The 115,343-nt window shown below is 40.1% G+C and carries 83 protein-coding genes, 3 tRNA genes, 1 pseudogene and 1 riboswitch (2 of these 88 running past the window's edge); of the genes and pseudogenes, 31 read left to right on the plus strand and 56 right to left on the minus strand.

All coding sequences use genetic code 11. The annotated features are described in order from the left end of the window. From ACZ0NX_RS00955 to ACZ0NX_RS00975, 5 genes are all read right to left on the minus strand, one after another. Positions 1-2,765 carry the 5' portion of a tetratricopeptide repeat protein gene (locus ACZ0NX_RS00955; RefSeq protein WP_464405000.1) on the minus strand. Its footprint begins 499 nt before the window's first position, so only the first 2,765 of its 3,264 coding nucleotides appear in the window; the start codon lies at positions 2,763-2,765; its stop codon lies beyond the left edge, outside the window. A 235-nt stretch (positions 2,766-3,000) separates the two neighbouring features. Then, positions 3,001-3,903 carry a LysR substrate-binding domain-containing protein gene (locus tag ACZ0NX_RS00960; protein WP_464405002.1) on the minus strand — a complete coding sequence of 301 codons (903 nt, stop codon included), beginning with the start codon at positions 3,901-3,903 and terminating at the stop codon, positions 3,001-3,003. Positions 3,904-3,952: 49 nt separating this feature from the next. Continuing rightward, positions 3,953-5,572, minus strand: coding sequence for an alkyl hydroperoxide reductase subunit F (gene ahpF / locus ACZ0NX_RS00965; RefSeq protein WP_464405004.1), 1,620 nt, complete (start codon positions 5,570-5,572; stop codon positions 3,953-3,955). A 92-nt stretch (positions 5,573-5,664) separates the two neighbouring features. Next, positions 5,665-6,228, minus strand: a complete 564-nt coding sequence (ahpC, locus tag ACZ0NX_RS00970; protein ID WP_060786800.1) for an alkyl hydroperoxide reductase subunit C — start codon at positions 6,226-6,228, stop codon at positions 5,665-5,667. 268 nt (positions 6,229-6,496) lie between these two features. Next, positions 6,497-6,572, minus strand: a tRNA-Gly gene (locus ACZ0NX_RS00975). 161 nt (positions 6,573-6,733) lie between these two features. On the opposite strand from ACZ0NX_RS00975, the gene adhP reads away from it, so the two are divergent. After that, positions 6,734-7,744 carry an alcohol dehydrogenase AdhP gene (adhP, locus tag ACZ0NX_RS00980; protein WP_415695912.1) on the plus strand — a complete coding sequence of 337 codons (1,011 nt, stop codon included), beginning with the start codon at positions 6,734-6,736 and terminating at the stop codon, positions 7,742-7,744. Between the two features lie 125 nt (positions 7,745-7,869). Here the strand turns inward: adhP and ACZ0NX_RS00985 are convergent, their stop codons facing one another. Then, on the minus strand, positions 7,870-8,883 hold the full coding sequence (locus ACZ0NX_RS00985; RefSeq protein ID WP_415695911.1) for a glycosyltransferase: 1,014 nt from the start codon (positions 8,881-8,883) through the stop codon (positions 7,870-7,872). A gap of 98 nt (positions 8,884-8,981) precedes the next feature. Next, a riboswitch (FMN riboswitch) is annotated at positions 8,982-9,133 on the plus strand. A 5-nt stretch (positions 9,134-9,138) separates the two neighbouring features. On the opposite strand from ACZ0NX_RS00985, the gene ACZ0NX_RS00990 reads away from it, so the two are divergent. The 3 genes from ACZ0NX_RS00990 (at position 9,139) to ACZ0NX_RS01000 (ending at position 12,640) form a co-directional block, all read left to right on the plus strand. Then, positions 9,139-9,747, plus strand: a complete 609-nt coding sequence (locus ACZ0NX_RS00990; RefSeq protein WP_415688555.1) for an ECF transporter S component — start codon at positions 9,139-9,141, stop codon at positions 9,745-9,747. 35 nt (positions 9,748-9,782) lie between these two features. Continuing rightward, a complete protein-coding gene (locus tag ACZ0NX_RS00995) occupies positions 9,783-12,143 on the plus strand; it encodes an energy-coupling factor transporter ATPase (RefSeq protein ID WP_464405006.1) in 2,361 nt (786 codons plus the stop codon). Between the two features lie 191 nt (positions 12,144-12,334). After that, a complete protein-coding gene (locus ACZ0NX_RS01000) occupies positions 12,335-12,640 on the plus strand; it encodes a YhbY family RNA-binding protein (RefSeq protein WP_060786713.1) in 306 nt (101 codons plus the stop codon). A 49-nt stretch (positions 12,641-12,689) separates the two neighbouring features. Here ACZ0NX_RS01000 and ACZ0NX_RS01005 read toward each other — a convergent pair whose 3' ends face one another. From ACZ0NX_RS01005 to ACZ0NX_RS01020, 4 genes are all read right to left on the minus strand, one after another. Further along, a complete protein-coding gene (locus tag ACZ0NX_RS01005) occupies positions 12,690-14,069 on the minus strand; it encodes a replication-associated recombination protein A (protein ID WP_464405008.1) in 1,380 nt (459 codons plus the stop codon). A 78-nt stretch (positions 14,070-14,147) separates the two neighbouring features. Further along, complete coding sequence (locus ACZ0NX_RS01010; protein ID WP_464405010.1) at positions 14,148-16,676, minus strand: DEAD/DEAH box helicase; 2,529 nt, start codon at positions 16,674-16,676, stop codon at positions 14,148-14,150. Between the two features lie 31 nt (positions 16,677-16,707). Further along, positions 16,708-18,900: a bifunctional cytidylate kinase/GTPase Der gene (der, locus tag ACZ0NX_RS01015; protein WP_464405012.1), complete on the minus strand. Its 2,193-nt coding sequence runs from the start codon at positions 18,898-18,900 to the stop codon at positions 16,708-16,710. Next, entirely contained in the window at positions 18,897-19,670 is a 774-nt protein-coding gene (locus tag ACZ0NX_RS01020; protein WP_464405014.1) for a pseudouridine synthase, read from the minus strand. Before ACZ0NX_RS01020 ends, der begins: the two co-directional genes overlap by 4 nt. A 209-nt stretch (positions 19,671-19,879) precedes the next feature. On the opposite strand from ACZ0NX_RS01020, the gene ACZ0NX_RS01025 reads away from it, so the two are divergent. After that, positions 19,880-20,839 (plus strand): MIP/aquaporin family protein, encoded by a 960-nt coding sequence (locus ACZ0NX_RS01025; protein ID WP_060786720.1) that lies wholly within the window; start codon positions 19,880-19,882, stop codon positions 20,837-20,839. A gap of 31 nt (positions 20,840-20,870) precedes the next feature. Here the strand turns inward: ACZ0NX_RS01025 and ACZ0NX_RS01030 are convergent, their stop codons facing one another. The 15 genes from ACZ0NX_RS01030 to ACZ0NX_RS01100 all read right to left on the minus strand — a co-directional run bounded on the left by ACZ0NX_RS01030 (position 20,871) and on the right by ACZ0NX_RS01100 (position 33,685). Continuing rightward, positions 20,871-21,272, minus strand: coding sequence for a DUF3017 domain-containing protein (locus ACZ0NX_RS01030; protein WP_415688620.1), 402 nt, complete (start codon positions 21,270-21,272; stop codon positions 20,871-20,873). Positions 21,273-21,408: 136 nt separating this feature from the next. After that, entirely contained in the window at positions 21,409-23,088 is a 1,680-nt protein-coding gene (gene purH, locus ACZ0NX_RS01035) for a bifunctional phosphoribosylaminoimidazolecarboxamide formyltransferase/IMP cyclohydrolase (RefSeq protein ID WP_464405017.1), read from the minus strand. Between the two features lie 29 nt (positions 23,089-23,117). After that, a complete protein-coding gene (locus ACZ0NX_RS01040; RefSeq protein ID WP_464405019.1) occupies positions 23,118-24,437 on the minus strand; it encodes a cell division protein PerM in 1,320 nt (439 codons plus the stop codon). 87 nt (positions 24,438-24,524) lie between these two features. After that, the gene (locus ACZ0NX_RS01045; protein WP_060786723.1) at positions 24,525-25,106 is read right to left on the minus strand and encodes an adenine phosphoribosyltransferase; all 582 of its coding nucleotides are present in this window, start codon (positions 25,104-25,106) and stop codon (positions 24,525-24,527) included. 18 nt (positions 25,107-25,124) lie between these two features. Then, the gene (gene yajC, locus ACZ0NX_RS01050) at positions 25,125-25,550 is read right to left on the minus strand and encodes a preprotein translocase subunit YajC (RefSeq protein WP_060786724.1); all 426 of its coding nucleotides are present in this window, start codon (positions 25,548-25,550) and stop codon (positions 25,125-25,127) included. Between the two features lie 64 nt (positions 25,551-25,614). Further along, positions 25,615-26,664, minus strand: coding sequence for a Holliday junction branch migration DNA helicase RuvB (ruvB, locus tag ACZ0NX_RS01055; protein WP_415688622.1), 1,050 nt, complete (start codon positions 26,662-26,664; stop codon positions 25,615-25,617). Between the two features lie 65 nt (positions 26,665-26,729). Further along, positions 26,730-27,368, minus strand: a complete 639-nt coding sequence (gene ruvA / locus ACZ0NX_RS01060) for a Holliday junction branch migration protein RuvA (protein WP_464405021.1) — start codon at positions 27,366-27,368, stop codon at positions 26,730-26,732. A gap of 56 nt (positions 27,369-27,424) precedes the next feature. Beyond that, positions 27,425-28,006, minus strand: coding sequence for a crossover junction endodeoxyribonuclease RuvC (gene ruvC / locus ACZ0NX_RS01065; protein ID WP_060786726.1), 582 nt, complete (start codon positions 28,004-28,006; stop codon positions 27,425-27,427). 6 nt (positions 28,007-28,012) lie between these two features. Further along, positions 28,013-28,771, minus strand: coding sequence for a YebC/PmpR family DNA-binding transcriptional regulator (locus ACZ0NX_RS01070; protein WP_060786727.1), 759 nt, complete (start codon positions 28,769-28,771; stop codon positions 28,013-28,015). A 76-nt stretch (positions 28,772-28,847) separates the two neighbouring features. Beyond that, positions 28,848-29,498: a CDP-alcohol phosphatidyltransferase family protein gene (locus ACZ0NX_RS01075; RefSeq protein WP_464405023.1), complete on the minus strand. Its 651-nt coding sequence runs from the start codon at positions 29,496-29,498 to the stop codon at positions 28,848-28,850. Positions 29,499-29,632: 134 nt separating this feature from the next. Beyond that, a tRNA-Gln gene (locus tag ACZ0NX_RS01080) sits at positions 29,633-29,703 on the minus strand. A gap of 75 nt (positions 29,704-29,778) precedes the next feature. Continuing rightward, entirely contained in the window at positions 29,779-30,801 is a 1,023-nt protein-coding gene (locus ACZ0NX_RS01085; protein ID WP_060786729.1) for a ribose-phosphate diphosphokinase, read from the minus strand. 146 nt (positions 30,802-30,947) lie between these two features. Beyond that, entirely contained in the window at positions 30,948-31,730 is a 783-nt protein-coding gene (nadD, locus tag ACZ0NX_RS01090; protein WP_060786730.1) for a nicotinate-nucleotide adenylyltransferase, read from the minus strand. Then, positions 31,723-32,298, minus strand: a complete 576-nt coding sequence (locus tag ACZ0NX_RS01095) for a phosphoribosylglycinamide synthetase (protein ID WP_415695903.1) — start codon at positions 32,296-32,298, stop codon at positions 31,723-31,725. Before ACZ0NX_RS01095 ends, nadD begins: the two co-directional genes overlap by 8 nt. A gap of 16 nt (positions 32,299-32,314) precedes the next feature. Beyond that, positions 32,315-33,685, minus strand: coding sequence for a glutamate-5-semialdehyde dehydrogenase (locus ACZ0NX_RS01100; protein ID WP_464405025.1), 1,371 nt, complete (start codon positions 33,683-33,685; stop codon positions 32,315-32,317). Positions 33,686-33,757: 72 nt separating this feature from the next. Between ACZ0NX_RS01100 and thrC the strand changes: the two genes are divergently transcribed. Next, positions 33,758-35,275 carry a threonine synthase gene (gene thrC / locus ACZ0NX_RS01105; protein ID WP_060786733.1) on the plus strand — a complete coding sequence of 506 codons (1,518 nt, stop codon included), beginning with the start codon at positions 33,758-33,760 and terminating at the stop codon, positions 35,273-35,275. Positions 35,276-35,286: 11 nt separating this feature from the next. Here the strand turns inward: thrC and ACZ0NX_RS01110 are convergent, their stop codons facing one another. The 7 genes from ACZ0NX_RS01110 to ACZ0NX_RS01140 form a co-directional block, all read right to left on the minus strand. Then, positions 35,287-36,000, minus strand: a complete 714-nt coding sequence (locus ACZ0NX_RS01110; protein ID WP_415695900.1) for a regulatory protein RecX — start codon at positions 35,998-36,000, stop codon at positions 35,287-35,289. 18 nt (positions 36,001-36,018) lie between these two features. Next, the gene (gene recA / locus ACZ0NX_RS01115; RefSeq protein WP_060786735.1) at positions 36,019-37,179 is read right to left on the minus strand and encodes a recombinase RecA; all 1,161 of its coding nucleotides are present in this window, start codon (positions 37,177-37,179) and stop codon (positions 36,019-36,021) included. A 255-nt stretch (positions 37,180-37,434) separates the two neighbouring features. Further along, on the minus strand, positions 37,435-37,668 hold the full coding sequence (locus ACZ0NX_RS01120; protein ID WP_020973608.1) for a DUF3046 domain-containing protein: 234 nt from the start codon (positions 37,666-37,668) through the stop codon (positions 37,435-37,437). Then, positions 37,655-38,407, minus strand: a complete 753-nt coding sequence (locus ACZ0NX_RS01125) for a CinA family protein (RefSeq protein WP_464405027.1) — start codon at positions 38,405-38,407, stop codon at positions 37,655-37,657. Before ACZ0NX_RS01125 ends, ACZ0NX_RS01120 begins: the two co-directional genes overlap by 14 nt. Before the next feature lie 5 nt (positions 38,408-38,412). Further along, the gene (gene pgsA, locus ACZ0NX_RS01130) at positions 38,413-39,027 is read right to left on the minus strand and encodes a CDP-diacylglycerol--glycerol-3-phosphate 3-phosphatidyltransferase (RefSeq protein WP_415688623.1); all 615 of its coding nucleotides are present in this window, start codon (positions 39,025-39,027) and stop codon (positions 38,413-38,415) included. Between the two features lie 96 nt (positions 39,028-39,123). Continuing rightward, entirely contained in the window at positions 39,124-41,847 is a 2,724-nt protein-coding gene (locus ACZ0NX_RS01135) for an FtsK/SpoIIIE family DNA translocase (RefSeq protein ID WP_464405029.1), read from the minus strand. A gap of 265 nt (positions 41,848-42,112) precedes the next feature. Then, positions 42,113-42,188, minus strand: a tRNA-His gene (locus ACZ0NX_RS01140). A gap of 133 nt (positions 42,189-42,321) precedes the next feature. Between ACZ0NX_RS01140 and purT the strand changes: the two genes are divergently transcribed. The 6 genes from purT (at position 42,322) to purD (ending at position 52,570) form a co-directional block, all read left to right on the plus strand. Continuing rightward, positions 42,322-43,698 (plus strand): formate-dependent phosphoribosylglycinamide formyltransferase, encoded by a 1,377-nt coding sequence (gene purT / locus ACZ0NX_RS01145; RefSeq protein WP_464405031.1) that lies wholly within the window; start codon positions 42,322-42,324, stop codon positions 43,696-43,698. A gap of 168 nt (positions 43,699-43,866) precedes the next feature. Beyond that, entirely contained in the window at positions 43,867-44,649 is a 783-nt protein-coding gene (purC, locus tag ACZ0NX_RS01150; protein WP_060786739.1) for a phosphoribosylaminoimidazolesuccinocarboxamide synthase, read from the plus strand. 120 nt (positions 44,650-44,769) lie between these two features. Then, entirely contained in the window at positions 44,770-48,543 is a 3,774-nt protein-coding gene (locus tag ACZ0NX_RS01155; protein WP_464405033.1) for a phosphoribosylformylglycinamidine synthase, read from the plus strand. 69 nt (positions 48,544-48,612) lie between these two features. After that, the gene (gene purF, locus ACZ0NX_RS01160; protein WP_060786741.1) at positions 48,613-50,106 is read left to right on the plus strand and encodes an amidophosphoribosyltransferase; all 1,494 of its coding nucleotides are present in this window, start codon (positions 48,613-48,615) and stop codon (positions 50,104-50,106) included. A gap of 77 nt (positions 50,107-50,183) precedes the next feature. Beyond that, complete coding sequence (gene purM, locus ACZ0NX_RS01165) at positions 50,184-51,218, plus strand: phosphoribosylformylglycinamidine cyclo-ligase (protein ID WP_464405035.1); 1,035 nt, start codon at positions 50,184-50,186, stop codon at positions 51,216-51,218. A 74-nt stretch (positions 51,219-51,292) separates the two neighbouring features. After that, on the plus strand, positions 51,293-52,570 hold the full coding sequence (gene purD / locus ACZ0NX_RS01170; protein WP_464405037.1) for a phosphoribosylamine--glycine ligase: 1,278 nt from the start codon (positions 51,293-51,295) through the stop codon (positions 52,568-52,570). On the opposite strand, the gene ACZ0NX_RS01175 is transcribed toward purD, so the two are convergent. Next, positions 52,567-54,630 carry an LTA synthase family protein gene (locus ACZ0NX_RS01175; protein ID WP_464405039.1) on the minus strand — a complete coding sequence of 688 codons (2,064 nt, stop codon included), beginning with the start codon at positions 54,628-54,630 and terminating at the stop codon, positions 52,567-52,569. The two genes, purD and ACZ0NX_RS01175, sit on opposite strands and share 4 nt — an antisense overlap. 281 nt (positions 54,631-54,911) lie before the next feature. On the opposite strand from ACZ0NX_RS01175, the gene ACZ0NX_RS01180 reads away from it, so the two are divergent. Beyond that, a complete protein-coding gene (locus ACZ0NX_RS01180) occupies positions 54,912-56,291 on the plus strand; it encodes an alpha/beta hydrolase (protein ID WP_464405041.1) in 1,380 nt (459 codons plus the stop codon). Between the two features lie 2 nt (positions 56,292-56,293). Continuing rightward, complete coding sequence (locus ACZ0NX_RS01185; RefSeq protein WP_464405043.1) at positions 56,294-58,981, plus strand: bifunctional lysylphosphatidylglycerol flippase/synthetase MprF; 2,688 nt, start codon at positions 56,294-56,296, stop codon at positions 58,979-58,981. 77 nt (positions 58,982-59,058) lie between these two features. Here ACZ0NX_RS01185 and ACZ0NX_RS01190 read toward each other — a convergent pair whose 3' ends face one another. From ACZ0NX_RS01190 to ACZ0NX_RS01215, 6 genes and pseudogenes are all read right to left on the minus strand, one after another. Then, positions 59,059-61,650, minus strand: a complete 2,592-nt coding sequence (locus tag ACZ0NX_RS01190; protein ID WP_060786746.1) for an ATP-dependent Clp protease ATP-binding subunit — start codon at positions 61,648-61,650, stop codon at positions 59,059-59,061. A gap of 183 nt (positions 61,651-61,833) precedes the next feature. Then, positions 61,834-62,734 (minus strand): annotated as a pseudogene (locus ACZ0NX_RS01195) (DUF3027 domain-containing protein); the annotation flags it as partial. Between the two features lie 18 nt (positions 62,735-62,752). Continuing rightward, the gene (locus ACZ0NX_RS01200) at positions 62,753-63,142 is read right to left on the minus strand and encodes a cold-shock protein (RefSeq protein WP_060786747.1); all 390 of its coding nucleotides are present in this window, start codon (positions 63,140-63,142) and stop codon (positions 62,753-62,755) included. Positions 63,143-63,313: 171 nt separating this feature from the next. Beyond that, the gene (locus tag ACZ0NX_RS01205) at positions 63,314-65,284 is read right to left on the minus strand and encodes a sensor histidine kinase (RefSeq protein ID WP_415688588.1); all 1,971 of its coding nucleotides are present in this window, start codon (positions 65,282-65,284) and stop codon (positions 63,314-63,316) included. Between the two features lie 2 nt (positions 65,285-65,286). Next, complete coding sequence (locus ACZ0NX_RS01210; RefSeq protein WP_060786749.1) at positions 65,287-66,027, minus strand: response regulator transcription factor; 741 nt, start codon at positions 66,025-66,027, stop codon at positions 65,287-65,289. Positions 66,028-66,087: 60 nt separating this feature from the next. Next, positions 66,088-66,822, minus strand: a complete 735-nt coding sequence (locus ACZ0NX_RS01215; protein WP_415688589.1) for a TPM domain-containing protein — start codon at positions 66,820-66,822, stop codon at positions 66,088-66,090. A gap of 137 nt (positions 66,823-66,959) precedes the next feature. Between ACZ0NX_RS01215 and ACZ0NX_RS01220 the strand changes: the two genes are divergently transcribed. Beyond that, positions 66,960-67,253, plus strand: a complete 294-nt coding sequence (locus tag ACZ0NX_RS01220; RefSeq protein WP_415688590.1) for a WXG100 family type VII secretion target — start codon at positions 66,960-66,962, stop codon at positions 67,251-67,253. 112 nt (positions 67,254-67,365) lie between these two features. Here ACZ0NX_RS01220 and groL read toward each other — a convergent pair whose 3' ends face one another. Together groL and ACZ0NX_RS01230 are read right to left on the minus strand one after the other, a co-directional pair. After that, entirely contained in the window at positions 67,366-68,991 is a 1,626-nt protein-coding gene (gene groL, locus ACZ0NX_RS01225; protein WP_415688591.1) for a chaperonin GroEL, read from the minus strand. A gap of 277 nt (positions 68,992-69,268) precedes the next feature. Further along, the gene (locus ACZ0NX_RS01230; protein WP_464405048.1) at positions 69,269-69,952 is read right to left on the minus strand and encodes a LytR C-terminal domain-containing protein; all 684 of its coding nucleotides are present in this window, start codon (positions 69,950-69,952) and stop codon (positions 69,269-69,271) included. A 134-nt stretch (positions 69,953-70,086) separates the two neighbouring features. Here ACZ0NX_RS01230 and ACZ0NX_RS01235 point away from each other — a divergent pair, with 134 nt between their 5' ends. The 12 genes from ACZ0NX_RS01235 (at position 70,087) to ACZ0NX_RS01290 (ending at position 82,919) form a co-directional block, all read left to right on the plus strand. Beyond that, a complete protein-coding gene (locus ACZ0NX_RS01235; protein ID WP_060786754.1) occupies positions 70,087-70,788 on the plus strand; it encodes a uracil-DNA glycosylase in 702 nt (233 codons plus the stop codon). 43 nt (positions 70,789-70,831) lie between these two features. Beyond that, positions 70,832-71,968, plus strand: coding sequence for an AAA family ATPase (locus ACZ0NX_RS01240; protein ID WP_060786755.1), 1,137 nt, complete (start codon positions 70,832-70,834; stop codon positions 71,966-71,968). Continuing rightward, a complete protein-coding gene (locus tag ACZ0NX_RS01245) occupies positions 71,965-72,978 on the plus strand; it encodes a DUF58 domain-containing protein (protein ID WP_060786756.1) in 1,014 nt (337 codons plus the stop codon). Before ACZ0NX_RS01240 ends, ACZ0NX_RS01245 begins: the two co-directional genes overlap by 4 nt. Before the next feature lie 17 nt (positions 72,979-72,995). Continuing rightward, entirely contained in the window at positions 72,996-73,544 is a 549-nt protein-coding gene (locus tag ACZ0NX_RS01250; RefSeq protein ID WP_464405051.1) for a hypothetical protein, read from the plus strand. Beyond that, complete coding sequence (locus tag ACZ0NX_RS01255; protein WP_464405053.1) at positions 73,541-74,731, plus strand: vWA domain-containing protein; 1,191 nt, start codon at positions 73,541-73,543, stop codon at positions 74,729-74,731. The genes ACZ0NX_RS01250 and ACZ0NX_RS01255 overlap by 4 nt, the downstream gene beginning before the upstream one ends. Next, the gene (locus ACZ0NX_RS01260; protein ID WP_464405055.1) at positions 74,728-75,765 is read left to right on the plus strand and encodes a vWA domain-containing protein; all 1,038 of its coding nucleotides are present in this window, start codon (positions 74,728-74,730) and stop codon (positions 75,763-75,765) included. Before ACZ0NX_RS01255 ends, ACZ0NX_RS01260 begins: the two co-directional genes overlap by 4 nt. Next, positions 75,762-76,385 (plus strand): DUF6466 family protein, encoded by a 624-nt coding sequence (locus tag ACZ0NX_RS01265; protein WP_060786760.1) that lies wholly within the window; start codon positions 75,762-75,764, stop codon positions 76,383-76,385. The genes ACZ0NX_RS01260 and ACZ0NX_RS01265 overlap by 4 nt, the downstream gene beginning before the upstream one ends. Positions 76,386-76,514: 129 nt before the next feature. After that, the gene (locus ACZ0NX_RS01270; protein WP_464405057.1) at positions 76,515-76,766 is read left to right on the plus strand and encodes a hypothetical protein; all 252 of its coding nucleotides are present in this window, start codon (positions 76,515-76,517) and stop codon (positions 76,764-76,766) included. Next, complete coding sequence (locus tag ACZ0NX_RS01275; protein WP_464405059.1) at positions 76,766-78,385, plus strand: PGAP1-like alpha/beta domain-containing protein; 1,620 nt, start codon at positions 76,766-76,768, stop codon at positions 78,383-78,385. The genes ACZ0NX_RS01270 and ACZ0NX_RS01275 overlap by 1 nt, the downstream gene beginning before the upstream one ends. Positions 78,386-78,464: 79 nt before the next feature. Then, entirely contained in the window at positions 78,465-79,907 is a 1,443-nt protein-coding gene (gene purB, locus ACZ0NX_RS01280; protein ID WP_464405061.1) for an adenylosuccinate lyase, read from the plus strand. A 44-nt stretch (positions 79,908-79,951) separates the two neighbouring features. Next, on the plus strand, positions 79,952-82,393 hold the full coding sequence (locus tag ACZ0NX_RS01285; protein ID WP_464405063.1) for a lysylphosphatidylglycerol synthase transmembrane domain-containing protein: 2,442 nt from the start codon (positions 79,952-79,954) through the stop codon (positions 82,391-82,393). 244 nt (positions 82,394-82,637) lie between these two features. Then, the gene (locus ACZ0NX_RS01290) at positions 82,638-82,919 is read left to right on the plus strand and encodes an HU family DNA-binding protein (protein ID WP_060786765.1); all 282 of its coding nucleotides are present in this window, start codon (positions 82,638-82,640) and stop codon (positions 82,917-82,919) included. 98 nt (positions 82,920-83,017) lie between these two features. Here the strand turns inward: ACZ0NX_RS01290 and ACZ0NX_RS01295 are convergent, their stop codons facing one another. The 9 genes from ACZ0NX_RS01295 to ACZ0NX_RS01335 all read right to left on the minus strand — a co-directional run bounded on the left by ACZ0NX_RS01295 (position 83,018) and on the right by ACZ0NX_RS01335 (position 96,042). After that, on the minus strand, positions 83,018-83,434 hold the full coding sequence (locus ACZ0NX_RS01295; protein ID WP_464405065.1) for a Fur family transcriptional regulator: 417 nt from the start codon (positions 83,432-83,434) through the stop codon (positions 83,018-83,020). Positions 83,435-83,461: 27 nt separating this feature from the next. Continuing rightward, positions 83,462-84,634: a 5-(carboxyamino)imidazole ribonucleotide synthase gene (gene purK, locus ACZ0NX_RS01300; protein WP_464405067.1), complete on the minus strand. Its 1,173-nt coding sequence runs from the start codon at positions 84,632-84,634 to the stop codon at positions 83,462-83,464. Beyond that, the gene (gene purE, locus ACZ0NX_RS01305) at positions 84,618-85,082 is read right to left on the minus strand and encodes a 5-(carboxyamino)imidazole ribonucleotide mutase (protein WP_419471000.1); all 465 of its coding nucleotides are present in this window, start codon (positions 85,080-85,082) and stop codon (positions 84,618-84,620) included. Before purE ends, purK begins: the two co-directional genes overlap by 17 nt. A 155-nt stretch (positions 85,083-85,237) precedes the next feature. Then, on the minus strand, positions 85,238-85,879 hold the full coding sequence (locus tag ACZ0NX_RS01310; protein WP_464405069.1) for an ABC transporter ATP-binding protein: 642 nt from the start codon (positions 85,877-85,879) through the stop codon (positions 85,238-85,240). A gap of 70 nt (positions 85,880-85,949) precedes the next feature. Next, positions 85,950-87,290 (minus strand): ABC transporter permease, encoded by a 1,341-nt coding sequence (locus ACZ0NX_RS01315; protein WP_464405071.1) that lies wholly within the window; start codon positions 87,288-87,290, stop codon positions 85,950-85,952. A gap of 41 nt (positions 87,291-87,331) precedes the next feature. After that, the gene (locus tag ACZ0NX_RS01320; RefSeq protein WP_464405073.1) at positions 87,332-88,702 is read right to left on the minus strand and encodes an ABC transporter permease; all 1,371 of its coding nucleotides are present in this window, start codon (positions 88,700-88,702) and stop codon (positions 87,332-87,334) included. A 584-nt stretch (positions 88,703-89,286) separates the two neighbouring features. Beyond that, the gene (locus ACZ0NX_RS01325) at positions 89,287-92,070 is read right to left on the minus strand and encodes a BspA family leucine-rich repeat surface protein (RefSeq protein WP_464405075.1); all 2,784 of its coding nucleotides are present in this window, start codon (positions 92,068-92,070) and stop codon (positions 89,287-89,289) included. Positions 92,071-92,763: 693 nt separating this feature from the next. Then, complete coding sequence (locus tag ACZ0NX_RS01330; protein ID WP_464405149.1) at positions 92,764-93,105, minus strand: helix-turn-helix domain-containing protein; 342 nt, start codon at positions 93,103-93,105, stop codon at positions 92,764-92,766. A 240-nt stretch (positions 93,106-93,345) separates the two neighbouring features. Beyond that, positions 93,346-96,042 (minus strand): leucine-rich repeat domain-containing protein, encoded by a 2,697-nt coding sequence (locus ACZ0NX_RS01335; RefSeq protein WP_464405077.1) that lies wholly within the window; start codon positions 96,040-96,042, stop codon positions 93,346-93,348. Between the two features lie 224 nt (positions 96,043-96,266). Between ACZ0NX_RS01335 and ACZ0NX_RS01340 the strand changes: the two genes are divergently transcribed. Further along, positions 96,267-98,876 (plus strand): InlB B-repeat-containing protein, encoded by a 2,610-nt coding sequence (locus ACZ0NX_RS01340; protein WP_464405079.1) that lies wholly within the window; start codon positions 96,267-96,269, stop codon positions 98,874-98,876. 101 nt (positions 98,877-98,977) lie between these two features. On the opposite strand, the gene ACZ0NX_RS01345 is transcribed toward ACZ0NX_RS01340, so the two are convergent. After that, the gene (locus ACZ0NX_RS01345; protein ID WP_464405081.1) at positions 98,978-102,172 is read right to left on the minus strand and encodes an InlB B-repeat-containing protein; all 3,195 of its coding nucleotides are present in this window, start codon (positions 102,170-102,172) and stop codon (positions 98,978-98,980) included. Between the two features lie 355 nt (positions 102,173-102,527). Here ACZ0NX_RS01345 and ACZ0NX_RS01350 point away from each other — a divergent pair, with 355 nt between their 5' ends. From ACZ0NX_RS01350 to ACZ0NX_RS01360, 3 genes are all read left to right on the plus strand, one after another. Next, positions 102,528-103,841 carry an ATP-binding protein gene (locus tag ACZ0NX_RS01350; protein WP_464405083.1) on the plus strand — a complete coding sequence of 438 codons (1,314 nt, stop codon included), beginning with the start codon at positions 102,528-102,530 and terminating at the stop codon, positions 103,839-103,841. 221 nt (positions 103,842-104,062) lie between these two features. Next, on the plus strand, positions 104,063-104,377 hold the full coding sequence (locus ACZ0NX_RS01355; RefSeq protein WP_464405085.1) for a type II toxin-antitoxin system RelB/DinJ family antitoxin: 315 nt from the start codon (positions 104,063-104,065) through the stop codon (positions 104,375-104,377). Then, entirely contained in the window at positions 104,374-104,655 is a 282-nt protein-coding gene (locus tag ACZ0NX_RS01360; RefSeq protein ID WP_464405087.1) for a type II toxin-antitoxin system YafQ family toxin, read from the plus strand. The genes ACZ0NX_RS01355 and ACZ0NX_RS01360 overlap by 4 nt, the downstream gene beginning before the upstream one ends. 138 nt (positions 104,656-104,793) lie before the next feature. Here ACZ0NX_RS01360 and ACZ0NX_RS01365 read toward each other — a convergent pair whose 3' ends face one another. The 5 genes from ACZ0NX_RS01365 to lepA form a co-directional block, all read right to left on the minus strand. Further along, positions 104,794-108,417: a leucine-rich repeat domain-containing protein gene (locus ACZ0NX_RS01365; protein ID WP_464405089.1), complete on the minus strand. Its 3,624-nt coding sequence runs from the start codon at positions 108,415-108,417 to the stop codon at positions 104,794-104,796. Positions 108,418-108,966: 549 nt separating this feature from the next. Beyond that, positions 108,967-111,516, minus strand: coding sequence for a BspA family leucine-rich repeat surface protein (locus tag ACZ0NX_RS01370; RefSeq protein ID WP_464405091.1), 2,550 nt, complete (start codon positions 111,514-111,516; stop codon positions 108,967-108,969). A gap of 195 nt (positions 111,517-111,711) precedes the next feature. Further along, positions 111,712-112,167, minus strand: coding sequence for a tripartite tricarboxylate transporter TctB family protein (locus ACZ0NX_RS01375; RefSeq protein WP_060786776.1), 456 nt, complete (start codon positions 112,165-112,167; stop codon positions 111,712-111,714). Positions 112,168-112,227: 60 nt separating this feature from the next. Continuing rightward, positions 112,228-113,496: a radical SAM family heme chaperone HemW gene (hemW, locus tag ACZ0NX_RS01380; protein WP_464405151.1), complete on the minus strand. Its 1,269-nt coding sequence runs from the start codon at positions 113,494-113,496 to the stop codon at positions 112,228-112,230. Between the two features lie 53 nt (positions 113,497-113,549). Next, positions 113,550-115,343, minus strand: partial view of a translation elongation factor 4 gene (lepA, locus tag ACZ0NX_RS01385; protein ID WP_464405093.1) — the 3' portion only. Its footprint extends 87 nt past the window's final position; only the last 1,794 of its 1,881 coding nucleotides appear in the window; its start codon lies beyond the right edge, outside the window; it ends in the stop codon at positions 113,550-113,552.

The following is a 115,343-nucleotide window of genomic DNA, read 5'->3' on the forward strand; positions in this document are numbered from 1 at the left end:
GAGATAACATACGTAGGAGCATAAGAAACCATTGTGTTCAAATGCTTTAACGCTTCTTTATGTCTTCCTAGCTGTTCAAGCAAATCAGCTATTTCCATATGAGCATAAAAAAGTCCATCTGGTATAAGACGCATTTGCTCATTTTGCGTTGCAAATAAACGATTATAAACAACACGCTCCGCATAAGAGTTAAAGTATCTTGGAACAACATCTCCAGAAGCAAAAATCTCATCAAAATGCTTTATGTTGTTCTCGTATTCTTCGATTGCGCTATTTAAATCTTCGCTCACAAATTGTTCGTGTGCATGCATACGCATGTTGTAAATATCTTTTGACGCCTTAAACGATATTTCTGGTATTTCTTTTTCGTCTATTAAAGCGCTTATTACAAGGTTGGACTGATCGTTTAGCTCTGGATCATTAATGCTTTCAATAACATCCATTGCCATTCGAGCTTTTTCTGCATTCGTTAATATTTCTTTAGACGCTATGTGATTAAAATCTGCAACAGCTTGCTGTAGAACATCTTCACGCTGAATTGAAAGACCTTTTGCATCTTGAGTTGCCAATATTTCTTGCGATTTTGCGTCGAAAATTACATCGGAAAACTCTGGCTCCTCTTGAGCGCCATGCGGAGCAAAGCAGCTGTCTCGTAAATCAAAGTTTGGATTAATCTGATTTAACGCGCCATTTTCGTCAATTTTAAATGTTGCATTGAATTTTTTATATGCTTCAATAGGATTGTTTAAGCCGTTTGCACGTATGTGTTTTAAGAACGACTTTCTAGTAAAAGTAACAGTCAGCAAAGGTATAATCGAAGGGGATTTACTAAATGCTTCCAGCGGATCTTCGTTTTTATTGTCTGGAGTATTGTCGAAAGCATTGGCTGAAGTATTATCGGCATTATTATCCGCGCTATTAGCAGAATTATTATCCGCGCTAATATCTGCGTTAGATCCTAAATTAGAAAAATTACTATTAACGTCTCCATGAATATCCCCATCTTTTGGGTCACCTTTTGACCTTGCTGCATTCTTATTCATGTGATTTAAAGCGTTAATTGTTTGGCTTAACATACGGTTCATTGCAACATCTTGTGCTGCAATCATTTCTTCTAAGCCAATTGAATCTAAGCGTATAGAAACATTCTGCACTTCTTCGCTAGCGCCAAAAGCAAGAGTTGCCATTATTAATCCAAGACGAAGATTGTAGTTAGTTGTCATCTTAGATTTATTTTTTTCGCTTACTGAAACAAAGTCTTTTTTAATAGAATCATAGGCTCTAGAAGGCATCATTGAGCTACCAGTGGCCATAAATGCAAGCGCAACGTTTCCATCTTCTAGATTCGATCTAAAATCTGCGTCAAACCTAAAAGGCAAGTAAAGGCTTCGAATTAGTTCGGAAAGTCTTTGTCTGTAAGACCATTCGCAATCAGAAGATCCACTTGCCTTGTAAACAAATAAGTCATTAGATTTTCTAGCACGATTAAGCAAATGCATAAGTGGACGAACATTATCATCTTGCAAAGGATTGCCAAAAGAATTCATGTCGATTTCGCCACTTGCGCAAAATGCCGGATTGTTTATAAACGCAAAATCCATTGCGCAAACTTGATTGCACGTTACGCTATTTTCTATTAGATTACCGCCATTAGCGCAGTTTTCTTCTAAGCAGTTGCTAATGGACTGAAACCTGTTTATTGCTCCTTCTATGCGTAAAGCTCTTAAAGCAGACTTTGCTTCTAGAGAGTCTTCCCAAAGAAGAAAGTTTGAGTCTGAGCACTTAGATTTTTGCAAATGAAGCCGTTCGGCTCCGTGCACAGCTTCTAAAGCACCAGCGTTTTCTAATGCTCCAGCGTCTGCCATTAGATATTCAAAATATTCTTCCATTGCAGAAACTCGTAAGCCTGCGTTTTTGGCAGCCTTAGAATCACAAATACTTCGCCTAATGGCTCCAAGTGGCGCTTCTTTTGTAAGACGTCTAAAAATGTTTCCAGAACCAAATCCGCTAAAGGCTAGCAAAATATCTGGAACAAAGAATGATGCAAAGAAAGATATAGCAATTGCATCAAAATAAGTAAGATTGCAACGCAGATTATTTGGCAGTTCTACACGCGTTTCTTCTAGGGTATATGTTTCTTCTTTACTGTTTGCTTTACGAATCCAAGAAGATACCCATTGAATTCCGTCATCTTGAGAAAGCTGAACAACAACATCTCCCTTAATAACAACTAGATTGCCACTTGCTTTATTTTTTAAGCTATTTTTTGCAACATGGCTTGGACTGTGACTTGCGTGAATCGTTTTTTTATTGTTAAAACCGTAGAATCTATTAGAGTCAATAAGAGTCATTGAATTTTGCTCAATAAAAGACAATTCTGGTATGCTTTCTATTGCATCTTCAATAGTTATAGTGTTTCCCCCGTAAACTCTACCTTCTAAATCTGCAACAGCAAGTTGGCGAAAACGCTTGCAATCCCTGCTAAACATTCCAATAGCAATGCCTTGTTTTTTGCCAGAAATCTTAATCCAACCTAATTTTGTTGAACAAGGAATAAGAGGAAAATTGTTAAAAATATGCTTTTTTGAAAATGCTTTAACTTTGATTGACTTTCCTTCTTGCCACAAAGCATCAATAGTATGCAGCACAATCTGCACGCGAGTATTTGCACTATCTGCGTAATTTTCTGCGCTACTTTCTGCGCTATTATCTGTGTTATTATTCGCAGAATCTGCACTATCGCTAGATTGCACTTTGTCTTGCATATTCCTCATTCTTTCGTCTTTTAATGTTGATTTTTGCGCAAACCAACAGTTCAGTCACGTTTAAACGACTTTATACCTACAATGTTTATACACACATTGATTCTTACTCAAACATTTTAAGTATAGCGGATATTGAATCTAAAAACACAGCTTAAGCACGCGTGTTTTATTGTATAACAATCTAAGATACCCGTGTTTATTTGCTCTTAAAACCTACATTTAACGATTATTGTTTTTAATTTTTATGCAAGTTTGCACATGCTCCAGAAATAATCTTGCCTACTCCTTCCATAATCTGGTCTACTGGAGAAGCGGCACGCCAATTTAAGTACAATGAGCGATATGGTTTTGGAGAATTAAACTCGCGAATCGTTAAGCCAGTTGGCTGAACAATAGGCGGAAGGATTGCAAGACGCGGAAGCAGAGTTACATCTTTACTTCCAACAACCATGTATCTTAATGTTTCCAAAGATGTTGCGCAAAATTCCGACTGCTTTGCGCCAACTTTTTGACAAACATCAACCATGCTTCGTCTCATGCAATGGCCATCTTCCAAAAGCAACACTTTTTGACTAGACAATTGAGAAATATCTATTGGAGTACTCTGGTGGCCAAATTCAGAGTTTGTAGACGCCGCTAAAACAAAATCTTCATCAAAAATGTGCTTAACTCTTAGTGTTGACTCGGTTAATCTCTCGCTTAATATTGCAGCATCAATCTGACCACTATGCAGCATTTCTATAAGAGTTGCAGACTTTTCTTCAACAAAACGAACAGTAAAATTAGGCTTAAGTTTACGCAAAACTGGCATTATTCTTGGCATAAGATAAGGGCATAGTGTTGGGAAAACACCCAAAACTACAGTAGACGACCATGGATCTTCTAAGCGTCTTGCTGCTTGATAAATATTGGAAATATCTGCGTGAATGCGATTTGCGTAATACACTACTTCTCTTCCAGCTGGAGTTAAAATTTGTTTTCCAGGTGTACGCTCAATAAGACATACACCTAATAAATCTTCTAACTTTTTAATTTGCGTAGATAAAGTTGGTTGAGAAACATGCATACGTTCAGCAGCCTTTGTAAAACTTTCTTCTTTTGCAAAGGCTATTAAGTATTCAAGCGATTTAATATTCACGTATTCCCCTTATATGTTTCATACATTTTGTTTTATTCTTAAAGTCGTTTTAATTTTGTGGACTTCTAATCAAATAGTCAAAAGCGCTAAGTGCTGCGTTTGCTCCAGATCCATATGCTGTAACAATCTGCTTATAAGGCTCATCCGAGCAATCGCCAGCAGCAAAAATGCCAGGAATATTCGTGCATCCTCTTCTATCTGTTATTATTTCCGCTCGATTGTTAAGACTTAATTTATCTGCAACCCACTTTGTGTTTGGCATTAGTCCAATCTGAACAAACACTCCGTCTGTTTGCAAAACTTTTTCGTTGTTTTTGCTATTTTCTGCTATTTCTTTATTGCGCTCCTTATATTGCACGGCTGTAACCTTTTTGCCATCTCCATCTATTCTACTCATTGCAGCGCTAGTTAATACAGTAGTGTTGGAAAGAGAATTCAAAGTGTTTAGCAATACTTGATCTGCTTTAAGAAAATCCATAAATTCAATAACGGTAACGTGATTTGCAATACCTGCTAAATCAATTGCAGCTTCGACTCCAGAGTTTCCGCCGCCAACAACTACAACGTTTTTGTTTTTAAACAAAGGACCATCACAATGAGGGCAGAATGACACTCCCCTGTTTCGGTAATCATCTTCCCCAGGGATGCCAAGTGTTCTCCAAGTAGCGCCAGTTGCAATAATCACAGCTTTAGCTTTTAGGCTTCCACCAGATTTGGTGTGTATTGTGTGCAAACCATAAGCTTTTTTAGCAATATCTAAAGATGTAGCCCAGTCTGGTGTAAAAACATCAATATTGTACTGTGCAATATGATTTGTTAAATCATTAGCAAGTTGCGCTCCTGTTGTGCGCGCTTGAGAAATGTGGTTTTCTATGCTTTCTGTTTCAACAACTTGCCCGCCTCTATGATCCATAATCATTGCCGTTTTAAGGCCTTTTCTAGCGGTGTATATTGCAGCTGCGCTGGCAGCAGGGCCTCCACCTACAATAAGAACATCGTATGGATTTTTAGAGTTCATTTTCTGTGCCATTAAAGAATCCGCAGAATCCGCAGAATCGCCATTTTTTTCTTGACTGAAAAGAACAGAAACTAATTCGTCTATAGAAGATCTGCCAGAAGAAATCATTTTTCCATTTTCAAAAACAGCAGGAACGCTCATAACACCAAGACTGTCTACCTCATTTTTAAAAGCGCTTCCTTCTACCGAAATATGCTTTACTTTTGGATTAATAATGGAAATAGTGTTAAGAGATTGAACAACTTCTGGGCAGTTGATGCAAGTAACCGACATGTATGTAGTAACATTATGATTTCCAAGCTGCAGAATGGCTTTGCGCTGTTCGTTACTAATTTTTGGAGCATAACCACTTACTTGCAAAAGTGCAAGAACTAAAGAGCTAAATTCATGGCCTAGAGGCAATCCTGCAAAACTTACGGAAACATTATTTTGCGGATTTAAAACTTCAAAGCTTGGTCTTCGATTTGCACTACTTTTATCGCCTTCTATAACGGTGATTTTATTGCTTTGATTTGCTACTTCTTGTAAAAGCTCAATAACTTTTTTAGAATTTTCGTCATTTTCAACGTACGCAACAAGATTAATTGGATTAACCATTTTTTGCAGTAATCCAGCAAGTTGAGTAGTTAAGTTTGAATCCAATAAAGTCATTATTTCCACTTTCTATAGCAAATCAAAGCAACATTAAAATTAAATAGGGTTAGAAATTATGCGATTAAATCACACATAAATCACGCATAAAATCAGATTTTTCCAACCAAATCAATTGATGGAGCAAGTGTTTCTTCTCCCTGCTCCCATTTTGCTGGGCATACTTCGCCTGGGTGAGCTGCAATAAACTGAGCAGCCTTAACCTTGCGAAGCATCTCGTCTGCGTTTCTACCAATTCCGTCTGCAGTCATCTCGTAGAACTGAATGTTTCCCTGAGGGTCTACAAGGAATGTGGCACGGTGAGCTAAGCCAGATTCTTCATTTAAAGCATTAAAGTTTTTAGAAAGTGCGCCATTTGGGTCTCCAAGCATTGTGTACTTGACTTTTGCAATGGCTTTAGAATCGTCATGCCAGGCTTTGTGAACAAAGTGAGTGTCTGTAGAAACAGAGTAAACTTCTACACCTAGCTCTTTAAGCTCTTCGTAGTGATTTGCAAGATCTTCAAGTTCTGTAGGGCAAACAAACGAAAAATCTGCTGGGTAGAAGAAGAATATAGCCCACTTTCCAAGAACATCATTATCGCTTACTTCTACAAATTCACCATTCTTATATCCATTTACTTTAAACGGAAGAATATGTGTACCAATAAGGCTCATAATAACTCCAATCTTTAATCGCTTGTTAAAATCTTTTGATTGCGTTGTTTGCAATACTTTTAGTTAAACGTGTTAAATAGCTTGCTAAGAGTCTGGATTTAACTACATTCTTATAATAGATTATTTATATCAAAAATCATATATCTATAGACAATATCTATGGCTAAAAGGGTGTTGTATCAATATCATTTTTATATTTTATGCTTGATATTTCAACGAAAACAACGCATAAGCAACAAGTAATACAAGATTTACGATTAATGAATGATGGAGCGGACAGCGGGACTCGAACCCGCGGTCTCAACCTTGGCAAGGTTGCGCTTTACCAACTAAGCTATATCCGCAAACAGTTAACCAGTATAAGTCCACTTTTTTAAATATGCAAATTGTGGAATGTCGTAAAAAAAAATTACATATTTGTAACTAAAACCAAAAAAATTATGTAAAATAAGAATGGATTTATTCCAGGTTGTTGGAATAAAAGCAATAGAACAAGGAGGTATCTATGAAGGCTATTGTTGCAACAAAGGATAAGAGGGCTCAAGTCGTAGAAAAGGAACTTCGCCCATTGAAATTTGGTGAAGCCTTACTCGACATGGAATGCTGCGGCGTATGCCATACCGATCTTCACGTTAAGAACCAAGATTTTGGCGATAAAACAGGCGTTGTGCTTGGCCACGAAGGCATTGGTATTGTTAAGGAAGTTGGCCCTGGAGTAACAACGTTAAAGCCAGGCGACCGCGCATCTGTGGCATGGTTCTTTAAGGGCTGCGGACATTGCGAATATTGCACTACTGGTAGGGAAACATTGTGCCGTAGCGTTTTGAACGCAGGCTACACTGCCGATGGCGGCATGTCTCAGGAGTGCATTGTTGCAGCAGATTATGCTGTAAAGGTTCCAGAAGGCTTGGATCCAGCTCCTGCAAGCTCCATCACCTGCGCTGGCGTTACAACCTACAAGGCTATTAAGGAATCTGGTGTACACCCAGGCGAATGGCTTATTCTCTTTGGCCTTGGCGGCCTTGGAAATCTTGCGTTGCAATATGCAAAGAATGTATTTGGTGCGCACGTAATCGCAGTAGACATTAACGACGCTCAGCTTGAATTTGCTAAGGAATATGGCGCAGATTTGTGCGTAAACCCACTTAAGGAAAATGTTCCTGAATTCGCTATGAAGAAGGTGGGCGGCGCTCATGGCGCTGTTGTAACCGCTGTAAGCAAGGCTGCTTTTAACTGCGCAGTTGACTCTGTGCGAGCAGGCGGCACTGTAGCAGCTGTTGGTCTTCCACCAGAAGACATGGAACTTAGCATTCCTCGCCTTGTTCTCGACGGAATCCGCTTGGTTGGATCTCTTGTTGGAACTCGTAAAGATTTGGAAGAAGCATTCCAGTTTGGCGCTGAAGGCAAGGTTGTTCCAAAATGCCACATGCGCAAGATGGAAGACATTAACGACATCTTCGACGAAATGCTTAGCGGTAAGATTCGTGGTCGAATGGTAATTGACCTTTCTCACTGAGTTAAACTAAAAAGAGATAAGTTATAAAATCTAAAAGCCACTTAGCAAACGCTAGGTGGCTTTTGGTTTATGTTTTAAAACGTTTTAAGATGTTTAAGATGTTTTAAGACTTAATGTTTTACACACTATTTTAACGGCGGCATAGGCTTCCAGTTAGAATCGTGCAAAATTTTTCTGCTTGCAATCCAACCTGTAAAAAGCTTTTTAATGCCAGTTAGAATATGTTCACGATCTACAGCAACAAGCCTAATAAGCTCTTTTGCAGCCGTTAACGCGGTTCCAAGAGCAAACATAAATGGCCTATAATCGCCGTTAGTCATAAAGTATCGAGCCATAAATCCGCGATTTTTCATAATATAATAGCGGTTCATGTCGGAAGTGGAATTTAGCTGACGAACACCAGCAATATCCCAATTAGGAATATTACGAGTTCTGCGAAGAATAATGTCATTTACAACAATCGGATTTGTAACTTTGCTAGCAAGATAGCCATAAGTAGTGTCATCCCAATAAATAAAGTAGCGCGAATCTGGAAGTCCGATTTTCTCTACAATATTGCGCTTGAACAATCCGCCTTCAAAGCACATTGTGTTCATAACGCGGTAGCCGGATGGGCCAAATGCGGCTGGAGCTATTGGATTAGGGATTCCAAGCGAAACAATAAAGTTATACTGCCAGTAAAAATCGCCGCCGTCGTAATCTAAACGGCTTCCTTGAATTACATCGTGGCTTTTAGTCCACTTGTAAAGACGCTCAATGGATTCTGGAACTGTTTCAACATCGTCGTCCATAACCCAGAACCATTGCGCTCCAAGCTCGTAGGCTTTTTTAACTCCTGCGCTAAAACCGCCAGCTCCCCCAAGATTGCTGCTTTGAGGCGCATAAACAACGCGGTTTGAAGCGCCAGAATCGTCCACGCTAGAAGCACCCCATCTGCGGGAAAGAATATCACTTAAATCATCCACCATTTTGCGCGTTTTTTCGCTGCTTTCGTTGTCTACAACAACAATTCGCCATGGGCATTTATTTAAGCATTCAAAAGATTTAAATAGATTTGCAAGAAGCTCTTGACGCTTGTATGTAACAACAACAATCGCAAGCTTATCGATATTTTGGTTATTATTCGTAACTTCACTCATGATTTTAATTTTACACTTAGCATTGCCATCAAGCGAATTAGCAAGTTTAAATTTTACGCAATATTTCTTAAATGTTCTTAGCATAAGATAAAAATAAAGAGTAGTTTCAGGGAAGGTGAAAATCCTTACTGGCGGTAACGAGGCAATTCTTGTATTACTGAATTTTCTCGAAGCCCGCGAGCGGCATTGCGCTGCTGATTCGGTTAAAGTCCGAAGCCAACGGTTAAAGTCCGGATGAAAGAAACGGAGGCTCTAATGAGCATTTCACATAATAGTAATAATAAAACAAGCAATCGCACGAGTAGTTACGCAAACAATCACAAAACAAACTCTGGCACAAGCTATTGGTCAAGCGAAAAAATCGCTAAATACGCGCTGTTTGTTGCTCTCTCAATGGCTGTAAGCTTTATAGAATTTCCACTTATTCCAGACTTAAGTTACCTTAAATACGATCCTTCGGGAATTGTGTGTTTAATTGCAGGATTTGCCTACGGGCCTTATGCTGCCGCAATCGTAAGCGTGCTAGGATTTGCTCCACACTTCTTCACTAACCCGTTTGGAGCAATAATGGCAATATTAGTTTCACTGGGCGCTTCTGTTAGCGCTGCAATCGTCTACAAAAAAATTAGAACTAAAGAAGGCGCTATTATCTCTCTTGTAGTTGGCTCTATAGTTGCGATTGCTCTTGCAATAGTTGGAAACCTTATTATTACGCCGCTTTACGCTCATATGAGTGTTGAACAAGTTGCCGCTCTTATTGTTCCAGCTCTGCTACCATTTAACTTGATTAAGCTTGCTCTACACTGTGCAGTAACAATGCTTGTTTATAAGCCTGTTTCAAACCTGCTTAATTACAGCAAATAATTATTTGCATCTTTAATTAAAGAAACAAGCGAATTATGCAAAGCAATAAAGTTATTCAAGATAAAACAATTTGCAAAGACGAAAAAAGCAATACGGATTATTGTGTTAAAAAAGATAATGCTGTTTCTTTGCAAAAAGTTTGCTTTAGCTATGATGGCGGAAAAACTTGGATTCTAGATAAAATAGATCTTGAAATTGCATATGGTCAAAGAATTGCCATTATTGGCAAAAACGGGTGCGGAAAATCAACACTAGCTAAAATAATCGCTGGCCTTTCTTCCCCAGATTCTGGAACTGTTACGCTATGCGGAATAAAAGTTTTTGAAGCAAACAATGTTGATTCAAAAGCGTACCAAAAAGCACGAGAATCTATTGGAGTATTGTTTCAAAGCCCAGAAGACCAAATTGTTGCAACAGTTGTGGAAGACGATGTTGCTTTTGGACTGGAAAACTTAGGTGTTTTGCAAAAAACGATGATTCAGCGCATAGACAAGGCTCTACTCGCTGTAGGAATGGAAAATAGGCGTTTTAGCGACCCAAGCAATATGAGCGGAGGTCAGCAGCAACGCGTAGCTATTGCATCGTCGATTGCTACAAAATCAAAGCTTCTTGTACTAGACGAACCTACTAGCATGCTAGATTCTTATGCAAAAGCAGACGTTGACAATCTTTTTGACGATTTGCAAAAACGCGGAACAACAATCGTACAAGTAACGCATAAGATTAGCGAATGCAAAAACGCGGATCGAATACTTTTACTAGAAAACGGAAAATTGCGTGATGTAAATTTATTGGAATTAGAAGAGTTTTACGCGCAAAAATCGCAAGCTGCTATTGAATTAAAAAGCATGACGAAAAATGTAGAAAATTCAAATATAGCAGTTGAGGTATCGAATTTAAGACTTAGCTATAGCAAAAATCAAACTCCTGTATTCTACGATTATTCACTAACAGTAAAAACTGCAGAAACCGTTGCAATTATGGGCAAAAACGGGTGTGGAAAATCAACGCTAGCAAAAGCTATATGCGGTCTTATTAAATACGATTCTGGATCCGTTTGCGTAAATGGCGTAAAAATTTGCAAAAATACAAGCAAAAAACAAATGCGAGAAATTCGCAAAAACATTGGTTACGTTATGCAATTGCCAGAGCAGCAACTTTTTGAGCAAACTGTGTTTGAAGACGTAGCATATGGGCCAAAAAACTTTGGGCTAGATGGGCGCGAATTGCATTCCCGAGTATTAAGCACGTTAAAATCGTTGAATATTGAGCACTTAGCACAAAAATCACCGTTCGAACTTTCTGGCGGCCAGCAACGCTTAGTGGCAATTGCGGGAATTTTGGCATGCAATCCAAAAATTTTGGTTTTAGACGAGCCTACTGCAGGGTTAGATCTTGAATCCGCAAAAACCATACGAAAAATTTTAGGTGATTTACACAATAATGGCGTAACTATTATTGTTATTACACATGATTTAAACGAAGCAAAAACACTTGGAGCGCGCATAGTTACACTAAAGTCGAACGAAAATAAAGAACAAGCACAAAATAAAACGTGTAAAAAGATTAATCAAAATAATCAAAGCTCAAAAAATAATCAAAGCTCGCAAAGCAATCACAATAAACAAAACCAATCTTTACTTTCTAACTTAGACCCAAGGATCACACTGTTTTCTTGCTTAATACTTATGTTTAGTGCATTTAGTATTACAAACTTTATTCAGCTGGCAATGCTTGCGCTATCAACTCTTGCATTAGCGATTTGTTCAAAAATGAACATTATAAAACTCTTACAATCAATCCACATGTTTATTGCAATATTTGTATTTTCTGGATTGCTTAATATGCTGGTAGTTCGCTCTGGGACTGAAATTTTTAAAATTTTTACAATACCAATTACAAGCGATGGAATAAAGTTTGCAATATTATTCTCCGCAAGATTTTCACTAGTTATAATAATCGGATTAATAATCGTATTAGCAATAAGTCAAACGCGACTAACTGAAGCATGCGCATCTATTATTTCACCGCTTAAAATCGTAGGATTGCCAATCCAAGAAATTGCTCTTATTATGAGCCTTGCTCTGCGATTTTTGCCAACTCTTATAAAAGAGGCAAAGTCAATTGCGCTAGCACAAACTGCACGAGGCGGAAGCATAAAAGAAGGATCAATAAAAAAACGACTACACGCAATTACGTCTCTTATAGTTCCAGGATTTGCAAGCGTTATTCGCCACGCAGACATTCTTGGACTTGCGTTAGATTCCAGATGCTACGTACCTGGCGCAAAGCGAACGCACTTACATGCGCAAAAAATACAGCTAAAAGACATTATTTTTGTAATAATTACCCTGGCCATTGTGTGCGGAATAATTTTTGCTGGAATATTTATATAGACGGAATATTTATATTAAACGCGCCATATTAATCGCGATTCTTACGGTTACTGTATAATCCGATAAGCATTAAAATTTAAGCGTTACAAATAGATAGTCGCATTTGTGTAAGTGTTTTGTTTAGTATTTACTGTTTAAGTTTTAATACTTTGCACTCGGCAAATTTAAACTGCGATTTGGAAGGAATAATAATGGCATTAACTAAAAAGCAGATTAAGCAATTGCGTGCGCTCGCTAACACTTTAAGCCCATTGCTTTACGTTGGAAAGAACGACATTAGCGACGCTGCTGTTAAGCAGGCGGATGAAACAATGCAATCTCACGAGCTTATGAAGTGTGCTGTGCAAGACGGCTCTGGCTTAAGCGCAAAAGAAGCTGCGACTGAGCTTGCGGAGCATCTTGGTGCAGAAGTTGTGCAAGTAATTGGAAACCGCTTTGTGTTGTTCCGTGTTTCCAATCGCGAAGATATTGACCACATTATGCTTGTTCGTGAATAGAACTCTAGCAATTAAAACCCTAGTGAGTAAAACTCCTTATAAGCATAAGCTATTTAATTGTTTTATCTTGAGACTCGTTAAGAATATTGCGGATTTGAGATAAACGTTGCGAAATCTCGTGCTCGTAGCCGCGATTATTTGGGTGGTAATATTCTCTGCCAACTAACTCGTCTGGCATATATTGTTGAGGAGCAACCGCACCTGGATAATCGTGAGCATACTTATATCCATCATGATTACCCCAGCTTTTCATCAAAGCAGTTGGAGCATTGCGCAAATAAAGCGGCACTTGACCAATATTGCCAGAATCAACATCTTTAAGAGCCTGATTAATCGCATTATAGCTTGCGTTTGATTTAGGAGCAGTTGCTACAGCAATAACAGCTTCCGAAAGAATAATGCGTGCTTCTGGCATGCCAATTAGAGCAACTGCTTGAGCTGCAGCAACAGTTACTTGCAAAATTTGAGGAGCAGCCATTCCAACTTCTTCGGCAGCAGCAATCATAATGCGTCTTGCAATAAAACGCGGGTCTTCCCCAGCTCTAAGCATACGTGCTAAATAATGCAAAGAAGCATCAACATCACTTCCACGCATTGACTTAATAAAAGCAGAAATCACATCGTAATGATCGTCGCCATCTTTGTCGTAGCGAACTGTATTAGTATCCATTACGTTAGAAACAATATCGGCAGTAATTACAGGCTTTTTCTTGCCGTGCTGCAGCGCAATATCTCCAGTTACCGCTCCTGCTGCCGCTTCTAGAATCGTAAGAGTTTTGCGCGCGTCTCCCCCGCTTAAGCGAATAATAGAATCAATAGCTTCATCATCAATTTTAAGCTGATTATTAAGTCCATTTTTGCTTGCAACAGCTCGTTCTACAAGCGTGTGCAAGTCTTCTACACTAAGCGACTCAAGTTTAACAACTACTGATCTGCTAAGCAGCGGCTTGATAATTGAAAAACTTGGATTTTCGGTTGTAGCACCAATAAAAGTTATATCGCGATTTTCTACGCTTGGAAGCAAAGCATCTTGCTGCGATTTAGAAAAACGGTGAACTTCATCAATAAACAGTACTGTTTCTTGGCCTTTACTAACTAAACACTCATGCGCGCGATCTAGAACTGCGCGAATGTCTTTAACTCCAGAAGTTACAGCAGAAAGCTCTTCAAATACACGACCAGACTGATGAGCCACAATATACGCAAGAGTGGTTTTGCCAACACCTGGAGGGCCAAATAACACAACAGAGCTTGGAGATGTAAGAGAACCTTTAGATTGCGGATTTGCAAGCCTTCGCAAAGGCGAACCATCTTTTAGCGCATGAGTTTGACCCAGTACATCTTCAATTGCACTTGGACGCATGCGAACAGCCAGAGGACGAATTAAATCCCCTGGATTGCTACTTGCTGTAAATAAATCCTGAACCATAATCTAATTATACGCAATCTATAGAACAAACGTTCGACTATATTTTGTATCTTGCTCTAAATCTTAAGTAAAACAAGACTAAACGTGCGACACGCTGTAGTCAAAGAAAACAACTTCGCCCGTATCTTGTGTGGAGTCCAAATCAACAATTCCAGTAATAGCCCAATTATGGTCTCCGTCCGAATCGTCAATAATTTGCCGAACCTTCCACGAATGCTCACTCTTCTCTAGCGAATCGTCCAAAATAAACAAGTCGCCACCACGAGCTTTAGCATCAATACCAACATATTCATGCTCATCGTAATAGTCGTCGAGCACATCATTCCACTCGTGAACGCCGTAACCCCAAGCTTTATCAAGCTCTCCTAAAGTATCCGCATCTTCCAAATCCATAAGCTGCACTCGTCTAAACATTGCGTTTCGAATCAACACAATAAGTCCACGACGATCCTCAACTACAGACTCAGAAGTTCCAGGCGCAGCCATAGTTACAGCGCTAGCTTCAGCGTCCGACCCTCCAGCACTCTCCCACTCGTCAACAAGACTAGAATCAATAGAGCGCACAACAAGGCGAAGCCAAGAAATAATATCACGCAATTCTTCGTTAAGCATATCTTCTGGCACAGTGCGAGCAAGCGAACGGTAGGCATCCGAAAGGTAACGAAGAAGCGTTCCCTCACTTCTAGCAATGCCATAGCGCGAAATGTAGCCAGTAAAATCGGAAGCAGTTTCAACCATGTCTCGAAGCACAGATTTAGGCTTTAGCCAGTAGTCGTTTGCCCACGGAACATCTTTGCGATATTGCGCAAAAGCAGGAGTTAGCAAATCTTCCAAAGGCTTAGGATAGCTAACTTCCGCCAAGCGTTCCATGCGCTCTTCGTAATCAATACCATCATCCTTCATGCCAGCCATTGCAGCATCGCGAGCCTTGCGTTCTTGAGCGCGCAGAACAGGCTTAGGGTCATCCAAAGTTGCTTCAACCATAGAAATTACGTCAAGAGCGTAGCTTTCAGATTCTGGGTCTAGAAGTTCCAAAGCTGCGAGCAAGAATGGAGAAAGCGGCTGATCTAGCGCAAAACCTTCAGGCATAGCAACATCAAGATCATAATCACAAGAACCGTCTGAAAGCTCTCTGCATTCAATGACTTGAGTATCAAGCAAAGTTTGGAAAATATCGTCGCAACGCTCAAGCAATTTTTCTTTATCTTGCGGCTTTTGTGCGCTATCTTCAATAAGTTTTTCAACGCGTGCTCTAGCATCCCCACCTTGCGTAACTTCGTTCAAAATCATTGAGTGTGTTACAACCATGTGAGGATTCAAAGTTTCTGGAGCGCTTTCAATAAGCTTAGTAAACGTTGGCTCGCCCCAGACAACAAATCCTTCTGGAGCTTTCTTACGCTTAACTTTTTTAAGCTTTTTAGGGTCATTTCCAGCTTTTGCAACAGCGCGAGCATTCTCAATCTCAAACTCTGGAGCCTCTGCAACTACTAAGCCCTCAGTATCGAATCCCATTCTGCCTGCACGTCCTGCAATTTGATGAAACTCGCGAGCGCGAAGCTTTCTACTACGATTTCCGTCAAATTTTGTAAGAGCTGTAAGCACAACCGAGTGAATTGGCACGTTAATACCAACGCCGAGAGTGTCTGTTCCGCAAATAACTGGCAGCAATCCCTGCTGTGCGAGCTGTTCGACAAGCCTACGGTAGCGCGGAAGCATGCCAGCATGATGCACGCCAACTCCTGTGCGCAGTAGTCTTTGCAAAATTTTGCCGAAGCCTGTAGTAAATTTAGTACCTTTAATTGCTTGAGCAATTTTGTCTCGCTGCTCTTTGCTAGAAACTCCAGTACTTGCGAGCGCTTGAGCTGTTTCTAGAGCTGCATCTTGCGAAAAATGAACTACGTAAATCGGCGTTAAACCCTTGTTAAATAAGAGTTCTACGGTTGTAGCAAGTGGCTTATCTGTGTACTCGTATTCGAGTGGGATTGGCCTTGGCGCGTCTGCAATAATATCAACACTTCTTTTTGTTGATTTTTCTAAGCGTTCCGCAATATCCGTTACGTCTCCAAGAGTTGCGCTCATAAGCAAAAATTGCGTGTTTGCAAGAGTAAGTAGCGGAACTTGCCAAGCCCATCCTCGCTCTGGGTCTCCATAGTAGTGGAATTCGTCCATTGCAACGCAATCAACTTTTGCGTTTGCACCTTCGCGCAGAGCTTGATTTGCTAAGATTTCCGCCGTGCAGCAGATTATTGGAGCATCCGCGTTAATATGCGAGTCGCCAGTAATCATGCCTACGTTGTCTCGCCCAAAAATCGCAACTAAATCGAAGAATTTTTCGGATACAAGTGCTTTGATTGGCGCAGTGTAGTAGGAGCGTCTGCCTGTGGCGAGTGCCGCAAAATGCATGCCGAGCGCTACTAGTGATTTTCCAGAACCTGTTGGAGTGTTTAAGACTACGTGGTCTCCTGCAAGCAAATCCATAACGGATTCTTCTTGATGCGGCCACAAATCTACATGCTTATTAGTCTTAACCCAATCAACAAATGCTTGAAAAATCTCGTCTTCGCTAGCATGATGCAAATCAAGAGCTAACTCGCCTAATCCAGCCATACTACGCTCCTACTCAACTTTACTTGCGATTTTACTTGCGCTTCTTTTTATCTCGTACTTTTACGGAGATTTGAATAGGAGTTCCCTCAAATCCAAACTCTTCTCGAAGAGAACGCTCAATAAAGCGACGGTAACCGTGCTCTAAGAAGCCTGTTGTAAAGATTACAAAACGCGGAGGGCGCGTAGAAGCTTGCGTAGCAAACAAGATTCGCGCCTGCTTTCCACCTCGCAAAGGATGTGGATGAGCAGACTGAATACGGCCTAAGAAAGCATTGAGCTTGCCTGTAGGAATGCGCTTATCCCAGTTTTCTAAGGCTGTTCGCATAGCGCGCGCAAGACGGTTAGTATGCCATCCCGTTTTTGCAGAAAGGTTCACACGCTCAGCCCAAGTGACGCGCTCAAACTCCGTTTTCCACAAGCGTTCCATACGCTGCCTGGAGAACTCGTCCATCAAATCCCACTTGTTAAACACAAGTACGATTGCGCGACCTGCATCCACAGCCTGGCTCATAACTTTTAGATCCTGCTCTGCAATCGGCTGAGAAGAATCAAAAAGAATCAAAGCAAGTTCCGAGCGTTCAATCGCAGCTTGCGTACGAAGTGAAGAATAGTATTCAGCACCCGTAAGCTTATGCTGCCTGCGCTTAATACCAGCTGTGTCAATAAACAGCCAGTCTTCTCCGTCAACTCGCACAACTTCGTCAACAGGATCTCTAGTAGTTCCAGCTAAGTCGTTTACAACAGAGCGTTCTTCGTGAGCCAAATGGTTTAAAAGCGAAGACTTTCCAACATTTGGTCTGCCAACTAAAGCAACCCTACGAAGACCTTGCGGAGTTAAGAATCCAGAAGTCTTATTCGCTTTCTTTAAAGATGCAAGAGCCGCGTCAAGCAAATCTCCAACGCCTCTTCCGTGCATTGCAGAAATTCCGTAAGGCTCGCCCATTCCAAGCTTCCAAAACTCTGCCGTTAAATACTCGCTTCTAGCGTCATCAACCTTGTTAACAGCCAAAGTAATAGGCTTACCAGCAGCACGAAGCATGGAAACAATGCGCTCGTCGGTAGCTGTTAAGCCAACTTGACCGTCTACTAGGAAGATTACAGCGTCACTTAAACGCACTGCTACTTGCGCTTGCTGAGCAATCGAAGAATCAATGCCTTCAACATCTGCTTCCCAGCCGCCCGTATCTACCAGCTTGAAGTTGGTTCCGGCCCACTCAGCATCGTAGCTTACGCGATCCCTTGTAACACCTGGAGTATCTTCAACAACTGCAACTCTGTGCCCTAAAATACGGTTTACAAGCGTTGATTTTCCAACGTTTGGTCGGCCTATAACGGCAATTACACCAACCGCTTTTGTATCTTTCGATTCATCTTCGCCTGCTAGATCTCCGCTAAGAAGCGCACGGTCTTCATCATCGAGATCGTAGCCTTCAAGATTCGCTGCGTAACGGTCGTATTCGTCTTGCTCAATAGCAGCGTCAACCATCTCCACAAGCGCGTCGAGAGTCTGCTCAAAAGTCAAATCAGAATTATCGAGCGTCGTAACACCGTCTGCTGCTTGAAGAAAATGCGTTACTTTAGCATCTTTAGCATCGCGAGCGCGAATATTGTCTTCTTCAGACGATTGATTATTTTGCAAATTTTCTTGATTACTATCTTGCTTATTTCTACGCGCCTGACGCACATCTTCTCTTGCAGTAAGAAGCACGCGAACTTGCGCATTAGGGGCTACAACAGTAGTAATATCGCGGCCTTCTGCCACTATTCCTAAGCCAGCCGAGAATGATTCTTCACTAGATTCTGCCGATATATACGCGCGCTGAGCAGCAATTAGCATGCGGCGCACTGCAGGAATAGAAGATACGGTAGAAACGCACGAAGAAACATCGCTAGAACGTAATTCTTCGCTAACATCTTTTCCGTCGAATTTAACTACGGGATTTTTTGGATCCACACTAAATTCAGCATGATCTTCGGTAAATAATGCTCCAACGGCTTCAATAATTTGATCAAAACGCTTAGAATCCGCAGGATTCGCAGGCTGACCTTCTTCATTCAATTCAAGCTGTGTGCTTAAATCAATACCTTGCTTTAAGCAAAATAACGCCGCAGCTCTATACATTGCACCCGTATCTAAATACGCAAAGCCGTAGTATTGTGCTAACGCGCGAGAAGTAGAGGATTTTCCAACTCCTGCAGGACCATCAATTGCTACGCAAATCACAGACCAACCTCCTTAGAAAGCGAGCGCACTTCTACTTGCGAAAGAACGCGATATGACCCAGTTTTTAAGTCTCCTAATTTAATCGGGCCAATTTGCGTTCTAACAAGACGTTTTACTGGGAATCCAACGGCTCCAAAAATCCTACGCACAATGCGATTTTTGCCAGAGTGTAGAACAACTTTTACCATTGTTGTATCGTGATTTTGGTCGATTATTGCGCAGCGATCTAGCTTAATCCACCCGTCGTCTAAATTTACGCCTTGGGAAACTAGTCTGCGGCAAATCATGCCGTTAATCTTGCCTTCAACGGTTGCAATATATGTTTTTTCAACTTCATACTTTGGGTGCATTACGTGCTGGCTTAACTCACCATCGTTGGTCATTAAAATAAGACCTTCCGAATCGTAGTCCAAGCGACCCATGTGGAAGATTCGCTCGTACTTATCTCCAACAATATCTCTTAAAGTAAATCGACCTTTAGGATCATCCATTGCACTCAAAACTCGTTTTGGCTTGTTAAGAGCCAGCGTTACAAGCTTGTGATTGAACTTTACTCTAGAGCCGTCTACACGAATCTTTTGCTTGCTTGGATCTACTCGAGTTCCGAGTGTTGTTACAAGCTCATCATCTACTTCAACACGCCCATCAAGGATTATTTCTTCGCATTTGCGTCTCGAACCAAATCCAGCTTCTGCTAGTAACTTTTGCAGTCGAACGGCGTTTTTGTCATCTGAATGCGCCTGATTGGCGCGGGAATATGCGTTTGGCATCGTTCTCCCAACGTGACCTAATTAATGTTATTTACTAATTTTGTGGCTATTTTTGCATATTTTTTTAATATTTTTTAATAATCACAGCAAATTACCACGTTTTTCTATGTTAGCGTATGGCATAGCCGTGATACTATAGCAAACGTTTGGTTGTGTTGTAAATAACAAAAACAATACAACAATATACAAAATTAACGTAAGGAATTGTTATGACTAACACTTTGCAAGCGGAGTGCTCAGCTTCTAAACAAAAATCAGCTGCTAGTGCACCTCTTATTTTTAGAATTTTTGCAGAATTTGTTTCAAGCGTTTTTGCTTTGTTTACTGTTTACATGTTTTCGTCTGTTGTAACAGCAATGTATGGCGTAAACGTTCTTTTGATTGCTGCAGGAACTGGCTTAGCTTATGCTGCAGCAATTAGCATATCTGCTAAAGTTTCGGGCGGACACGTTAATCCTGCGGTAACTATTGCATCTATGCTCACTGGAAGAACGTCTTATATTTCGGGAATTTTGTACATTGTGGCTCAGGTTATAGGCGCTATTGTTGCTGCAGCTTTAACCGTTTTTATTCTTCCACAAACTAAGATGGTTCCAGCAAAAACATGGTTTGCTCCAGTTGTAAACGGTTTTGAAAGCGCTTCTATCTCCGCAAACCAGCTAAAGAGTGTTAATGCTTCTTTTGGCGTTATTGCAGCCCTGATTGTTGAAGTCATTGCCGTTCTTATTATTGTTGCAACCGCAATGACTTACACTCGCGAAGATGGTAGTGCAAAATGCACGTACGCAGCACACATGGGCATTGCCTATTCCGTTGGCACTTTTATTACCTACCAAATCACTGGAACAGGTCTTAATCCAGCCCGCTCCACTGGAATTGCTATTTTTGCTCAGTCAAAGAAGTTGGCTGTTGCTCCGTTAAGCCAGCTTTGGGTATTTTGGATTGCTCCTATTTTTGCGGCAGCTCTAGTTGGATTTGTAATGCTTATTTCTAAGCTTGTAAGCACTCCTTCTATACACGAAGCTAGCAGCATTAACAACTCCAACAATGCTGGCGATTCTTCCTTAAACGATTCTTTGCAAAACAATTCAGCACTTAACGCAGAATCGGAAAATAGCGAGAGCAAGGAAGACAAGGAAATTAACCCGTTCTATAACGAAGATAAATAGTTATAGATAAATAGTTATATAAACAAAAAGATTACATAAAAACAAAAATGGAAAAATACGTTACTAAGAGTCCAACTCCTAGTGCGATGCTTATAAAAGAGTCAAAACCAACTGATCTGACTTTCCAAGGGCTTCGTTGAGTAAAAATTAAACGTATTGCTCCAAGAATAATGGCTGTTGCAGAAATAATAACTGTTGCAGCCATTATTTTTCCAATAAAAGCTAATATTGCGCACACGCATACAATTGCTGCCACAAACCATTGAACATACGGCTTTCCCTCTTTTGCTTCCGAAACATAAATATGATTATTTGCCGGATTATTTGCCGGATTATTTGCTGGATTATTTTCCAGATTGTTGGCGCTATTGTTTGTGCTTTCTTTAAACGCGATTTTTGATTCTTGTTCGTTGCTCTGCTGGTTAATTGTCATACTTGTATAATACATAAAAAGCCTTGGAAAGTATATTAAACACAATCCAAGGCTTTACGTTAATCAATTAATCGAGTTAATCTAACTGACTAATCATCTATTTGCAAAAACACAATCTGCAAATAGCGATTGATTTTTAGTGGAAGAAGTGCCTCGTTCCAGTAGTGTACATTGTAACGCCAGCTTTACGCGCTGCTTCAAACACTTCCTCGTCTCTAATTGAACCTCCAGGCTGAACGATTGCGCGAACGCCTGCATTAATCAGAATTTGAGGACCATCTGCAAATGGGAAGAATGCGTCGGATGCTGCAACAGATCCTTTAGCACGTTCTAATCCATCTGCCAAAGTATTGGCTCTTTCAACTGCAAGATTGCATGAATCAACTCTATTAACTTGACCCATTCCAATTCCAACAGTTGCTAAATCATGCGCAAGCAAAATGGCATTTGACTTTACGCATCTAAGCGAACGCCACGCAAACTCTAAGTCTTTTAAGGTGGTTTCGTCTACTGGATCTCCAGAAACAAGAGTCCAATTTTTAGGATTATCCCCTAAATCATCAATCTTGTCTGCGCTCTGAACCAAAGCTCCGCCGTCAATAGGATGTACTTGCAAACCTAGAAGAGGAGGATTTGCAACCTTTAGGATTCGCAAATTCTTCTTTTTTGTGCGCAATAATTCTAATGCTTCTGGATCATAATCTGGAGCCACAATTACTTCTGTAAAGATTGGACGCACACTTTGCGCCATTTCTAGCGTAACTGTTGAATTACAGGCAATCACTCCGCCATATGCGCTTACAGGATCGCATGCATGAGCCTTTCTATGAGCCTCTGCAGCCGTTTTTCCAATCGCTAAGCCGCAAGGATTGTTATGCTTGCAAACTGCAACTGCAATTTGTGGAACAAAATCCCAAACAGCACGCCATGCCGCATCCGCATCAACATAATTGTTATAGCTCATTGGTTTTCCGCCAAGAAGTTCAGCTTGCGCTAAACCACCTTTATGCAACGGGTCAAGGTAAAGCTCCGCCTGCTGGTGCGGATTTTCGCCATATCGAAGATTATGCTCTAAATGCCAAGTGCGTGTGTAATCTGCAGGAAGCAACTCTTCGCTTGATTTATCAAGAGAATCCTCGCTGTTTTCTGTATTTTCTAGCATGCTTTGCGGCATTGGCCAAGCGTTATTTGTCCATTGGCATATTGCAGCATCGTAAGCTGCTGTATGAGCAAATGCTTTACCAGCCAAATATTCACGCTCTTGCAAGCTAAAGCCTTCTCCAGAAGCAATTCGATTAGCTAAAAGTTTATAATCTGCAGGATCTGTAATAACTGCCACAGATTTATGATTTTTAGCAGCTGCTCGAATCATTGATGGACCACCAATATCAATTTTTTCAATAATGGCGTCATTTTCCGCACCACTCATAACCGTGTTTACAAATGGATACAAATTCACAACAACAGCGTCAAATGGCTGGATTTCTAAGTCTTTAAGCTGCTTTACATGGTCTGGATTGCTCATATCTGCTAAAATGCCAGCGTGAATATGAGGGTCTAGAGTCTTAACTCTACCATCTAAGCTTTCTGGGAATCCTGTTACATCCGCAACCTGAGTAACGCTAACACCCAATTCTTGAAGCTTTAAAGCAGTTGAACCTGTTGAAACAACCTGAGTTCCACACTTTTTAAAAGCTTCTGCAAGCGTTTCTAACCCTTCTTTGCAAAATACCGAAACCAGTACTCGCTTTATAGACCTTTTACCTGTGGTTATCAGCACATCTGCACTTGATTCTTGCGCATGTATCTGTTGCACGGGGTTCCCTCCTTGTGTTGGATGAGGATTTATTTTTTATTAGCTTTTGAACTAACTATTCTAGAATTTCTAGTTTCAGTTTTGTTCTCAAGCAAAGGTTGATTTTTGGATAAAATTTTGCTTCTTAAAACTTGAATTCCAACTATTATTGCGCAAACTAAAAGAACAATAAGCCAAGCGCAGCCAAAACCGTATATTGTTAAATGACCCAAGGAACGAACACTTCTGCTTACATTAACTCCAACATTCGCTAATCTAAATCTACCTAAGCTTCCGTTTGCAAATATAAGCAATATGCTCATGGAAAGTATTACAACCATACAAGACGCAACCAATACTATTGCAGACTGCGCAAATGCGAAAGCCGTTTTTTTCCAATCAACTTTATTTTCATCAAAGCAAATTCTAAGATTGCACAACTTTGAATACAAGATTACAAACAAAGCCAAAATAGTGCATAGAACAAACAATATGCTAACTGTGGCTGTTCTATACAGTGAATCTTTTATAGCATCTGGAAATATTGAAAATAGTGGAACAGGAGGCAATGATTTTTTGTTAGTAGAAAAAACACTAAAGCTTGCAACACTTCCAATGTTAAATCCTGATCCAGCAATCCAAGATAACGCCCATAACGCAATATTTGGAAGCCAAACTAAACAAGCAATAGAGGTTAAAATCCTAGATCCGATTTGCATTCCAAGTTTAGAAAAAGCAATCTCAACGTTGCTTGAACCAATTACACACCAAAAGATAATTGTTAAAACCGCAACAATCGCATAAATAGCCAAAACACTTATAGAACAATAAGCACAAGTTTTTACAGATTTAATTGTTCGTTCGGAAAAATGTTTTGCTAATTCTTGTTTTATTTGAGCAAATATGGAAGAGTGTGGTGCAATTACAATAATCATTGCTAAAACATACACACAAATGCTTTTTAGCAATATTATTGGCAAAGAATCCAATAGCTCAATATTTGTATTTTGAGATATTACAGCGTTTATAAACACCCAAACAAATAGGCCAATTAAATTTTCAACCTGCCCGCTTTTTAGTTTTTTCATTGCAATTGCAAGAGTAGAAACTAAAAGAATCGTTAGTCCAAGAGGAATAATCGTAAGAATAAAATCATTAAATCCAAGCCCTACTCCTTGAGAAAAAAGAAGCAAAGCCCAAGTTAAAGACATTGAAGAATCCGAAAGATTGCCAGTTCCTTCTTCAATAGATATAACCAAAAGCGTTAAAGACATAAACAATCCAACAACAAGAGCAAAAACAAAAATTGTTATTGCTGGAATAGCTAAACCCTTTAAAACACTAATAAGAGAAGACTTTAGCTTTTTCACAATTACTTCCCCTCCTACTGTTTAAGGTTTATTTTGGATTATTTATATATTTAACGCTTTAGGCTTAAACAACAATCTGTAGTATTTTTAGGCTGGCATTCTCATTAGACTAGAGCATTTATAGGATTGCAAATCGCTCATTCCATTAATGCCAGTTAACTCCATTACAAAGCAGAATCCAGCAACAACACCTTCAGCTCTTTCAACAAGCTTTGCGGCTGCTTTTGCTGTTCCTCCTGTTGCAATTAAATCATCCACAATAAGAACACGCTGACCAGGCTTAATCAAACCTTTTTCTATCTCGATTTTAGCTTCGCCATATTCAAGAGAATATGATTCACTAATAACCTCTGGAGGTAATTTTCCAGCTTTTCTTACTGCAATAAAACCTTTATTTAAGCGCGCAGCTAATGCTGGGCCAAATAAGAATCCACGAGCTTCAAGACCTGCAACCAAATCAAATGAGTCTTTAGAAACAGGTAAAGAATCAACAAGTGATTCAATAAGAATTTGCATTGCACGAGCATCTGCAAATACAGGTAGAAAATCGCGAAAAACAATCTTTGGATTTGGGAATCCTGGGATTGTGCGAACAAGAGACGCTAAATAATCAGCATCCTGATTGCTAACATTCTTTAAAGGCTTTACAGTAATATCAGTTGTTGTCATAATCCAAATGTTCTTATTTTAGTTTTCTTTATTTTCACCAGATTCATTAGATTCTGGAACCTGATTAGAATCGTTGGATTCTTGCGATTCATCAACATTTTCAGAGTTTGAATCTTCAGCGCTGTTAGCATCTTGAGAATTATCTTCTTTATCGTAGCTATTAAAATCTACGCGAACATAAACTCTATTAACAGCACGGAAAGATACGCGCAACAAACTGTTTTCAGAATCTATAACAATCTCTTCGTGATCGGCATCAACGCTAACAACCTTACCAATAATTCCACCAATGGTTATAACCTCAACACCAGGCTTTAGTGAATCATGGAAAGAGCGCAATTCGGTTTGACGCTTCTTCATGCTACGAGATTGGAACCACATGATACCAACCATGGCTACTACAAGAACAATAAGCATGCCATACTGGCTAAAGAATTGGGGCACAATAAACTCCTTAAGTTATCCAACCCTAAGACGGTAAAACACCGCCCAAATCAAGAATTTTAGGCTATCTATCTGACATTTTTGGCGACTCCAGACCCAAATGCTCCCAAGCTTTTTTGGTTGCAACGCGACCCTTTGGAGTACGAATAAGAAAGCCCTCGCGAACTAAATATGGCTCACAAACAGTTTCAACTGTTTCTGACTCTTCTCCAACCATTGCAGCCAAATTGTTAAGGCCAACAGGGCCTCCATTAAATTGGCTAACAATAGCTTTTAGCACAGCAATATCTAGTCTATCTAAGCCCTGCTTATCAATCTGGTATAAAGCTAAAGCTTTTACAACCGATTCACAATCTACTTCTTTAAGATTGTTAACAACAGCCCAATCTCTAACGCGCCTTAAAAGACGGTTTGCAATCCTAGGAGTTCCTCTAGAACGCATTGCGAGTTCTTTAGCAGCCTGATCTGCAAGTTTTACGCCTAAAACTGTAGAAGAACGCTCAATAAGTTTTTCTAGCTCATCTTTAGGGTAAAAATCAAGATGCGCTGTAAAACCAAAACGAGCACGAAGCGGAGAAGGAAGCATGCCTTCTCTTGTAGTAGCTCCAACAACAGTAAAATGCGGCAATGTAAGCGGTATAGAAGAAGCTCCAGGGCCTTTTCCAACCATAACGTCTACTCTAAAATCTTCCATTGCAATGTAAAGCAATTCTTCAGCAGCGCGAGGAAGTCTGTGAATTTCGTCAATAAATAGTACCTCGCCCGTATCTAGCGAACTTAAAATCGACGCTAAATCGCCAGCATGTTGAATTGCAGGACCAGAAGTTACACGAATAGACACACCAAGTTCGTTAGCAACAATCATTGCTAACGTTGTTTTTCCAAGACCTGGAGGACCCGCAAGAAGTATATGATCTGGCGGAACATTACGTAATCTTGCCGCATCCAAAAAAAGTTGCAGCTGAGCTTTTAATAAAGGCTGACCAATAAAACCTTCTAGAGCATGAGGCCTTAGCTCTTCGTCGCTAATCTGCTCGTTTTCTATAGGAGACGAGGAAACCATTCTTAAAGAATTTTCTAGCACGCCCGTATTTAACGCTTGCATATCTTGCATATTATTGTTTACGCTGTTCATATTGTTTACGCTGTTAGCACTGTTTTCTTTTAAAGTCACCATTATCACCTGCCTCTATCGAGCGAAGATAAAGCCATACGCAAAACTTTTGGCATATCTGCATCACTAATTGGCAAAGAAATATCTTCCTGAGCACAAACATTTTCCACCGCTTTTTGAGCGTCAAACTGCTTCCAGCCTAAAGACATTAATCCAACAACAACTTTGCGCATAGAAGAATCGCCAAAATCACTAATATTCTTGTTTGCATTTTTATCTACACTATCTTTGCTTAGCAAAGACATGTCAATAGATCCTTTAAGTTCAAGAATTATTTTTTGCGCGCCCTTTTTGCCTAGCCCAGGAGCGGAAGAAAGCGCAGAAACATCTGAATCTGCAATAGCCTGCATTAAACGATCTACGCTTAATGTTGATAGTAAAGAAAGAGCCACTTTAGGCCCTACTCCACTAACTTTTTGCTGAATTTGAAGAAAAATACGTTTGGCTGCAATGCTTGTAAAACCATAAAGAGTAATAGCATCTTGACTAACTTGCAAAGACGTATAAACCTTAACTTCTTGACCTTCGCGCAAAGACGACAAATCTGAAGAAGGCATATAAACCTCGTAGCCAACGCCACAAACACAGATAAGCGCACAGCGAGAATCAATAGACTCCACAACGCCACTAAGCATACCAATCATGCGCTCACCTTTCGGATAAAATCTGCAATTTATAGAACAGATGTTCTATAAATATCCTACATACCTCGCCCGACAGAACTTGATCCGCGCGCCGCACGCAAAGATTCAGCCCACTTTCTTTGAGCAGCCGTTAAATGTTGTTCTCTCTCCCCTCCCTGAAGTGCTCCAGCAGGCCTAAGCGCATGGCAAATAGCCTGAGCTAAAGCATCGGCAGCATCTGCAGGAGTTGGCAAAACATTAAGATTTAAAAGACGAGCAACCATGCGCTCCACTTGCTGCTTTCCAGCACCGCCATTTCCAGCAACAGCCAACTTAACCTCTGTAGGAGTGTGCAAAGCAACAGGAATACCCCTTTGAGCTGCGGCAAGCATTGCAACTCCAGCAACTTGAGCAGTACCCAAAACGGTGTTTAGATTTTCTTGAGCAAATACCCTCTCAATCGAAACAACATCTGGTGAAAACCGCTCTATTTTTTCAACCAGTCCGTTGTAAATCTCAAGAAGTCGTAAATCCTGAGAAGTCTTTGGATTGCTTCTTAAAACGTCGACGTGAATAAAAGAAAGCCGACGAGAAACGCCGGCTTCAATCACGCCGACCCCGCAGCGAGTAAGCCCGGGGTCAACGCCCAAAATCATCATTGGAAACTATTCTGCTTCCTCAAGCTGAGCCATAACTTCATCCGAAGCGGTCCAGTTGCTATAAATGTTCTGAACATCGTCCAAATCATCGAGATTGTCAATCAAGCGAGACACCTTTTGAGCATCTTCAAAGCTCAACTCAACCTCATTATTTGGATGCATAACGATTTCAGCAGAATCGTAGTCAAAACCAGCCTCTTGCAAAGCCTTACGAACCGTTACCAAATCGCTAGAATCCGTGTATACAGAATACACATCTCCATCATCAGCAACGTCTTCTGCACCTGCTTCTGCAGCAATATCAAAAAGCTTGCTGTAGTCAACACCTTCGCTAGGAACTTCAATCAAGCCCTTGCGCTCAAAGTTAAAGCTCACAGAACCGCTTGTAGCCAAAGATCCATTGCCCTTTGTAAGAGTAGAGCGAACATCTGCTGCAGCGCGATTACGATTATCTGTAAGGCACTCAATAATCAAGCCAACGCCTGCAGGAGCATAGCCTTCGTAAACAATCTCTTCGTAGTTTGCGCCGCCTGCTTCTTCGCCAGAACCACGCTTAACAGCGCGCTTAATGTTATCTGCTGGCATAGAAGCTTTCTTAGCTTTAACAATTGCATCGTACAAAGTTGGGTTACCATCTGGGTCTCCACCACCAAGACGAGCTGCAATTTCAATATTCTTAATAAGCTTGGCGAAAAGCTTGCCGCGCTTTGCGTCGATAGCGGCCTTCTTGTGCTTTGTGGTCGCCCACTTGGAATGACCTGACATGATACTCCTAAAAAGTGTACGGTTACGTAAACGTGATGATTTTAATGCGCTTTAGCGACAAATCACCAAATTTGATTTAGTCAAGCGCATTTTTAACTTCAAAAATACGCTGAACAACGGTTATGGCTCCACCAACGCAAAGAATAATCATTGCCAAGCAAAGCCACAGTAGCCAACCAGTTAATCCGCTTAATCCCATTGCAACTAAAATTATGGCAACTCTATCGGCGCGAGTAATCAAGCCTTTTTTAGCATCCACTCCAACAGACTCGCCTCTTGCTCTTGCATATGACGTTACAAAAGCAAACATCATAGCAACTAAAGAGCAGACTAATCCGCAAGAACGCAAAAAATTATTTACGAAAAATGGCAAATATAAACAAATGCTTAGATTATTTGAGCGATATAAACAAATGCAAACACACGCAAAAAGCGACCAATCCGCAATTCTATCGAGCGTAGAATCTAAAAATGCACCAAATTTAGTTCCACCATTCTTATTTGTTAAAGCAGCAACAGAACCATCCAAAGCGTCTGCAAGAACAAAAATCGTAAGTAAAATCGTACCAAACAAAAGTTGGCCAGTTATTGAAACAAAAATAGCCGTTGCAACAAGTGCCAAGGCGCCAAAAACAGTAACACCGTTAGCAGTACAACCAAATTTAACAAGAAGCTTTGCAACCGGCGAAATAACACGTTTGAATCCGCTTCTTAAAGATTCCAACATATTAAGCCTTTCTTTGAAAACAAGCACAAAACACGCACAAAACAAGTACTACAAACTCGTTTTAAAACCCGTTTTAAGCTACAACAGCTATGTTAACAAAAACGCCGCTTAAAACTAAGCGGCGCTAATTCTAGCTCCCTCACCTGGATTCGAACCAAGACAAAGGGTTCCAAAGACCCGTGTGCTGCCATTACACCATGAGGGAACGGCGGAAAAACCGCCAAGTCACTATTATGCCATAACAATCGACATCGTCAAGTTTGGCGTGGCGAAATAGGATTTATGCAAATAAGAACCCTTGTCCATGATGCTCTGGATAGGTGTCAAACAGCTTTGCAACAGATCCATCTTCAAACACAGCCTTAATTGCACTAGCCAAAAGCGGAGCAATAGAAAGAACTGTTAAGCCATCCCAACGCTTTTCTTGTGGAATAGGAACAGTATCTGTTAACACCACTTCGCGAGCGCCGCAATTCTTTAAGCGCTCAACGGCAGGCCCCGAAAGAACGCCGTGCGTTGCAACAACAGTTACAGACTTGGCTCCAGCGTCTTTAAGAACGCTACAAGCTCCAGCAATTGTTCCAGCAGTATCGATTAAATCGTCAACCATAACGCAATCGCGACCAGCAACATCTCCAACAACACGATTTGCTACAGCTTGATTTGGACGCGTAATATCCCTGGTTTTGTGCACAAATGCAAGAGGACCTCCGCCTAAGCGCTGCGCCCACTGTTCTGCAACACGAATTCGACCTGCGTCTGGCGAAACAACTGTTACATTGCCTAAATCTTTGCTAAAGCGGTCTCTCACATAATCTACTAGCACTGGCATAGCAATCAAATGATCGACTGGGCCATCAAAGAATCCTTGAGATTGTGCCGCGTGCAAGTCAACGCTCATAATACGATCGGCGCCTGCGGTCTTAAGCAAATCAAACATCAAACGGCAAGAGATAGGCTCACGACCGCGATGCTTTTTGTCTTGTCTTGAATATCCAAGCAACGGGCACACAGCGGTAATAGAACGGGCAGATGCGCGCTTTAAAGCATCAATCATAATCAACTGTTCCATAATGGACTTATTGACTGGATCGCTGTGACTTTGAAGCACAAACACGTCTGTTCCTCGCACAGACTGAGTGTATCGAACATACATTTCGCCGTTAGCAAAATCGTATGCCGTTGTTTCCAATACTTCTATACCAAGCTGATTCGCAACATCTTTAGCAAGCTTAGGATGCGCGCGACCAGTTACGAGAACAAGGTTTTTATCTGGCTTTCCTTCAAGGATGATGCTCACCATATCTCCAAACGCTAGTTCGCTAACCGCCCACAAAAACGGACTGTTTTTAATACTATCTATTTGCGCAGACTATAAGTGTCAAGCTGTTTCGTACATAACAAATCGTTGCAAAGAATTGCAAATCGTTACAAAAACATTACAAATCATTACAAATCGCGCATATACAATCCGTGCTTAACAATATATTGCACAACGCCATCTGGAACCAAGTACCAAACTGGCTCACCATGTTCTGCACGCTTGCGAACATCTGTTGAAGATATTGCCAATGCTGGAATCTCTAATATGTCAACTGGAAAACGATGATTGTGGCAATTAATCATATCGTCGCAAGAATCGTAAGATGCAGAACGAGCCTCAATTTGAGCAAACTTCTCAGGATTTGCATACCCTGGCCTAGTAACTGCAACAAATCTTGCTAAATTCCACAATTCCTTAGCGTCTTTCCATTGCATAATCTCCGCAATGGCGTCTGCACCAGTAATAAAGAACAGGTCTGCTTGCGGATGCTGAGCACGTATATCTTTAAGCGTATCAATGGTGTAGGTAACGCCTGGCCTATCAATATCTACTCTAGAAACAGTAAATTTTGGGTTCGAAGCCGTTGCAATTACGGTCATTAAATATCGGTCTTCCGCATTTGTAACTTTTTTATCTAGCTTAAAAATAGGCTTTCCAGTTGGAACGAATATAACTTCATCCAAATCGTACACCCACGCAACTTCGGAAGCTGCCACCAAGTGTCCATTATGAATTGGATCAAAAGTACCACCCATAATTCCTATGCGCGGTCGCTGATGAACATTACCTCTTGCAGACTGCTTGCGCTTAGAAGCATTTACCGAAACAGGTGCACTAGTTTGACTCTGATTAATAGATCCTTGGAATAAATCCGACATCCTGCGTTCTGTAGAATTATTACTACTCATTTACTTGAGCTTTCGCATCTTCCTCATCGTCTGCTTTAGCTTCACTAATCACGCTAGAAGCAACATTTGCCTTGTCGGGGTTAATATTGCCCATTTCTTCATTCCACTCATCCTGAACCACTCGCTTAATTTCTTCAAAAGTTGGAAGAGGAAAATCAGGCTGGAAAACACCCCTAATATTGGCAACACACTCGGTTATTTCAACAAGAACTTCGCTCATATTATCAACAAGACCAGCACGCTCAAGTTTACTAAACTCCAATATGTTGCTTTCCATTTTTTGTAGATTACAATTAATCGATTCTACGGCCTCATTGCTGCCTGGCGTAATAACATCTCGATTATCCCTATCTGGCCAACCCATTAAAACTGCATCAGCATATTCAAGAGAAGACCTTTGGCTAGCAGAAGCAATTCCATCTTCTATTTGAACCAAAAACACATAACGAACAATAGACAATCTTTCAGCTGCAATATCTAAAGCATCAAGCACATTAGAATTAGATATGCTTACAAATCCATTTACGCGTTCTTTATGTGTTTTAGATAATTGTGATGTATCAGGCATATTCTTAACCTTACTCTTAAGCCCTTATTTGTCCATCTCCATAGCCAATCCACTTTGTAGTTGTCATTTCTATTAAGCCCATTGGTCCTCTTGCATGCAACTTTTGAGTGGAAATTCCAAGCTCGGCTCCAAAACCAAACTCGCCGCCGTCCGTAAACCTTGTTGAAGCGTTTACCATAACAACAGCACTGTCTATTGACGAAACAAACTCATTAATCGTTAAATAATCTTGTGCAATAATCGTTTCCGTATGACCCGTTGAATATTTTGAAATATGATTAACGGCATCTTTAACACCATTTACAACTTTTACTCCGATTTGCAAAGATAGATATTCTGTAGACCAATCCTCATTATTTGCTTGCTCTAATTTAATGCCATTTATGTTTGCATCGCTTAGAATGTTGTAGGAAATCTCATCTGCATGAATCAAAACATTATGCTTCGCCAATTCACTTGCAACTTTTGGCAAAAATTCTTTAGCAATGCTTTTGTCTACAAGCAATTTTTCTGCAGCGTTACAAACTCCAACTCGTTGCGTTTTTGCGTTTATAATAATCGGAATTGCTTCATCAAAGTTTGCTGTTTTATCTACGTAAATATGAACATTTCCAGCGCCAGTTTCAATAACTGGAACTGTTGATTCTTTAACAACAGCTGCGATTAGATTTGCGCTGCCTCTAGGAACCAAAACATCAATATGACCATGTGCGTGCATCATTGACGTTGCGCCGCTTCTGCCTAAATCGTCCACAGATTCTATAAGATTTTCGCTTACGCCAGAATCTTTTAAGACTTGCCTAATTACTGTAATTGTTGCACGATTTGTATTCTCGGCCGCACTTCCACCTCTTAAAATTACAGCATTTGAAGATTTTATGCATAAAGACGCAACATCCACAGTTACATTTGGCCTGGCCTCATAAATCATTCCCATTACGCCAATTGGAACTCTAACTTGCGAAAGTCTAATACCATTTTCCAGCGTGTATCCTCGAACAACTTGGCCCACAGGATCTTGCAATTGCGCTATTTTTTTAACACTTTTAGCAGACTGAATTATTCTTTCTTTATTAAACACAAGTCTGTCTAATTTCCCAGCATCCATGCCGTTACTTTTAGCTTTTTCTATATCTTTAAGATTTGCTTTTTCAATAAATTCAGCGTTACTTTCAATTGCATTTGCTATAGCGTTTAAAAGATTATTCTTAAAAGTCGCATTAGCTTTAGCAAATTCCCGCTGAGCGTTTCGCGCATCATCTGCTCTAGAAAAAACAATAGAATCGGCAGCAGAATCTAAAGAAGCCCCACATTCTTTAGACACATTGCCTTGTGCATTATCACGCGTTTTATCAAACTTTATATCACTATTAGTCATATTGAACATATTAGCAATAGCAGTGCTTAGGCTCCACCTCTTCGGGTAACATGTATAACAATTGGCACAAATGGAGGAATTATGGCAGAAAACACTACGAATGCAGTTATGTTTCATAGCACTAGGTCGAATTCTAAAACCTATACGTCGAAGCAAGCTATTCGTAGAGGCATAGCCGAAGACGGTGGCTTGTTTGTTACCGATTGCCTTTCAGATGCGCGCTACGATATTTCTAATCTTCCTGGAAAAACTTATAAGCAGATTGCTAAAGACGTTCTTAAAATCCTCCTTCCAGATTTTACATCTAGCGAGCTTAATGAATGCGTTGAAAATGCTTATGGAAATCAGTGGGAAGATTGCGAAATTACTCCGTTAAAGCCTCTCGGCACTAACAACGATTTTGTTCTAGAGCTTTTCCACGGCCCTACTTGCGCATTTAAAGATGTTGCTTTGCAGATTTTGCCACAATTTATTAGTCATGCAAAAGATGCGTCGGATTCTAATCAAAACGTTATGATTCTTACTGCTACTTCTGGAGACACTGGTAAAGCTGCTTTATCGGGATTTGCAGACGTTGAAGGCACTTCTATGGTTACTTTCTACCCAGAAGGAAAGGTTAGTAAAGTACAAGAGTTGCAAATGACAACTCAAAGTGGAAACAATGTTAGAGTTTGCGCAGTTAGAGGTAATTTTGACGATGCGCAAAGCGGAGTTAAAAAAATCTTTACCAACACTTCGATTAATGAATCGATTAATAACAATAATCACGCTTTGCTTTCTTCTGCAAATTCAATCAATATTGGAAGGCTGATTCCGCAAGTTGTTTATTACTTCTACGCTTATTCAAAGCTTGTTGAGCGTGGCTCTATAGAACTTGGCAGCGAAGTAGAATTTTGCGTTCCAACTGGCAATTTTGGCAATATTCTTGCAGGATATTACGCAAAAATGCTTGGTCTTCCTGTAAAGCACCTGATTGTGGCAAGTAACAGCAACAATGTTTTGTTTGACTTTTTGGTTAGCGGAACCTACAACAAAATTCGCCCGTTCCATCAAACTGTTGCTCCTTCTATGGATATTCTTGTTTCTTCCAACTTGGAACGCATGCTTTATTACATGTGCAATAAAGATACACGACTTATGCAAATGCTTATGAATGATTTGCAACAATGGGGTGCTTTTGAAATACCAGAAGACGTGCTTTCTAAAATTCGAGAACTCTTTGGATGCGGCTGGGCAAACGAGAACCAGATTCGCGATTCCATAAAAGAATGCTGGAATAATCACAATTATGTTATTGATCCACATACTGCTTGTGGTTACTTTGTTATGAGCCATATTCCTCACGATTCTAGTGTCCCTCGTGTTCTTTTAAGCACTGCAAGCCCGTATAAATTCCCTAGAGTTGTTTGCCAAGCATTGGGCTTAAATGTTGAAGGTTTAGATGACTTTGATTGCATGGAACTATTAGAGAATACAACTTCTACTAAGGCTCCTAAAATGCTTAGCGATCTTAAGAATAAAACAGCTAGATTCAACGACGTTATTAATGTTGAAGATATGCCAGATTACGTTCTTAAATGTGCTAATCAGATTTGCTGAATCTTTATGATTTAAGACTTAAACAAAGCATAATACACTTCGTTTAGCATGCTTAAATCATGACCTTTTCTAGCTCCTGCAGAAAAGAATCTTCGTCTTCTAACGTCTGATTCTAGACTTTTTGTTCGCTCTGCTGTTTTTTTGCCTAAATCCCATGCAGCTTGTTCAAAAACACCATTTTCTCTAGCCTCTTGCAAAGATGAGGTTATTATTATAGATGGAACTCCCTTTTTTTGCAGCTCCATGCGAGTTGCACGTTCTCCTAATGTTCTAGATGCACATGAGCGTATAACAGACTGAGCGTACTGTTCATCGTTAATTAGATGCAAATCTTCTAATCTGCTTACTACAGAATCAATAGTGTTCTCGTTATATCCCTTATTTATAAGCCTATCTTTTAAATCATTTGAAGATCTTGGCGCATAATCCAACATTCTTAAAGCAGACTCTCTACAGCTATCAAAATCACATGCTTTTTTAGAATCAACTTTTTTAACAGCTTTATTATTGTTAAAAGAACTGTACTTTTGCAATCTATAAGACGAATGGCATGAGTCTTCTTCGCAATCACCTATTTCAGCACTATTCTCTAAATAATGCGAATTAACAACTTCTAAACTACAATCATCTTCTGCACACACATTCTTGTTTTTAACATCATTTTTGTTAAAAACAGAAGCATCTGCTGGCTTATGATTGCGAAGAAAACTCTCAACACTAATCATCTATTAGTCTTCTTACTATTAGTCTTCGTTCTTGGAATCCTTAGTTGAAGCGTTTAGCTTATCTTCTGCTACAGAATCTGACTTTGCTTTTGCACTATCGTCTTCGTCTTCTACTTCAACAAACTGATCTTCTGGTTTCATTAGCCCAAAAGCAACTTTTACCTTATCGCTAATTTCTTCCGTAATAGCTGGATTGTCTTTAAGGAATTGACGAACGTTTTCCCTACCTTGACCAAGCTGTTCACCCTCATAAGTAAACCAAGAACCAGACTTTTTAATAACATCGCACTGAACAGCCATATCGATTACAGAGCCTTCAGTAGATATTCCTTCTCCGTAAAGAACGTCAAATTCAGCGGTTTTAAATGGTGGAGCCATTTTGTTCTTAACAATCTTTACTTTAGTTCGGTTACCAACGGCTTCTTCTCCGTTTTTAATAGTAGAAACACGCCTAATATCCATACGAACAGACGAATAGAATTTAAGAGCTTTACCGCCTGTAGTTGTTTCTGGACTACCAAAGAATACGCCGATTTTCTCTCGGAGCTGATTAATAAAGATTGCTGTTGTTCCAGCTTGAGACAAAGCGCCAGTCATCTTTCTTAAAGCCTGGCTCATTAAGCGCGCTTGCAAACCAACATGGCTATCTCCCATGTCTCCGTCAATTTCTGCCTTTGGAACCAAAGCCGCAACAGAATCAACCACTATAACATCTAGTGCGCCAGAACGAATAAGCATATCTGCAATCTCTAAAGCTTGCTCACCATTATCTGGCTGAGAAACAATAAGAGAATCTGTATCAACACCTAATTTACGCGCATAAACTGGATCTAAAGCATGTTCTGCATCAATAAATGCTGCAACTCCGCCATTCTTTTGAGCGTTAGCAACAATGTGCAAAGCTAGTGTTGTTTTACCAGAAGATTCAGGTCCATAAACCTCTACAATACGCCCGCGAGGAACACCACCAATTCCCAAAGCCATATCTAGAGCAAGAGAACCAGTAGGAATAACCTCTACATCTTGTAGTGGCCTATCTCCTAATCTCATTGCAGAACCCTTGCCGTACTGCTTTTCAACATTTGCAAGAGCCATCTCTAATGCTGCTTTTCTACGAGGATCCGCCTTGTCGGCATCAATAAGACGATCCACAGCACCCTTTTTTGCTTGTTGTGCCATATTATTACTCCTTTCGCATGCCGATGTATTGACGACCATACTCAATACATGATGCCCGTGCAAGCGTTTTAGAGCAATGTGGTTAAAGGCTTTTTTCCACTAACCAATAGGCACTTACACGCTGCAAGAAGCCCAACAATTAAATATTATACACCATAAACGAACATTTGTTCGATAAGCGTGTTGGCTTGAAATTTCAACAAAAATACAGGCAGCCAGCCATCAACTAAAATAAATCCAAAATAAAATAATCATTTATTTTGCTGGAAGTGGCGGAGCATTATGGTCTTTACCCCAACGCTTGCTATCTGGAATATTCATGTGATCGCATAAAACATTCCAAACAATCCTAGGCTCCACGCCAGCATCAATCGCCTCGCGCGCGCTCATGCCATCAAGTTTTTGCAGCTCCTGATCTTTAGCAATACTCCTGCCGAATTCTCTGCCAAAAACCTCTTCAAGAAGCTCCCAAAATTCACGTTCGCGCATAAAAAATCCAATCTTCAAAAATAAGCGCATAAAAAATCTTGATTAGCACATCAACAACTCCAACGCGAACATCTTGTCTCTGCCCAACAATATTTAACTGCGCACAAATAGTAAATCCGCAATCCAACGAGTCAATATTGCATTTGCTTAAAGAAATATTGCTTATTTTGCCGCATCCGCAATCAAAAACATAGTCTTTAATCTCGCTGATTTTTAACGAAACAGAATCAAAATCAAGCAAAGAACAGCAATCTGAAGCAGAATTGGGAATAAAAATACCAACGTAAGCTAAACCAGCTGGCTTTGTGCCATCTGAGCCAGGCCCTGCAACTCCCGTAGTAGAAAATCCAACAACAGGAAAATCCGCATTATCAACGTCTTTTTTAGGCTCTAAACACTCGTATTGCCACTTGGAGCCGCTATATAATCTTGCACAACCGAACGCCATTTGTTTAGCAACGCTAGGCTCTACAGCACCGAAAGTTTTAAGCAAATCGGGGTCCACTCCAAGAATCTTAGATTTTTCGCGAATGTCATACGTAACAGCAGAACCGAGAAAAACCTTTGAAGCTCCAGGAATCTTTACAAACGAATCTGCAAGAAGACCTCCAGTTAAAGATTCTGCACAACAAATATGCAAAGACTTGTTTGCGCAAAAATCAAGAATCTTACTTACTAAAACGTCTGTAGAATCATTCACTAAATCGTTTGCTAAAGCGCTTGCTAAGTCGTTACACATTTTTATCAACGCTTAAACGCACCGCGAACATAAAGGAATCCAGAATAAAGTGCAAAACCAAGAGCAATGCCAATAAAACCGTAGCAAACAGCGTAATAGCACACAACCCACATCGGTACGTTATAAACGCAGAATATTGGAACAATAGGCGCAAGAAGCATTGCTATGCCAACAGATTGAGAAAGCGTCTTATATTTTCCTGCCCAAGATGCTGCAATAACTTTTCCGCCTTTATCAATAACATAAAAACGCAAAACAGTAATGCCGATTTCTCTAAGAACAAACAAAAGAGTAATCCACCAATAAAGTTCGCCAAAAGCAGAAGCAATAATAAGAGCGGAAAGTATTAAAAGCTTATCGGCAATAGGGTCCAAGAGCTTTCCAAGTTCTGTAACTTGATTGTATTTTCTAGCCATCCACCCATCAAGCTTATCTGTTGAAGCTGCGACTATAAACAGCACAAATGCGCTCCATCGAACCGAAGTGGACGCATAGCCCCAAGGACCTGAAATAAGGTACAAAACGATGAATACAACAGAAAGAGCTATTCGCACATAAGTCACAATGTTTGGAGCGCAATTCCAACCTTCAAGCAACTTAGACTTACCTTTTTGCAACATTGTTAATACCTCCATAACCGCTACACAAACATGGTATAGCAAACGCAAAACTTAATTAAACATTTATAAAATTTATAAACGATTTATAAACAATCCTTAATTCAAAGAATCAGACTCACCTTTAATAAAAGCTAAAACTTTAGGTAAATCTTGCGGCTGAACAAGAACTTCACGAGCTTTAGACCCTTCGGAAGGGCCAACAACTCCTCTAGACTCAAGCAAATCCATAAGTCTGCCCGCCTTTGAGAATCCAACACGAAGCTTTCGCTGAAGCATAGAAGTAGATCCAAACTGCGCACCAACAACAAGCTCAGCAGCTTGAAGAAGCTCGTCCATATCGTCACCAATATCCGTTGTTTTAGCTTGAATCTGAGCCTGTTCATCTGCCTTTGCAGCCATTTGCTCAATATCTTCCCTATAACGAGGCTTTCGCTGAGTTCTAACGTATTCCACAGCTTTACGAATCTCCGATTCACTAACCCAAGATCCTTGAACTCGCTGCGGCTTAGCAGCACCCATTGGAAGAAACAGCGCATCTCCTTGACCAATCAAAGTTTCCGCACCAACAGTGTCTAAAATAACACGAGAATCTGTAGCAGAAGACGTAGCAAAAGCTAATCGAGACGGAATATTTGCCTTAATCAAGCCAGTTACAACATCAACGGACGGGCGCTGAGTTGCAAGCACCAAATGCACACCAGCTGCACGAGCAAGCTGAGTTATTCGCTGAATAGAACTTTCAACGTCATTTTTTGCAACCATCATCAAATCAGCCATCTCGTCTACAACAACAAGCAAATACGGGTATGGCGCAACTTTTCTCTCGGAGCCTTTAGGCGCATGAACCTTACCTTCTCGAACAGCCTTGTTGAAGTCTTTAACATGGCGGAAACCAAAGAATTGCAAATCGTCGTAGCGCGCATCCATCTCTTTAACAACCCATTCAAGAGCCTGAGCTGCTTTTTTAGGATCTGTAATAATCGGAGTTAACAAATGCGGAATTCCGGCATATGCAGAAAGCTCCACTCGCTTTGGATCTACCAAAATCATGCGAACCTGCTCTGGAGTTGCACGCATAATAATCGAAGTTAGCATAGAGTTTATAAAGCTTGACTTACCAGAGCCAGTAGCTCCCGCAACAAGAAGATGCGGCATTTTATCGAGCGCTGCTGTTACAAAATGACCCTCAACATCTTTACCAACACCAGTGAGCATAGGATTTGAATCTTGTCGAGCTTTATCCGACCTTAAAACATCTCCAAGGTTTACAATCTCTCGATCTACGTTTGGAATCTCAATACCAATCGCAGACTTTCCTGGAATTGGAGACAAAATACGCACATCCGTGCTTGCCACAGCGTATGCAATATTCTTCTGCAGATTTGTAACCTTCTCAACTTTTACTCCAGGGCCTAATTCAACTTCGTATTGTGTAACGGAAGGGCCTCGCAAAAAGCCAATAACCTTTGCATCTACTTCAAACTGTTCAAACGTAGAAGTTAGCGCACGAATTACTCGATCGTTTGCAGGAGTTCTAGTTGCGTGAGGCTTTCCATGAACAAGCATGTTTAAATCTGGCAATCTGTACGGTTCTTCTTTGTAGTCTTTTGAACCATCGCTTAAAGATTCATCACCATTATTTGCGCTATTTGCACTAACACTATTTACATCAGCGCTATTTTCATCATTTTCTTGCGATAACCTATATTGATCCAATTGCTCGGCAGGAATTTTACTCCAAGGGTCTGCTCCACTATATTGCGAATTGCCACTAATAGGCGCCTTTGGGTACTCATCAATATACATTTTTCCAGACGATTGCAAAGAACCATTAGAGGCAATAACACGAGGATGTTGGCTACGATTCTCATCTTCTTGCTCGCCAATCTTAGAGTCATATTCTCCAGCAGGGCCATCTTCTTGATTTGTCTTAGAAGAAGCAGAAATAAAAGCGTCGTCACCAGCATACGCATCTAAAAGCTCGCTGTTGTTGTCTTTCTTTTTAGAGCCAAACAGAGTGTTGAAAATCTTTGAAATTACTGAATTATGCAGAGTTCTGCGCGACTTTTCACCTTCGGAAGCATCATGAGTTGGAACTCCTTCTGCAAACTCAAGATTTTCACCGTTAGCAGAGTTCAAATCTTTAGAATCATAAGATTCATCATCTGGATTATCTTTAACGTCTCTGGACTTTTTAAAAATAACAGAAGATACAAATTGAGTAATGTCTGTAACATGCAGCTTAAGAATCATTAGAAGAGCAAAAATAGCAATAATAACAAAGATTGCAAGCGCAAAAGTTTTAGATAACCCCCATGCTAATGGCGAACCCAAGGAAAATCCTAATAATCCTCCAGCTTTTTGCAAATCATCTATATTAAATTCCTGATTTTTGCTTGCAAACAAAATGTCTAAAATGGAGCAAATAGACCATAGTAGAAGAACAAAGCCGCCTATAACGCGCGGATTACCAGATTTAGCACCACTATTTCGCATAAGTCTAATTGCAACCGCACTAAGCCACACTGGCAAAACAACACTCATAACTCCAAAAACAGCAGAAGACAATGAGTGCAAGGCAATTCCTAAGAATCCGCTAACTCTAAACCATTCGGATGCACAAAAAAGAACAGCAAGAATAAGCATTACAAAACACAAGCCGTCCCTGCGATAGGCTTCATCATATTGCCCAACTCCAAAAAGTGAGCGAACTGCTTTGCCAATAACACGCGGTACAAAAAGAAGAGCAGACTCCCAAAATGGCTCACCAGAAGAGACTTTTGACAATGTTTTAGACTGCTTACCACCCTTGTCTGGCATACAACCACTCCTTTTTAAAACGCTAAGTCTAAGTCCACTAACCGCTAATTACAGCACACAATCGCCAGCTTTTAGCTAACTAAGTACCACACCAACCGAATTACTTAAACAATATACAATCACCTATTAGCAAATCATTAGCCTTAACTATTCTACTCCATTGCATAAAACAACTCGTGCATAAATAGGACGGATTATGGGTTATAGGGGTTGGGCTATAGCCTAAAAGTCATAAAAAAAAACGGCTGGAAACCAGCCGAATAAGTGGGGTGGCTAACGCGGCTTGAACGCGCGACCTTCTGAACCACAATCAGATGCTCTACCGACTGAGCTATAGCCACCATTACGGCGCGAAACCCTTCGGGAATCGCACAACAGAGGAATACTATACACGATTTTTTTCATTTACGCTAGCCCACACGTTTTCGGCGCGTCGCAAGAAAATACGACATTACTTAATGACACAATATAAATATGAGTTTTTTGCAAAAATCGGATGCAAGCATTGCGTCTAATAAAGAGCCAAACAATAACAAAAATGCAAATAACGATTTAAGCAAGAGCATTGCAAACAATCGAACTTTTGGCATTTTAAATTCAAAAACACACACAACTACAGTCCTTCTTTTAGGTTCTGGAGAACTTGGAAAAGAAATTGCTATAGAACTTATAAGACTTGGCATTAAAGTGTGCGCTGCAGACAGTTATGCAAATGCTCCAGCAATGCAAGTTGCGCAAGAAAATCGCGTTTTAGACATGAGCGATTCCAAAAAACTGCAAGATTTAATAGATGATATAAATCCAAACATAATAATTCCAGAAATTGAAGCAATATCAACCGAAGTATTAAAGAATGTTGTAAAAAACAAAAAGATTCAAGTTGTTCCAAGCTCCGATATTACTGCGATTGCAATGGACCGCGAAGCTTTACGAAAAATAGCACACGAAGACATTGGCTTGCCTACTACACCATATCGCTTTGCTTCTAGCTACAAAGAATTAGAAGAAGGCGCCAAGCAGGTGGGATACCCTTGTGTTGTAAAACCAATAATGAGTTCTTCTGGGCATGGTCAATCTATTGTAAAAGATTCTAAAAATCTTCAAGAAGCTTGGTACGAAGCTCAAAATGAAAGAAGATCTAAGCATAAAAGTGCAGATGCACAAAACGATATATCTCGCGTAATCGTGGAAGCATTAGCACCTTTAGACTATGAGCTAACGGTTTTAACTGTATGCTCTAGCGCTGGAATAACAACATGTGAACCTATTGCTCAATGCCAAAAAAATGGCGATTATAGACAATCGTGGCAGCCAGCAAACATACCAGAAAGCGTTCGTCTTAATGCTCAAAACATTGCTAAACAAGCAGTAGAGGGCTTAAGCAAAATTGCAAAGAATAACGGCGAAACTGGCTGGGGCGTTTACGGAGTTGAACTTTTTGTTCTTAAAAATGGAGATTTACTTTTTAACGAATTATCTCCAAGACCTCACGACACTGGCATGGTAACAATGATTTCGCAATATTACAGCGAGTTTGCCCTACACGTTTTAGCAGTGTTAGGCGTTCCAATTACGCAAAAACACACAGCTCTTTGCCTAAAAGATAACGAAGTTGCTTTAAGCTACGCTCTTGTTGTGCAAGGAAACGGAGCCGTAGGATTTACAAATCTTGCGCAAGCATTGGATGAAGAAGATTGCCAACGCAGCAGCATACGAATTTTTGGAAAGCCAGAAGTTCACGGCTCAAGAAGGATGGGTGTTATTTTGACAGTGTCAAGCAGCCAGCAGAAGGCAAAATCTTTTGCGACACGCATTGCAGATAAACTGCACACAGTTGAACTTCCCGCATAAACCGTTGAAAAATCAAGGTTTTTACCATTATATTTACGTAAAAAATCAAAAAATAATCTAACTAAATTGTAGGTAACAATTGTTAGTCTAAACGTGCTGGCAGGTTGAATAAACCATCAAATATGATGATTTACACCGCCCGCATAAATGCAACAGAGAGGCACGTCAATGGAAAAACTTGACAAGTTGTATGAAGGCAAAGCAAAGAAATTGTATGCCACCAATAACGATAACGTATTGTGGGTTCAATACATGAATCAAGCCACAGCTGGCAATGGTCTTAAAAAGGCTCAAATTGCTGGAAAAGGCAGCTTAAATAATCAAATCACCTCTTTAATATTCAATCTTCTTAACGCCCGCGGTGTAAAAAGCCATTTTCTTGGCAGAATCTCTAATACCGAGCAGCTCGTTAAACGCATGAAGATGTTTCCGCTAGAAATAATCATGAGAAACACAGCTGCGGGATCTTTTGCAAAACGATATGCAGTTAAAGAAGGAACTGCCCTAAAAAAGCCTCTTTTGGAATTTTGCGTAAAGTCAGACGATCTTGGCGATCCGTTTATTAACCCAGATGGCGTTGTGGCTCTTGGTCTTGCTAGCGAAAGCGAAATGGCAGAAATTACAAAGCAGGCTCACGCTGTAAATAATGCACTTTTAGACATCTTCAACAAAATTGACGTTCAACTCGTTGATTTTAAGATTGAAGAAGGCGTTGACGCGCAAGGAAACATTCTTCTTGCAGACGAGATAACACCAGATACGTGCAGACTTTGGGACAAGCGGAATGCAAATGGATCCGAAGTAAGTCACTTAGACAAAGACTTGTTTAGACGCGATTTAGGAGACATAATTCCAGCCTACGAAGAAATATTCTCAAGGCTTAAATCTCTTGCGCAAAGCGAAGGAGTGAACTTCGACGAAGTCAATCCAAACGATTGCACTGAACAATGATTTTAATGTGGCTCGCATCTTTTAAGGTGCGAGCCACGCGCGTTCTTAAACGAATAAAACAAAAACAAAAATAGCCAAACTACAAAATAGCAAAAACTACAATTGCAAGGCAGGTTCACCGTGGTATTTCGCGTTTATGTTGAAAAACGATCTGGTTTCGATATAAAAGCCCAACATCTTAATCACGAGCTTAAAGAGATTCTTGGTATTAATTCCCTAAGATCCACGCGCATAATCAACAGGTACGACGTAGAGGGAATATCTAAAGAACTTTTTAATACTGCAATTAAAACTGTTCTTAGCGAACCGCCAGTAGATAATACATACGACTACTTGCCTATTAGCACAAATGAACACGTTTTTGCTATAGAGTTCCTTCCAGGGCAATTTGACCAACGTGCACAATCGGCAAGCGAATGCATACAAATGATTAGTCAGGGAGAATGCCCTAAGGTTAAAACAGCTCAAATTCTTGCATTTAAAGGCGATTTAACTAAAGAAGACCTTGATGCAATAAAACACTACGTTATTAATCCAGTAGAAGCTCGCGAGGCATCTCTAGATGAAGTTAGCACGCTTGCAACCGAAGCGATTGTTCCAGCAAATGTAGAAGTATTAGACGGATTTAACGACTTAGATTCCATTGGATTACAAAAATTCATAGAAGACCGCGCGCTTGCAATGGACTTAGCTGATGCCAAATTCTGCCAGGATTATTTTAAAAACGAAAATCGTAATCCAACTATTACCGAAATAAAAGTAATAGACACGTACTGGTCTGATCATTGCCGTCACACTACGTTTGGAACACATTTTAAAGACGTACAAATAGATGATGAGCAAGTAAAAGATGCTTTTAATCGCTATCTTAAATTACGAGAAGAGCTTAAGCGTACAAATAAGCCGATTTGTCTTATGGACATGGCAACTATTGGCGCAAAATATTTAAAGCATACAGGAAAGCTTAAAAACTTAGACGAATCCGAAGAAATCAACGCGTGCACAGTAAAAGTAAAGGTTGACGTTAACGGACACGATGAAGACTGGCTGTTTTTGTTTAAAAACGAAACGCATAATCATCCTACAGAAATAGAACCTTTTGGTGGAGCCGCAACATGCATTGGCGGTTGCATTCGTGACCCACTTTCTGGCAGATCCTATGTGTATCAGGCAATGCGAGTAACAGGAGCAGCCGACCCTAGAACGCCTATTAGCGAAACTTTAGAAGGAAAACTATCTCAAAGAAAAATCGTAACTTCGGCAGCTGCAGGATATTCGTCTTACGGAAATCAGATTGGACTTGCAACAGGCGAAGTTCACGAGCTTTACCATCCAGGATATGTTGCAAAGCGCATGGAAGTTGGAGCTGTTGTAGCTGCTACACCAGCAGACCATGTTCGCAGGGAAACGCCTGAGGCAGGAGATGTGATTATTCTTCTTGGTGGCAGAACTGGAAGAGACGGAATAGGCGGTGCAACTGGTGCTTCTAAAGCTCAAGATACTGAAAGCATTGAAGAATGCGGAGCAGAAGTACAAAAAGGAAACGCACCTATTGAGCGTAAACTACAACGACTTTTTAGACGAAAAGATGCATGCCGTCTTATTAAGCGTTGCAACGATTTTGGCGCGGGCGGAGTTAGTGTTGCCACGGGCGAAATCGCAGATGGATTGATTATTGACTTAGACAAAGTCTCTAAAAAATACGAAGGGCTTGATGGCACCGAACTTGCTATTTCCGAGTCTCAAGAGCGCATGGCTGTTGATGTTGCCGCAAGCGACGTAGACGAATTTTTGAGCTACGCTCGTCAAGAGAATCTGGAAGCGCAAGTTGTTGCAACAGTTACAAAAGAAGCTCGAATGAAGATGACTTGGCGAGGGAAAACAATTGTTGATTTAAGCCGAGAATTCTTAGCTTCTAATGGCGCTTCTAAAACTCAAGATATTCACGTTGAAGGCGGCAAAAACTACACTACAAAGTGGCAAGACGCAAGTGACGAATATGCTAATAAGACTTTTAGCGAGCGCATAAAAGATCTTGTTTCAAATATTAATGTTTGCTCAAATAAAGGTCTTAGTGAAATGTTTGACTCCACTATTGGAGCCGCAACGGTTCTTATGCCATTTGGAGGCCGCCGACAACTCACTCCAGCACAAGCAATGAGCGCAAAATTCCCAGTATTCGGCGAAACAAACACCGCTTCTGCAATGGCTTGGGGCTTTAACCCGTACATTATGGAAAAGAATCAATTTACGGGCGCTTACTTAGCTGTTGTAGAATCTTTGGCAAAGCTTGTAGCAAGCGGTTTTACAATCGAAAACGCTTATTTAAGTCTTCAGGAATATTTTGGCAAGCCGCAAAACGTTCCAGAACGTTGGGGCAAACCTACTGCAGCCGTTCTTGGTGCTTTATGCGCTCAAATTGATTTTGGAGTTGCTGCGATTGGCGGTAAAGACTCTATGAGCGGAAGCTTTGAAAATCTTGATGTTCCACCAACCCTTATATCTTTTGCTGTTTCTACAGGAGACGCTCGCTTGGCAGTATCTCCAGAGTTTAAGAAAACAAATAGCAAAATCCTTAAGATTTCGCCAATCTACAAGCAAGACGGCCTTACTCCTAACGCTCAAAGCTTCTTAGAGGCGATTAGGATTGTGGAAAATCTTACTTCAAATAAGCATGCGCTCGCAGTTAGTACTCCAGGTTTTGGAGCTAGTGCGGAAAGCTTGTTTAAGATGACTTTAGGTAATCATATTGGCTTAAAGCTTAATGAGTCTGTTAAAACCGACGACTTATTTAAGCCTAGCTACGGAACTTTCTTTGTAGAAGTAAACGAAGATTTTAACGTTAACGATTTTGCGAGCGAATTTAGCAAAGATCTTGTAAATGTTGAATTTATTGGCCAAACTTGCAGTGAGTTTAAGTTTTATGCTTGCAATGAAGCTATTAGTTTAGACGATTTGCAAGAAGATTGGGAAAGTCCTCTAGAGGGCATCTTCCCTTACAGAGCTAAGGGCAATGCGGTTCGCGCAATAAATTCCACTAATCGCAAGCCTATTCGAAATCATATGAAATCTCACAGAAGAACGCCGTTAAGCAAGCCGCGCGTTATTATTCCAGTCTTCCCTGGCAATAATTGCGAATACGACACTCAAGCAGCGTTTGAAAAGGCTGGAGCAGAATGCAAAACGCTTATAATCAACAATTTAAGCGCTAATGATGTTGTAGAGTCTGCACAAGAGCTTGTTAAAGAGATTAATAAAAGCCAGATTGTTATGATTCCAGGCGGTTTTTCTGGAGGAGATGAGCCAGACGGTTCTGCAAAGTTTATAGCGGCATTCTTTAGAAATCCTGCTGTTAGCGACTCTGTTCGCGATTTGCTAAACAATCGAGACGGCTTAATGCTTGGAATTTGCAACGGCTTCCAAGCACTTATTAAGCTTGGTCTTGTTCCATTTGGAGATATTGTTCCAATGGATGCAGAATGCCCAACTTTAACGTTTAACACTATTGGAAGGCATCAAAGCAAGATTGTTCGAACTCGCGTTGCTTCTAATCTTTCTCCTTGGCTTTCAAATTGCAAAGTTGGAGATATTCATAATGTTGCAATATCTCATGGCGAGGGTCGATTTGTAGCGTTGCCAGAAGTTATGGATGCGCTTATACAAAACGGTCAGGTTGCCACACAATACGTTGACAGCAATGGCGTTCCAAGCATGAATCTTAAGGTAAATCCAAACGGGTCACTTATGGCTGTAGAAGGAATCACAAGCCCAGATGGAAGAGTGTTTGGAAAAATGGGTCATTGCGAGCGCACTGGAAGCGGCTTGTACGTAAATATTCCAGACTTTAAAGAGCAAAACATTTTTAGCGCTGGCGTTGAATACTTTACGTCGTGATTGGGGATTTTGTGTTTAAATATTCTAATCAAACTATTTGCAGCAATTTTAAAACAATAGGGGGCGCAAATGTCTGCTGAGCTTGAAGGTGTTCACGAAGAATGCGGTGTTTTTGGAGTGTGGGGTCATTCCGATGCTGCAAGACTTACCTACTTTGGCTTACACGCATTGCAACACCGCGGCCAAGAAGGTGCTGGAATAGTAGCCAACAATAATGGCCATCTTAAGGGATACAGAAACTTAGGTCTTTTAACGCAAGTTTTTGCAAACGAAGACATTATGAAGCAGCTAACCGGAAACAGTGCCATTGGCCATGTTCGCTACGCGACTGCGGGGTCTGGAAGCGTTGAAAACATTCAACCTTTTCTGTTTTCTTTCCACGATGGAGACGTTGCTTTAGGCCATAACGGCAATCTTACTAATTGCACAACTCTTAGAAATAAGCTAGAAGATTGCGGAGCTATTTTCCACTCCAATTCCGACACCGAAGTTCTTATGCATCTTATTAGAAGGTCCACAAAAACTTCGTTTATGGATAAGCTTAAAGAAGCTTTGCGCACGGTTCACGGCGGATTTGCATACCTGCTTCTTACGGAGAACTCGCTTATTGGAGCAACGGATCCAAACGGTTTTAGGCCGCTTTCTTTGGGAAGAATGAGTAACGGAGCTTATGTTCTTGCATCCGAAACTTGCGCTTTAGATATTGTTAGCGCAGAGTTTATTCGAGATATTGAGCCGGGCGAAATAATTGTTATTAATAACGAAGGCTACAAGATTGAGCGTTATGCAAAAAACATTCAGCACGCTGTTTGCTCAATGGAATTTATATATTTTGCTCGCCCAGATTCCAACATATACGGCATAAACGTTCATTCTGCACGAAAACGAATGGGAGCACGTTTAGCTAAAGAGTCTCCTGTAGATGCAGACATGGTTATTGGAGTTCCTAATTCTTCGCTTTCTGCGGCTGGAGGATACGCCGAAACAAGCGGAATTCCTAACGAGATGGGTTTGATTAAAAATCAGTATGTTGCACGCACTTTTATTCAACCAACTCAAGAACTAAGAGAACAAGGCGTTCGCATGAAGCTTTCGGCTGTTCGAGGTGTTGTTAAAGGAAAACGCGTAATTGTTATTGACGATTCAATAGTTCGCGGAACCACGTCTAAAAGAATTGTTCGTCTTCTTAGAGAAGCAGGAGCAAAAGAAGTTCATATGAGAATCTCTTCCCCGCCTCTTAAATACCCGTGCTTCTACGGAATTGATATTCAAACCACTAAAGAGCTTATTGCAGCTAAACATTCCGTTGAACAAATTCGCGAATATATTGGCGCCGACTCTTTAGCTTTCTTGTCTTTAGATGGTCTTGTTGAGTCCATTGGATTAAACAAACCAGCTCCGTATGGAGGATTATGTGTTGCGTATTTTAATGGCGACTACCCTACTGCTTTAGATGACTACCGAGATGAATTCCTCGCTTCGCTTTCTAAAGAAGATAAGGAAGTTTTAGAAAACATTAAAAAGAATAGTAAATACAATTTTTGCGATTCAAACTGCGATTAAATCTATAACTAAAACAACTAAAAACTGCATTTAAAACTGCGATTAAACACTTAAAACAAACACGAAAGGACTTTTAAATGCCAAACGCATATGAACAAGCTGGCGTTAGCGTAGAAGCGGGCTACGAGGTTGTGCGAAGAATAAAATCCCACGTAAATCGCACAAAAAGACCAGGCGTTATGGGAGGAATTGGCGGTTTTGGCGGCCTATTTGACTTAGCAAGCCTTGGATACAAAGATCCTGTTCTTGTTTCTGGAACAGACGGTGTTGGAACAAAACTGATGATTGCGCAAATGATGAAAAAGCACAATACAATAGGCATTGATTGCGTTGCTATGTGCGTAAACGACATCGCTGCTCAAGGTGCACAGCCCCTGTTCTTCCTTGATTATATTGCTTGCGGAAAAAACAATCCTATAGTTTTAGAACAAGTTGTTTCAGGCGTTGCAGACGGATGTATTCAAGCAGAATCTGGCTTAATTGGCGGAGAGACCGCAGAAATGCCAGGAATGTATAAAGAAGACGAATACGATCTTGCAGGATTTGCTGTAGGCGTTGCAGAAAGAGAAAACATTGTTGACGGCTCTAAAATCACACCTGGAGACGTTCTTATAGGTCTTGCATCATCTGGAGTTCATTCCAACGGATTCTCACTTGTTCGAAAAGCTTTATTTAGCGAAGGCGGCTTAAACGTAAACAGCAAGCCAGAAGAATTGAGCGGCAAATCTGTTGGAGAAGTTCTTTTAGAGCCTACAAAAATCTATGTTAAAGCTCTAAAGCCTCTTTTTGCCAATCATCTTATTAAAGGCGTGGCTCACATTACAGGCGGCGGATTTATAGAAAACGTTCCAAGAATGTTTGCAGAAAATCTTGCAGCACAAATAAACACAAACAGCTGGCAAGTACCGCCAATCTTCAATCTTATTGAAAAATCAGGCAAAGTAGACCACGCAGAAATGTTCAATGTTTTTAACATGGGCATTGGAATGGTGCTGGCAATAGAGAAAGATAAAGCCGATGAAGCCATGCAAATCCTTAAAAACAATAACGAACAAGCGTATATTATTGGCAAGATAATAAACAGAAACAATAGTGCTGTAGAACTGGCATAAACGCAAAGCGCGTAAACAAGTAGAACAAGTAAACCAAGTGAACAAAACGTGTTAACAATACAAAAGGAACAATTATGAAAGTCTTAGTTGTTGGCTCAGGCGCCCGAGAACACGCAATCGCGACTGCGTTTTTAAATAGTAAAAGTGTTAGCGAAGTTACGGTTGCTCCTGGAAACCCTGGCATGATTAAAAGCGGAATCAAAGTTGAAGCCATTAGCGAATCAGACCATAACGCTTTAATCGAATTTGTTAAGAACAACAACTACGACTTTGCATTCATTGGACCAGAAGTTCCATTAATCGAAGGAATTGTTGACGATTTTAAATCACATGGCCTGCTTGCATTTGGACCAAACAAGGCGGCAGCTCAAATTGAAGGCTCCAAGGATTTTGCAAAGCAGCTTATGCAAAGGCACAACATTCCAACAGCCAGCTACCGCACATTCAGCGAGCTAAACCCAGCGGAAGAATATGTTAAAAAGCATGGTGCTCCAATTGTTATTAAAGCAGACGGTTTGGCTGCTGGAAAAGGCGTAACAGTTGCAACTAGCGTTGACCAAGCATTAAATGCATTAAATGAGATTTTTGTAGACAACCGTTTTGGAAAAGCTGGAGCAAAAGTTGTTATAGAAGAATTCTTAGACGGCGAAGAGTTCTCATTAATGAGTTTTGTTAACGGAACAGATTTTTGGGTTATGCCAATTTCTCAAGACCACAAGCGCGCTCACGACGGCGACACTGGCCCAAATACGGGCGGGATGGGAGCCTATAGCCCAGTTCCACAAATTAGCGAAGATGTTGTAAAACAGGCGATTAGCCAAATTGTGCGTCCAACTGTTGAAGCTCTTTCAAGCGAAGGCATGCCTTTTACAGGAGTTTTGTACGCAGGATTGATTAACACAGCGCAAGGTGCAAAAGTTATAGAATTTAACGCTCGCTTTGGAGACCCAGAAACCGAGGTTGTTCTTCCAAGGCTCACTAGCGACTTTGGCGAAGCCATTTTTAACATTCTAACTGGCAAAAAACCAACGTTTACTTGGGTTAAAAATGGCGTAACTCTTGGCGTTGTTCTAGCAAGCAAAGGTTACCCTGGAAAGCTTGTTACAGGCACACCTCTACCCCAAATTAGCCTTAATAGTAGCGACCAGCATGTTTACTACTCTGGCGTTAAATTAGACGAAAACAATAATCTTGTAACATCTTCTGGAAGAGTGGCACTTTTGCAAGTAAACGGCAAAGACGTTAAAGATGCGCAATCAAAAGCCTACAGCATATTAGACAATATTGATTTTTCTAACATGTTCTATAGGCACGACATTGCATCCAAAGCGCTTAAAGCGTTGCAAAGCTAGAAGTCAAGAAAGTTTGTGTTTTTAAGATAATGCTTTCCTGCTGTAATATCGTATTGAATCAAGCGGTAGTCATGCAATAATTGCTTAGTTTTTTTGCTCATTTTACTAGCAATCATTGGCTTTCCGCTTGGATTCAAGTAAATTGGCTGGCCTTGCGGAATTCTATCCCACCCCTGAATCTTATTTACTACAGGCGGCTCCATTGCACTAATCTTTTCGTGCAATCTTGTAAGGAATGCAAGATATGGCGAAACTTTAGAATTTGTGTGAGACGCCACTTGCGATATAAAGAAGTTTGGAGAAGAATAATAGTCCCTGATTTTGTTTGGAGCTTTATTATTTTCTTTAGCTTTTTTATTTGACCAAATAAAGTAATCAGTTAGATGCAAATCAAGAGAATTATTTTCATCATCGCTTGCTGTGCTATATATTCCAGGAAGATGATCGCCATAGAATACAACAGTCACTGGCTTATCTATAGAATCCAAGTCATTTAAGAATGATTGAGTTGCTTGGTCTGTGTACTTTACACCCTTAGCATATGTTTCAATCGAAGATATCTCCGACCTTCCAAGCTTTGGCGAACCGTGCTTTGTACTAGCCTTAAAATCATTGTTTTTATACCAGTTTCTAAATGGCATATGATTTTGCATTGTGACTATTTGCACAAACTGGTTATTCTTGCTTGAGGCGATTTTTTCGAACGCACTTTTATACGCAGACTCGTCACAAACATAAGGCGACTTATCAAGCATATTTTTATGTGCAATAACATTTGGAGCTTCTAGAGAGTAGAACTTGCTAAAACCAAACTTCTTATAGTTTGTTGAACGCAAGTACATACTCGGCTCGTATGGATGGAATGCTATTGAATTACTTTCGCTTCCCCAATATTGATTAATTGTAGGAGTCCAAGAAGAATTTGGAACAAGCTGCTGATACGGGCTTGTAAGAGATGAGTTAAAGTTAACCATGCTCAATCCGGTAAGAGACATGTATTCAAGGTTTGCTGTTCCGCCGCCGTAGCCAGATGAAAGCATTAATCCACTATCTGTATGCTTTTTTAAAGCACTTATAAATGGCATTGGATTTTTATTTAATTGCAATCCAGGAACCCTCATTGGATTAGAGAATGATTCCGAAAGAACATAAACAACAGTGTTATCGGAGATTTTTGACTTTCTAGAAGCATTTATTTTTTTAGCCTCATTATTGTATTTTTCTAGCAAAGCCTTCATAGTTTGCTCGCTATAATCCGAAGGCTTATCCATAACCTTTGGATTCACTTGCCTTAAAAAGGCCACTAAAGTACCGTTTCTTTGAGCGTCGTAAACGGAATCCCACATAGACGGGGAATCTCCCATAAACTTAGAGAAATTATTTGCATTAGAATCAACAGTTCCAACTGTGCAAACGTACCATCCAAAAACCGCTGATAGTGCGATTACAGTTGCAATACGAACCAAAATCGCAGTTCTTAAATCTGCAATAATAACAATTTTCCCATGATTTGCATCCAAAACATGCATTAAAACAGCAACAATCCAAGTTATTATAACGGCAACAATAGAGCTAAAAATAACGGCGTTAGCATTGTCTGGAAGAAAAGATGCAATGTTTCCAGTGTTGCTTTTTAAAAAGTTTAAGTCGGCTGGAAGAATCGTTTCGTATCGAACGTTTACCTTCATATATTCAATAACAGAAACAATTATTGACGCACTAACCAAAATTGCAGACGCAATCCAAAAACGATTTATGATTATTAACAAAATCCCATAAATCAACGCAACAATAAGAAGATTAAGCACAAAAACAAAATTAAGCTTAAGCCACATTTTTGAAATTATGTTCCATGCGCTAGCCGAAAGCGAGGAAGTCATTTCCACTCGCCCAGAACGCTGAACAGAAAGCTGCACAATCATAACTGTTATTGCGCATAAAACAACAAACATAACAGAGTACGCCCAGCGAGCAATCGTAAGCTTAAAATGCTCAAATCGCCTAAAAATTGTAAGAGAATTGCTTAATGGCAATTTTTCACCCTTCTGATTCATGCCCATGTTTAATGCCTAATGTTTAATACATGTTTAAGTCTTAATACATATTACGTATACATATTACGTACGCATCTGCTTTACACATACATCTTAAGTATCACTATCGTCATACCAGCAATCGCAGTATTATAAATATTCATACTTTTGGTGTATTGTAATAAGTTCTACAGTCTATATCATTATAATAGATGACAAAATATAGAAAATTTTAAGGATTATATACTATATTTGCAATGGTTGTGTTTGTTGGCTCCAATCTAGCGAGGTTTTAAGGAACAGTAAGAATGAAGCAATTTGTTGCCACAATTAACTTAATGCACGGCATTTTACCTGTAAGCGTATTCGCAATATCTGGGTTATGCCTAGCTGTTCTTTTAATTACAAAACCTAAAGGGTCAAAGTATTTTTCAAAACTCTTAACTCAACTAGGCTCGGCATTTTTATTCGCCATTATTTTTGGATTCATAACTTGGCTTATATCCGACGTTTTTCTTGTGTTTGGCGTAAGTCTGGGATGGCTTGTTATCTCCTCTATTGCAGCAGGATTTGCAGCCGTAGGTTTTGCACTAAGCGCAGCAATAATATCTAAAGGATTTAGAAGAGCCTTTGCTATTTTTTCAATCATCTTGTTTGTTCTGGCAACAATGATTCGCGTAAACATGATTTACGGAGAATACACAACAATCGGGTCTGTTTTTGGATTAGGAAACTACCCAAAGCTAGAAGAGCACAATAAGCATAATGCCGTTATGGAAATCAAAAATTGGAATTTGCTAGCAGAACAAAACAAACTGCCTAAAATGCCAGCTAAGGGTATTAGCCGTTCAGTTAGAATTCCTGCAACTCAATCCGATTTCCGCGCACGAATCGCAAACGTATATCTGCCTCCAGCTGCGCTAACAAAATTTGCTCCAAAACTTCCTGTAATGGTTCTTCTTTCCGGACAGCCAGGAAGCCCTAATAGACTATTTGCTGCAAGCGAAATAGTGAATACTTTAGACGCTTACGCTAAAAAACACAATGGTTTAGCTCCGATTGTTGTTTCCCCAGACCAAAATGGCACTTCAACGCACAATTCACTTTGCGCAGACACAAAGATTTATGGAAACGCTCAAACTTATTTAACTAAAGATGTTGTTAACTGGATTCGTAAAAATCTTCCAGCAAGCACAAATCCAGCACTTTGGCTTATGGGAGGATTTTCTCAGGGAGGAACTTGCGCAACTCAAATAGTTCCAGCATATCCAAAGTTGTTTGGAAACATGTATTCTGCTGGCGGAGAGCTAGAACCAACGTACAAGAATCGAAAAGAAACAATAAACCGTTATTTTAACGGCAATCGCAAGGAATACGAAAAGCATATTCCGTCAAACATAATGAGAAAAAATGCTCCATTAAATCAAAACTATTATTCAGTAGCTGGAGCTTGGGATCCTAAGTCTCAAGTAAATCAGTCTACTATTGCAATGGCAGCGCATAAGGCTGGAATAAGCGTTATAACAATGATTTCTAAAGGCTCTGGCCACGATTGGCATACGGTTCAAAGCGGATTAAAGGTTGCAATTGATCATCTTTGCAAAGACGCTGGAATAGCAAAGCATAATCCAGATTTAAGCTCTTATAGCAATATTCAAGTGGTTGTTAATCAGAAGGTGAGGCGATAAACATGCCAAACTTTTTATCAAAAAATCACAAGTCAACAGCAAGACATCATTTATCTATACTAAGTAATGATGTTAGAATCTGGCTGTCTCAGAGAGTTCTTGCAGTAAAAATCACGCTTGTTTTTTTGCTTATAAACCTTTTACATTGGATTTTCCGTACCGTAATGCACATTTACACTTACGGCACAAACGCTACACTTGCACAGTTTTTCTCGTACCATAAGCCAAAAATTGGCTCCACATTCCTTTTTGGGCATAGAAACATTCCTCAACTTTTGCTTAAACTGTTCCATTCGCTTTTCTTTGTAAACAGTTTTCCCTCTCTAGCCGTTAACGCCATTCTTTCTTTGGTTTTAATTGGATTAGCAGAAACAAGAATTGGAAAAATACGCTTGCTTTTTGTTTCTGTATCTAGCACGCTTATTGGAACTTTGCTAGGGATAACACTAATTGGCAATCTTTCTGCGATTATTCGCAATATGCATTGGATTACTAGAATACCAATTAGGCTTTCGCCTTTTACGCTTTTTGTTGGCGCATTTATGTCTGCAGCAACATGCGAATCAATATTGTGGCGTAGACGAATGCTTGTTTTGGGATATTCAATAACCTCGGCAATGCTTCTTTATAGTGGAAATCCTGGAGATTATTGCACGATTTTTGCGGCGATTTGCGGCCATATTATTGGCAATGTAATGAACAAAAACAACAAAACTAATACCACTAAAAGCGCAAGCTGGTGGCATGGAACAGACTACGAAATTAGGCGTCTTTTTTCAATAACGCAGCTTATTATGGCGTTAGGCCCTGTTCTTGCATTGTCTTCAAGATCTCACGCTGGAATACTAACAACACTAGGCTTGTTTATGTCTCCACAAATGGGTACAAAACCTTGGCTTGCAAGATGTATATCGAACTATAGCTCCAGCAGCTGTTTGCTTCATTCTGGCTTGCAACACGCAACAATTGGCGGTCTTTGGATTCGCATTCTTTTGCCTATTGTTACTCTAATGATTATATCTTGGGGTCTTTTACGCGGAAGGCGACTTGCAGCTTATGCTGCTATAACAATTAACGGGCTTACGGCTGTGTATGCAACCATGTACTTTGCAATTTTGCCGTTGATTGCAGCTAAGCAAGCTATGATTTCTCACAAGAATAATGCCACATCTATAGCCTTTATGCTTACCGCTCTGCCTCCGCTATTAATTGCAATACTATTGTTTATAAACATAAAGCACTTCCAAAATCATAGCGACAAGTTTGAGCGAAGAATTGGCTTAACAGCAATAGTTTTGGCCATATTATCTACTGGAATAGGCTACATTTGCTTTGGATTAATTGCACCTAACGAGTTTAAACCTCATGCAGACTTGCATCATTTACTGCAAGATCTTCCAGGGCGTTGGATGCCTATGGGATTTGGCTTAAGATCAAACGCAATGCTGACTCCTCTAACGCCTCTTGCATCTGCTACTGCTCAGTGCGTGGGAGTTCTTCTTTGGATTGTTCTTTTTGTTGTTTGCCTTATGTGGTTTAAAAACAAAGTTACAATTAACGAAGAAGACCGCAAAAAAGCAAGTCAGTTAGTTCATTTTGGCGGAGACACAATGAGCTTTATGACTACTTGGCCAGATAATCACTATTGGTTCTCCAACACAGAACGCTCGGCAATAGCATACAGGCTTAAGTACGGAATTGCTTTAACTTTGACTGGTCCTTTTGGAGACAAATCTGAATATAATCAAGATTTAAAATCATTTATTAAGCTTTGTGAGCAAAATTCTTGGTCTCCAGCATTCTACGCTGTGCACGATGAAGATAGAAAAAACCTAGAATCTCTTGGTTTTATGTCTATTAAAGTTGGAAGCGATATGCTAGTTTACCCTAAAGAATGGCAAACTAGAGGTAAAAAATGGCAGGATATTCGTACTGCTATAAATAAAGCTAAGCGCGATGGCATAACAGATGTTCTTAGCACCTACAACGAAGCTCCGTGGAATGTTAAGCAACAGATTATTGAGATTTCGGAAGAGTGGGCAGAACTTAAATCTCTTCCCGAGATGAAGTTTACTCTTGGCGGATTAGAAGAATTGCATGATTCTAGAGTAAAGATTTTGTACGCGATTGACGATAATGGCAAAGTTCTTGGCGTAACCAGCTGGATGCCTACTTATAGCAACAATCGCGTAATCGGTTGGACTCTTGATTTTATGCGTCATAGAACAGATAGTCCTAATGGAATTATGGAACTTCTTATTGCGCGAATGGCAGAACGCTTAAGAGACGAAGGCCTTGAGAATCCAGAATCTGCTGTAGAGTTTATGAGCCTTTCTGCAGCTCCTCTTGCAGGAATAACCGATATTTGCGATTCGGAAGATTCTAGTAATTCTGCCTCTTTGCAAAATAAAGATAGCGTTATTAATAACCAAAACGAAATAATTGTTCATACTCTAGAGATGATGTCGGATATTTTGGAGCCAGCGTACGGTTTTAAATCGTTGTACTTCTTTAAGAAAAAATTCCAACCAACTAATAGGCCTGTGTATATATGCTATTGTGATTCTGCAAAGCTTGCGCAAATATCTCTAGCTGTTACAAGCTCTTATTTGCCAGAAACAAATCCAAAGCAAATTCTAGAAATGATAAAAACGCTTAAAAAAGACACAAATCAAAAAAATCTCCGTTAACTTGCGGCATTATAGCTTGCATGTTAACGGAGACTAAATTTATTAAGAAATCTTAATTAAGATTTTAAATCGTACAACTAAGATTCAGATTCAGCGGATTCTTGCGATTCTGCGGATTCTTGCGATTCAGTTGAATCTAAAGAATCAGTTGCATCCAAAGATTCAACTGGCTTAGAGCTGCTATCTGCTGAATCAAACTTTCTGCCACGGAAAATAAATTCTCCAAGCAATCCTTCGCCTTCAGCATCAACCTCAACGCATTCGCCGTCTGTTAAATCGCCAAGCAAAATCTTCTCGCTAATTGCATCTTCAATGTCTCGCTGAATAACTCTGCGTAGCGGCCTTGCTCCAAGAAGTGGATCAAAGCCCTTCTGCGCAAGAAGATTCTTAGCCTTGTCTGTAAGTTCCAAAGCCATATGGCGCTCAAAGAGTCGATCATTTAAACGCTTAACGTCTAAGTCAACAATCTGGCGAACTTCTGGCTCCGTAAGCTGACGGAACACAATAGTATCGTCTAAGCGATTTAAGAACTCTGGGCGGAATTGACGCTTAAGCTCGGAATTAACCTGATCCTTCATGCGCTGATAAGACGCATCCGCATTGTTTCCAAGACTAAAGCCAGTATTTGCCGCCTTAGCAATATCTCGAGTACCAAGATTTGTAGTCAAGATAATAATCGTGTTCTTAAAATCAACTTTTCGCCCCTGACCATCTGTTAAGTGGCCATCGTCCAAAACTTGCAACAATGTGTTGAAAATATCTGGATGAGCTTTTTCAATCTCGTCAAACAAGACCACAGAGAATGGCTTTCTACGAACCTTCTCTGTAAGCTCGCCACCTTCCTCGTAGCCAACATAGCCTGGAGGCGCACCAAAAAGACGGGAAGCTGCATACTTTTCTGCAAACTCCGACATATCTACACGAATAAGAGCATCGTCGTCATCAAACAAGAACTGAGCCAAAGTCTTAGCAAGTTCCGTTTTACCAACGCCAGTAGGTCCAGCAAAAATAAACGATCCAGAAGGACGCTTTGGATCTTTTAAGCCAACTCGCGCACGACGAATAGAGCGAGAAAGCGCACAAACAGCCTCATCTTGGCCAATAATGCGCTTATGCAGCTCTGCTTCCATACCAAGCAGCTTTTTAGATTCTGCCTGAGTTAGCTTAACAACAGGAATACCAGTTGTATTCGAAACAACAGATGCAATAACATCTTCGTCTACAACCATATTCACATTGGATTCGCCTTCTCGCCAAGCTTGCTCTTTAGTCTTGCGATCTTCCTCTAGCTTTTCTTGCTCATCGCGCAAATCAGCTGCTTTTTCAAAGTCTTGATTCTTAATAGCTTCGTCTTTTTTATCGGAAAGCTTAGAAATCTTAGAATCAAGTTCTTTAAGCTCAGGAGGCTCTGTTAAGCGCTTAATACGCAAGCGAGCGCCAGCTTCGTCAATCAAGTCAATTGCCTTATCTGGCAAATTTCTATCTTGAATATATCGAGCAGACATTTCGGCTGCAGCTTGTAAAGCACCATCTGTAATAGTCACATGATGATGATTCTCGTAACGCGCACGCAAGCCCTTTAGAATCTCAATTGTTTCTGCAATAGAAGGTTCTTGAACCTGAATAGGCTGGAATCTGCGTTCCAAAGCCGCATCCTTTTCAATATACTTTCTATATTCGTCTGTAGTTGTAGCACCAATTGTTTGTAACTCACCGCGCGCAAGCATAGGCTTAAGCATATCGGAAGCACCTAAAGCACCATCTGCAGAGCCTGCTCCAACAATAGTGTGAATCTCGTCAATAAATAGAACAATATCTCCGCGAGTCTTAATCTCTTTAAGCACCTTCTTTAAGCGCTCTTCAAAATCACCGCGGTAACGAGACCCAGCAATCATTGAGCCAAGGTCAAGAGAATAAACTTGCTTGCCTTTTAGTGTTTCTGGCACATCCCCAGCAACAATCTTTTGCGAAAGACCTTCTACAACGGCTGTTTTTCCAACACCTGGCTCGCCAATAAGAACAGGATTATTCTTTGTTCTTCTAGAAAGAACAACCATAACGCGTTCAATCTCTTTAGAACGCCCAATAACAGGATCAAGCTTACCCTGCTGCGCTTCGGTTGTAAGATTTCTTCCAAATTGATCTAGCAAAGCAGAACCAGACTGATTGCGCTTATCTTGTACTCCTCCAGCGTTGGCAAGATCGGCACCTTGACCATCTGCAGGTATGCCAGAATTGCCACGAATCAAATCCATTGCTGTGCTACGAAGGTCGCCTAAATCAACCTCCATTTTAATAAGCACTTGCGTTCCAACGCCTTCGCCTTCTCTAATAAGGCCTAGAAGAATATGCTCCGTGCCAATATAACTATGGCCAAGCTGTAAAGCTTCACGCAAACTAAGCTCAAGCACTTGCTTAGCATGCGGAGTAAAAGGTATGTGGCCGCTAGGAGAAACCGTTCCAATGCCAATCATCTCTTTTACTTGTTTGCGCGTACCGTCTAAATCTACACCTTTTGCACTCAAGGCTTTTGCGGCTATTCCTTCGCCTTCTCTAATAAGGCCTAAAAGAATATGCTCCGTGCCAATGTAGTTATGCTGAAGAGCGCGCGCTTCTTCTTGAGCTAACACAATAACACGCCGAGCGCGGTCAGTGAACCGTTCAAACATAATTGCCTTCCGTTTTTATCCTTCGTTCCATGGTAACGAGTTGCCATGACTCTAGCACAATGCCACAGTCTAGAATCTTCCAGCACTAATCATTTGATTCATTGGATTCATTGGATTGCGAATCATCGTCGTTACTTTTTTCGCTATCCAACTCGTTTTCAACGTGTGTATGCTTAAGTCGCTCCTGGCGATTTTCTTTACTATCTTCGATTGCCTCTTCTATAAGCTCAACGTCTGCACGCTCTTCTCTAGGTGATTGAGGCACAACTTCAATGTGATAATCGTCGTAAGCTGGCTCCGATTGAATCCAAAGCTGAGAAGGCTCTGGGGGCTCTATTTCGGAATGTTCTCCACATCCGTGATCAAGCGCCACCACTCGCCCATCATCTGGACTCCACATATTTGCGCAAACGCCAAACATGTTTCCCAAGCTTCCTGCAAGTGGAATCATAAAACCACAAGATGAACATGCTTTTCCGTCTGCAATCTTAGTAGAAAGCGACTTTGGTCCATGCTGGCCTGCATACCATCTTTTTGCAGTTTGAGCTATAGCCTGAGCGGTCATAACCCTTTTTCTGGTTAATCGGAAAGTTTCAACAGCCTCTTCAAAATCTTCTGTTGATTCGCCATTTTCCGTATTCTCTGTATGCTCTGCGTCTGTATGCTCTACATCTTTTTGCTCTGTGTCTGCTGGCGATTCTTGAGCATCTTCGTTATTTTGCTCATTAACGCCTTCTTCTAGCCTGGAGTCATCTTCGGCAGTTCCAATGGAATCCATAACCGAAAGATCTGTAGGCTTAAGCCTGTCTTTCCAAGGAATCCAAGGAGGAGGAAGTAACGAATCTTCTGTTGGAGCAAGACTGGATTCGTTAACCGTCCAACGCCCAGCATCTTCGTCGTGATACAGCGTTACCGACCATTGCCAGCCTTCATACCCAAGCATAGTGCAGGCAAAACGAAAATCGGTAACATTGCTACCAATATCCACTTTCCCTACAAAATCGCCTACAGCGTTTTCGCGCTCAGAAGTTTCCACAGCAACTTTATAAGCAAGATCCTGTGGATTTATTACTTCATCTTCCATAAAAAATCCTGTTAACTGTTAATCTTGTACGTCAAAATTATCTGCCACAGCACGCAGCAAATGAGCAAGCTTCTTACTTTCTGCACTAGACGGATAATGGCGTCTGCGCAAGCCGTTGCCAGCAGAATCCAAAAGCTTAATAAGATCTTCTACAATTGCAGCCATGTCTTCTGCCTTTGGCCTTGTAGCTTTTACCAAAGAAGGAGCAGAAGCCACAAGCGTAAGTCCCATTGCCTGCGGGCCTTTACGACCTTCTACAACAGAAAATTCAACGCGTGCACCTTTACGCAATTCTTTTACTGATTCTGGCAATGCAGAAGAAGGCAAAAACACATCTTTGCCGTCTTCATCTACTATAAAGCCATATCCCTTTTTGGAATCATACCAACGAACGCGCCCGTTGGGCATAACACACCTCACTCAAATTCACTAAACTTTATGCGAACTATCTATTTTACTACAATCCACATAATCTCTAAAGATTCACACTGCTTCCATTGTAGCGCATGAATCTAGAACAATCTAAATAATCCAGAACAATCTTAAAAACAATATGCAGAACATCTAGAATAGATTAGTCTATTTTTCTGTTTTCTCTACATCGATTGCATTGCTAGCATTATTAGTATTGCTTGTATCCTCATCAAGAATAACGTTTGGAAGCACAACCGTAAGTGTTAAGCCATGAGGCTTAGAATCCTCCGAGCCATCATTTTTCAATTCAACGCCACTCATTGTGTTATCAATAGAATCATCTTCATTATCTTGATTAGAACTAGTTCTATATGCACAAGACGTTGTTGCACAAATAAAACCATGATGTGCCTTAACAACAGATTGCGCAATAGACATACCCAGACCCGTACCGCCTTTTTCTCTGGCTCTAGAAGGATCAGCAATATAGAAACGCTCGAAAATATGAGGCAAGGATTCTTCTGGAACACCAGGACCGTGGTCAACAACTCTAATAACAACATACGAATTGCCAGCGCCCGTTGATTGGCTAACTTCTGCAGCTTCCAAAAAATCCTTAAGAGACTTAGAAACAGAGCTCATTTTTTGCAAAGCTTCGGGACTAATCGAAGCTTTAAAAATCCCCATTCCTATTTCTACTGGAGAATCAGTTGGAGTATAACGATGAATGTTTCCAACAATATTAGTAAGAACTTGGCGTAATCTTGCCCCATCGCCCTTTAACATAACATTAGGCAGCTGCCCTGGAGTAAAAATAAATTTTCGATCAAGACTACAATTTGTAGGCTTAGAACAATCCATTAGCTTTAAGTCGTCTGCTAAATGCAAAGTTCCTTGTTGAACAACTCTAACTTGATCAAGCGCTCGCAAATCATTTGCAGCATCTTTAAGAATTGGCGTTACATTAACAGTTTGAGAAACATTGATTCCTCGCCCCTCGTCAAATCGCGCTAGCGAAAGCAAATCTTCAACAAGCTCCGTCATTCTTTCGCTGGAAGCTTTAATGTGAGCAATAGAATCATCCGCCTTCTCTTGCTGCCCTGGAACACCTCTCCACATGTAATACAACTCGGCATAACCGTGGATTGCTGCCAAAGGCGTTCTAAGCTCATGGCTAGCGTCCGAAACAAAACGCTTCATTTTTTCTGTCATTGCTTCTTGATCATTAAAGCCTTGCTCAATCCTAGAAAGCATTGAGTTTAGCGAAGCTGCCAAAGAACCAACTTCCGTATTTTCTGGAGCCGAAGGAACTCGCCTGCTTAAATCTCCAGAAGCAATTTTAGACGCAGTTTTTTCTATTCGTTTTAGTGGAACAAGCGTTGACTGAATAATCAAAGCAGCCAAAACCGCTCCAAGGAGAATCACAGTTATACTAACCATTAAGCAGTATCGCGTAAGCGTATCCAAAGTGTCCATTTGGTCGCTCAACGAAAGCGCTATATAAACGTAACCCCTAACACGCATTTCTGAGTTGTAACCGCTTCGCTGACCCCATGTAAGAACCAGCACACGCCACGGCGACTGAGCAACCTTTGCAGTTGCCTCATCAATGCTTTTAAGATCACCCTTAACTACTGCAGGAGATGTAAAAGGCTTTCTTTTTACAACAACGTTGTTAATTTCACCATCTTCTGGAAGCGTTGGCATAGAAACAACATTCCCCTTAAGAGGTGGAACTAACGGAGTTGTAATAATCTTGTTGTTAGTGTCTCGAATTTGCAAAAAATAATCGTTAGGGCCAACCGTAGGCTCTTTTGAATCTTTGCTTCTAAGCAAATCTATATTGTCGTAAATAAGCTGAGCCTGGTCTGCCAACTGAGCATCAGTTTTATCCAGCAAGTAGCTTCCAACTAACTGCCTAATCGATAAAGATATGCAAAATGCAGCAATAGTTAAAACAACAAGAGTACATGCCAGTAATCGAGTGCTTAGCGGTATTGCATCAAGATGTTTGCGCATCCATTTTCTTGCTTTATGATCTTTATTAGAATTCGCTTCTTTGCCGTCATAATCCGAGTTCTCGCTAGCAACAGCAGGATTATAAATAGCGACTTCCGTAGATTTGCCACTATTCATAATCAGGCTTGCCCTGCCTTTGGAACACGAATCATGTAACCGATTCCACGCTTGGTCTCAATAAGCGGAACAACTTTCTTTAACGAACCATCGTCGTTCTTAATCTCAATGCCGTCGATTTTCTTTCTAAGATAAGAAATGTAGGATTCAACAATTGCAGCGTCTCCACCCCAATCGTACTGCCAAACGTGATTAAGAATCTGGCTTTTAGACAAAACTCTGCCTTCGTTATCCATTAAATAATGCAAAAGCTTGTATTCTGTAGGGCTTAGTTCGATTGGAACTCCAGCTCTAGAAACATCGTGAGAATCCTCATTAATCTCTAAATCTGCAACTTTAACAACAGGAGTGTCTTCTTCTGCCTCCTGGGTTCTGCGTAGAATTGCTCGAATTCTAGCAACTACTTCTTCTAGGCTAAATGGCTTAGTAACGTAGTCGTCTCCGCCAACCGTTAAGCCCATAATCTTATCTTGCGTATCGTCTCTTGCAGTAAGGAACAACACCGGAACAGCTACACCGTTTTGACGAATTCGCCTTGTAACGGTAAAACCGTCTATATCTGGCAGCATAACGTCCATAACAATAAGATCTGGATGAACACGTTCTATAACTTCAATTGCTTCCGACCCAGAAGCAGCGGTTTCTACGTCAAATCCTGCAAAATGCAACGATGCAACTAAAAGTTCGCGAATTGAAGGTTCGTCGTCGACCACAACAATTGATGCTTCTACATTCTTACCCATACTGTTTAGCATCACTTATAAAGCTGAATGTTTCCTGAGTGTTTCCTGAAAAAAATAGATTTATTTGTGCGCAGCATGCCTTCTCTTGGCTTTTCTAAATCCTAGCGCAACTTGCTTTAACACGTAATTTCTTCTATACAAAATAAGCGCAACAATGGCAAATAATGCAAGAATTACAACAATCATCACAACAGTTGCAATAATGCTTGTTGAAGGTGTAATCGACGTTCTTTTTGCGCGAATAATCTGCTTCATAAGCGAAATCGCAGATTTAGACCAGTCGGCTCCTTGCGCACTAACTAATGGCCTATAGGCTGCATCCGACAACAAGTCGACGGTTGTTTTTCTTTTAAGCCATTCATCGGAATTAGGCGAAACTGCCACAACAAGTCTTCCATCGTGAGTGGCAACTGCTAAAAGAACAGTATTTGCAGCAGGATTTGTGCTTGTTAATAAATCGCTAGCCCACTTTGATGGATCTTTGCTGCCACTAAAATTAGCTAAATAAAGAAGTCGCACAGAAACACCTGTTTGCTTTTTTGTGCTAGCAATCATGTCGGAAACTTTTGCAACAGAGTCCCCTAGAAGATTTTCTGTATCTGTGATTGAATCCGTAGTAACAATGCCATAATTATTAGGATTTTTATTTGCCGAATCGCTATTTTTTGACTTTTCTTGAGCAAAAACAGGGCTGGCAAATAAAGCAATTTGACCCAAAAACACAAGTATTATAAAGGCGCATAAGCCTTTAACCACATTAGTAAAAAAATCTTTGACAAAATCGCTTGACGGCATATATTCATAATACCGTGTTTTTAGATTACAAGAAACAATAGCAAAAATTGGGTTTAATACGTCATTTCTACACAAGCATTAAATAACACGGAGATAAAGCATAACAAAACACAATTTACAAGCATTAAGGAGTAAAAATGGCACAATTTAGAGTTGATTCAGAACAGATTCAGCAATCTGCTGCAGCAGTTGGATCTTCGATTAATGCAATTCGAGATGCAACTAACGGAATGTACGCAAATCTTCAGCAGCTGCAAAGCGTATGGACTGGTCCTGCTGCCACTCAGTTTGCAACAACCGCCACACAATGGCGAGCAGCGCACCAGCAAATGGAACAATCACTAGAGGCAATTCAGCTTGCAATGCAAAATGCTTCTAACATCTACATGGATACAGAAGCGCAAGCAACATCGCTATTTGCAATGAACTAAACAAGTTACAAAAACAAGTTACAAAAACAAAAACATGAGCGGCAAAGCCAAAACTTTACCGCTCATGCCTGATAACTAAACAGACTCAATCAAAGAGTTAATTTAATTTAATTTAGTAGCCCATCTCTGCGCCGCCAGCTGGAGCTGCAGCTGGCTTTTCTGGCTTGTTGGCAACAACAGCTTCGGTTGTTAAGAACAAACCAGCAATAGAAGCAGCATTCTGTAGAGCAGAACGAGTTACCTTAACTGGATCAGTAACGCCAGCAGCCATCAAATCTTCGTAAGCGTTGGTTGCAGCGTTAAAGCCCTGGCCTTCTGGAAGCTCGCGAACCTTGTTAAGAACAACGTCTCCAGAAACACCGCTGTTTTGAGCAATCTGCTTGATTGGAGCTTCTACAGCGCGGAACACGATTGCAGCGCCTGTTGCTTCTTCGCCCTTAAGATCGGCAATTGCGGCAGACTTTTCTACCTTTGCAGCAGCCTGAACAAGAGCAACGCCGCCGCCTGGAAGCAAGCCCTCTTCGATTGCAGCCTTAGCGTTACGCACTGCATCTTCAATGCGATGCTTGCGTTCCTTGGCTTCTACCTCGGTAGCAGCGCCAACCTTAATAACAGCTACGCCACCAGCAAGCTTAGCAAGACGCTCCTGAAGCTTTTCGCGATCGTAATCAGAATCGGTGTTTTCAATTTCTGCACGAATCTGAGCAACACGAGCCTCAACATCTTCCTTAGAGCCAGCGCCAGAAACAATAGTTGTTTCATCCTTAGAAACGATTACCTTTGCTGCATGACCAAACACAGAAGCATCGATAGAATCGAGCTTTAAGCCAAGATCATCGGAAACAACCTGAGCACCAGTCAAAATTGCCATATCTTGCAACATTGCCTTACGGCGATCGCCAAAGCCTGGAGCTTTAACAGCTACAGTGTTGAAAGTGCCACGAATCTTGTTAAGAACAAGCGTTGGCAAAGCTTCGCCATCAACATCTTCTGCAATAATAAGCAATGGCTTTCCAGACTTCATAACAAGTTCAGCAACATGAACAATGTCTTGCTGGCTAGAAACCTTACCAGAAGTGAGCAAAATGTATGGGTCTTCCAAAACAGCAGTCTGATCTTCTGCATTGGTTACAAAGTAAGGGGAAATATAGCCCTTATCAAAACGCATACCTTCGGTAAAGTCCAAATCAAGACCAAACTTGTTGTTGTCTTCAACAGTAACAACACCGTCTTGGCCAACCTTATCTAGAGCTTCTGCAATCTTTTCGCCAACTTCTGGGTCGGCTGCAGAAATCGTAGCAGTAGCAGCAATTTGATCCTTGGTTTCAACATCTTTAGCAGATGCAAGCAATTCCTTAACAATTGCCTCGGAAGCCTTTTCAATGCCCCTGCGAAGAGCAATTGGATTGCTTCCAGCAACAACGTTCTTTAAGCCTTCGTGAACCAAAGACTGAGCCAAAACGGTAGCAGTTGTAGTACCGTCACCAGCAACGTCGTCGGTCTTCTTAGCAACTTCCTTTACCAACTCTGCGCCAATGCGCTCGTATGGATCTTCGAGATCAATCTCCTTAGCGATTGAAACGCCATCGTTGGTGATTGTTGGAGCACCGTAAGACTTATCTAAAACTACATTACGACCCTTTGGTCCAAGTGTGACCTTTACTGTATTTGCAAGCTTATCAAGACCAGCAAGCATACCCTGACGGGCATCCTCTTCATAGGCAATAATCTTTGCCATTATTCCTCCACATAACTTAACTATGGACACCCACTCAAATCTTTTAAAGCTAATCAACCGTCAGCTGTTGACTAAACCGTTTAAACTGAGTGCTAAATGAAGATTAGCACTCTAAGTACCCGAGTGCCAACTGTATTCAAAAATCTATAGAAAAAATCTATAGTCAAAAATCAAAAATAGCCAATCAAAAAGCCACTTATTAAGACTTTCCAATTGGCTATTTAAGCGTTTATTTATTAGTCAAATCTATTACGTTTATTTATTTTGTACAGCAAATCTACTTGCACAAAACCACAACAATAGTGGTTGCTATTTGATCCGCAGATTCAACATTGCTGATTCCGAGTGTTTTAGCAATATCTTCAGCAGCAGCTCGATTCTCGCTCCCCTTATACCAAACAACAGAATCAGCAGGAACAGTTCCAGCAGGATTTGCAGCCTGTACATTTTCGTAGCCCGCTTGCTTAAGCTTTGCAGCTTCTTGAGCAGCATGACCCTGAATCTTTGTTGCATTAATAACTCTTACTGGAACAGTCTTGTTAACAGATTGCCCAGAAGTGTTTGAGTTGCTTGCATTATTGTCTTTAGAATCCTTAGAGCTATTAGCATTTTTATCTTCTTTATTAGACTTATCGTTTTTTACTGGATCCCTATCTTCGTCTGAATCGTCGTCAGCATCATCCGACTTGCTCTTGCGCTCGTCAATTTTGCCGCTCTTAAGTTTAGAAGACTTAGCAGTTGTTGACTGATTTGCGCTCCATGGCAAACGAATGTTGTTGATTTCTCCAGACATAATAGCCCATGCAAAAATGCCTAAAACAACAGCAATAGTTACGACTACTACATACGGGAACAATACGGCATACCAAGCGCGATTTCCGCGATGTACTCCAACAGGGCCTTCTGGTGGATTATCAAAAGCATCTGGCGTAAACGACACGTTCTGGCTTTTATGCGCCATAATTGTATCCCTTCTAAAAAATCAGCTAACAGTATGAGTCCATATTAGCGAATACCGCGCACAAAGCATAAAGAATTTTATTTATTTTTACATTTGATTTTGTATTTATCACCCTTGTTTTAGAGTTGATAAATATGGATATTAAGCAGCGAAAATCTTTGCACGAACTCATAGACCCAGATTGGGCAAATGCCCTTGAACCAGTTGAACCACAAATTCACAAAATGGGAGATTTTTTACGGCAAGAATTAGCATGCGGAAGACGATTTTTGCCAGAAAGTCATAATATTCTTAGAGCTTTTACAATCCCTTTTAATCAAATAAAGGTTCTTATTGTTGGTCAAGACCCATACCCAACACCAGGGCACCCAGTTGGTCTTAGTTTTTGCGTAGACCCTAGCGTTAAACCGTTGCCTAAAAGTCTAACCAACATCTATAAAGAATTAGTTAATGATTTAAACGTTCCAATGCCTAAAAATGGCGATTTAACACCTTGGACTAAGCAGGGCGTAATGCTGTTAAACAGATGCCTTAGCGTAGAAGCAGGCAAAGCGAATAGCCATCAAGGAAAAGGCTGGGAACAAATAACAGATGCTGCAATAACAGCGCTAAATAATCGCACAGATAATAACGGCAAACCGCTTCCATTAGTGGCAATTCTTTGGGGCAGAAACGCTCAAAGCCTAGCTCCTCTTCTTACAAACGCAGTGATTATTCAATCCCCACACCCAAGTCCGCTTTCTGCATCTAGAGGATTCTTTGGATCCAGGCCATTTTCTAGAACAAATCAAGCATTAATATCAATGGGAGCATCTGCAATTGACTGGAGCTTATAGCAAAAAGAAACTAAGGTAGCGTATATCGGTTAAAATAAAACGCATGGCATTATTCCCTCCGCAACCAAATAGTCAAAACAATAGCGCAAATACTGGTGTTTTCTCTCTTCCACCCCAGCCTCGCGTACCTGTTTCTAATAGCTCTATTTCTAATACAGTAGACGAAACAAATCAGCCAATATCTGCAGGCGTTTCTAACGAGAGCATTAAAAAGGCGCAGCAGATTGCAGCGGTTCTTCGCTCAAGATTTGCTCAAACACTTGTAGGCCAAGATTCACTTAAAGAATCGCTTATTTTAACGCTTATTGCTGGAGGCCACATTCTTATTGAATCTGTTCCAGGTCTTGCTAAAACAACTGCTGCACAGACTCTTGCAACGGCAATGTCTGGAAGCTTTAAACGAATTCAGTGTACGCCTGATTTAATGCCAGCAGACTTAGTTGGAACTCAAGTTTTTGACTTTTCTTCTCAAAGATTTACAACACAGATTGGTCCTATTCACGCAAACGTGATTCTGCTAGACGAGATTAATCGATCAAATGCAAAAACTCAGTCAGCAATGCTGGAGGCAATGGCAGAAGGCGCTACAACAATTGGTGGAGAACGCATTAATCTTCCTCAGCCTTTTATGGTTATTGCTACGCAAAATCCAATTGAAGAAGAAGGAACTTTTAATCTTCCAGAAGCTCAAATGGATCGTTTTATGCTTAAAGCTGTTATGACTTACCCTTCGTTTAGCGAAGAGGTGAGCATGTTGGAGCTTTTAACAAACAGAGGAAGCGACGTTTTTAATCCGCAAACACTTAATAGCCAAAAAATAAGTTTGCAAGACGTTACTTTTTTGCGCGCAGCCGCTAAACGAGTGCATGTTTCGGAAGCTGTTATGAAGTATGCAGTAGATATTGTTGCAACTTCTAGAGGCCAAGGAAGTCACCCTCTTAAAACTATTTCTTCACTTGTACGAATGGGTGCAAGCCCTAGAGCTTCTATTGCTTTAATACGCATTGGTCAGGCTCAAGCTCTTCTTTCTGGAAGGGATTACGTTATTCCAGAAGATGTTAAAAAATTTGCTCACGAAGTTCTTAGACACAGGATTCTTTTGACTTTTGAAGCTTTAGCAGATTCCATTACTAGCGACCAAGTTATTGATGCAATAGTGAAGACGGTTCCTGCACCATGATTTTTGCAAAACTGTTTAAAACCTATTCACAACCAACTTTTACAGTTAATGCTAAAAGGAATTTGCTATGCTCCGATTCGTCTAAAAAAGTTAGGCGAAAAATCGAAGCATTAGACAATCGTCTAAATCTTCCACTTGCAAAAAAATCTTTAAGCATTTTTGAAGGAGAACACCCTTCTAACCAAAAATTTGGTAATGGCGACTTAGTAGACGTTCATGCTTGGCAGCCTGGAGACGAAGCTAGAATGATCAACTGGAAAGCCAGCGCAAGAATTGGCGAACCAATGGTTTCTTCCAGGCAGCGCGAATCTTCTTCTAAAACTTGGATTCTTGTGGATTCTAGTGTAAATATGAATGCTTCTTGCGCGTCTAAAAGTAATGAATATTTATATGAGATTGCTTCTAACGCAGCATGTTTTTTTGCGTCTTTAAGCATAAAACGCAACGATTCACTCAATTGCGCTTTATTTGATGGAGATAATGTTTTACGGATTCCATCTTGTAGGAATCTGCCTGATTTTGAGCGTAGCTTAGATATTTCATTGTGCAATGCACGCAAAAACACTAGAAACACAGATGCCATTATTGACTTCGCTAATTCAATTACCCAAAAACACGGCTTGATTGTAATAATTACAGACGAATACGCTATTTTGCAAAAACATTTTAATGATTTGCAAAAAATCGCTAGATTACATTCTTTAATCGTTGTAACCCTAAGCCCGGTAAACCCATTTAGCAAGTCTAAAGATATTCCAATACTTGATGGAACAACAATGCGCAAAATACCAGCGTTTTTAGTAGACGATTCCTGCTGTAAAGAAGTAAAGACACATAGGGCATTTATAAACAACTCGCTACACGAATGCTTAAACTCTGCTAAAGCTTGCCTTATACGTGGGTCTTCTAGCAAGCAAATATTCCATTCTTTGGCTAAATTTATTTGTAACGCAACTTTGCAAAACAGCGTTTTTAGTGTTAAGAAGAATCAAGATTTACTCTTAAAATAGGCTTAGGTTGGTTTGCAGTGAGTATTAATAATGTTCAAAAAGTTTTAAACGACGAAACAATGCTACTTGCCCTTATTGGCTTAAGCATAATAGTTGCATTTTTGGCAATCATAATGCTCTACATTGCTATCTACAAAATCAACACTAAAGCAAACACTAAAGAAGATGTAAAAAATGCCGCTCATACTTTAAACGCAAATAGGCAAGAATGGCGTAAAAAAATTGAGCAGGTTGTTAGCGAATATAATCAAAACAAGATTAAAAAAGATCAAGCTTTTGCTAAATTAGCTAAAATTGCTCGACAATACGTTTCTATAATTAGCGGAGACAACATTAAATCACACACTCTTGGAGACATTAGTTCGCTTAGAAACACTTGGAAAAACACGCAGGGAGCAGACTTATTGCGTCAAACTATTGCAGCTTTATACCCTCCTGAATTTGCGGACGCAAAGTATAATAATCAGGCAAAAGATGCAGATGTTGATCAAGGCGCAAGATGGGTTCTTGCTCTTCTTGAAAGCTGGAAAACAAAGGAAAATAAGACAAAGGAGAATAAAAGATGACATTCTCCACTTTAAGCACATGCACTTTGGCAATACCTAATTTAGCAATGTGCAAAATATTTGCTTCAACGCTTTTCTCTATGCGCTTAAAATGGCCATTAGTCCTTGTTTTTGGCGTTTTAATAGCATTAGTTGTTTCAATACTAGTCTTTGTAATAAGTGAGATTAAAAAATACAATTACAAAACTCACAAACTCGAATCTTTAAAAGCTTTAAAAACAAGCTTTTTAACGTCTTTTACTTTAGATGAAGATTTGCAAGGAAGTATATGCTCAAGAAAATGGCGATTATGGATTATTTTGCGAAGAATATGCGCGTTAATGCTTTCCCTTGCGCTTTTATGCACACTAACTCTTAGCGCAAGGCCTTCTAGAGTTTTAGACGCAGACGAGCAATCAAGTTCTAGAGACATTGTACTTTGCTTAGATGTTTCTGGCTCCACTCTTCCCTACGATTTAGAAGTTATTAACGCTTACTTAAAATTTGTTGAACATTTTCAAGGCGAGCGCATAGGCTTGAGCATTTTTAACTCAACATCCAGAACTGTTTTTCCGCTAACCGACGACTATTCTCTTGTTAAAAAACAATTGCAATACGCTTCTAAACTCTTAGACGGAGTTCAATCGCAAGATAAAATCGACAACATGCAGCAAAAGCAATATCAGCAAATTTCTGCATGGCTTGATGGCACTCAAAACAGAAAAGAGGCAACGTCTTTAATTGGAGATGGTCTTGTTAGCTGTGCCGCAATGATTCCTGGCGTTGTATACGGGTCTTCCAACAATTCTAAAAAGCCTCACAATCGCCTTAATCGTAGTGCTTCTATTGTTTTAGCAACCGATAACGTTGTTTCTGGAAAACCAGCCTATTCACTTAAACAAGCATTGAATTTAACAAGCCAGGCCAATATTCAAGTTGACGGCTTATACTCTGGGTCTGCTCAAAGCGAAAACGAATCAACTACTGTGCAAATGCGAAATCTTATAGAGCAAAATGGTGGTATTTTCTTAACGCAGCATAATGCTGATTCCGTAATGACTTTGGTGCGTAAAATTGAGCAACAGCATACGAGTATTCCTAAAAAATCAACGCAGTCAGCTTTAAGTGATGACCCTAGTATTCCAACAATATTGGCGGTTATTTTTGCATCTCTTTGGCTTATTTTTGCAAGAAGGATAAAGCGATGAGAGTATATTTTAGTTGGATTTCGTTAGTTTTAATTGCAATTCTTACCGTTTTAGCTTTGTTTGAGATTTTTCCACTAAAACGCAATAATTCCAATACGGATGAAACTGTTTATATGCGAGTTCGCAGAGTATTAATCTGCGTTTTGCTTGCGATTTGCGCATTATGCCCATGCGTTATGAAAAACACTTTTCAACGATCCCTTAATGCCACTAACGTTGTTTTTGTTTTAGACGTTACTGGGTCTATGAACGTAAACGATTCTACGGATTTATCTAATCACAAGAACACAAGATTTAACAGCGCAAAGCAAATAATAAAACAAGTTGCAAGCAATTACACAAACGCAAGCTTTAGCGCTATAAGATTTGGAGCGTCTTCTAGCGTTGACGTTCCTTTAACTCCAGACGTAAATGCCATTGAAAATTGGGTTAATACTATTAACACAGAGCCTGTTGGAGTTTCAAACGGAACGAGCTTAGACGCGCCGCTAGATAAAACTCTTCTTGCCACTAAAGCAATTCACGACGCTCATCCACAAGATGTTACTGTTTTGTATTTAATTAGCGATGGCGAAGAAACAACCAGCAGAAAGCGCAGAACATTCTCTTCTTTACGCGGCTACGTAAATCATGCTTATGTTATTGGTGTTGGGTCTAAAAATGGCGGAAAAATCCCAAACGAAAGCACTAAGTTGGACGATTTAGACGATATTAATTCAACTGATTCTTCTATAAAACAGTCTGGAAAATGGATTATTGACCCTTCTACAAAAAAACCTGGAATATCTAAAATGGATTCAAAGAATCTTAAGAATATTGCAGACGAGCTTAGCGGAAAATATGTTGATTCCAGTAAAGATCATTCCATTGGCGTAGAAGCAAAACAGATTCTTTCTAAACAATGGCGGCAAAACAACACTGTTAAACCAAGACTTAGGCCTTATCCAATCGTTTGGCCGTTTGCTATTCTTGCAAGTATATTAATTCTTTGGGAATTGGCGTGCTGGATTACAAAATCGAGGAAGCTTATATGATTAGTAAAATCACACCTAAGTCGTTCCTAAGATTTTCTATTATTGCAATATCTACTATTGTTATAGCTTTATGCATGGCGTCAATTTATTTTATTGCCACTAATCTTAAAGCAGAATCAACATATAATGCTGCTACAAAAAGTCTTATAAACAACATAAAAGCATCGAAAAAAGTTGATGCAGATAAAGAAATGTTGGCTGTATCTCAAAAACAGGTTGATGACCAGTTTAACGAAGCAAAATCACCTTATACAATTTTAATGCCGCACTTAAAAAAGAGCATTAATCATAACGCATTAATATCTAAAAAACTTACAAATAGTTTGCAAAAGCAACTTGACCAAGATAAAAAAGATACGGACGCAAACGCAAAAACAAACCAGAATAATAGCGAAAATAGGATTAATAAATCGCAAGAAAAATCCAATAAATCCAGCTTAAGTAATTCGCAAAAAAGCAAAGTTCAAGATTTACTAAGGCAGAATAATCAAAGCGATTCTAGCCAAAATTCGCAGAATCAATCGTCGCAAACCGAAGATGATTCTACATCTAAAGATTCAAACAAGAATGGAAAAACTAAGTCTTCTAAAAAAGAAGACTCAAGCAATAAACCTTGGTAAATATGCTAAAGTGCTTTTTTAAAAAAACCGCCTCAAGCACAAAAACCCTTATATTTCAAGGATTATAGCCTTTAACCACATTGCAAGAATTTTCGTGACTATTTAAAAAACGTTGTGTGTAATATTTGTATGCACATATTTAACGATTACCAATGGCTGTTAGAAAGAACAGAACAATGCTCTAACAGCGTGCTTAGCGAAGCACACTCCAACACTCTTAAAGACTGGCATGGCAAAGCCGCAAACGCGTTTAACGAACAGATGGCTAAAACCGCTAGAAAAGCATGCCAAATCAGCTCTGTTGATGCTGGCTTTATTGATGCTGATTTTATTAACGCTAATCCCACTTTTAACGAAATGCTAAACTACGGAGGTAAATAATGCCTTGGAGAGTAAAATCAACTATAACTGGCGGAGAACCTCTTAGCGTTGCTGATTCTAACGCTTATAAAGCAAAAGCTGCAAGACTTAGCGAACTATCAAACGATTTCCATTCACTAAGCGCATGTTGGATGCAAACCGCATTGCAAATCGAAAGCCAAAAAGCAGCTCTTGTACAAAGTCAAAACAACTGTTTTAACAAAGATTTTTGCCAACCTGCTTTACAAAACTTGCCAGATTCTAGCGAATGCAGAATAAAGTCAAGCCAATGCGAATCAATGTCCAACAATCTTAGCGAATTGTCTACTTTAATAATCAGGGCAAATAACCTATATTCTGCAACGGAATACAAAAATAGAGAAGCCTTCGATAACCTTGTGGCTATTGGAACCACAATCTTCCCTATTACTGCAGTACCATTCTTTGCAAGCGCAGGATTTAGTGCGATTTTAGACATGACTCAAAAAAGTGGCATGAAAAACTTTTCTAAGTGGAGCCATGCAACAGCACCAATACAACAGGGATTTATACGAGGCTTTTCTAAACATTTTCTAATAAATCCAGTAACAGGAATCCCCATTCGTCTTTTTTCCAGCATTCAAGAAAGAAACGATGTAAAACATTCAAAAGCTCCAGTTGCCACATTTGCAAGCGCATTAAGCTTGTTTAGTGCAAAAATCAATGACGCAAAACAAGGAAACAATCTTAAAGTAACAAAACTAGTTTTGCCTAAAAATGCACAATCTAAAATACTGCAATATAAGGGAAATAATATTGGTCAAGCTCTTGCAAATCTTAATAATCTTGCAAACGGAAATCTTTCTGTGCATCCGCCAAAAACAAATCCAGATGCTGCAACAATCGCAATTCAACGTTTTAAGCAAAAGAACGGCAGAACATCTTGGCTTGTTACAATACCGGGAACGGACGGAAAGCCTAAATCGCCGTTTGGATGGCCTCAAAATGCGGAGGTTATGAGCAGCTCTAAAAGCGTAAGAATGAACGCAGACAGCACAAGAATGGTTGTGGAAGCAATGAAGAAAAGCGGCATTAAACCAAACGATAATGTTGTACTTGTTGGGCATTCACAAGGCGGAATAGTTGCTGCAGAAATTGCAAGCGACTATTCAAAACAATACAACATAAAACACGTTGTAACAGCAGGGTCGCCTATAGCAAACCATGCAATTCCAGAAAAAACTTGGGTAACAAGCATAGAAATGGAAGACGAACTTGTTCCAACATTAGACGGAGCGAGTAATCCAAGCAGAAACAATTGGGTTACGATTCACGCAGTGGCTAGTAAAAGTAGTAATAGAAGCAACAGTAAAGAAGACAACAAGCAAAATGATTCTAAGCAAAATCGCAAGTCAAATCGCAAAGAGAATCGCAAAGAGAATCGCAAGTCAAAAAATCTTTTTGAAAAAGACGGAATACTAGTAAAAAATGTGCCAGAAGAAGGAACGCTCACGCATGATTTAAATTATCATCAAGCAGCTTACCAAGACGCCAGTCAGCTATCTTCTAAACAAATAAGATCTCAAGAATCGCATTTTAGCAATGTGTTAAAAGGGACTTTAGAAGAAACAACATTGTGGCAAGGAGTTATGCAACACTAGTACAACGCTAAAACGGCAAGACTCAAAATAGCAACGCTCAAAACTTAGTAGTTTCATGCCATGCTGTAACCTTTAGAGTATGAAGCTTACTGATATTTGCCCTGCTATTGCTTTAACTCCACTAGACGGAAGATACCACAACCAAACTGCTAGCCTCGTAGAATATTTAAGCGAACCAGCATTAAACCGCGAGCGCATGCGTGTTGAAGTTGAATGGATGATTCTTCTAGCAAACGGTTATAAGGGAAACAGTTTTAAAACGATTGTAGATGGCGTAAAGCCTTTAACAGATGAGGAATGCGATTATTTGCGCGCAATCCCAGAAAACTTTGGAGCCGAAGGTATAAAACGCCATGCTGCTCACGAAGCTGTTACGCATCACGACGTTAAGGCTGTTGAATATTACATTGACGACGAGTTAGACAAAGCAGAGCAAGTATTAGGGCATAAAACCCAGCTTAGCAATCTTAAAACATTGGTTCATTTTGCTTGCACAAGCGAAGATATAAACAATCTTTCTATAGCTCGTTGCGTAAAAAACGCTGTTGAAAACGTGTATAGGCCAAATTTGCAAGCTATTGTTGATTACTTAACTCAAAAAGCGCAAGAGTATAGAGATACCCCAATGCTATCGCTAACTCACGGTCAACCTGCAACTCCTACAACTTTAGGTAAAGAGCTTGCTGTGTTTGTTTATAGGTTAAATCGACAGCAAAAACACCTTGATGCCCAAGAATATCTTGGAAAAATAAATGGTGCTACTGGAACTTTTGGCGCTCATCTCGCCGCTTTCCCTAATGTTGATTGGCTTAGCGTTTCTAAAGAGTTTGTAGAAAACAGAATGGGTCTTTGCTTCAATCCTCTTACAACGCAAATCGAAAGCCACGATTGGCAGGCGGAGCTTTACAGCACTGTAAGCCACATTAACCACATTCTTCACAATCTTGCAGTAGACGTGTGGATGTATATTTCTCGCGGCGTTTTTGTGCAAGTTCCAGTTAAAGGTGCTACTGGATCTTCCACAATGCCACACAAGGTGAACCCTATTCGATTCGAAAATGCGGAAGCAAATCTTGAGATTTCTTGCGCACTTTTCGATACCCTTTGCGCAACGCTTACCGAAAGCCGCTGGCAGCGCGATTTAACTGATTCCACTACTCAGCGAAACGTTGGATCCGCATTCGGCTATACACTTCTTGCACTAAATAATCTTCTTGGCGGCTTAAAGTCGATTCATCCAAACACGCAAATGATGAGCGAAGAGCTTAACAGCAATTGGGAGGTTCTTGGCGAGCCAATCCAAACTGCTATGCGCGCACAAGAAATTGCTGGCGTAGAAGGAATGGAAAGGCCATACGAGCAGGTTAAAGAGCTTATGCGTGGTCACAGCATATCTAAAAAAGATGTTGAAGATTTTATATCTTCTAGAAACTTCGACGCACAAACCGCAAGTAGGCTAAAAAACCTTACTCCAGGATCTTATACTGGAATTGCATCACGTTTGGTGGATTTTATTCAATAACTTATTAGAAATTAATAATTTTATTAATAAATAAACGGTGTACTATGCAATCGCAAGTAAAAGACGATTTAGTTATTAACGACACTGAGCCTAAGCTAGTTCGTAATTGGGCAGACTTGATTTACTCAATCGTATCTGCTGGCGTGGCTACAGCTGTGGTGTTATTTACAACGTGTTTTTCTGGAACAACAGCAGGAGTAGAACACGACGCAAAAAATGCTGGAAAGATTATTCAGTGGATTGTAACAGGCCTACCATCTTCTCTTTTTCAGCAAGCGCTTACAATTGCGATTGTTGCTGGCGTAATAATATCTATGATTGACGCCAGGCGATGGATTGATACAACATTATCAACGCTAACACTGCTTTTAACGTATCCGCTTGTATGGTATATTTCCTACATTCTTACAACGCTAGATAATCCTTCGATATTTGCATCGTTTAATTCCATTTCTAATAGTCACGGCACAGAATTATTGCCAGATATGTATGCGGTTTTAGTTGCTTTTCTAACCGTTAGTGGCCCTAGAAGAGATAACAAAATTGTAAAGTTATCTTGGCAAGCGCTGCTAATTGCCTCTCCAATATTAATCGTAACTTCTTGGCATTCCCTAACGGGCGCATTAACATCTTGGTGCATTGGGCGCTCTATTGGAACGCTAATCAGGTTTATTAAGGGAACGCAAAGCAAGGGAGCCTGGGGCAAAGACATTGTTGAGGCCTTAGAAAACATTGGCATTACGCATCTTGTTCAGCTTAATCGCAGAACGCTAACAACCGACCATAGCGGCGTTTTAAAATCTAGTCTAGACGACGATTTGATTGCAAATTCAAGGCTATACGATGCAATTGATATTCACGCAACAAGATACGTTATATCGGTATTAGACAATCAAGTGCATTTGCCTGGATATTTAAATCAGCTATGGCAGTGGGTTAAGCTGATTGATATTCCAGTTAGACGAGACCGTTCTGCAAGACACTCCATACACCACCATCTTTCCATGCTGCTTGCGCTTAGAAATTTGCATCTTGCTACTGCAAACGTGTACGGGGTTACAGACCTAGAAAAATCATCAATAATGGTGTTTCACACTAGTAATGTTCTTGTGCCATGCAATCTAAACACGCTTAATGCTTCCGACGCTCAAAGGCTTATGCAATATCTTGACATTGCAAACTCTAGAGGAATTACGCACAGAAGAATAAGCCCCGAATCTCTTGCACGTTTAGAAGACGGCACTCCCCTAATTGCGGGTTGGCAAAATGGCGATGTTGCTAGCGATTCAACAAATATTGCTTTAGATAAAGTTCAGCTTTTAACGCTTATTGCAGCTTGCATCGATGCAAAAACTGCTGTTCAATCAGCAATGAGCGTTTGGGGTGCAGATAAGGTTGCGCAAATTTTGCCATTTATTCAAAAAGCCGCAATTCCAGCGTCTACAAAGTCACTTCCTTCGTGCAATAAAAAGCTTTTTGAAGATCTTAAAAATGAGTTGAGCAAAATAGTGTGCATGAATAACAGCGAAGATGACTACGACTACGACACCGTTAGATTAGCACGCTTTAATATTCGATTCTTTGTTAGCTTAATCCTTATTGTTGCTGCGATTTCGGCTATTGTTACGCAATGGCATCCGCAAGAATTTATCTCGGCGCTTAAAAGAGCAGATAGCATAATGGTTATGGCATGCTTTGCTTGTAGCATGCTAGCGTGGGTTGGATCTTCTATTACGCTTGGCGCTTTTATGGATGATTCAAAGCCAAATGCTGGCGTTTTGTTTACATCGCAAGCGGCTTCTGGATTTACCGCCGTGTCTATGCCAGCTGGAGTTGGACCTGCGTTTGTAAACATGCAGCTTATAAAGAAAAGCGGAAATTCAACATCTCAAGCAACAGCTATTACAAGCGCAGTCTGGCTTTTGCAATCGCTAGTAACCGCTCTTGTAATATTTAGCGTTGGAATTTTTACTGGTAAAAACCTGCTTTCTGGAATGATTCCTACACACATGCTAATCACAGTAATAGGAATTGTTACTATAATCCTCTGTGCGTTTATGGCCATTACTCCAATACGCAAATTTATACAAAAAAGATATCTGCCTATTCTTTCTGACTACGGAAAGCAGATAAAAGAGCTTGTAACTAAGCCAAAACAGCTTTTTAATGGCACATTGGGCGGTTTAATTCTTGTTTTTGCTACAGGATTAGGCTATTGGGTTGCTCTTCTAGCTTTTGGATACTACGCAAATCCTTGGGAAACAGTTCTGCTGTTCTTAGTGGCAAACACTGCTGGATCCGCTGTTCCAACTCCTGGTGGATTAGGTGCTGTTGAAGCATCCCTCACTTTTGCGTTCACTTCGGTTGGCGTTCCTCCAACAATTGCGTTGTCTGCCACTCTTCTTTACCGTCTTATGTTCTATTGGCTAAGAATACCGATTGGCGCTTTTGCAATGAAGAGTCTTAGTAATAAGGGATTAATTTAGTAGAAAAATTTCTTTAAAATTTTATAAGTCAAAAAAGAATATATTTAGTTAAAAACCGCATAAATAAGCCTATATACGGCATTTTTGCGATTTTTATGCACTTTATTAACCAAAAAAACTAAAAAATCGTAAAAAAATCTTAATAAAACGCTGAAAAACCGCGCATTTGTAGGGAAAATGTATTAATATCTATGAGTGAAAGTGGTCTTTGGAAGAGAAGGCCCCTAACACAAAGGATGCTTGTATGGCATACAACAAGTCTGATCTCGTTTCGAAGATCGCTCAGAAGTCCAACCTTACCAAGGCACAGGCCGAGGCCGCTGTCAACGCATTCCAGGATGTGTTCGTTGAGGCTTTGCAGTCTGGCGAAGGCTTGAAGCTCACTGGTCTGTTCTCCGCTGAGCGCGTAAAGCGCGCTGAGCGCACTGGCCGCAACCCACGCACTGGCGAAACCATTAAGATTCCTGCATCTTACGGTGTTAGAATCTCTGCTGGTTCTTTGCTTAAGAAGGCTGTTGCCGAGTAGGTTGAACCGCTAAGCGTAGACTTACAGAAACGAGGAACACTCCCAAAGTTGGATTTGTTCCTCGTTTTTTTATGTCTTTAATTTATGAATTTATGTCTTTAATTTTTGCCTTTATTGCTCTCTTTATTGCACTCTTCGCACAATCCAAACACTTCCAAAGTGTGGTCTATAACCGTGTATCCATGAGATTCAGCAATCTTATGAATCCAACCTTCATCATCTGGCGGCTCTATATCTACAGTCTTTCCGCATTTTTCGCACACCAAATGATGATGATGCGTATTCTCGTCGCAAATCCTAAAAAGCTGCTGACCGTTAAAACGCACGGTATCAACATCTCCACTTTGCGAAAGCATATTAAGCTGGCGATAAACAGTGGCCAAACCAATGATTTCACCATCTTCTACAAGCGCGCGATGCAAATTTTGTGCAGAAACAAAATTACGCGAAGCTCTTAAATGCTCAAGAACTGTTTCTTTTTGCTTAGTGTTCCTGCGTATTGGCTCACCAACCATTATTCAACCTTTCGCCGCAAAAAACTTTTAATCAAGCTCGTCATCCCAACAACCTGTAGAGTCTAACACATTGGCCTCCTCAACAGGATTATTGCAAAGAACAGTAATATGACCCATTTTGCGATTCTTACGAATCTCTGCCTTGCCGTAATCGTGAACATGCCATTCTGGATGCTCCGCAATAAGCGCACGAGTAGGCACAACATGTTGGCCTAAAACATTAACCATTACAGCAGCAGAAAGAAGCGTAGGCTCTTTTAGAGGCCATCCAACAATACCGCGAACATGAGCCTCAAATTGATCCATATCGCAAGCTTCAATCGTATAATGCCCCGAATTATGCGGGCGCGGCGCAAGCTCATTTACCACTACGCGATTGTCTTTAGTAATAAACAGCTCTATTCCAAGCGTTCCAGCAAGTTTAAATCCTTGAGCCAATTTAAGCGCTAAGCTATGCGCAGCTTCTTGAATCTTAGTATCAACATTTGCTGGAGCCAACGTCATGTGCAAAATGCTGTTGTGATGCACGTTTTTTACAAGCGGATAAGTCACAAATTCGTTGCCGTTTCCCGAAACAAGAATTGATGCTTCAAAAGCAAAGTCAACAAAACCTTCGAGAATAGAAGGCTGCATCTCTTGGCCATTTTCTACGCGCTTACGAATATTATCAACGTCTTCTTGAGTACGCAAAACGTCTTGACCGTGGCCGTCGTAACCGCCTCTGCGTGTTTTAAGAATTGCAGGAAGCCCGATTTCTTCGATTGCTTTATCTAAATCGTCTAGATTATTGACTTCACGCCATTTAGCAGTTTCAATACCGTGATTGTTAATAAAACTCTTTTCACAAACACGGTCTTGAGTAACTCGCAATAAGTCGGTTCCTTGAGGAACTGCAACCAAATCACGCACACTATCTAAAGCATCTGCGTTTACGTTTTCAAATTCGTACGTAAGAACATCGCAACTTTTAGCAAGCTTTTGTAAGGCTTCTAAATCGTCATATTCTGCTTCAACTTGAAAATCCGCAACTTGGAACACCGGGCAATTATGCGCTGGATCTAAAACGCCGATTTTAAAGCCCATTCTTCTAGCGGCAATCGCCATCATGCGACCAAGCTGACCGCCACCTATAATTCCAATAGTGGCCCCTGGCATTAAGCACTTTGCAGCGCCATTAGTTGCTTCACATAAGCTCGGCATTAGATTCCTCAACCTTCTTTTTTAATTCTTTGCGGTATTCTTCAAGTTCTTCTGCAAGGCGACTATCTGTTGTGCTAAGCATGCTTACTGCAAGCAAGCCCGCATTAGTAGCGCCAGAATTGCCAACAGCGGTTGTTGCAACTGGAATTCCGCCAGGCATCTGCACTATAGAAAGCAAAGAATCCCAGCCCGAAAGAGCATGGGATTTTACAGGAACACCAACAACTGGAAGCGTTGTTTGAGCAGCAATCATACCTGGCAAGTGTGCAGCTCCACCAGCTCCCGCAATAATTACGCGAAAACCGTTTTTTCTAGCGCCATGCGCAAAATCTGCCATAAGTTCTGGAGTGCGATGCGCAGAAATAACTTGCTTTATATACGGCACTCTAAATCTTTCTAAGATTTCGCATGCGTGGCGCATTGTTTCCCAATCGCTAGAAGAGCCCATAACAACTGCCACAACAGGTTTTGAATCTAAAATATCTGCCACAACAACCTCCCGTATATGCGCAAATACGCAACTTCTGCGCAAAGTTTATACGCAACTTTTACTTTACGCAGAAGCACGGAAAAATGGCTAATAATTAGTGTTTTATTAGTGTTTTATTGCTTTTTTATTAGCTGCTTATTTTTAAGAACATATTTTACGTCTGCGCTAGCCGCCACATCACTCGAATGTGTTACAACAATCACGCATTTTCCACGCTTATGAGCGGCATCTTTTAAGATTGCTATAACTTCTTTGGTGGTGTTTGGATCCAAGCTACCCGTTGGCTCGTCGGCAAGAATAACTGGAGCAGAAGATACAAGCGCTCGTGCAATAGCCACTCGCTGCTGCTGGCCTCCCGAAAGCTTTGTTATATTTCTAGTGGACTCGTCTTCGCTAAGCCCCAGCTCTTTAAGAATCGTAGAATCCGCCTTTGGGTTAACAAGCTGCAAATTTTCTACAGGATTCAAATAGTCAATTAGATTAAAACTCTGGAAAACTAAAGAAACATTGTTCTTGCGATGATTAGCATAACCGCCATTCTTAGAAATATCTTGACCGTTAAACAATACTGTTCCGCTTGTTGGCGAGTCTAATCCTGCTAGAAGAGATAACATGGTGGATTTTCCAGCTCCCGAAGGCCCCGTTATGCTGTATATTTTTCCAGCTTCAAAATCTGCATTAACATTTTTAAGAACCGTAATATTAGTTACTCCATAAGAGTAATCAACGTTGTCTAGTTTTAATAAAGTTGTCATAATAAACTCCAATATTTTCTAAATTTAATATTTGATACTTGTAAATTTTTAATTTTCTAAGAAAATCACTTTAGCTCATTGAATTCAATACAGAACGCGGCTTTTTAAACATTATTGGCGCAAGAGCAATGCATAGAGATACAAACGCTATAGCAAATCCTATAAGAATAGCAAACGCTGTTTGGCCAGTTAGCAAAGGCTGATTTGATGAGTACGTAATTGCACCATTTGCAACATTTGCTAATAGCATTGATCCAACACTAGACGATATTGCAGCACTAATCGCAGTAGACAGCACTGAGCAAAATGCAGATATTATAAAAACTTCCACAATCATCTGTAAAGCTATTGCACACTTACTAACGCCTAACGCCATAAGAACGCCAACTTCGTGGATCCTTCCTCGAACCCAAAAAACAAGAACTAAGCCAAGAATTATTACTGCAACAATCGCAAGGCAAAATAGAATCATAAACACTAATTGCTTAACTGTTTTTACAGATTGAAGAACAGAGGCAAATCTTTGCGCATTATTTTCTACAGAAAACATGCCATTGCCATAGTTTTTAGTGATTTTATTGGCTTCTTCTAAAGCTTTAGTTAGACTATTTGGATTTTGCATAACGCACTTTATAGAACTGCGATTTTTACTTCCAAACAAGTAAAAAGCGGATTCTAAATCAGTTATTACGCGATTTTCGGAAGAATCGGAAGGAAGCGCACCCTTTGTTTGCATCTTGCCAGAAAAAATGCCAACAACCTTAAGATTAATGCTTTTGCTGCCTTGTTTTAGAGTTAAAACAGACCCGAGTTTAAGATTATTTTGCTTAGCAAAACTCTTGTGAATTATTGCAGATTTCGCGCGCTTAAAGCTACCAGCTGCAGAAGAATCAATATGGCTGCCTTCATCCAGCTTATATAATCCTTCTTGGAATCCCTGCGCTAACTGTGATTTAGTTGTTCCCGTTATGGAAACAAGCGAAAACATTTCATCGTTGTCTAAACGCGGACCATTTATTGGCGCTACAATTTTAGCGTTAACAGGATTTGCTAAAACATCTTTTTCTTCTGCAATAGTTTTTATTCCACTAATCTTTTTGAATTTTGCAATAAGACTTTCGGGAATTCCTTCGTTTTTTTGCAAATCTTGAGGAATATCTTGCTGCGATTGCTTAGCGGAGTCACTAGAAGAATCAGAATCTGGCAAAGTCTGCCCTTGCGTTTTTGCGTAAACGCTAAAGCCTAAACCAATGTTAGAAGTTATTTGATCCTCTAGATTTTTTACGCAAGCAATAACACTCGCTTGGCAAATAAGCGCGCTAAGAACAACCGTAATAATCAAGGCTAAAATAGCACTGCGCCTTGGTTTTCTAACTATAGCAAGCCAAGATCTTTTTATAATTTGAGTCATTTTACACCTACTTTTGCACGTCAACTACTTCTGCATGCCAACTACTTTTGCATGCCAAGCAAATCTCTAGGAGACTTTCGCAAAATAGGAAGATAAGACAACGCAACCGCAACAATAATAATCATTAGAACCATTAATGACGATTGAATTAAGCAATCAGAACTAACTTGAACAGCAATCTTATCTAAAGTTCTAGTGGCCATGCTTGATTCCAAGTTTCCTCCAGCTTGACCCATTGAGCTAAGCTGCTGCGCGGCGGAATTTTTTACTGAGCCTAATGCGCAGTCGCTAAACCATGGAGATATTGCGCTGGCAAAACCATAGCCTATTGCAATGGCTGGAATCGCAAGTAACACAAGCTCAAAAAGCTGCTGCAACACAAGGGAAGCTTTTCCAACGCCAATGGAAGTTAAAACTCCAATTTCTTTTCTACGTTCATTAATCCAAAGAATAAGAACCGATCCAAGAGCCACCACAGCAAACGCGCTTACTGCAATAACCGTTATGTTCATCATGGATTTTACGCCTTTTGCTGCGCCAATCATGCCTTGTACAAACTGGTCATCTCGAGTAATCTGATAGTTTTGCAAATCAATTGGCAGCTTAGACGCTTCTTCAATCACAGAATCTGCGTCCGCTCCTTTTTTAACCTTAAAACTTGCGTCCTGGTATATCTCTTTTCCAGGCTTATATTTGTAAAGCTCTCTGGTTGTTTTTAAATCTGTATACACAGTGTTTGCAGTCAATTCTGCACGCGTTGCAACTGGGCGATTATTAGCTCCGCCATAAATTCCAACTATGCGCGTTTTTACTTGCTCCGTGGAATGGTTAAGGTTATCGGCATCAAACGGGTTGGCTTTAAGCGTTAACGAATCGCCTAATTTTAGCCCGTTAAGTTTTGCTAAATCTTCGTGGATTAAGGAAGCATGCTCATCTGATTCGCGCAAAGCCCTTCCTTTAACCATGTGAATTGACTTTGTTTTAAAAGCATTTAAGCCCTTAGAAGAGTTTGTTCCCTCTAGGTTTACAGCGTTGCCAAATTGCTTTTCTCTGCGCGCATCGTAGTCTTGAACACCTTTGATTCTAGCTGCTTTTGCGTCAACTAAATCGGCTGTAACATTTTGACGCAAAACATACGAATCAACGTTTTTTAGTGACGCGATTTTTTTAACATCACTTGGCTTAACAGTTCCCGCTCCCCTAGGAGTTCCAGCATTTACTTGCGGATTATTTGCTAAAACAAAACTAGATTCTGCTTGTTCTTCTACCTTTTTGCCCTCTTTTTCTGCAGCAATCGCAACTGCAGAAGATGCCAGCAAAAGCGTTGAAATCAATGCCAGTATTACAAACACGATTGCTGTTTTTACTCTTTTTCTCAAAACGTAGCGTATTGCGCGAGAAATAAATGTCATTGACTACCATCCTCATCGAACACTTGTAGTTAAATCGTATGTTATTCAATCATTAATATCAGTACTAAGTACAAGCCGCACGAATAATACAAAATCGTATAAGCCACAAAATCGTATAAGCCACACAATCGTATAAGCCACACAATCGTATAAGCCACACAGCAAGTACAATCACGTAGCCTATATTATTTACCCTTATAAAATACTGTGAAAAAACTGTTTATTCTCTTTAAATATCTTAGAAAATTTTATGAAAATTACTGATTTTCAATAAAAAATATATGTTAAATTGTCATAATCAATTTAAATAATTTATGTTACACAGTGATTATAAAACAAAATTTTTTAGATTATTAGTAAGTTTTACAACTTGAGACCTTACAGTCAAAAAAATTTATTTTGCATGATTTGACGAGGATTTGCATAATCATTTTGTAGATTTTGCGTGGATAAAGGCGTATACAACAACAAGACACAGAAAACAACTAAGGCGAGCACGTGATTGTTACGAGTGCCCGCCTTAATTTATTTATGGGATTTATGATATGCGATTAGCCGCGGCTGATTCCGACTTAGTTTTAGCCTTAGTTTTCATCCTCGTCTTTGCGCTTCTTCCTCTTTTTACCAAACAGAACAAAGAAGAAGAATCCACCAACAATCGCAGCAATAGCGGCAAGAGCGCCAACAATAGACGCAATCAAACCAACATTGGAAGAGTTCGATGCACTCTTTGCTGAACTACTAGCAGAAGACTTTGCCGAATCCTTAGAATCCTTATCGGAGTCTTTTGCAGAATCCTTAGCAGAATCGCTGGAATCAGAATGATCCTTGGCAGAATCCTTAGCAGAATCAGAGTCATTCGACTTAGCGGAATTGCTTGAATTAGAGCCACTTCCACCAGCGGAACCACCATTGCGATTGCGATTAGCGTTCGAGCCATTACCTGGCGTATTATTCGGATTGTTATTACCAGGGTTATTACCTGGCGTATTACCAGAACCATTATCTGAATTATTGTCTGGATTATTATCCGTGTTATTGTCTGGATTATTTCCAGGCTTATCACCCGAACCACCTCCGTTAGGATTCAATCCACCACCTGGATTACCTCCGCCAGGCTGCGGAGTTGGAGTTGGCTCTGGAGATGGCTTCGGAGTTGGCGGTTGCGGCTCAGGCGTTGGAGTTGGAGTTGGGTTGTGTACCTCATTTTTGGTATATTGCGCGTATACCACTTTATCGGTATCAACAACACTGTCTTTGGTAAATGCAGTGCCTGTGCCGTCCTTCTGCGTATTCCACTCTTTAAACGTAGAACCATCCTTCGAAGGGTTACTAGGCATATGCACACCAGTTAAAACAGCATCACTAGTCACAATCGTTTCATTTGCAAGATCAGAGATTTTCTTGCCAGCTTCAACTTTAACGGTTGCAACATTAGACTTGTCATTCATAAACGTTACTTTATGCGCTGCTGTAATCGTATACGTTTGGAACAAGTCCGAAAGCTTTGCGTTTGCAGAAAGCTCCTTATCTGCAACAGCTATATAATCAGTTGGAACATTCAATGACTTATTATTTTTGCGCAGCGCTTTTGCACCCTCTTCAACAGCTCCAGGGATGTAATGCTTTACAATCTCAAAAGGATCAGATGACGGTTTATCGCCTTCACCATTAATACGCGAATCAAGAACCGATGGAATATACTCACATTCATCTTGGTTACCGTATTGTATGTAAATACAGCGATAGTAACCTTCTATTTTTTTATCTTTTGTAACATTAAGTAATTCGTCATTATTAGTAATAATGATGTTATTTTTGAGTAATTCTTCTATATCTTTATCAGTTTTAAATTTCTTTACTATCTTGTCATCTATTTTATTTCCTTCATTGAAAATAAAAACAGTGCCTTTAGAATAATGAGAAAATATTCCAAAATTCGATTTATCTTTAAACCAATCTGTAGTTAACGTTAATGGAGCAGAATCTAAAAATCTATCACCCAACATATAGGCATCGCTGGAGCCCGTGGTTTTAAAAATATCAACCCATTTAGCTATAGAAGATATGTTAGACAGCTTCTCACAACCAAAAAACAGGTTGCTAATCATATCAAATGATTTGTTGCCTTCTTTAAAACTCCAATTACCTATTCCGCTGATATTCGTTAAATTCTTGCAATCTTCAAACATACTCGACATGTTCGCAACATTGCCAGGATTCCACTTCGCCAAGCCATTCAAATCTTTAAGGCTTGCACAGAATTCAAACATACTCGACATGTTAGCAACATTGCCTGTATTCCACTTCTCCAAGCCACTCAAATCTTCTAGGCTTGTACAGGTTTCAAACATATTAGACATGTCTGAAACCTTGACAGTACTCCACTTCTCTAATGCTGAAATATTCTGCAACTTCTCACAGCCATAAAACATACCCGACATGTCCGTAACACTGCCAGTATTCCACTTCTCTAAACCCTTTAAACTATTAATGTTCTCACAGCCATAAAACATACTCGACATGTTCGTAACACTGCTGGTATTCCAACTCTCCAAACCATTCAAAACTTCGAGGCTTATACAATTTTGAAACATCCACGACATGTCTGAAACCTTGCCTGTATTCCACTTCTCCAAGCCCCTCAAACTTTTAAGGTTTATACAAGCTTCAAACATATTTGACATGTCCGTAACATTGCTTGTATCCCAATCACTTAAACCTGAAATATCCGACAAATTGGAGCAATATCTAAATAGTTCTTTCATATCAGTAACATTGCTTACATCAAAGTCGCCAATATTTCCAAGAGACTCAATATTATCACTAGAGAACAATTGACTGATACTACCGTAGCCTTTTACATTGTTTTCAAATCTTAGAGTTGCGCCAGAAGCTTCATCGCTTCTAATCTTATCTCGAATATCTCCAAAATCATGTCCCTTAATGTCGGCGCTGATAATGCCCTCAGTGGCTTTACCTTTTGGCTTGATTACAAGGTATTTTTTGCCGTCTTTTTTATCTGTTTCAATTTCAGCCTCGCAGCCAGCCATGTTAATGGCTTGTTCTTGACTGATCTTAGTAGCTTTAGCAGTAGGAACAGCACCAGCCTCAGAATTCTGTACACCCCCCCCCGCAACAGAATTAGCCTTCTTAGTGACTCCATCAGTAGACGATTTAACAACGCTAGAAGAAGCAACACTAGAAGAAGCAGCAACAACACTAGAAGCAGCAGAAGCATTGGCCACAACTCCCCCAGTTATAGCCAACGCAGTTGCGCAAAAACCAGCACTTATAGGCACAAGAACACTACGATTGCGAACACTATGATTACTAACACTACGGATATGCTTATTGCTCTTCTTCATAATAAACCTTCTCAACGCATCAAACGCTCACAAATGAGTACACAAAAAATGCATACAAGCAAATGCAAACACAAGACTCTATGCATAAAACACTAGTATTCTACACCCAAACACATAAACACAACATACTATCCTCGCAAAAGACGCCTCAAACATCGCAGACAACTAGCACAACTATCGCAAATTACCGCAAATGCTTAGCCAAACAACTATAGGCAGCCCAACTACTTTGCAACCTGCTTATTCTGCACAAACTCAATCCTACAAGTCGCGTTTGGCACATGACTCTAGATATCGCAGGAGCCGGCGCCCAAGATACTCAGGCAATTCCGGCTCCAACTTCCATATCCTCCGAAGAGATAGGCAATAAATTCATTGTATCAGTATGCAACAATATTGTCACATGCTTTGTTAAGTATGCTAGATATTTTTTACGTGAACATTTTTGAATTTTTGGATAAAGTTTACCGATATAGGATCTTCACATAAATTATCCAAAAACTGGCAATAATGCTATAGAAGATTTTGAACGGAGGTAATCTGGGCGTAAGCTGCAAAAGTAAATAACTAAGGCGAGCACGTTGCGTTACAAGTGCTCGCCTTAATTTATTTGTGGGATTTATGCGCTGCGATTAACTTGCGATTAATCACAATTACCGCAAATGCTTATCCAAACGACTATCGGCAGCCAGACTACTTTGCAACCTGCTTATTCTGCACAAACTCAATCCTACAAGTCGCATTCAAAGCATTTGCAATACGGTTCAAAAGAGCAATAGTCGGATTCCTCGAACCATTTTCCAACCTACTAATATCAGACTGACTAATTCCTGTTTTCGCCGAAAGCTCCGCCTGAGTCAAACCAGCATTTTTCCTAGCTATAACAAGAGACATAGTTAAATCCCTTTCAAACTGAAGAGCATCATACTCTTTCTTGAATTCAGGATCTTTAATAAGCTCGTTTGTGAGTTCATGTAAATCATTCATTCGTCTTCCTTGCCCTACTTGGTTTCCCTGCAACTCTTGCTTTTCCATCACAAACCCATCTTTCGATTAAAATATTCAGAACGACTTTTATGCTATATATACCATAAAAGCTTGTATATGTCTTGCAAATCATATAAAAATCCCATAAGACATTTGCATTGCAGACAGTATGAATATGGCTAAAATGCAACCAATAACAATTAAGGCGAGCACGTTGCGTTACCAAAGTGCCCGCCTTAATTTATTTATAGAATTTATGCACTGCGATTAACTTGCTATTAATCACAACTATCGCAAATGCTTAGCACGCTTGCGATTTACCGCAGCGCCCGAAGCCACAAACAAGCCAAGCACCATAGCGCCGAAGGATGCAAATGTTGTACCAGACGCATTTGAACCCGTGTTTGGTAATGTGTCGGCAGAGCGCGCGCCTGTAGCTTGCGACTTAGCAGAACCACTTCTGTTTGCACCACCGTTGTTGTTGACAGCAGCTCCACTCACAGTTCCGTTGTTGGCTCCGTTGTTGGCTCCGTTGTTGGCGTCACCTCGGTTGCCTCCATTGCAGCCGTTGTTGGCGTTTTCTCCCACGCCACTACCATTGGTGTTATTGCCGTTGCCTCCGCCAATATTCAATTCAGGAATATCAGTAGATTCTGGTTCGACACTTCCGCCGTCATTATTATCGCCGCCATCATTATCATTCGAATCTGGGTCTGGATTTGGGCCTGGGTCTGGATTAGCAGAAGGATCTATCAAACTAGCCATAGGCATAGATGTGCGCTTTTTTGGATTGGTTAATTTGCCCGTATCAGGGTCAACATCGTACGTAGTAGTAATAGTCTTATTACCCTCATGCGTAACCTGCTTATTACCGACTTTAGTCAAACCATCCTGAGCAGCAGTAGTCTCCACCTTGTCGCTTGGAACCCATTTGCCGTTAACAAAGCTGCCCGTATGAGTGGTAATTTTGAGACCATCTACAGGGTCACTGATTTTATTTTGTGTATTGTAAGGGAGCGTATCATCTGCCTCATACTTCATCTTTCCCGGCAAGACTTCTGCTTCTTGAGTATCAAGAACCGCAGGCTCGGAGTTATCATGCTGAACAGCCGGTGTCAAAGTACCAGCTGGCATCGATGTGTGCTTTTTCGGATTGGTTAATTCACCAGTATCTGGGTTAACTGTATACGTAGTAGTAATAGTCTTATTGTCTTCATGCGTAATCTGCTTATTGCCGACTCTTACTACATGGTCTGTTGGATCAATTTTTGTTTCCTTGGTATTTTCCACGTTTGTGGTAAGACCAGTAGTTTTATTCACTATATAAGTGGTTGTGACCGTCTTAGAACCGTTCTTGCCAGCAGTTTTGTCTTCTTTCTTTCCATAATCAAGCGTGTCATCTGCAATATAAACAGTCTTGAATTTAATAGTTTCAGTCTTAGTATCTACGTTGCCAACTTTTATTACGGTATCAATAGCTTTTTTAGTTATCCCGCTATTTGAACTAAATGCTGTTGAAATTGCACCAGTATTTGGATCTACACTATGGAATTTTTCTACTGTACGCGTTCCCTTAGTACCAAGAGTCTTATGCGTTTCTTTATACACCAGAGAACTATCAGCTTGATAAATTGTGCCTGGCTCAATATCCTCAGTCACAACTTCCTTATTGCCAACTTTAGTTAAGCCGTTTTTAGCATCAACGATAGTATCTTCGTGACCATTTTTATATCTCTTCTTTTTACCTTTAACAGGGTCACTAATCTTCTTCTGAGTGTTATAATCAATCGACGCATCCCCTTCATACGTCATTTTGCCTTCAACAGTTTCTATTTTTGGCACATTAAGATGAAGCTTTATTTTTCCGTTATATCCATTAGCGCCAATAGTCACGTTTCCAATCTTAAACGATTTATCATTTTTAAATTCAATTGTTACATCATCTTTATATGGCAAATTGATACTATCGTTAAGAACAAAACTACCCTTCTCAACACTGCCAACACTCGAGGAAAAAGACAATTTATCAGCATACTCAATTCCCAGAGGAGTCGATTGCTGTTCAGAGCTTAACGAAAATTTTAAGCCGTACATACTAAGACTATTTAATTGTGGTAATTTTTCAAGTGCAGAAATACTCTTTATACCATTTTCAGACCCAAGTGAAATACTTTTTAAGTTAGTCAAGCTTTTCAACGGTTCAAGAGATGTGAATTTATTACCATAGAGTACAAGAGTTTCGAGCTTAGTTAAACCTTCAATCGGAGATAAATCTGCAATATCTGTGGATTGAAGATAAAGAAGTTTTAATTTTGTTAAATCTTTAATAATATTCAAATCAGAAAATTGAGTAGAGTCCAAATTAAGATCTGTTAAATTCGTGAAATTTCTAAGAGTATCAAAATTTTTAATACCAGGATTTTCCCCGAGATATAGAGTTTCTAAACTAGTTAAATTGCCAATTGTAGAAAAATCAGTGATTTTATTACTACTAGCTCTTAAACATTTTAGTGAGCTTAAGCTTTGTAAAGGAGTGAGGTCAGAAATTTTATTATAAGTTGCATAAATTGATTCTAAACTTGTTATGCTAGCGAGCGGAGATAAATCAGAAATACTATTATGGTCGAAGTCAATACGATTTAAATTAGTGAAGTTTTCAATACCAGAAAGATTCTTAACATTGCTGGATGTAATATCTGCATGACTCAACTTTTTTGCATCATCGTGTGTGATTTCGCTAGCATTAGCATCAATCAATCTCTGATTTTTCATCGTTTTTAGTAACGCCTTTTTTAAATTAGCGTCTTTAAACGTAATGTAAGAGTTAGCATAATTGCTACCCGTTGAAGAACTTCCAACAACACTTGCAGCAGCAACACTTGCATAGGAAACGTTTGCTGAAAGTCCGCCTACTACAGCCAACACTGTTGCGCAAAAACCAGCACTTAGAGGCGCAAGAATACTACGTTTTTTAGCGTTTTTCATAACAATTTCTCCCAATACAAAGATGCAAATGAGAACAAACCAAAAATCCCAATTTTCATGCACTCATTGCAAAAGCCGTTATGCAGCATACCCCCCCCCCAATACATTTGAATAGAATATAAATCACTGCAAGGCATACAACACAAGGCATATAAGAATAAAGAACTTATAAACTATTGCATAAATAAACGCTGAGGTGATAAACTATTCATTCGTATTACAAGTTGGGTCATCTGTATGGAGAGAAATCAGTTAATGAAACACGGGCATACTATTTTCTTTTTGAAACGAAAATTTCTAACCTCTTTCCTAATTTTTGCCTTGGGGGGGGGTCGTTCGTCTCGTCATTAACTGCATTTTCCAAAGTATCGCTTGCAAACACCAATAGCAATATTCAAAACGCTCAAGACACTCAAGACATTCCTGGGCCATTCTACGGTGGATTAAACGTTAATAGCCCACTATTAGAAGTTGGAAAATATGCCTCGCTGCAAATCAGCGCAACCAATGCGTCGGGCAATGCTGTAGACGCAAACAGCAACAACGCTACTAAATATTCAGGCACTCTTACGCTAAATATTCCATTCAATGAGGTTCTTAACGCAACTAAGCAACAAATGGAATATTATAAAGACCAAAAAGCTAAGCTTGATTTTAGCTACTCGCTATCTTTGCCTGAACCTATTGAATGGCAAGAAAACGTCGAAGTTAAGAATCACTCTTCACTAGTTAAATCAGCGAGCGCGAAAATTTCTACACGTCATAAAAATACAATCAAGCTTATTGCTAATTTAGCGGAAAACACGTGGGAAAAATTATATAATTCTAATGACCACCAAACCGTAAAGCTAACTGCTCATTTTTCGTTTACAAAAAGCTCACTTGAACAAGTTCAAAATAGAAACATTACTGGTACAGGTATTTTAGATTTGTACAAAAAAGATGAAGACGGCGTAAGCTGGGTGCCTGGATTCGGGTTCACATATATTACTCGCGAGCTGAACATTCCACTTCTTGGCGGTAAATCTACAATAAGCGATCCTCTTAATATGAATGAGCAAGATTATAATCAGCTTATTTACAGCAATGATTTAACACACAAAAACAAAAACAATAACAAAGACATTCCATCAAAGGGCAAATTCGTTTTATTGGGAACTGCTCAAAAAGTTACGTACGAAGATTACAACTCTCCTCTTATAACTAGAGATGGTCTTGAAATAAACTCTAAAATTAGCAGCAAACCATTCAAATCCTCTTTAGAAAATGTTGAAAAATGGCTAAAAACAAAGATTAATGATGTTTCAAGAGTGTACGTATCGAACTTAAACGTATCAATCAAACTCACGTTTACGCTGCCTAAAGAAATATCGTTATCGCCTAGTAGAGATCTATCGTTATCGCCTTGGATAAAACTTCCTTATGACCCATTAAAAAACTACGCAATGAAAAACGGTGGAGTGAGAACCGACCCAACATCGCTTTTAGGTAATTTTGGCGATTTTGCACTCAAAGATGTAAAAGAAGATGGTAATACTAATACCATTACAGCCACCGCGTACCTAAAAGACTGGTACAAAGGCAATCAGTTAATGAAGCCCTACGCCTATTCGTATGACGAGATTAAATATAGGATTAACAATTTAGTTGATGAGATAAATATTAGGTTTATTCCAGTATGGTTTAACACCGATGCAGAAGCTGGAAAAACCTACCAAATTGAAGGATCAGCGCAGGGTGAGCTATCTGGAAAAATCAATTACGTATATAGAAATCTTGGAGCAGACGACTCAAACAAGCTTATACCTTTTAACGTTAAATTTAACGAAGAACCCGTAGAAATTCCTCCTGTAGAAACTCCGTACAAGATTGATTTTAAGTTTGAAAGTGGTACCCCTGGCCAAACGCTTCCTGAGTATATTGGTAAGGATTATGCGTTAAAGCCGATTAATGTTTATAAAGGAAAGTCAATTACTATCGATACCTCTACGTTGCACAAAACAACTGATGAGACGTTTGAACCTGAGCCAGATATAGTTGGCGATGGCACTAAAATGACTGGCACTTGGGTTTTTGACGCAATGGCTGGGTGGAAGATTGATGGACAAGGTGAGCCTGTTACGGCTCTTAACAATGTAAATAGAAACATTACTTTAGTTGGAACGTGGAAGTTTATTCCTGTAGGAGATTCTAATCACAGAAAAGTAACATTCAAAGACGGAGAAAAAACTATTGCGACTGTTGAAGTAGAACCTGGAAAGACTATTGAAGGCGATTCTTTAGAGAATCAGTCTATGCCAGCAAATCCCACTAAAGCGGGTTACACGTTTAAGGAGTGGAATACAAAAGCAGACGGAACAGGCGCTAAATTCTTAAGCACAACAAATGTGATATACGATATTACAGTGCATGCAGTTTACACTAAGGATTACAATCCAGAGGATCCGCAAGATCCAGATAATCCCAAAAATCCAGAGGATCCGCAAGATCCGCAGGATCCAAATAACAACTCTGAAAGCGGTTCAATTCTCGACTTAGATAATGGCTCAGAAAATGGAAGTAATCATAAAAGCACTGGCAATCAATTGAACAATGCTAATGCTCAAAATGGGCGTAACAATAAATCAAAATCGCTGGAATCATCGAATTCAGATCAAACTAACAATTCTGCAAATTCAAATAAAAGTGGCGCTGAAAAACTGGAATCTGCTAGAAAAAATACACTGCCAAGAACAGGCGTGGGCAATTCTCTCGCAGTTGCAATAACGTCTATAATTACGGTAATTGCGCTAACAACGCTATTAACATCGATTATTGCAAAAAGCAAAAAATAGTTGCACAATGTGGCACAAATGCAACACATAAACCAATAAGGCGAGCACCGTTTAACAAGTGCTCGCCTTAATTTATTTATAACTTAGAGAATAACGCTGTTCTATCGCAAATGCTTAGCACGCTTGCGATTTACCGCAGCGCCCGAAGCCACAAACAAGCCAAGCACCATAGCGCCAAATGACGCAAATGTTGTACCAGAGGCGTTTGAACCCGTGTTTGGCAGAGCGTCGGCAGAGCGCGTGACCTCAGCTTGCAATGCATCGGAGCCGCTTGTGGAATCACTACCGTTGGCAGAAGCGTTCATAGAACCATTGCTATTGGCGGAATTATTATCATTGCCGACGCCAATATTCAATTCAGGATTATAAGTCCAATCGGGATCAATACTTCCGCCGCCATTGTTGTCATCTGGATTAGTCGGATTTGGCCCTGGATTTGGATTCGGATCTGGATTCGGATCTGAATCCAAATCCGAATCTGGCTGAGGTGGCTTAGGTGGATTTTTCTTCGTATAAACCGCATACACAGTCAAATCCTCGCTGACAACAGTATCTGCAGTAAAAGCCTTGCCCTGACCGTCTTGCTGCGTATTCCACTCTTTGAAAGTAAAACCATCTTCAACAGGAGCAGCAGGCATGGAAGCAGCAGCTACTTTCTTACCAGTTTCTACTTTAACCGTAGTTAACAGGCTTCCATCTTTCTTATTAAATGTAACTGTTTTCTGGTTCTGCACTGGCGGCTGCGGCGCAGGTGGCGTCTTCTTTTTTGTACCTCTGAGCACTACCTTGTTAGTAGGTTGCACTTCTTGTGTTTCAGTTTTAGTAGCCTTAGTTGTTAAGCCTTTTGTTTTATCTACTTCATATGTTGTAGTAACGGTTTTAGAACCCTTCTTGCCTTCCGTTTTAGTTTTTTCTGTTCCCTCATCAAGCGCATTGTCATCTTCATAGGTAGTTTGAAAATCTATGTCTGTAGTTTCAGTTTTAACGTTACCGACTTTGATGACTTTATCTTTGGCAGCTTTGGTCTCAACTTTCGGCGTACCGTCAACCTCATCTGTAAGACCTTTATTCTCATCAACTTTATAGGTAGTAGTCGTGGTTTTCGTGCCCTTGGTGCCTTCTGTTGTCTGCTCTTTCTTGTAAGCAAGTGAACTGTCGGCCTCATACTTGATACCTGGCTGAATCTCCTCAGTCGTAACCTGCTTATTACCAACCTTAATAACTTTATCTTTGGCCTTAACAGTTTCTACAGTTGGATTGCCGTCAACCTCATCAGTAAGTCCAGTGTCTGGATTGACTTTATAGGTAGTTGTTGTAGTTTTCTTGCCCTTTGTACCTTCTGTCGTCTGCTCCTGCTTGTAAGTAAGCGAGCTGTCGGCCTCATAGACTGTAGCGGGATTCAGATCCTCGTTTTCAACTTTTTTATTGCCAACTTCTGTAACACCGTTTGTTGCTGGGGTATTGATAGTTACGTTACCATTACCGTCTGTTACTTTCTTGCCGTCGACAGGGTCGCTTGTTTTCTTGGTTGTGTTGAAGGCAAGATCTGAGCTTCCTTTATACGTCATCTTTGCAACAAGAACTTCCACTTTTACAGTATGTTCATCTTTCTTAAATACTGCATAAACAGTTTTATCAGAAGAAACAGCCGTATTAGCCGTAAAATTAGCCTCGGAAGCACCGTCAGTGGTACTCCAACCTACAAACTTATAGCCAGTTTTAGCATGTGTAGACGGCATATTTTCTTCAGTAACAGTTTCACCGTCTTTAACAGTAACAGTTTTAATCCAAGAACCATCGTTTTTAAAGGTTACAGAATGGCTTAATTTGTACGGTTTGGCCTCAAACACAGCATAAACAGTTGTATCTGCATTGATTGACGAATCAGCCGAAAAATCAGCCGCAGAAGCATTCTTATTAGTGCTCCATCCTACAAAATTGTATCCATCCTTAGTAGGCTTATCTGGGAATCTGTTACTGTCTAACTTTTTACCCTTTTCAACATAATGAGTGCTCAGCCATGCATCATCATTCTTAAAGGTAACGTCATACATTACAACTGGAATTTTCTCAAATACAGCAAAAACCGTCTTATCCGCATAAACTTGCGTAGCCGATGTAAAATCAACGTCATCTTTATCAGACGTGTTCTTCTTAGTACTCCACCCCAAGAATGTATATCCATCTTGCTTAAGGTTTTTTGGCATATCTGCGCTTTTTACTGTTTCACCACGTTCTACATTGACAGTAGATATTACAGTATCTCCATTTTTAAATGTAACAGAATATTTTTGCGTTGAACCACCACCTGGATTTAACGGATCATCTGGATCTGGTCTATCAGGATTAGGCGGCAAAATAGGAGGATTATCTGGAATTGGAGTTGGAGTTGGCTCTGGAATACCAGGCTTTTTCTTGAAAATAGCATAAACTGTTATGTCTTTTGTAATTCTCTTATTTGAATCAAATGCAGAACCTGTACCATTTTGGCTTCTACTCCATCGAACAAAATTATAGCCAACTGGAGCAGTCACGCTTGGAGTTGAAGTTACTTTTTGCCCTCTTTCAACTTTGATAACACTGCTATCCCTACTACTCTTAAAAGTAACCGTTAGCATAACAACATCGCGCTTAAATACAGCATAAACAGTTTTATCAGAAGAAACAGCTGTGGTATCCGTAAAATCTACCTTAGACTGCTCAGTTGCGCCTTTAGTTGTACTCCACCCAAGGAAAGTATAGCCAGTTTTAGAAGGCGCAGATGGCATGCTATTGCCGATTGTTTTACCATTTTCAACGCTTGCAGTATCAAAGCATGCATCGTCAATTTTGAAAGTTACAGTATGCTTTTTTGCAGGCTCATTATCATCTTTTGCAAATACTGCGTAAACAGTTGTATTCGCATTTACAGCTGTATCAGACTTAAAATCTACCTGGGTCAGAGAAATCGCGCCTTTAGTTGTACTCCACCCAATGAAAGTATAGCCAGTATCCTTTAAATCTGAAGGTGTATCTTCACCAGTGGTTTTACCCTTTTTAACTTGAACAGTGGCAATAGTAGAATCACCATTCATAAATGTAACAGTAGGATATTTATCTGCTTCTTCTTGAGAGCTGTTTGATTCTTTCTTATTCCCATGCACTTCATTAAGATTCGCCGCACTCGCTGCACTCGCTTCATTAGCTTCATTAGCGTACGCAACATTTGCTGAAAGTCCGCCTGCTACAGCCAACACTGTTGCACAAAAACCGAGACTTAAAGGTAAAAGAATACTAAGTTTTCCAGCGTTTTTCATAACAATTTCTCCCAATACAAAGATGCAAATGAGAACAAATTAAAAATCCCAATTCCTCTGCAATTCATTGCACAAAACGCTATATACCATACCCCCCCCCCAATACATTTATATAGTTACAAGCACATTGCAAATGCACTCATTAAGAACATTTTTAGAATAGACTTAAGAAAAGTTTTTGACGTGAGATTCAAAAAGTTGCCAAAATACAAAAGTTTTTGACGTGAGATTCAAAAAGTTGCCAAAATACAAAAGTTTTTAACGTAGGATTCAAAAACTTTGAATTTTAAGCAAGTTTTTGCTAATATGGTTAAAAAGTTGGAAAAGTAGAGGAAGTGTTCAAAAGGAGCTTACGGTGATATACAATTCAGCAACACACGCGCTCATAAATCGCCCAGAATACCTAAACCAGCTTATTGAACATAAAGACGTAGACTTAGTAAAAATCGTAACTGGCATCCGAAGGTGCGGAAAATCTTCTCTACTCGATCTTTTCCACAAGCATCTACTTAATTCCGGAGTAAGCGAAGACCACATCATTCACATAAATCTTGAGTCACTTAAATATCGAAATATCACCAATTACACGGAATTGTACGATTATATAAGCAAGCACATGCCATCAGACTGCATGGAATATGGCAAATCATGCGTAGCATCACAAAATGTTACCGAATCACGCAATGCCAGCAAATCCACAAAAACATATCTTATTTTTGACGAGCTTCAAGCAGTAGAAGATTGGCAAAAAGCAGTGGAGTCTTTCCGCATTGATTTTAATGTTGACATTTACATTACAGGATCCAACGCATACTTACTTTCTAGCGAATTTTCAACACTTCTCGCAGGTCGCTATGTTGAAATACGCATGCTGCCATTATCATTCAAGGAATTCCTAGACTTTTACAACTTCCCAACAAGCGCATCCACAGACGAAAAGTTCCAAAAATACTTGCAATTTGGCGGAATGCCCGTGCTAAGCGAGTATAAATTCAACGAGGCGCGTAGCATGCAAGCTTTGGAAGGAATATACTCAACTGTTATTTTACGAGACGTTTTACAAAGAAACGAAAAAGCAGACCAAATCGTTTTACAAAAACTTATGACTTTCTTATGCTCCACCATTGGCAGCACAACTTCACCAAACAGCATAAGCAAATCGCTTCGAGCTGAAGGAGATATTGAAAAAACCACAGTATCCGCTGCTAGCAAAACCGTTAGCGATTACATACGAATGTTAAAAGATGCTTTTATTGTTTATCCAGTACAACGCTACGATGTTCAAGGCAAAGAACTTCTAAAAACACTCGGAAAAAACTACGTTATTGACTTAGGTTTCCGTAACATGCTTTTAGGATATAGAGGAACAGATCGCGGTCACATTATAGAAAACGTTGTATTTCTTGAACTTCTTAGACGCGACTATCGCGTTTATATTGGAAAAGTTGGCAACGCGGAAGTGGATTTTGTTGCGGAAAAACCTAACGAAAAAATATATGTTCAGGTTACCGAAAGCATGCAATCGCCAGAAACACGCGAACGAGAGCTAAAGCCGCTACGTGCAATCAAAGATAATTACGAAAAAATTGTGATTTCGATGGATCACGATTACATAAACTCTTACGACGGCATTAAGGCGATTAATCTTACGGACTGGCTGCTTAAATAAGCACACACATTGCAAAAAGCGTATCTTGTAACAAGAGCAGCAAGCAGTAAATGTAATACAATCGTAATACAACGTAAAACGTTTATATCATATTGTAAAACAAAGTAACACAATGTAGAATGTAATAAAAGTTGATAGCTGAATATCAAAAACTAAAGAAACTAGAAAAACTAACGACTTATAGAAGCAAAACATTAATACCTAAAATCAAGGAGAATATTATGGCAATCAGCGCAACAGCAACGAAATCAAACAATACCGCGAAAACTGCAAGCATCAACGTGCGCGTCACAAAAGATGTTAAAGCGCAAGCAGAAGAACTATTTGCCAGCTTCGGCATAACTCTAAGCGATGCAATCAACATGTTCTTACACAAGTCGCTTATGGTAGAAGGACTCCCATTCGACTTAAAGCAGCCAAAATACAATAAAGAAACAATCGCTGCGTTTAAGGAATATGACTACATGAAAGCGCATCCAGAAGAGTACAAGCGCTACGACAATGTTACCGAAGCATTGGAGGACGCACTAAAATGAGCCTAAAAGTTGTATTATTAAATTCATTCAAAAGAGATCTTAAACGTATGAAAAAGCGCGGCTACGACATAAAACTTTTAGATAGCGTCGTGCGAATGATTGCACAACAAGAAAAGCTTGCTGAAAGATACTGCGACCACGCACTCACGGGCAACTATTTAGGATTCCGAGAGAGTCACATAAGTGTGGATTGGTTTCTCGAGTATCGCATAGATAACGATGATGTAGTGCTTGTGCTTTCGCGCACAGGAACACACTCCGACGTATTTAACGAATAAAATCTTAAGAAATAGCAAATCGAAATAAAAACAAACAACAAAGCATAAAAAACAACAAGACACAGAAAACAACTAAGGCGAGCACGTGATTGTTACGAGTGCCCGCCTTAATTTATTTATGGGATTTATGATATGCGATTAGCCGCGGTCGCTTTTGTTTTCACCTTCGTCTTTGCGCTTCTTCCTTTTCTTGCCAAACAAAATAAAGAAGAAGAATCCACCAACAATCGCAGCAAGAGCAGCAAGAGCGCCAATAATAGACGCAATCAAACCAACGTTTGAAGAGCTTGATGCATGCTTTGCTGAACTACTAGCAGAAGATTTTGCAGAATCCTTAGAATCCTTAGAATCCTTATCGGAGTCTTTTGCAAAATCTTTAGCAGAATCGCTGGAATCAGAGTGATCCTTGGCAGAATCCTTGGCAGAATCCTTAGCAGAATCAGAGTCATTCGACTTAGCGGAATTGCTTGAATTAGAGCCACTTCCACCAGCGTTTAAACCATTTCCACCCGCAGAACCACCATTGCGATTAGTGTTCGAGCCATTGGTGTTATTGCCATTGTTCCCAACACTATTGTTTCCAGCATCACCATTCCTATTGCCATTGTTATTGGTGTTATCGTTCTTGGTGTTATCGCCACCGTTTCCAGCGCCCGAACCATTGGTATTGTCGCCATTATTCGAGCCATTACCAGGATTATTATTCGGATTATCACCAGGGTTGCTACCTGGCGTATTCTCGCCACCAATGTTTAATTCAGGATTATAAGTCCAATCTGGCTCAACACTGTTGTCATCACCAGTATTGCCAGTGCCGTCGCCGCTACCGCCGTCATTGTCACCTGGATTAGTCGGGTCTGGATTTGGTGTTGATGGTTGCGGCTGAGGATTTACAGTAATAGCATTATCCTTAATCTCTTGCCAAGGCATTGATGTATGAACCTTAGGATTCTTCAGGTCTCCCGTATCTTTATCAACATCATACGTAGTAGTAATAGTCTTATCGCCCTCATGCGTAACCTTCTTATTACCGACTTTAGTTACACCGTTTACAGCTGCCTTTATTTCGACTTTCGGCTCACCTTCGATCCACTTGCCATTTTCCACTCTACCTGTCGGAGTTGTAATCTTCTCTCCGTCTTTGGGATCACTTACTTTCTGAGTTTGGCCGTAAGGCAATGAATCATCAGCAGTATAGGTCATCTTCGCCTTCAAAACTTCAGAGACTGCTGCTCCGCTTGCAATATCGGTCCACGGGCGTGACGTTACTACTGTCGGATCACTTAAAGTACCGTCATCCGGGTTAACTTTGTAAGTCTTAATCGTAGTTGAGCCATCGTTGTTTTGAATGACTTCTTTGTTGCCAACTTGTATAACCTCATTAACAGGTTTGGTGCACAAGCCCTTCTTCGCTTCAACTTCCGTAGTTAAGCCAGTCTTAGCGTCTACCTTGTATGTCAAAGTAACTTCTTCTTTACCATTTTTACCGGCTGTTTTAGTTTGCTGTTTTTGATAAGTAAGATCTGGATTTCCCTCGTAAGTTTTCTTGAAAGGAATATCGCTTGTCTTTTTCTCCAAGTTACCAATTTTGATGACTTTATCCTTGGCCTTGACAGTATCTACAGTCGGTGTGCCGTCCACGTTGCTTGTAAGACCATTATTCTCATCAACCTTATATATAGTTGTAGTGGTCTTAGTGCCCTTAGTTCCTTCAGTCGTTTGCTCTTGCTTATAGTTAAGCGTGCTATCAGCCTTATAAGTCATACCAGGGTCAATCGTCTCAACTGTAACTTTCTTATTACCAACATTGATTACAGCATCGGTAGCAGGCGTATTCGTTACATTAGAATGTACCTTGCCATCGTCACCCTTATAACTTGTAGTTTTTGTAATACCATTAACACCACCAGTTGTTTTCTGCTTTCCATACTCAGCGTTTAGATCAGCCTCATACTTTGTTTTAAATGGCACCTCAGTAGTTTTGATAAGTCTTAGTGGCACATCAACATCAGCTACGAACCCAGATTTATACGTAAGGGTTACGCGCATCTTATACTCGTCTTCACTAACTGCAGAAATCTTTGTAACAGTAGGCTTATCCTCTTTATCAACTTCACCAAGATTAAGCGATTCAACAATCTTATCGTTGCTAGGAGCATCATCGTTATGCTTATCCACCATGCTTAATTTAATGCCAGAAGCTTTAACAATAAATTTTCCACCGAAACCACTGTCAGAAGGGTCATTCGTGTTTTTTATAGTAAACGTGATTTCTGCAGATTCATTAGCTTTCAAAATATTATTAAAAGTTACCTTACGACTGTCTTTATCAACAGTACTACCACTACCACCGGCATATGTAACCACATATGCTGCTCCATCTCTAGTAGGCAATTTAACCTCTGGAACAGTTACAGTCTTAACACCACTAGGCAAAGTAACATTTATAATCTGATTACTTTGACTATAATCTAAACTTATACCACTTAACTTATTCAAAGGAGTATAATCAGTAATCTTGTTATCGTGAACATTGAGAGTCCACAGCCCTGTGGAATCTTTCAAAGGTGAAATATCAGAAATCTTATTATAACTAAGGTCAACAGAACTAAGATTTTTTAAATCCCCTAAAGGAGTTATATCAGAAATATTATTATGACTAATCTCAACGGTTCTGAGTTTTGTCAAATCTTTCAAAGGTGAAATATCAGAGATATTACCGCCATTAGCATACAAATCCTCAAGACTTGTTAAGCTCTTCAAAGGTGAAATATCAGAAATCTTATTATCATCAATTCTCAGACTATTGATATTAGCAACGTTTTTCAAATCTTTCAAAGTACTAATATCAGTAATATTATTATTCTCAAACCAAAGACATACAATACTGCTCATATTAATAAAATCTTTAAGATTGTCGTTGTTTAATTTATTTCCACCAATGTAAAGCAAAGATAAATCACTCAAATTTCTCAATGGAGCGGTATTAGAAATTTTATTATCATTAAGCCATAATACAGTCAATTTATGCAAATCAGCTATAGAAGATATGTCAGTTATATTATTCCTTGCAATACGAAAATCATTAAGATCTTTGAAGTTGCTCAAAACGCTAATATTAGAAATGTTATTATTGTAATTAAGATTCAAGCTAGTTAACTTAGTTAACTTACTCAAATCACCTATATTTTCAATATTATTACTCTCTAAATTTAAATTAGTTAAACTAGTTAAATCTTTTAGTGGCTCTACAGTTTTAATACCAGAACTAACAGCTTCAAAATGTTTCAAATTCTTAAACTTTGAAACAAGCTTTAAATTATCGCCAATTTTAATTCCACTAAGCTTTAAATCAGTTAAATTCCAATTAGCAGTTTTCAAGACATTTATATTATCCTGCCACTTATCGCCATTAATAGGATCATTATTAGAAAAATTAATTTCAGTAAGATTCTTTAAATCTTTTATTGGAGTAATATCAGCAACTTTGTCATAGTAAAAATTAATCTTTTGAAGATTAGATAAACCTTTTACAACCGAAATATCTTTAAGTCCGTAATTGAATGAGAAATTAATATCAGTAAGTTTAGATAAATCTTTTATTGGAGAAATATCAGTTATACTATTTGAGCTTAAATTTACTGCTTTGAGATTCTTAAATGCCTTAATACCTTTAATAGACGATATGCTGCTACTACTCAAATCTAAGTTTGTTACTTTATTTGCTTGTTCAACGGTAATTTCAGTATCATTCTCACCCAAAAGAGCCCCATCAGGCGAATCTCCCCAAGATGAACTATTAAAACTGTTTTTCAAATAATTTAAAACCGCATTTTTAAGTGCAGAATCTTCAAATTTTACATACTTATTATCACTGTTTACTTCTGAAGACTTAACTGAAGAAGTACGCGCCGCACTCGTTGCAGCAGTAGTACTTGCATAGGAAACGTTTGCTGAAAGTCCACCTGCTACAGTCAACACTGTTGCGCAAAAACCAGCACTTAAAGGCGCAAGAATACCGTATTTCTTAGTGTTTTTCATAACAATTTCTCCCAATACAAAAACGCAAATGAGAACAAACTAAAATCCCAATTCTCTCTGCAATTTATTGCACAAACCGCTGTATAGCATACCCCCCCCCCAATACATTTATAGCTTTAAAACCACTTTGCAAACTAGGTAAATATACTAAAAAGCAAAATATAAGCAATAAAGCAGAATACAAAATAAAAAAGCATATAAAACAACAAGGCGAGCACGTTGCGTTACGAGTGCTCGCCTTAATTTATTTATGGGATTTATACGCTGCGATTAACTGCGGTCGCTTTTGTTTTCACCTTCGTCTTTGCGCTTCTTCCTTTTCTTGCCAAACAAAATAAAGAAGAAGAATCCGCCAATAATCGCAGCAAGAGCAGCAAGAGCGCCAATAATAGACGCAATCAAACCAACGTTTGAAGAGCTTGATGCATGCTTTGCTGAACTACTAGCAGAAGATTTTGCAGAATCCTTAGAATCCTTAGAATCCTTATCGGAGTCTTTTGCAAAATCTTTAGCAGAATCGCTGGAATCAGAGTGATCCTTGGCAGAATCCTTGGCAGAATCCTTAGCAGAATCAGAGTCATTCGACTTAGCGGAATTGCTTGAATTAGAGCCACTTCCACCAGCGTTTAAACCATTTCCACCCGCAGAACCACCATTGCGATTAGTGTTCGAGCCATTGGTGTTATTGCCATTGTTCCCAACACTATTGTTTCCAGCATCACCATTCCTATTGCCATTGTTATTGGTGTTATCGTTCTTGGTGTTATCGCCACCGTTTCCAGCGCCCGAACCATTGGTATTGTCGCCATTATTCGAGCCATTACCAGGATTATTCGGGTTGTTACCTGGCGTATTACCAGAACCGCCTCCGTTAGGATTCAATCCACCACCTGGATTACCTCCGCCAGGCGTTGGATTTGGATTCAGCGTTGGATCTGGAGTTGGAGTTGGTTCAGGCTCAGGCTCTGGTGTAGGCGGCAGCGGAGTCGGAGTTGGATCAGGCTCTGTATTCTTAATTTTCGTTCTATCTACTGCAAGATTATAAGTTTGAAAAACATCATTTACATTCGCTATTGACATCGAAGCAGAATACTTTCCAGTAAGCTCTGGATGAGTTTTCTGCAACTCTTTTATCTTACTTTCAATAGCCTTATTAACAACAGATTTCACAGCTGCAATATCATTCTCACGTTGTTGAGCATCATTAAAGTATGCTTCGGAGCTAATATAAACTGCAGGAAAATCATTAATCTCAATACTTTGTTTCTTAGAACCAGTAAAAGTCAAAGTTACTTTCTTCTTGGTCTTCAATTTAAGAAGAGCAGAATTAGCATCTATATTTTCATCAAACTTTTCATATATAATAATTATTGAATCATACGGATTCCCAAATATTTGATTAATTTGACTTTCGTCTAATTTCTCTAATCCAAGACCGTCTAATTCAAGCACTCCCTGAAAACCTTTTAAATTTTTTATAAGACTTTTTAAAAAGTCTACGTAATCATCATCATTAATAAGATTGCCTGTAACTAAATACCCTAAATCAATATAAGGTAAATCTTTATTAAATGTCCAACTCTTAAGAGCGCTAATGTCGGTTAATGTGTAACTTCCTGCAAACATTCCGCCCATTTTCGACACATTGCTAACATTCCAGTTTTTAACAGCTTCAAGGTTTGACACACTGCTTACGAATGAATTATTAAGAAGACAATTGCCATGCGTACTATCGCAGACATGTGTACTTCGCAAACAGTTAGCAAACATTCGTTCCATGTTAGTAACGTTGCCTGTGTTCCAGCTTGCTACACCATTAATATTTAGTAAACGCTTGCAATCCTCAAACATGTAAGACATGTCAGTCACATTACCAGTTTTCCAGTTCTTTAATCCATCCAAATTCTTGATATTTGTGCAATTAGAAAACATATAACGCATATTTTTTACGTTTGACGTATTCCAATTTTTCAAAGCATCAATATTTTTTAAATTAGTTCCCCAATAAAACATTCCTCCCATATCAGTAACGTTACTTACATTCCAATTACTAATAGGGTTTAAAAAATCTGCACTACTTTGAACAGTATCAAAATCATCAAGAAAACAACTACTAAACATTGAATTCATATTAGTAACATTGCTTGTATCCCAATCCTTTAAACCTGAAATATTCGACAAATTGGAGCAACCTCTAAACATATACGACATATCAGTAACGTTGCTTACGTCAAATTTATCAATATTGCCAAGAGATGCAATGTGAGTCTCGCTAAACAATCCTTCAATACTGCCATAGCCATATATTGTGCCTTTAAATTCTAAAGTGGAACCATAAGTATTATCGCTTGTAAGTATATTGCGAATAGCCTCAAAATCCCTTTTTTTATTTTCAAGCGAATAAGAAATAACACCCTCTTTTTTACCATTCTTAGGACGAATAATGAATTTATTCTCGTCTTTATCAAATACAGCCTCGCAACCAGCCATGTTATTTGCTTTATCTTCACTAATACTAGTAGCTGGAGCAGTTGGAACAACAGAACGCTCAGAATTCTGTACACCCCCCCCCGTAACAGGATTAGCCTTCTTGGCAACTGTAGTAGCAGACGATTTAACAACACTAGAAGAAGAAGTAACACTAGAAGCACCAGCAACACTAGAAGCAGCAGAGGCATTGACCACAACTCCCCCAGTTATAGCCAACGCAGTTGCGCAAAGACCAGCACTAAGCGGCACAAAAACACTATGATTACAAACACTACGATTGCGAACACTACGATTACTAGCACTACGGATATGCTTATTACTCTTCTTCACAATAATCCTTCTCAACGCACCAAATGCTCACAAATGCGCACACAAAAATGCGTACAAACAAATGCAAGCACAAAACTCTATGCATAAACCGTTTAATATTTTACACCCAAACGCATAAACACAACAATAACGCGCGAATATATGCGCAAGCATTCACTCAAACACCCACGCAAACACCAGCGCAAGCGCCAGCACTTAAAGCGCTGTGCCGTGCTCGTCTAAGCGCGGATTGCGTTTAGCATTACTAAAGCTAAAGAACAGACCGAACACACCCAAAGCAAACAACACAGCAATCGTTACAACAAGCACCAACGGCTGACTTGGCAACCACATAAAAACCAAGAAGGCGAATGCAGAAAGCAAAAGCACAGCCCAAGAGCACACACCAATAACCTTACGAACAGTATTCCACGTATCGTCTCCAGCCTGCGCGCGCTTAATATTGCGCTCCATCTTGTTTTGGCTTTGCGTAACGCTAGAAGATGGCTTCCATCCATCAACACCATTTTCTTGGAGTCTTCTGGAATGTTCTTGCAGATTATATTCATCAATCATTCCGCCACGGCCGCGCCCGTTCGTTTGATCGTATTGAGATGGGATTCCCCTACGATTCTGCCTGGCTTTTGCTCTACGCTCTTTGCGGTTTGCCATGATTGATTCCTTTCTGCATTGAATTTTCACACAATATGAATCATTTTCACACAATACGCATCATTTTAGCGCATCCAGACTATTTTGACACGCATCAACAATTCTTTCGATTAATAAATCGTTGAGCAGCCTACCTTTGCGCGTTGCAATAATACGATTCTCGCGCAACACTGCCAAATCTTCTTTACACACTTCGATTAGCACTTTTTGCAAATAAGAATCGTCAAATCCGCAGCTATTTTTGCGCATCTTTGCGCACAACTCATCAACACTAAGCCCTTCCCTAATGCGCAACCCAAGCATTACCTCTTCTATTAACGCATCCTCGCTATTTATGCACTCGTAATTTTGCCAAGGCACGTTTCCTGCATTAATCGCATGCGCCCAGCGTTTTGGATGCAAAATATCCCAAGATCTAAGATTGTAAAACTTGCTTGAATCCGCCAAAACAGCACAATCATCCATGCTTTGCTTGCTAATGCCGCTCGCCGCATTGTAGTGCGAGTGCGCTCCAGGGCCAATTCCTGCCCAATCAATGTTCTTCCAATATCCAAGATTGTGACGAGACTCAAAACCAGGGCGCGCCCAATTAGAAATCTCATACCACTCTAGGCCAGCAGAACTAAAAAGACTATCTGCCAACTCGTATTTTGCGGCTTCATCATCGTCATCTGGCGCTTGAATTGTGCCAGCAGCAATTTGGCGACCCATTTTTGTGCGCGGCTCTACTGTTAGCGCATACGCAGAAACGTGGTTAACGCCCAGGCTCAAAGCCATTTCTACCGACTTTCGCCAATCATCCAAGCTCTCCCCTGGCGCGCCATAGATTAAATCAACACTCGAACGCAAGCCACAAGCGTTCGCCGCTTTAACTCCGCGCTCTACATTTTCTGGCGTATGCGTGCGGTCAAGCGTTTTTAGCACATGCGGCACAGCTGATTGCATTCCAAAAGATATTCGCGTAAATCCGCCTTCTGCAAGCTCCTGAATATAAGACTCGTCTGCAGTATCTGGGTTTGCTTCCGTAGTGACTTCCGCACCAGGCACAATGCCCCACAATTCGCTGATTTCACGCAAAATTCGCACTAAATCGCACGCTTTAAGAACGGTTGGAGTGCCGCCACCAAAGAAAACAGATTGCGCTTTAGGCTCAAAAATCCCGTGAAATTCCTGCCATTTTTTTACAAGACGCATCTCTAGAATCGCAACATCTGCATACCCACTTCGACTTGCGCCTTCGCCTAAATCTCTAGCTGTATAGGTGTTAAAATCGCAGTAACCGCAGCGTCGCAAGCAAAATGGCACATGCACGTACACTTCAAAAGGCATGATTGAACGCGAATCTTCACTAAGCTTGTTCGATTCAAAATTCAATATAAGCCTCAGCCTTCAGATTTTTGAGCTGCGCGAATTTTATCTTTAGTGTCTCTGTCGTTTGCGCTATCGTCTGTAGCCAAAGCCGCAACAAACGCTTCTTGCGGAACCTCAACGTGCCCAAGCATCTTCATGCGCTTCTTACCAGCCTTTTGCTTTTCCAAAAGCTTGCGCTTACGCGTAATATCGCCGCCGTAGCACTTAGCGAGCACGTCTTTTCTAAGCGCACTAATTGTTTCGCGCGCAATAATACGCGAGCCAATCGCAGCCTGAATTGGAATCTCAAACTGCTGGCGAGGAATAAGCCCGCGAAGCTTCTTTGTCATCATAACGCCGTAAGAATATGCCTTATCTCGGTGAACAATCGCGCTAAAAGCGTCGACCTTATCTCCCTGAATAAGAATATCTACCTTAACAAGATCTGCAGCCTGCTCGCCATCTTCGTGGTAATCCAGCGAAGCGTAGCCTTTTGTGCGGCTTTTAAGCTGATCGAAGAAGTCAAAAACAATTTCCGCAAGAGGAATTCTGTAGTGCATTTCCACGCGATCGGCACTGATGTATTCCATTGTGCCCATTTCTCCGCGATGATCTTGGCACAAATCCATAATCGCGCCAATAAAATCTTTTGGAGCAATAATGTCGGCAGCAACCATTGGCTCAATAATGCGCTTGATTTTGCCTTCTGGAAACTCGCTAGGATTAGTCACATGATGCTCACTGCCGTCTTCGCTTGTAACGTCATAAGTTACGTTTGGAGCGGTAGAAATAAGATCCAAGCCAAACTCGCGACTTAAGCGCTCGGAAACAATCTCCATGTGCAAAAGACCTAAGAATCCGCAGCGGAAGCCAAAGCCCAATGCAACGGACGTTTCTGGCTCGTAAATAAGAGCAGCATCGTTAAGTTTTAGCTTATCTAGCGCATCTCTAAGCTCTGGGAATTGCGCGTTATCGATTGAGAATAAACCAGCGTAAACCATAGGCTTAGGGTCTCTGTAACCCTCCAAAGGCTCAGATGCAGGATGCGCAGCACTAGTAATTGTGTCGCCAACTTTAGATTGGCTAACGTCTTTTGCGCCTGTAATTACGTAGCCAACTTCCCCCGCTCCAAGCGCTTTTGTTGGAGTCATATCTGGGCTAATAACGCCGATTTCAATAGGATCGTGCGTCATGCCAATGCCCATCATGTGAAGCTTTTCACGCGATTTAAGCTCGCCATCCACCATACGAATATAGGTGACAATTCCGCGATAAGAGTCGTAGACGGAGTCAAAAATAAGTGCACGAGCAGCGGCATTAGGATTTCCACTAGGAGCTGGCACTTCCAGCACGATTTGGTCGAGAAGATCTTTTACGCCTTCGCCAGTTTTGCCAGAAACGCGCAAAACATCGCTAGGCTTGCATCCAATTAAGCCAGCAATCTCTTCTGCATGCTTGTCTGGCTCCGCACTAGGCAAATCTATTTTGTTTAACACAGGAATAATCGTTAAATCATGTTCGATTGCCATATAAAGGTTGGAAAGCGTCTGCGCTTCAATTCCCTGCGTTGCATCCACAAGCAAAACCGCACCCTCGCAAGCTGCAAGCGCACGCGAAACTTCGTACGTAAAATCAACGTGACCTGGAGTATCAATCATTCCAAGCGAGTACTCTTTGCCGTCAAAAACCCAAGGAACTCGAACAGCCTGCGATTTAATAGTAATTCCGCGCTCTTGCTCAATATCCATGCGGTCCAAAAATCGGTCTCGCATCTCGCGCTCTGGCACAATTCCCGAAAGCTGCAAAATGCGATCCGCTACAGTAGA

The organism is Gardnerella rara (genome assembly GCF_055452355.1).

Coding starts and splice junctions, on each gene's coding strand:
- ahpF (WP_464405004.1), bottom strand. CDS start 5,572: ATGACTTTATTGGATTCAAACTTAACTACTCAACTTGCTGGATTACTG.
- ahpC (WP_060786800.1), bottom strand. CDS start 6,228: ATGAGCCTTATTGGTACACATATTCTTCCGTTTAAAGTAAATGGATAT.
- adhP (WP_415695912.1), top strand. CDS start 6,734: ATGAAGGCTATTGTTGCAACAAAGGATAAGAGGGCTCAAGTCGTAGAA.
- ACZ0NX_RS00985 (WP_415695911.1), bottom strand. CDS start 8,883: ATGAGTGAAGTTACGAATAATAACCAAAATATCGATAAGCTTGCGATT.
- ACZ0NX_RS00990 (WP_415688555.1), top strand. CDS start 9,139: ATGAGCATTTCACATAATAGTAATAATAAAACAAGCAATCGCACGAGT.
- ACZ0NX_RS00995 (WP_464405006.1), top strand. CDS start 9,783: ATGCAAAGCAATAAAGTTATTCAAGATAAAACAATTTGCAAAGACGAA.
- ACZ0NX_RS01000 (WP_060786713.1), top strand. CDS start 12,335: ATGGCATTAACTAAAAAGCAGATTAAGCAATTGCGTGCGCTCGCTAAC.
- ACZ0NX_RS01005 (WP_464405008.1), bottom strand. CDS start 14,069: ATGGTTCAGGATTTATTTACAGCAAGTAGCAATCCAGGGGATTTAATT.
- ACZ0NX_RS01010 (WP_464405010.1), bottom strand. CDS start 16,676: ATGGCTGGATTAGGCGAGTTAGCTCTTGATTTGCATCATGCTAGCGAA.
- ACZ0NX_RS01020 (WP_464405014.1), bottom strand. CDS start 19,670: ATGCCAAACGCATATTCCCGCGCCAATCAGGCGCATTCAGATGACAAA.
- ACZ0NX_RS01025 (WP_060786720.1), top strand. CDS start 19,880: ATGACTAACACTTTGCAAGCGGAGTGCTCAGCTTCTAAACAAAAATCA.
- ACZ0NX_RS01030 (WP_415688620.1), bottom strand. CDS start 21,272: ATGACAATTAACCAGCAGAGCAACGAACAAGAATCAAAAATCGCGTTT.
- ACZ0NX_RS01045 (WP_060786723.1), bottom strand. CDS start 25,106: ATGACAACAACTGATATTACTGTAAAGCCTTTAAAGAATGTTAGCAAT.
- ruvB (WP_415688622.1), bottom strand. CDS start 26,664: ATGCAAGATATGCAAGCGTTAAATACGGGCGTGCTAGAAAATTCTTTA.
- ruvA (WP_464405021.1), bottom strand. CDS start 27,368: ATGATTGGTATGCTTAGTGGCGTTGTGGAGTCTATTGATTCTCGCTGT.
- ruvC (WP_060786726.1), bottom strand. CDS start 28,006: ATGATGATTTTGGGCGTTGACCCCGGGCTTACTCGCTGCGGGGTCGGC.
- ACZ0NX_RS01070 (WP_060786727.1), bottom strand. CDS start 28,771: ATGTCAGGTCATTCCAAGTGGGCGACCACAAAGCACAAGAAGGCCGCT.
- ACZ0NX_RS01075 (WP_464405023.1), bottom strand. CDS start 29,498: ATGTTGGAATCTTTAAGAAGCGGATTCAAACGTGTTATTTCGCCGGTT.
- ACZ0NX_RS01085 (WP_060786729.1), bottom strand. CDS start 30,801: ATGGTGAGCATCATCCTTGAAGGAAAGCCAGATAAAAACCTTGTTCTC.
- nadD (WP_060786730.1), bottom strand. CDS start 31,730: ATGAGTAGTAATAATTCTACAGAACGCAGGATGTCGGATTTATTCCAA.
- ACZ0NX_RS01095 (WP_415695903.1), bottom strand. CDS start 32,298: ATGCCTGATACATCACAATTATCTAAAACACATAAAGAACGCGTAAAT.
- ACZ0NX_RS01100 (WP_464405025.1), bottom strand. CDS start 33,685: ATGTTCAATATGACTAATAGTGATATAAAGTTTGATAAAACGCGTGAT.
- thrC (WP_060786733.1), top strand. CDS start 33,758: ATGGCAGAAAACACTACGAATGCAGTTATGTTTCATAGCACTAGGTCG.
- ACZ0NX_RS01110 (WP_415695900.1), bottom strand. CDS start 36,000: ATGATTAGTGTTGAGAGTTTTCTTCGCAATCATAAGCCAGCAGATGCT.
- recA (WP_060786735.1), bottom strand. CDS start 37,179: ATGGCACAACAAGCAAAAAAGGGTGCTGTGGATCGTCTTATTGATGCC.
- ACZ0NX_RS01120 (WP_020973608.1), bottom strand. CDS start 37,668: ATGCGCGAACGTGAATTTTGGGAGCTTCTTGAAGAGGTTTTTGGCAGA.
- ACZ0NX_RS01125 (WP_464405027.1), bottom strand. CDS start 38,407: ATGTGTAACGACTTAGCAAGCGCTTTAGCAAACGATTTAGTGAATGAT.
- pgsA (WP_415688623.1), bottom strand. CDS start 39,027: ATGTTGCAAAAAGGTAAGTCTAAGTTGCTTGAAGGTTGGAATTGCGCT.
- ACZ0NX_RS01135 (WP_464405029.1), bottom strand. CDS start 41,847: ATGCCAGACAAGGGTGGTAAGCAGTCTAAAACATTGTCAAAAGTCTCT.
- purT (WP_464405031.1), top strand. CDS start 42,322: ATGAGTTTTTTGCAAAAATCGGATGCAAGCATTGCGTCTAATAAAGAG.
- purC (WP_060786739.1), top strand. CDS start 43,867: ATGGAAAAACTTGACAAGTTGTATGAAGGCAAAGCAAAGAAATTGTAT.
- purF (WP_060786741.1), top strand. CDS start 48,613: ATGTCTGCTGAGCTTGAAGGTGTTCACGAAGAATGCGGTGTTTTTGGA.
- purM (WP_464405035.1), top strand. CDS start 50,184: ATGCCAAACGCATATGAACAAGCTGGCGTTAGCGTAGAAGCGGGCTAC.
- purD (WP_464405037.1), top strand. CDS start 51,293: ATGAAAGTCTTAGTTGTTGGCTCAGGCGCCCGAGAACACGCAATCGCG.
- ACZ0NX_RS01175 (WP_464405039.1), bottom strand. CDS start 54,630: ATGGGCATGAATCAGAAGGGTGAAAAATTGCCATTAAGCAATTCTCTT.
- ACZ0NX_RS01180 (WP_464405041.1), top strand. CDS start 54,912: ATGAAGCAATTTGTTGCCACAATTAACTTAATGCACGGCATTTTACCT.
- ACZ0NX_RS01185 (WP_464405043.1), top strand. CDS start 56,294: ATGCCAAACTTTTTATCAAAAAATCACAAGTCAACAGCAAGACATCAT.
- ACZ0NX_RS01190 (WP_060786746.1), bottom strand. CDS start 61,650: ATGTTTGAACGGTTCACTGACCGCGCTCGGCGTGTTATTGTGTTAGCT.
- ACZ0NX_RS01200 (WP_060786747.1), bottom strand. CDS start 63,142: ATGCCCAACGGGCGCGTTCGTTGGTATGATTCCAAAAAGGGATATGGC.
- ACZ0NX_RS01205 (WP_415688588.1), bottom strand. CDS start 65,284: ATGAATAGTGGCAAATCTACGGAAGTCGCTATTTATAATCCTGCTGTT.
- ACZ0NX_RS01210 (WP_060786749.1), bottom strand. CDS start 66,027: ATGGGTAAGAATGTAGAAGCATCAATTGTTGTGGTCGACGACGAACCT.
- ACZ0NX_RS01215 (WP_415688589.1), bottom strand. CDS start 66,822: ATGCCGTCAAGCGATTTTGTCAAAGATTTTTTTACTAATGTGGTTAAA.
- ACZ0NX_RS01220 (WP_415688590.1), top strand. CDS start 66,960: ATGGCACAATTTAGAGTTGATTCAGAACAGATTCAGCAATCTGCTGCA.
- groL (WP_415688591.1), bottom strand. CDS start 68,991: ATGGCAAAGATTATTGCCTATGAAGAGGATGCCCGTCAGGGTATGCTT.
- ACZ0NX_RS01230 (WP_464405048.1), bottom strand. CDS start 69,952: ATGGCGCATAAAAGCCAGAACGTGTCGTTTACGCCAGATGCTTTTGAT.
- ACZ0NX_RS01235 (WP_060786754.1), top strand. CDS start 70,087: ATGGATATTAAGCAGCGAAAATCTTTGCACGAACTCATAGACCCAGAT.
- ACZ0NX_RS01240 (WP_060786755.1), top strand. CDS start 70,832: ATGGCATTATTCCCTCCGCAACCAAATAGTCAAAACAATAGCGCAAAT.
- ACZ0NX_RS01245 (WP_060786756.1), top strand. CDS start 71,965: ATGATTTTTGCAAAACTGTTTAAAACCTATTCACAACCAACTTTTACA.
- ACZ0NX_RS01255 (WP_464405053.1), top strand. CDS start 73,541: ATGACATTCTCCACTTTAAGCACATGCACTTTGGCAATACCTAATTTA.
- ACZ0NX_RS01260 (WP_464405055.1), top strand. CDS start 74,728: ATGAGAGTATATTTTAGTTGGATTTCGTTAGTTTTAATTGCAATTCTT.
- ACZ0NX_RS01265 (WP_060786760.1), top strand. CDS start 75,762: ATGATTAGTAAAATCACACCTAAGTCGTTCCTAAGATTTTCTATTATT.
- ACZ0NX_RS01270 (WP_464405057.1), top strand. CDS start 76,515: ATGCACATATTTAACGATTACCAATGGCTGTTAGAAAGAACAGAACAA.
- ACZ0NX_RS01275 (WP_464405059.1), top strand. CDS start 76,766: ATGCCTTGGAGAGTAAAATCAACTATAACTGGCGGAGAACCTCTTAGC.
- purB (WP_464405061.1), top strand. CDS start 78,465: ATGAAGCTTACTGATATTTGCCCTGCTATTGCTTTAACTCCACTAGAC.
- ACZ0NX_RS01285 (WP_464405063.1), top strand. CDS start 79,952: ATGCAATCGCAAGTAAAAGACGATTTAGTTATTAACGACACTGAGCCT.
- ACZ0NX_RS01290 (WP_060786765.1), top strand. CDS start 82,638: ATGGCATACAACAAGTCTGATCTCGTTTCGAAGATCGCTCAGAAGTCC.
- ACZ0NX_RS01295 (WP_464405065.1), bottom strand. CDS start 83,434: ATGGTTGGTGAGCCAATACGCAGGAACACTAAGCAAAAAGAAACAGTT.
- purK (WP_464405067.1), bottom strand. CDS start 84,634: ATGCCGAGCTTATGTGAAGCAACTAATGGCGCTGCAAAGTGCTTAATG.
- purE (WP_419471000.1), bottom strand. CDS start 85,082: ATGGGCTCTTCTAGCGATTGGGAAACAATGCGCCACGCATGCGAAATC.
- ACZ0NX_RS01310 (WP_464405069.1), bottom strand. CDS start 85,879: ATGACAACTTTATTAAAACTAGACAACGTTGATTACTCTTATGGAGTA.
- ACZ0NX_RS01315 (WP_464405071.1), bottom strand. CDS start 87,290: ATGACTCAAATTATAAAAAGATCTTGGCTTGCTATAGTTAGAAAACCA.
- ACZ0NX_RS01320 (WP_464405073.1), bottom strand. CDS start 88,702: ATGACATTTATTTCTCGCGCAATACGCTACGTTTTGAGAAAAAGAGTA.
- ACZ0NX_RS01325 (WP_464405075.1), bottom strand. CDS start 92,070: ATGAAGAAGAGCAATAAGCATATCCGTAGTGTTAGTAATCATAGTGTT.
- ACZ0NX_RS01330 (WP_464405149.1), bottom strand. CDS start 93,105: ATGGAAAAGCAAGAGTTGCAGGGAAACCAAGTAGGGCAAGGAAGACGA.
- ACZ0NX_RS01335 (WP_464405077.1), bottom strand. CDS start 96,042: ATGAAAAACGCTAAAAAACGTAGTATTCTTGCGCCTCTAAGTGCTGGT.
- ACZ0NX_RS01345 (WP_464405081.1), bottom strand. CDS start 102,172: ATGAAAAACGCTGGAAAACTTAGTATTCTTTTACCTTTAAGTCTCGGT.
- ACZ0NX_RS01355 (WP_464405085.1), top strand. CDS start 104,063: ATGGCAATCAGCGCAACAGCAACGAAATCAAACAATACCGCGAAAACT.
- ACZ0NX_RS01360 (WP_464405087.1), top strand. CDS start 104,374: ATGAGCCTAAAAGTTGTATTATTAAATTCATTCAAAAGAGATCTTAAA.
- ACZ0NX_RS01375 (WP_060786776.1), bottom strand. CDS start 112,167: ATGGCAAACCGCAAAGAGCGTAGAGCAAAAGCCAGGCAGAATCGTAGG.
- hemW (WP_464405151.1), bottom strand. CDS start 113,496: ATGCCTTTTGAAGTGTACGTGCATGTGCCATTTTGCTTGCGACGCTGC.